This window comes from Kineococcus haloalkalitolerans (genome assembly GCF_050871905.1).
GTDB lineage: Bacteria > Actinomycetota > Actinomycetes > Actinomycetales > Kineococcaceae > Kineococcus.
In genome coordinates this window covers 115,344-210,767 of record NZ_JBJLSH010000001.1, presented here as the reverse complement: position 1 = coordinate 210,767, position 95,424 = coordinate 115,344, and the positions used below count along the sequence as shown (strand labels likewise).

The following is a 95,424-nucleotide window of genomic DNA, read 5'->3' as shown; positions in this document are numbered from 1 at the left end:
CCCCCCCCCCCCCCCCCCCCCCCCCCCCCCCCCCCCCCCCCCCCCCCCCCCCCCCCCCCCCCCCCCCCCCCCCCCCCCCCCCCCCCCCCCCCCCCCCCCCCCCCCCCCCCGCTGCCGTTCCCGGACGGCGTCAGGGCGTGTGCAGCTTGTCGACCGCGACGGTCAGCACGACCCGCCGCTGGTCCGTGCCGCCGAACCCCGGGTAGGGGCGCCCGATGTACTTGTGCGACAGCTCGTCGAGCTGCTCGCGCGCCCCGTCGGTGCTGGTCGCGACGACGCGGCCGCGCAGCGCCCACGAGCGCGAGGGGTTCGCCGGGTCGGCGATGCCGAGGGCGACGCGGCTGTCGCGGGCGACGTTGCGGGCCTTCTGGTGGGTCTCGACGGTGTTGACGAGGACGTGCTCGCCGTCGGTGCCCGCCCACGTCTGGCTGATCTGCGGGGAGCCGTCGGGCATGAGGGTGGTCACGAAGCAGATCGCCCGGTCGTTCAGGACGTCCAGGAGCGGCTGGGGCAGGGTCACGGTGGGTTTCCTCACGGGTGGTGTCGCTGGTCGGGGTGGCTGTAGAGCTGCTCGACGACGTCGCCGCCGGGCGCCGGTCCGGGCAGGTGCGCGTGCTGGAGACCGGCCAGGGCGATCGCGAGGGCGCGCCGCCACAGGTCGGGGGCGGTCGCGGCGGAGGCGTCCAGGACGCCGCCGACCATGACGTGGACCGCGACGAGGTCGGCGGGGACGACGCCGGCGGGCAGCTGCCCGGCGCGCACGGCCCGCGCGATGAGGTCGGTGACGAGGGGGGTCATCCGCTCGTGGGCGCGGTGGGCGATGGCCCGCGGGCCCCGCTGTCCGCGCAGGATCTGCCCGAGCGCCCGGTTCGCGGCCTCCCGCTCCAGCTGCCGCTCGAGGAAACCCGTCAGGCCCCGCCAGGCGTCCTCGTCGCGGGCGGCGTCCTCGGCCATCGCGCACACGGCGTCGACGTGCTCGGCGAACAGGGCGTCCACGAGGTCGTCGCGGTCGGGGAAGCGCCGGTAGACGGTGCCGGTGCCCGTGCCGGCGGCGGCGGCGATCTCCTCGTAGGAGACGTCGAGGCCGCGGCGCGCCATGAGGTCGGCGGCGGTCTCCAGCAGCAGCCGGCGGTTGCGCTCGGCGTCGCGGCGCAGGGGGCGGGCGGTGTCCGGCACGCGGTGAGCGTAACGAACTGGAGAGTTGGTTCTCAAGTTGAATCCCGTCTCCGTTTGTGGTCGGCTCCCGACACCGCCCCCACCACCCGGAGGAACGTCGTGACCCTCGCCCCCACCGCCCCCGACCTCGTCCAGCCCTTCACCGTCCACGTCCCGCAGGCCGACCTGGACGACCTCACCGACCGCCTGGCCCGCACGCGCTGGCCCGAGGCGGAGACCGCCCCCGGGCAGGGCCCGGCCCTGCACCGCCTGCGTGAACTCGTCGTGCACTGGACCGAGCGCTACGACTGGCGCCGCTGCGAGGCGGAGCTGAACTCCCTCGGCTCCTCCCGCACGGTGGTCGACGGGCTGGGGATCCACCTCCTGCACGTGCGCTCGCCCGAACCCGCCGCCCGCCCCCTGCTGCTGTGCCACGGCTGGCCCGGGTCCGTCCTGGAGTTCCGGAAGCTCATCGGCCCGCTGACCGACCCCGTCGCCCACGGCGGCCGCGCGGAGGACGCCTTCCACGTCGTCGTCCCCTCGATGCCCGGTTTCGGGTTCTCCGACAAGCCCACCGGACCCGGGTGGGGTGTCGCGCGGACCGCCGACGCGTGGATCGAACTCATGCGCCGCCTGGGCCACTCCGACTGGTTCGCCCAGGGCGGTGACTGGGGCGCCGCCGTCGTGGACGCCATCGGCCGGCGGCCGGGTTCCGGGTGCGCGGGGCTGCACGTCAACCTGCCCCTGGTGTTCCCGACGCCGGAGGAGGTGCGCGACGCCGACCCGGTGGAGCGGCGGATGGTCGAGCGCGCCCAGCGGTACGCGGCGGACCAGGACGCCTACGCCCGCGAGCAGGCCACCCGGCCGCAGACGATCGGCTACTCGCTCCTGGACTCCCCGGTCGGGCTGGCCGCGTGGATCCTCACGGTCTTCGACGACGTCGTCGACCACGACGGGGACCCGCTGGACGTCGTCGGCCGCGACGAGTTCCTGGACGACGTGATGATGCACTGGCTGCCCGGCACGGGCGCCTCCTCCGCGCGGCTGTACTGGGAGGCGCAGCGGGAACAGGCGGCCGGCGCTCAGGGGCCCGGTCCCACGCCCATCGGGTTCAGCGTCTTCCCCGGCGAGGCCGTCCAGGCGTCCCGGCGCTGGGTCGAGCGCCGCTACCGCACCGTCCTGCACCACGCGCTGCTCGAGCGCGGCGGCCACTTCGCCGCCATGGAGCAGCCCGACCTCCTCGTCGAGGAGGTCCGCACCACGTTCCGCGCGCTGCGCACCGCCTGAGGACGGACCGCGCCCCGCGGGTCGGGGCGCGGTCCGGGGCTCAGGCCCCCGGCGCGACGACCCGCACGACGCTCGCGTCGTCGGCGGCACCCATGCCGTGCGCGGCGCCCAGCCGGTACAGCTGCTCGGCGGCCGCGGCCACCGGCGTGGGCAGCCCGGCGCCCTTGGCGGCCGCCGTCACGATGCCCATGTCCTTGACGAAGATGTCCAGGCGGCTGAGCACCTCCGGGTCGCCGCCCTCCAGCGCCTCCAGCACGCGCGGGCCGCGGTTGGCGAGCATGAACGAGCCCGCCGCGCCCGTGGCCAGCGTGTCCAGCGTCGTGCGCGGGTCCAGGCCCAGCGCCCGCGCCAGGGCCAGCGCCTCCGCGGCGGCCGCGATGTGCACCCCGCACAGCAGCTGGTTCACGGTCTTGAACGCCTGCCCGTCGCCGGGCCGGTCGCCGATGACGCTCAGGGTGGAGGCCAGCTGCTCCAGGACGGGCGCCACGCGCTCGCGGGCGGCGGGCGTGCCGCCGACGACGATGAGCAGGTCGCCCTCCCCGGCGCGCACCGGGCCGCCGCTGAGGGGGGCGTCGACCAGGTCGACCCCGGTCTCGGCCAGCCGCTCGGCGACGGCGGTGACCTCCTCGATGCCGACGGTGCTCGTCATGAGGACGACCGCGCCGGGACGCAGCACCGCGGCGACGCCGTCCTCGCCGAACAGGGCCGCGCGCAGCTGCGCGCCGTCGCGCACGGCGAGCAGGACGGCGTCCACGCCCTCGGCGGCCGCCCGCGCGGAGGAGAACGGCGTGACGCCCGCGGCCTCGGCCAGGTCCAGGCGCTCGCGGGCGATGTCGAAGCCGTGGACGGGCAGGCGCTCGGCGAGGCGGCGGGCCATCGGCAGGCCCATCGCGCCCAGGCCGAGGACGGCGACGGTCGGGGAGGGGGTCTCGCTCACGGTGGTCTCCAGGGTCAGCGGGCGGTGAGGGCCGGGTCGGCGAGGGTGTCGACGACGGCGGCCAGCGAGGCGTCGTCGCCGACGTTGCCCGCGAAGACGACGTAGGGGATCCCGGCGGCGGGGCCGTCGACGGGCTCCCACAGCGAGACGATGCCCGGCAGCATCGGCCCGCGGACGACGGCGTGCCGGATCCCGAGGCCGTGGGCGGCGACGTCGCTGGAGGTGATGCCGCCCTTGGCGACGACGAAGCGCGGCGGGCGGGCGGCCAGGACGCGCTGGACGACCTCGACGACGGCGGCGGACACCCGGCGGGCGATCTCCAGGCTGGCGGCCGGGTCGTCGGTGCGCTGCAGGACCCGGCTGGTGGAGACGACGACGTCGCCCTCGGCGAGCAGGCGCACGGTCTCCTCGACGACCTCGCCCAGGTGGTCGGCGGCGCGGTCGGCGGCCAGGACCTGCGGGACGTCGACGACGACGGAGCGCGCCTGCGGGCGCTCGCCCTGCAGCCGCTCCAGCTGGCGGGTGGTGAGCGCGACGTGGGAGCCGACGACGACGAGGCCGCCGCCGGGGGCGCCGCCGCCGGGCCCGAAGACCTCCTGCGCGCTCAGCGGCGCGCGCACGTCGAGGCCGGCGCGGGCGCGCACGAACGGCGGCCCGACGCGGTGCAGCAGCTCCTTGCCGCGCGCCTCGGCCTCCAGCAGCCCCAGCGACAGGGCGCGCAGGTCGTCCTCGGTGACGGCGTCGGCGACCACGGGGGTGGCGTCGGTGACCGCGGCGAGGGCGTCGGCGACGGCGCGGGCGCCGGAGCGGATCGTCGTCAGGTCCAGGACGACGACGTCGTCGCGGCGGTGGCGGCCGCCGGACTTCTCCTGCACCCAGTCGCGCAGGTCGGAGCTGGTGAACCCGAACGTGGCGTCGCGGGCGAACTCCGTCTCGCCCACGGGCACCAGGCCGTCGGGGGTGCGGGTGAAGTGGGTGCCGCCGATCGTGACGCGGCCGGCGTCGGGGAAGGCGGGCACGAGGACGACGGCGTCGACGCGGCGGCCGGCCCGCTCGGCGAGGACGGCGGCGATGACGTCGGTCTCCAGCGGGAAGTGCCCGCGCAGGGTGGAGTCGCTGCGGCTGACGAAGTCGGCGCGCACGCCGGCGCGCTCGGCGGCGGCCAGGGCGTGGGTGACGACCTCGCGGTTGCGCTCGGCGGCCGCGGCGGGGTCGAGGCTGCGCGCGTTGGTGAGCACGTAGACCGCGGGAGCGGAGCGGGCGAAGGCCCAGTCGAAGTCGCTCTCGTCCCAGGCGGTCAGCACGGGCAGGTCGTGCACGGACTGCGTGCCGGTGGGGTCGTCGTCGAGGACGACGAGCACCGTGGGCCGCTGGGCGACGACCTCGGCGACCGCGGCGGCGGGCACGGCGACGGGGGCGGGGTGGTTCGCGAGCAGGACGGCTTCGTCCACGGGTCCCTCCTCGTGATCAGATGTCAGACATCTTACATCACGGACGCCGAGGGTCCTGGGGCTCCGGCGCCCACCCGCACCCTGCTCCTCCCGCCCTCCTTCCGCGCGGTGATCATGGACGGTTGAGCTTCTGCCCATCCATGATCACCATGATCTTGCTGGGAGTACCTGCAAGATCACGGAAGGGGGAGGGGTGAGGGGGTCGGAGAGCGGGGGGACAGGGGGTCCCGGGCGCGGTCGGGAGCGCTCGGGAGCGCTCGGGCGCGGGTGGGCGGTCCGGCGCGCGGGTCAGGCGGGGCGGCGCAGGACGAGGTCCCGCAGGTCCTCGGCGGTCTGGCGCAGGTGCTCCTCCATCGCCCGCCGGGCCGCCTCGGCGTCCCCGGCGCGCACCGCCGCCAGCACGGCCTCGTGCGCGGCGAGCGCGTTGACCTGCACCTGCGGCACCGCCGACGTCTGCTCCCGGCGCTCGCGCAGCACGCGCCCCAGCGGCTCGAACAGCACGGCGACGAACACGTTGCCGGTCGCGCGCAGCAGGACGTCGTGGAAGGCGACGTCGCTGCGCGCGAAGGCCTCCGGGTCGCCGGCTGCGTGCGCGGCGCGCATCTCCTCCAGCAGGCCCGCCAGCTCGGCCAGGTCGTCCTCGTCGCGCCGCTGCGCGGCCAGGCCGGCCGCGCCCACCTCCAGCAGGCGGCGCACCTCCAGCAGCTGGACCGCCGCGGACTCGTCGCCGGCGCCGGCCGACGTGGCGCGCAGCACCGCGTCCAGGCCCGTCCAGCGGGCCACCGGCTCCACGTAGGTGCCGACCCCCGGCGCGGCGCGGACGACGTGCTGGGCCTGCAGGGTCTTCAGGGCCTCGCGCAGCGTGACGCGGCTGACGCCGTAGCGGGCGCACAGCTCCGCCTCCGACGGCAGCAGCGAGCCGACGGGCACCGCCCCGCGCACGACCTCGTCGAGCAGGGCCTCGGCGACCTCGCTGACCAACGACCTGCGCGGCACCCGGCCCCCTCGACCCCTCGGCTCCTGCCCGTCGCGGGCGGGACCGCCGCGGCGGCTGCCGAGTCTAGGCCGACCGGGTGGGGGCGGGTCTCAGGCGGCGGCGCGGCGGGCCAGGCCCACCAGCGACCAGGAACGCTTGCGCGGCGCGGCCTCGGCGACGGCGACGGGGGCGGCGACGGGGGCGACCTCGGCGACGGGAGCGGCGGGCGCCGGCTTCGGCGCGGGCAGCGGGGTGCGGCGGTCGGCGTAGGCCTCGGCAGCCAGGACGGACATGATGCTGATACCGGAACCGTTGCGGTGCACCGGGTCTCCTCTCCACGGGCCGGGGCTCGTCCCCTGCGCTGCAGAGGGGTTCGGGCCGCGCCGGGCGTTCCTGGAGCGCCGGGCGCCAGGACCACCCGCTCGCCCGGGAACCCCCGCCCGGCCGCCACGGCGCGTCCCGGCGGTCCTCCCGCCGCCGCAGCGCGGGCGGGTGGCGCACACCCCGGACGGCGCACGCGGCACCCCCGGTGGTCGCTGGGAGTGGCGGCCCCGTCACCGGTTCGGCGCCGGCTCACACGGGCGGGCGGTTGTCGAACCGGGCCCGGGGTCCCGCGGGCGGTCCCGTCTCAGCGGCCTCTCAGCGCCCGTCGGGCAGGGTCCCCCCGGTGCCCGCCGCAGCCCGCGGCGGACGAGCCAGGGGGAGGCCCGCGTGACGGTGGAGGGTGTCCGGCCGCGGCCGGGACGGGAGAGCACGGGGAGGGCCGCCAGCACCGGCGGGCACGGGCACGAGTTCCACCCGGACGTGGAGGGCCTGCGCGCCGTCGCGCTGTTCCTCGTGTTCTTCTCCGCCGCGGGCGTGCCGCGCCTGAGCGGCGGCGTGATCGGCGTCGACGCGTTCTTCGTCATCTCCGGGTTCCTCATCACCGGGCTGCTCGTGCGCGAGGTCGAGCGCACCGGCACCGTCTCGCTGGCGCGCTTCTACGCGCGCCGGGCGCGGCGCATCATCCCCAGCGCCGCGTTCGTGCTCACCGCCACGCTGGGCGCCGTCCTCGTGCTCGCGCCGGAGCTGGCCCGCGCCCTCGCGCGCGACGTCGTCGCCGCGTGCCTGCAGGTGGCGAACTGGTGGCTCCTGGTGGGGGACCTCGACGAGCTGTCCCCGCAGGCGGCGGCCAGCCCCGTCAAGCACTACTGGACCCTCGCGGTGGAGGAGCAGTTCTACGTCCTGTGGCCGCTGCTGGTCATCGCCGTCACGGCCCTGGCCCGCCGGCGCGGGTGGCCGCTGCGCCGCAGCCTGTTCGGCGCGCTGCTCGGCCTGTCGGCGGTGTCCCTGGCGGTGTCCGCGCTCGTCACCCCGGCGGCGGAGCTGCTCGGCTACCTGGGCACCGGCTCGCGCGCCTGGCAGTTCGGCGCGGGCGGTCTGCTGGCCCTCGCCGCCCCGCGCGTCGTGGTGGCCTGCCGCGCGCCGGGGGTGCGCCGCGCCGTCGTCGCCGCCGGCTGGGCGGGGGCCCTGGCGCTGGGCACCTCGGCGCTGTGGGTGGTCTCGCTGCCGTACCCGGGCACGGTCGCGCTCGTGCCGACGCTGGGCGCCGTCGCGGTGATCGCGGCCGGCTGCGCGGGCACCGGCCGCGGCACCGTGGGCTCCGTCCTGTCGCACCCCGTCCTGCGGTTCTGCGGGCGGCTGTCCTACGTCTGGTACCTGTGGCACCTGCCGGTGGTCCACCTGGCCCACGAGGCCGGGGTGCCCGACGCCTGGCGGGTCAACCTCGTCCTCGCGGTCCTGTCCGGCCTGCCCGCCCTCGCGACCATGCTGCTCGTCGAGCGCCCGCTGCGCTTCTCCCCGCTCGTGGCCCGCTCGGACCGGCGCGGCCTGCTCACCGGCCTGGTCGCCACCGCCGTGCCGCTGACGCTGGCGGCCGCCGTCCTGGTCACCACCTGACCGCTGCACCGGGCTCGCCGCGCCCCGCCCGGCACACTGGCGAGGTGCCCGCCCGCCCCTCCCCGCGCCGCGCCTGGCGCGCCGCGGGCGTGCAGGTCCGCTCCGCCGTGGCCGCCACCGTCCTGCTCGGCCTGCTCGTGGTGGCCGGCAGCGGCCTGGGCCTGCTGGTGCTGCGCGACTCCCTGTACGAGGCCGTCGAGGCGTCCGGGTCCGTGCAGGCCCGCCTGGTGCGCCTCAGCGTCACCGGCGAGCTGCTGCGCGCCGGGCCCGAGCGCACCGACGACGACGCCCGCGAGGCCCTGGACCGCGCGGTCGGCGCCGACGACGACCGCGGCTCCCTCGTGCAGGTCGTGCGCCAGGACGACGTGGTCGTCGCCGCCAGCCGCGACGTCGCCGGCCTCGGCCCCCTCAGCGACGCGCGGCCCCGGGTGGCCGAGGTCGCCCAGGAGCGCCGCGAGGAGCCCGCGCTGGGGCCGGGCCGGTGGTTCGCCACGACGCTGGGCGCCGCCGCCGACGACGAGTACTACCGGGTCGTGGTCCTCCAGCGCGGGACCTCGGCGGAGTCGACGCTGCGCACCGCCACCGCGATCGTCGCCGTCGCCGCCCCCGCCCTGCTCGTGGCCGTCGCCGCCGCCACCTGGGTGTTCGTCGGGCGCAGCCTGCGACCCGTGGAAGCCATCCGCCGCACCGTGGAGGGCATCGGCGCCGGTCACCTCGACGGGCGCGTGCCCGTCCCGGACGGCCGCGACGCCGTCGCCCGCCTGGCCGAGACGATGAACGCCATGCTGGCGCGGCTGGAGGCCTCCCAGCGCGCGCAGCGGCGCTTCGTCGCCGACGCCAGCCACGAGCTGCGCAGCCCCGTGGCGACCCTGCGCGCCGCCGCCGAGGTGTGGGCCGACCACCCCGGCACCTCGTCCCCGGAGGAGTTCGCGGCCCTCGTGGAGGACGAGAGCGCTCGCCTGGAGCACCTCGTGGCCGACCTGCTCGTCCTGGCCCGCGCCGACGAGGGCCGGCTGGCCAGCGTCCGCGGCGACGTCGACCTCGACGAGCTCGTGGGCGCCGAGGCGGCCCGGCTGCGCGCCACCACCGCCCTCGCGGTGCGGGTCGCGGCCGCCCCCGCGCGCGTGCACGGCGACGCCGCCCAGCTGGCGCGCGTCCTGCGCAACCTCACCGACAACGCCGCCCGGCACGCGCGCGGCGCCGTCGCGCTGGGCGTGCGCGCCGAGGGGGGCCAGGGGGGCATGGCGGTGCTGGAGGTCGCCGACGACGGGCCCGGGGTGCCGGCCGCCGAGCGCGCCCGCGTCTTCGACCGGTTCGTGCGCCTGGAGGAGGCGCGCGGGCGCGGCAGCGGCGGCACCGGTCTGGGCCTGGCGATCGTCGCCGAGCTCGTGGCCGCCCACGGCGGCACCGTCGAGGTGGACGACGCCCCCGGCGGCGGCGCGCTGTTCCGCGTGCGGCTGCCCGTCCCGCCCACCGGCTCGCCCGCGGACGCGGCTCAGCCCCCGTCGGCGGCCAGCCGGTAGCCGTGCCCGCGCACGGTCTGCAGGGCCTGCCGGCCGAACGGCGCGTCGACCTTGCGGCGCAGGTAGCCGACGTAGACCTCCACGACGTTCGGGTCCGGCTGCACCAGCGGGTCCCACACGGCCTCCAGCAGCGCCTGCTTGCTGAGGACCTCGTCCGGGTGGTGCAGGAAGTGGTGCAGCAGGGCGAACTCGCGCGCCGTCAGCGGCACCTCCACGTCGCCGCGCGCCACCCGCCGCGTCGAGGGGTCCAGCGTCAGGTCGCCCGCCGACAGCACCGCCGGGCGCGCCGGGGCGCCCCGGCGCAGCAGGGCGTGCACGCGCGCCACGAGGACGCGGAACGCGAAGGGCTTGCGCAGGAAGTCGTCCGCGCCGAGGTCGAACGCGTCCGTCTCGTCGTACTCGCCGTCCTTGGCGGTCAGGACGAGCACGGGCGTCCACACCCCCGCCGAGCGCAGGTCGCGGCACACCTCGTAGCCGTTGCGGCCGGGGAGCATGAGGTCCAGGACGAGCACGTCGTAGTCCTGCTCGCGCGCGCGCCGGTACCCCTCCAGGCCGTCGTGGGCGACGTCCACGGAGAAACCCTCGGCGACCAGCCCGCGCCGCACCGTCTCGGCCAGGCGCACCTCGTCCTCGACCAGCAGGACCCTCACGACCGCCCCCCGTCCGCGGACCACCGCCCGCCCGCCGAGCCTCGCACGGCGCCGGTGCCGCGGGCGCGCCCGGGCCGCGAGGACCGCCCGCCCGCCCCGCCCCGGGCACGCGCGGTGGCCCGACCTCGACGCTCGGCGACCGTTCCCCGACCGCTGCGCGACCGTCACCGGACGGTGATCCGGATCGGCCGGTTCCGAGTGGCCGAGGTCACTCCCCACCCCTACCGTCTCGACAGGAAGCGATCACCACGAAAGGACACGACCGTGCTGGGCACCATCATCGGACTCCTCGTCATCGGCCTCGTCGCCGGGTTCCTCGCCCGTGCGATCGTCCCCGGCAAGCAGTCCATGGGCATCGGCGGGACGATCCTGCTGGGTGTCGTGGGCTCGTTCATCGGCGGTTTCCTCGGCCGGGTCCTGTTCGGCAGCGGCGACAGCTTCGTGCAGCCGTCCAGCTGGATCGGCTCGATCATCGGCGCGATCATCGCGCTGCTGATCTGGACCCGCGTCGGCGGCCGCAGCCGCACCCGCGCCTGACACCTCGCGGCGCACGACCCGTCCGCTGAGCGCGGACGGGGACCGAGCACCCGTCCGGCCGCGGCCGCCCCTCAGCGCAGCAGGTTCGCGCTCGAGACGGTGGTCGCGGCCAGGACGAGGTGCTCGAACCGCTTCTGGTCCAGGCGCTTGGCCACCCACCGGCCGGCGAACGCCCCGGCCACCACGGCGGGCAGCAGCAGCAGGTCCAGCCGCAGCGAGTCCAGCGTGATGAGCCCCAGGCCCACGCTGAACGGCAGCTTGAACACGTTGACGATGAAGAAGAACCACGCGCCCGTGCCGAGGAAGGCCATGACGCCGAAACCCATCGTCAGCAGGTAGATCGACATCGCGGCGCCGCCCGCGTTGGCGACCATCGTGGTGAAACCGGCGACGAAGCCGAAGAACACCCCGACCGCGATCCGGCGCCCCCGCGAGGCGGGCACGACGTCCCCGGCGCGCTTCTGCCGGAACACCCGCACGTAGTGGATCACCACGAGGGCCAGCAGCACCCCGCCGATCGAGCGGCGCATCACGGTGTCGCTGACGGCGTCCACGAACGCCACGCCGACGAGGACGCCGACGGCCACCGACGGGAACAGCCGCAGCAGCAGCCCCCAGTCGGCGTGCCGGCGGTACACCGCCAGCGCGAACAGGTCGCCCACGATGAGCAGCGGCAGGATCGTGCCCGTCGACTCCTTCGCCGGCAGGACCGCCGCGAACACCGCCACCGCGATCGAGGCGGCCCCGCCCAGGCAGGTCTTGGCGAACCCGACGACGAGCGCGGCCAGCAGCAGGGCGACGAACCCGGTCGTCGTCACGTCCACGCGACGACCCCCGCCCGGTCGCGGCGGCTGGGCGGGGGCGGGGGTGGGGCGTGGCGCACCCCGCGAGCGTAGGGGGCGCGAGGATGGGGACCGTGCGGCTGCCCGACCCGACGCGACCCGGCGTGCTGCACCTGGACCTGGACGCCTTCTTCGCCGCCGTGGAGCAGCGCGACAAGCCGTCCCTGCGCGGCAAGCCCGTCGTCGTCGGCGGCACCGGCGGGCGGGGGGTCGTGGCCACCGCCTCCTACGAGGCGCGCGTCCACGGCGTCGGCTCGGCGCAGCCGATGGCGCAGGCGCGGCGGCTGACCCCGCACGCGGCGTTCCTGGCGGGCCGCTTCGAGGCCTACCGCGCCGTGTCGGCGCAGGTGATGGAGATCGCGCGGGAGCTGTCACCGCTGGTGGAACCGGTCTCCCTGGACGAGGCGTACGTGGACGTCGGCGCGGTCCTGCCCGGCGTGGACGCCGCGGCCGTCGCGGAGGTGGGCGCGGCGCTGCGCGCGCGGGTGCGCGCGGCGACCGGGCTGACGGTGTCGGTGGGGGCGGGAGCCAGCAAGTTCGTCGCGAAGATCGCCTCGGACGCCCGCAAGCCCGACGGGCTGGTCGTCGTGCCCCCGGCCGAGCAGGCCGCCTGGCTGGCGCCGCTGAGCGTGCGCGTCGTGCCCGGGGTGGGGGCGGTGACCGCCGAGCGGCTGGCCCGCAGCGGTGTGCGCACCGTGGCCGACCTGGCCGCCGCCGACGAGGGCGACCTGGTCCGGCTGCTGGGCCGCGCGCACGGCACGTCGCTGCGGGCGCTGGCCCGCGGGCACGACCCGCGCCCGGTCGTCAGCGAGCGGGAGGCGAAGTCGGTGTCGGCGGAGGAGACGTTCCCCGTCGACCTCACCGACCGCCGGGAGCTGACCGAGCGGGCGCGGCGGACGGCCGCCCGGGTCGCCTCCCGGCTGCTGGCGGACGGGCTGTCCGGGCGCACCGTCACCGTCAAGGTGCGCCGCTTCGACTTCACGACCGTCAGCCGCTCGCGCACCCTCACCCACGCCACGTCCTCGGCGCGCGAGATCGGCGGGCACGCCGCGGACCTGCTGGCCGGGGTGGACGTGGCCGACGGCGTGCGGCTGCTGGGGGTGGGCGTCTCGGGGCTGACCGAGTACGCGCAGGCGGACCTGCTGGCCGACCTGCTGCCGCCGCCGGGGGAGCCGGAGGAACCGGGGGACGGCTCCGCGGGCGGGGAGGTGGACGTGCCGGGCGCGGAGCCCGGGCCGGGGGCGGGGCCGGGACCGGAACCGGTGGGCGAGCCGGTGTGGCGTCCCGGGCAGGACGTCGTGCACGACGAGCACGGGCCCGGGTGGGTGCAGGGCTCGGGGGTGGGACGGGTCACCGTGCGCTTCGAGGGCCCGCACACGCCCGTGGGGCGGGTGCGCACCTTCCGGGTCGGCGACCCGGCCCTGCGGCCCGGCCCGCCCCCCGTGTGGGACCCGGACCGTGACGCACCGGGGTGAACAGACTGCGCTCCGTGGGTGAACTCCCAGCGCGGGCACAGGTGCGGGTGGCACCCTCGGTGACCGGGCCGGACGCGGGGGGCGTCCGGCCCGTGTCCCGACCGCACCGGCCGGGACGCCGGGACGACGCGGTGGGGGAACGGGCATGGGTGCGGGCACCAGGGCCGGCAGCGGGTACGAGGTCCAGCGGATCACGGTCGACGACGTCACCGACGCGCTGCGCGCCGAGTGGTACGGCCTGGTCGGGCGCCAGGGCGCGCCCGCGAACCCGTTCTGCTCGCCGCTGTGGGTGGAGCACCACTACCGCACGGCGGTGCCCGACCGGGCGCACCAGCACCTGCTGCTCGTGCGCGACGGCGCCGGCCGCCTGGCCGGGGTGGCGCCCTTCCACGAGCAGGTCGTGGGCCCGGCCCGCCTGCCGCTGGGCCGTCGCCTCGTCCTCGTCGGCTACGGCCGCCCCGGACCGCTGGAGCTGCCGCAGGTCCTCGCGCCCACCGACCCGCGCGGCGTCCACCAGGCCGTCGTGCGCGCCACCCGCGACGTGCCCGGCGTGGACTGGGCGGAGCTGTCGATGGCCCGCGACGACGCCTGGTTCGAGCCCGCCTGGGTGGAGGAGACCACCGCCGCGGCCCCGCACTCCGCCCACCGGGCCGCGCGCGCCTGCGTCGTGCTGCCGCTGGAGGGCGGCTGGGACCAGGTGCGCGCCGGTTTCAAGCGCAACCTCAAGGAGAGCCTGCGCCGCAGCCGCAACCGCCTGACCCGCACGGGCCGCGACTGGAGCGTGCGCGTGCTGGAGGGCGCGGAGGTCGACGACGCCGCCGTGCAGCGCCTGTTCCGGCTCCACGCGGCGCGCGCCGGGTTCGGCGGCAGCACCTCCACCCACCCCGACGCCTACGCCGACCCGGCGGTGCGCGAGCCGCTGCGGGCGCTGCTGCCGCGGCTGGCCGGGGCCAAGGAGGCGAGCCTGACCGAGCTCGTCGTGGACGGCGACGTCGTCGCCTCGCAGCTGGCCCTGCACGCGCCCGGCACGGCGTACGTGCACTCCTCCGGCCTGGACCCGGCGTACTGGGAGTTCTCGGCCGTCACGCTGCTGCAGGCCGCGGTGGTCCAGGCCGCCGCCGAGCGCGGGGACGCGTTCGTGAACTTCTCGCCCGGCCCGAACGTGGCGAAGATGCGCTGGAGCGAGCGCGTGCACGTGCAGGACGACGTCGCCTACGCCACCGGTTCGCGCGCCTCCGCGGTGCGCTACGCGGCGTTCTCCCAGCTGGCGGCCCTCAAGCAGGTGCGGCACGCCGTGGCGGTGGCCCGCGCCAACAGCCCACGCCCGGCGCCCGGCACGCCGTCCTGATCCTGTCGCTGCCGGCGGCGAGCCCGCTGGCGCTCGTCCCGCTGCGCCGGTTCCTCGCCGCCCACGCCGTCCCCGGGCTGGAGCGGCACGACCCGGTCACCGGCGAGCACGTCCGGCTGGTGCCCGGGCCCGGCGGGCCGGTGGCGGTGAGCGTCCGGCTGGGCGGGGACGGGCCGGCCGGCGCCGTCGAGGTGGAGGTCGTCGACGGTCCGGACGGGGTGGACCTGACGGACCTGGCGGCGCGGGTCGCCCGCTGGCTCGACCTGGACGCCGACACCCGCGCGCCGGAGGCCGCGCTGGCCGGCGACGAGCTGCTCGCCCCGCTGGTGCGGGCCCGCCCCGGCCTGCGGGTGCCGCGCGCCGTGGACGGCGCCGAGACCGCGTTGCTGACCGTCCTGGGCCAGCAGGTGTCGCTGGCCGCCGCCCGCACGTTCGCCGGCCGCCTCGTCGCCGCCCACGGGCGGCCGGGCCCGGACGGGCTGCGCGCCTTCCCCGAGCCGGCCGTCCTGGCCGCGGCCGGGCCCGAGGCGCTGCGCGCCGTCACCGGGGTCACGGGCGCGCGCGCCCGCACCCTGCACGCCCTGGCCGCGGCCCTGGCGGACGGGCTGGTGCTGGACGCCGCCGACCGCGCCGGCACGCGCGCGGCGCTGCTCGCCCTGCCGGGCGTCGGGCCGTGGACGGCCGACTACGTCGCGCTGCGGGTGCTCGGCGACGACGACGTGTTCCTCGACGGCGACCTGGTGGCCCGCCGCGCCGTGGGGGACCTGCCCGCCGCGCAGGTGCGCCGCCGGGCCGCGGCGTGGTCGCCGTGGCGCAGCTACGCGCTGCTGCACGTGTGGACGGGCGCGGTCTTCGCCTGAACCCACCGGCGGTGGTCGCGGACGGTCGCGGCCGGTGTCGGTAGCGTGATCGCGTGGACGGGACCGTGGTCGTGACGGGTGGCAGCCGGGGCATCGGCGCGGCGGTCGTGCGGGCGCTGGCCGCCCGCGGCACCCCCGTGTGCTTCAGCTACGCCACCCACCGCGAGGCCGCCGAGGCCGTCGTCGCGCAGGCCGAGGAGCTGGGCACGACCGCCGTCGCGGTGCGCGCCGACGTCGCCGAGGAGGCCGACGTGCGCCGCCTGTTCGCCGCCGCCGACCGCCTCGGCCCGCTGGCGGGCCTGGTGAACAACGCCGGGCAGGTCGCCGCGCAGTCGCCCGTCGTGGACCTGGAGCCGGCGCGGATCCGCCGCCTGCTCGACGTCAACGTCCTCGGCGCGTTCCTGTGCGCGCAGGAGGCCGTGCGCCGCCTCGTGCCGGCCGGCGGCGGGACGGTCGTCAACGTGTCCTCGCGCGCGGCCGTGCTCGGCGGGGCGGGCGAGTACGTCGACTACGCCGCGTCCAAGGCCGCGGTCGACGCGCTGACGGTCGGGCTGGCGCGGGAGGTCGGGCCGGCCGGGGTGCGGGTGGTCGGCGTGCGCCCGGGGCTGATCCGCACCGACATCCACGCGGGCGCGGGGGAGCCGGGCCGGGTGGAGCGGCTGGCCCCCACGGTGCCGCTGGGCCGCGGCGGTGAGGCCGACGAGGTCGCCGAGGCCGTCGTGTGGCTGCTGTCGGAGGCCGCCTCCTACGTCACCGGCACGACCCTCGACGTCTCCGGCGGTCGCTGACCCCCGACGCCCCCAGGACGCCCCGGACCCCCCGCCCCTCCGAGCCCCCTCGTCCCTCCGGCCCCACCCCTCCGTGATCTTGCAGGGAGACCCAGCAAGATCACGGTGATCATGGACGGGTGAGTGGTCAACCGTCCATGATCACGGCAGGGGGTCGGGGAGGAGCGGCGGGGGGCTCGGGAGGGCGGCGAGCACCGGGCGGTCAGCCGCGGACGAGGCCCCGCACACCGCCGCCGACGAGCGTCGCGACGTTCAGCATGGAGTTCGGCAGCCCCGGACCCCCGGGGGCGGCGACGTAGCAGGTCCGCCACTCGGGCAGGAAGCCCTGCTTGAACGCGCGCAGCCCCTTGAAGTTGTAGAACTGCTCGCCGTGCGTCCACAGCAGGTGGCCGATCCGGTCCCAGAACGGGGCGGTCGCGTCGGTGCGCAGCCCCGACAGCGGGGCCATGCCGAGGTTGAACGACGTGAAGCCCCGCTCCTTCGCCCACAGCATCGACTCCACGAACAGGAACGTCATCACGGTGCCGGGGCCGTCGGGCAGCCGCCGCATCAGGTCGACCTGCACCTCGCGCCCGTCCGCGCTGGTCCACAGCGTGGCGAACGCGACGACGCGCTCCTGCTGGCGCACCACGACCAGCGGGAACCGCCGCACGTAGTCCTCGTCGAAGGCGCCGAGGGAGAACCGCTTCTCCTTGCCGTTGCGCTGCTCCAGCCAGGCGTCCGAGACCTCCCGCAGCGCGGGCAGCAGCGGCTCGACGTCCCCGGGCGCGACGAACTCCACGGACATCCCCAGCCGCGCGGACTTGTTGCGGCAGTTGCGCAGGTTCACCCGGGCCTTGCCGGTGAGGGTGAACTCCTCCAGGCCGACGACGGCCTCCTCCCCGAGCTTGGCCAGGCTCAGCCCGCACCGGCGGTACAGCTCGGCGTGCTCGGCGCGGACGTTGTAGAACACCGGCCGCCCGCCGTGGCGGTCGACCTCCTCCACGAACCCGAGGACGAGGTCGGGGACGTCGTCGGGGTCCCCGACGGGGTCGCCCATGACGACCCAGCTGCGGCCCTCCACCTGGTACATGAGGAAGGCGTCGCCGCCCGGGCTGACGTGGAACCGCTTGTCCCCGGTGAACGCGAGCTGCGCCAGGCACGGGCCCGAGCGGGCGACGATGTCGCTGACCAGGGCCATCTGGTCCTCGTCCACGGTGTGCGGGGCCAGGGCCCGGGACCGGTGGACCCACCGCACCAGGAGGACGACCCCGACCGTGCCGGCCGCCATGAGCAGCCGGTCGACGGCCGAGGCCCCGTCCGCGAACGGTGCCGCCAGCAGCGGGGCGTCCCCGGGGCCGCCGGCGCGGCTGGACTCCTGCCACCAGACCGCCGCCCCCAGCAGGGCGGTCGCGGCACCGGCCAGGACCAGGCTGCGCGGCCGCACGCAGAGGGTGCCGCGGTGGAACGCCGGGCGGGCCGGCACGAGCAGCAGCGACAGCCCGCCGGTCACGACGGCCAGCACCAGGTCGCCGTGGGCGGCGGCGACGAGGGTGACCCCGGCCAGCAGCGCGACCGCGGCCGCCCAGGCGGCCTTCAGGCGGCGGTGCAGGCCGCGGGCCGTCAGGAGGGTGGCGAGCCCGGCCAGGCTGATGGTGACGGCCGACAGGTCCAGCGACCACGGCCCGGGCAGGTCCCCGACGAGGAGCATGAACACGCCCGCTCCGGCCGCGGCCAGCGCCAGGACCGAGGGGGTCAGGACCGAGGGGGTCAGGACCGAGGGGGTCAGGACCGAGGGGGTCAGCACCGTGCGGGCGCGTCCGGCCGCACGGGCCTGCCGGGCCTCGTGGACGACGAGCAGCGCGGCGGCCAGCACCAGGGGCAGGACGAAGTAGGCCAGCCGGTAGGCGACCAGCGCCACCGCGAGGTCCGCGGGCGGGGTCGTCGGCCCGAGCAGCACCACGAGCGTCGCCTCGAAGACGCCCAGGCCGCCGGGGACGTTGCTCACCAGGCCGGCGACGGTGGCGATCGAGAACGCCACGGCGAACGGCAGGAACGCCGGCCGGTCCCCGGCGGGCAGCAGCACGTGCAGGACGGCGGCCATCGTCAGCCACTCCACCGTGGACAGCGCGACCTGCGCGAGCGCCAGCGCGGGCGCGGGCCTGTCGACGCGCCACCCGCGCACGCCGATCGGCCGGCGCCCGGCGAACGCCCACAGCAGGTACCCGGCGACCGCGGCCAGCAGCACGCCCCCGAGGGCGGCGACCGCGGGCGCGGGCAGCCGCAGGGCCGCGCCGACCCCGGCGGGGTCGTGGACCATCCCGCCGCCGGCCAGGACCGCGACGCCCAGGACCAGGGTGACGAGGTTGAAGCCGATGATCCGGGTGATGGCGAACCCGGGCACCTGCCAGCCGGAGTAGACCCGCGCGCGCAGCGCGGCCCCCACCACGGCCGAGGCGCCGAGGTTGTTGCCGAAGGCGGTGGCGATGAACGAGGCGAGGCCGTAGCGGCGGTAGGGCAGGCGGTGCTCGACGTAGCGCAGCGCCAGCGCGTCGTACCCGGTCATCGCCACGTAGGAGGCCGCGGTCGTGGCCAGCGCGGCGGCGACCACCCCCGGTCCGAGCGCCAGCAGGTCCGCGCCGAGCTGCTCCCAGGACAGGTCCCGGAACGTGCGGTGCAGCAGCACGGCGGCGGCCACCAGGAGCCCCGCCACCAGTGCCGGGGCGAGGGCTCGGCGCAGCGGGCCGGGCGACGGCCTGGACGGGGAGCTCACCCCTGAGCAGTCGGCGGATCCGCGGTCCTCCTTGACGGGGCGGCTCGCGGTGCGACGCGGTCGGGAGGCGCCGGCCGGCCGTGCCCCCTCGTCGCGTCCGCACCCCCACGGCCCGCCCACCCCCGCCGTGATCTTGCAGGGTTTCCCAGCGAGATCACGGTGATCATGGATGGGTGAACGTTCCACCGTCCATGATCACGGCGGGGGAGGGGGTCTCGGACGAGGTGCCGCGGGGCGCGGGGCGGGGGGAGGATCAGCGGGCCAGCAGGTCCGGGCTGGCCAGGACGAGGTCGCGGAAGGCGGCGGCCACCCGGGGGAGGGGCGCGTCGCGGTGCACGAGGCCCAGGGTGCGCGAGCGCGTCGGCCCGGTCAGCGGGCGCTCCACGACCCCCGCGACGTCCGCGCCGCCGGGGCCGGGCGCCGGTGGCAGCACCGCCACCCCCAGGCCCGCGGCGACCAGCCCGCGCACGGTGCCCGCGTCCTCGCCCTCGAAGGCGATCGCGGGGGCGATGCCGGCCTCGGCGAACATCGCCTCGGCCGTCTCGCGCAGCCCGTAGCCGGGTTCGAAGACGACGAACGGCTCGTCCCCGGCGTCGCGCAGCGCCACCGTCCGCGAGCGCGCCAGCCGGTGCCCGGGCGGCAGGGCGAGCACGAGCGGCTGCTCGACGAGGGCGTGCGCGCGCAGCCCGGCCCGTGCGGGCAGCGGCGAGGTCAGCACGAGGTCCAGCTCCCCGGCGGCCAGGGCGCCCAGCAGCGTCCCGGCCGCGCCCTGCACGAGGGAGAACCGGGCGCCCGGACGGGTGGCGCGGAAGGCGCGCACGAGCGCGGGCACGGCCGCCGGGCCGAGGGTGTGCAGGAACCCCAGCGCGACGCGGCCGGTGCCGGGGGCGTCCTCCTCGCGCACCCGCCGCACGCCCTCGTCCAGCTCGGCGAGCGCCCGCCGCGCCGCCGCGGCCAGCTGCCGCCCGGCGCGGGTCAGCCGGACGCCGCGGCCCTCGGCGACGACGAGCGGCACCCCGACGGCGTCCTGGACGCGGGCCAGCGCCCGGCTGGCGGTCGGCTGCCCGAGGCCGAGCTCGGCCGCGGCGCGGGTGACGTGCTCGTGGTCGGCGACGGCCACGAGGACCCGCAGGGGCCCGGCGAGCGCGCGCAGGACGTCGCCGGTCGTGTCGTCCACGGCACCACGATCGCATGAGTCCGGGCTGACGGATGCATTGGACGCATGAGAAGCCCGATGCCTACCGTCAGGCGGGTGGACACCGCAGCGCCCTGGACGGGGCACCCGCACGGCAGCCGCGGGTACCGGCGCGCCACCCTGGCCCTGTCCGCCGCGGGCGTGGCGACCTTCGCGCAGCTGTACTCGGTGCAGGCCGTCCTGCCCGCGCTCGCCGACGAGTGGGGCGGCACCGCCTCGCACGCGGCGCTGTCGGTGTCCGTGGCCACCGGGGCGCTCGCGGTGTCCGTCGTGGGCTGGAGCGCGCTGGCCGACCGGGCCGGGCGGGTCCCCGCCATGGCGCTCTCGCTGCTGGTGGCGACCGCCGTCGGCCTGGCCGTGCCGCTGGCCGGCGGCCTCGGGCAGCTGCTGGTGCTGCGGGCCCTGCAGGGCGCCGCGCTCGGCGGGCTGCCCGCCGTGGCGATGGCCTACCTCGCCGAGGAGCTGCGCGGGCGCGACGTGGCCCCCGCCGCGGCCGCCTACGTCGCCGGGACGTCGCTGGGCGGGCTCTCCGGGCGCCTGGTCTCCAGCGCCGTGGCCGACCTGGCCGGCTGGCGCTGGGGCGTGGCCGCCGTCGCCCTGCTGGCCGCCGCGGCCACCGCCGTCTTCGCCGCCCTCGTCCCGCGCGCCCGCGGGTTCGCGCGCCGCCGCCGCGCCGACGGCGGGCCGCGCCTGGCCCACCGCGTGCGCGCGGCCCTGGCCGCGCCCGGCCTGCTCGCCCTCTACGCCCAGGCGCTGCTGCTCATGGGCGGGTTCGTCACCGTCTACAACTACCTGGCCTTCCGGCTGCTGGACGCGCCGTACTCGCTGTCGCAGACGCTCGTGGGCTCCCTGTTCGTCGTCTACCTGGCGGGCACGTGGAGCTCGGCGGCCGCCGGGCGGTGGGCGGCGCGCGCGGGCCGGCTGCGGGTGCTCACCGTCGCCGTCGCGCTGTTCGCGGCCGGCACCGCGCTGACGGCCGCGGCGCCGCTGCCGCTGGTGGTGGCCGGGCTCGTCGTCCTCACCGCCGGGTTCTTCGCCGCCCACGCCGTGGCCAGCGGCTGGGTCGGCGCGCTGGCCCCGCCCGGCGTGCGGGCGCAGGCCTCGGCCCTCTACACGTTCGGCTACTACGCCGGCTCCGGTCTGCTGGGCTGGCTGGGCGGGTACGCGTTCGCCGCGGGCGGCTGGCCGGCGGTCGTCGCGGCCGTCGTCGCCTGCGCGGTGCTCGCCCTGGTCCTCGCCCTGCTCGCCCTGCGCGGTGCCGGCACCGCTCCCGGCGCCCGCGACGCGAGGCGCACCCGCCGCGCACGGGCCAGCATGGGCGCGTGAGCGCGCGCGAGCTGGACCGCCTGCAGGACCTCGTCGCCGCCGGGGGCGTGGCCGTCCTCGCCGGCGCGGGCCTGTCCACCGACTCCGGCATCCCCGACTACCGCGGCCCGAACGGCTCGCTGCAGCGGCACACCCCCATGACGTACCAGGAGTTCACCGGCTCGGCGGAGGCCCGCCGCCGGTACTGGGGTCGCAGCCACGTCGGCTGGGAGCACTTCCGCCGCGCCGAGCCCAACAGCGGGCACCGGGCCGTCGCCGCGCTCGGCGCCGCCGGGCTCGTCACCGGCACGATCACCCAGAACGTCGACGGGCTCGACCTGGCCGCCGGCTGCCGCGGCGTCGTCGAGCTGCACGGCAACCTCGACCGGGTCGTGTGCCTGTCCTGCGGGGAGGTCACCTCCCGCGCCGAGCTCGCCGGGCGCCTGGCCGCCGCGAACCCCGGGTTCGGCGCGCGCGTGCAGCAGCTGCACGCCCTCAACCCCGACGGCGACGCCGACCTGAGCGCCGAGCAGCTGGAGGGCTTCCGCACCGTCCCCTGCCGCCGTTGCGGCGCCGACGCCCTCAAGGCCGACGTCGTCTTCTTCGGCGAGACCGTCCCGAAGGACCGCGTCGAGGCGTCCTTCGCGCTCGTCGACGCCGCCGACGCCCTCCTCGTCCTCGGCTCCTCCCTGACCGTCATGTCCGGGTACCGGTTCGTCCTGCACGCCGCGAAGCGCGGCACCCCCGTCGCCGTCGTCAACGCCGGGCCCACCCGCGGCGACGCGAAGGCCGACGTGCGCGTCGACGCCCCCCTCGGCGACGTCCTGCCGCGCCTGGCCGCGGCGCTCGCCCCCACCGGCTGACCCGGGCGCCCCGGACCGGCGGTGGCAGGATGCGCCGCACGAGCAGCGAGGAGGCGCGCGTGGACCTGGTCCTGGGTGTGGACGTCGGCACAGGCAGCAGCAAGGGGGTGCTCGCCACCCTCGACGGCCGCGTCGTGCACCGCGCGTCCGTGCCCCACCGCACCGACTTCCCCCGCCCCGGCTGGGTCGAGCACGACGCCGACGGCGTCTGGTGGCACGACCTCGTCGTCCTCGCCCGCGAGCTGACCGGGCGGATCGTCGAGACGGGCGACCGCGTCGTGGCCGTGTGCGCCTCCGGCATCGGGCCCACCGTCCTGCTGGCCGACGCCGACGGCCGCCCCCTGCGCCCGGCCGTCCTGTACGGCGTCGACACCCGCGCCGTGGCCGAGGCCGCCGAGCTGGAGGAGCGCTACGGGCGCGAGGACCTGCTGGAGCGCTGCGGGTCCGTCATGTCCTCCCAGGCGGCCGGCGCCAAGATCGAGTGGCTGCGCCGGCACGAGCCGGAGGTGTTCTCCCTCGCCCGCTACTTCTTCATGGCGAACTCCTACCTGGCGTTCCGGCTGACCGGCGAGCACGTCCTGGACCACCACTCCGCCAGCCAGACCACGCCCCTGTACGACCGGCACGCGCGGACGTGGATCGAGGACCGCTGCGCCGAGGTCGCCCCCGGGCTGCCGGTGCCGCGGCTGGTGGACCCGTCCGAGCGGGTCGGCACCGTCACCCGCGAGGCCGCCCGCGAGACCGGGATCCCCGAGGGCACGCCCGTCGCCGCCGGCACCGTCGACGCCTGGGCCGAGGCCGAGAGCGTCGACGTCGGCGAACCCGGCGACCTCATGGTCATGTACGGCTCCACGACGTTCTTCGTCGCCGTCACCGACGGCCCGCGCACCCACCCCGCGCTGTGGGGCACGGCCGGCGTGCGGCCGGGGCAGTCGACGTTCGGGGCGGGCATGGCCAGTTCCGGCAGCGCCGTGGAGTGGTGGCGCACCACCGTCGGCTCGCCCGACGTCGCCGAGCTCGTCGAGCGCGCCGCGCAGGTGCCCGCCGGCTCCAACGGCCTGCTCGCCCTGCCCTACTTCGCCGGCGAGCGCACCCCCTTCGCCGACCCCGACGCCCGCGGCGCCCTCCTCGGGCTGACCCTGCGCACCACGCCCGCCGAGGTGCACCGGGCGCTGCTGGAGGCCACCGCGTACGGCGTGCGGCACAACGTGGAGGCGCTCGCGGCCGCCGGCGCGGACGTGCGCCGCGTCGTCGCCGTCGGCGGCGGGACCGGGTCGGCGCTGTGGCCGCAGATCGTCAGCGACGTCACGGGGCTGGAGCAGGAGGTGCCGGCCGTGCGGATCGGCGCCTCCTTCGGGGACGCCAAGCTCGCGGCCGTGGCGATCGGCGCGGTCGACGTCGACGCGCGGTGGAACGCCGTGGAGTCGGTGACGCGGCCGCGCCCGGACGACGCGCAGGTGTACGCGCAGCTGTACCCGGCCTACCGGGAGCTGCACGAGCGCACCGCGGACCTGCAGCACCAGCTCGCCGCGCTGGAGCGGGTGACGCGCCGGTGAGGCCCGTGCGGCTGGCGCTGGCCGGCGCCGGGTACCGCGCCGGCATGCACCTGCGGGTGGCCGCCCGGCTGCCGGAGGTGTTCGAGGTCAGCGGGGTCCTGGCCCGCGGACCGGCCGCCGCGCAGCGCGTCGCGCCGTTCGGCGTCCGCGTCCACGACGGCCTGGAGGGCCTGCTGGCCGACCGCCCCGACGTGGTGGTCACGGCGCTGCCGGCGCGCGAGAACGAGCGGCTGGTCGCCGAGGCCGTCGCGGCGGGCGCGCACGTGCTGTCCGAGACGCCGCCGGCCGCGGACCTGGACGGCCTGCGGCGGCTGTGGGCCGAGGTCGGGGCGTCCGCGCGCGTGCACGTGGCCGAGCAGTACCCCTCGGTGCCGTTCAACGCCGCCCGCCGCGCGCTCGTCGAGCGCGGCCTGCTCGGCGAGGTGACGAGCGTGCAGGTGTCCTCCACGCAGTACCACCACGCGGCGGCGCTCGTGCGCGACCTGCTGGGCCGCCCGACCGGCCCGGTCGAGGTGCGGGCCGTGGAGCTGACCGCGCCGCTGGCCGACCCGGTGGGCCGGGCCGGCTGGTCCGGCGACGCGACCCCGCGGCCCCTGGCCACGACGATCGCCGTGCTCGACCTCGGCGACGGCCGGCACGGCCTGTACGACTTCACCGAGACGCAGACCCGCAACCCGCTGCGCGCCCGGCGGACCGTCGTGCGCGGGACCCTCGGGGAGGTCGTCGACGAGCGCGTGGTGCGGCTGGTGGACCCGCTCACCGTCGTGGAGTCGGCGCTGGTGCGCCGCCAGACCGGCTGGCACCAGGACGTCGAGGGCTTCGCCCTGCAGCACGTGTCCCTCGACGGTGAGGTGCTGTGGCGCAACCGGTTCGCGCCCGCCCGGTTGAACGACGAGGAGGTCGCCGTGGCCACGGTCCTGCTGAGCGCGGGCGAGCACGCGCGCGGGGAGGGCCCCGGCCCGTACCCGCTGGCGCAGGGCGCCCAGGACCACCTGCTCGGCCTGGCCGTGCGCGAGGCCGCGGCGACCGGGCGGCCCGTGCGCACCGCCCGCGAGGCCTGGGGCTGAGCGCCGTCCGCGCCGGCCGGCCGCCGCGCCGGGGCGCAGCGGCCGGGTGACGGTGGTTCCCGCCGGGGCCCGCGTGGCGCACACTCGAGGCATGTCACCACGTGCGAGCACGCCCCGCCGTCACCTGCCGACCAGCCCGTTCCAGCCCGCACCGCCGGCCCCGCGCAGCGAGGAGTTCGCCCCCGGCGACCGCGTGACCCACGACCGCCACGGCATGGGGACCGTCGTCTCCGTCGAGGCCGACGACTGGTGCACCGTGCGCTTCTCCTCCGGGGAGCTGCGCCGGGTCGCCGGGCTCACGCTCGGGAAGCTCTGAGCCCGGCCCGCGCCGGGCGCTGTCAGCCCTGGCCGGCGACCGGGGTGCAGAGCTCCGCGCGCACGCCGGTGACGAGCTCGCGCACGCGCTCGAGGAACGCGGCCGTGGCGGGGCGGGCCTCGTGGGCGCGGTGGGCGTCGCGGTCGCGGTAGACCTCGTGGAAGACCCGCGCCAGCGGCTCGTCGTCCACGGTCATCGGGGTGTACACGAGGGTGCCCTCCTCCTCGGCGAGGATCCCGGGCACGGTGGCGGCGACGAGCTGGTCGAACTCGGCCGCGGCGGCCTCGTCGCGCAGGTCGAACCGGACGACGATGACGAAGGTGCTGTCCACGGCCCCACCGTCCCACGGTCCCGCCGCAGCCGCCCGCCCCGCTCCGGCCCGCTCCCCGCCTCTCCGCTCCCCGCCTCTTGCCCCTCGCTCCCCACCCCACCGTGATCTCGCTGGGAATCCCTGCGAGATCACGGCGGGGGAGGAGCGGAGCGGCGCTGGACGGGGTGCGGCGCTTCAGGGCAGGTGGGGGACGGGCGGGGTCGCGTCGAGGGCGTCGGGCGAGGGGGCGCGGTCGCCGGCGGAGCTGGCGCGCACGACGAGCTGCGGGGCGACGACCACGGTGCGGTGCACGTGCCCGGCCTCGTGCGCGGCCTCCTCCAGCAGCAGCCGGACGGCGGCCCGGCCGACCTCCTGGCCCGTCAGGTGCACCGACGTCAGCGGCACGGCGCCGCCCCAGCCGCGGGTGTCGTAGTCGCAGCCCATGACGGCGACGTCGCCCGGCACGTCCAGGCCCGCGGCCAGCAGCTCCTGCACGACCGTCATCGCCAACAGGTCGGTGACGGCGATGACCGCGCGGGGGCGCCGGCGCGCGGGCATCGCGGCGATCTCGCGGCCGGCGGCCCGCCCGCCGGAGGGCCGCACGTCCTCGGTGGCCACCTCCAGCAGGCTCGCGCGGCCTCCCGCCTCGGCGACGGCGCGACGCGCACCGGCGAGCCGGTCGCGCACCGGCTGCAGGTGGGTGTGGTTGGCGCCGACGAAGGCCAGGCGCCGGAACCCCAGCCCGAGCAGGTGCTGCGCGGCCAGGTGGCCGACGCGGTCGTTGTCGACGAGGACCGTGCACAGGTCGTCGCGGCCGGTGTCGTAGTTGACGAGGACGACGGGTGTGCCGTGCCGGCGGGCGCGGTCGACGGTGGTGCCGGGGTCGGCCATGGGGGAGAGCAGGACCCCGGCGACGCGGGTGCGGTCCAGGAACTCCAGGTGGGTGGCCTGCAGGTCGTCGTCGTTGTCGCTGTCGGCGGTCAGCAGGGTCGTCCCGCGCGCGTACGCCTCGCGCTGGGCGCCGCGCGCGATCTCGACGAACAGCGTGTTGCCGAGGTCGGCGACGACCAGGCCCAGCGTGCTGCTGCGGCCGGCGACGAGGGTGCGGGCGTTGGCGTTGGGGGTGAACCCCAGCTCCTCGATGACGGCCTCGACCTTCTCGCGGGTCGCCGGCCGCACCCGCTCGGGGTGGTTGAGGACGTGGGAGACGGTGCCGACGGACACGCCGGCCCGGGCGGCCACGTCGGTCACGCTGGGCGTGCGCCGCCCGTCGCTGCTCGGCACCCGGCGAGGGTACCGACGGGCGGTGCCGGGGGCGTTGACACGTCCCCGGGCCACCCCTAGCGTCGTCGTTGAAGGGTTTCAGAGCCACCGTCCGGTGGCACGCGCTCGACGAGGAGACGACCCCGTGACGACCCCCGCGCCCGCCCGCACCGACGCCCGCACCGACGTGGTCGTCACCGACCTGCGCGCCGAGCAGCTCGACCCGCCCGTGGGCCTGGGCACCGCGACGCCCCGGCTGTCGTGGGTCGCCCGCCCCGCCGGCCCGGCGCCCGCCGGCTGGCGGCAGAGCGCCCACGAGGTGCGCGTCGTGCCCGACCCGCCCTCCGGCCCCGCCGGGACCGCGTGGGAGAGCGGGCGCACCCCCTCCGGGGACGGCGTGCTCGTCGACTGGCCCGCCGCGCCGCTGACCTCGCGCGCGCGGGTCCTGGTGCAGGTGCGCCTGTGGAGCGCCGACGACGAGCGCCCCACGGCGTGGAGCCTGCCGCTGGCCGTGGAGACCGGGCTGCTGGAGCCGGACGACTGGACGGCCGTGCCCGTCGGCCCGGACACCGGGGCCGACCCCGCGCAGGACCACCGGCCCGTGCTGCTGCGGCGGGGTTTCGCCGTCGACGGGGACGTGGTCCGCGCGCGCCTGCACGTGACCGCCCACGGGTTGCTGGAGGCCGAGCTGAACGGCGTCCGCGTCGGCGACGAGGAGCTGGCCCCGGGCTGGACCAGCTACCACCACCGCCTGCGGTACCGCACCCACGACGTCACCGCCCTCGTGCGGAGGGGGGAGAACGCGCTCGGCGCGTGGCTGGCCGACGGCTGGTACCGCGGCAAGTTCGGCATCCGCGGGGCGAACCGCAACCTGTACGGCGAGCGCACCGCGCTGCTGGCGCAGCTGGAGGTCGACCTGGCCGACGGCCGCCGCCTCGTCGTGGGCACCCACCCGGGGACGGGGGAGGACGGCCGCGCGTGGCGGGCCGCGGACAGCCCGGTGCTGGCGGCGAACCTGTACGACGGCGAGACGTACGATGCGCGCGAGGAGCTCCCCGGCTGGAGCGCGCCGGGGTTCGACGACGCGGCCTGGACGGGGGTGCGCCCGTACGAGCGCGACCGGGCCACCCTGGTGGCCGCGGACGGCCCGCCGGTGCGCTGCACGCAGGAGCTGCGGCCGGTGGCGGTGCTGACCAGCCCGAGCGGGCGCACCGTCCTGGACTTCGGGCAGAACTTCGCCGGCCGGGTGCGCATCCGCGTGCGCGGGGCGGCGGGGCAGCGGGTGCGGCTGCGCCACGCGGAGGTGCTGCAGGACGGGGAGCTGTTCACCCGGGCGCTGCGCACGGCCGCCGCGACCGACGAGTACGTGCTGGCCGGGCGCGGCGAGGAGGTGTGGGAACCCCGCTTCACCGTCCACGGGTTCCGCTACGTCGAGGTCACCGGCTGGCCGGGCGCGCTCGGCGACGGCGACGTCGTGGCCCGCGTCCTGCACTCGGACATGAGGCGCACGGGGTGGTTCACGTGCTCGGACGCGCGGGTGGACCGGCTGCACGAGAACGTCGTGTGGAGCACGCGCTCGAACTTCCTGGACGTGCCGACGGACTGCCCGCAGCGCGACGAGCGGCTGGGCTGGACCGGCGACATCCAGGTGTTCGCGCCGACGGCGGCGTCCCTGCACGACGTCGGGGGTTTCCTGTCCTCGTGGCTGGCGGACGTGGCCGCGGAGCAGTTCGAGGACGGCACCGTGCCCTGGTACGTCCCGGACGTGCCGGGCGGCGACGTGTGGACGCCGGCGCGGCCGGGCGCGGTGTGGGGCGACGTCGCGGTCCTGACGCCGTGGGTCCTGTACGAGCGCTACGGCGACACCGGGGTGCTGCGCCGCCAGTACGACAGCGCGAAGCGGTGGGTGGACCTGGTGGCCCGCCTCGCCGGTCCGGGCCGGCTGTGGGACAGCGGGTTCCAGCTCGGCGACTGGCTGGACCCGGCGGCCCCGCCGCAGGACCCGGCGGACGCGCGCACCGACCGCTACCTGGTGGCGACGGCGTACTTCGCGCGCTCGGCGCAGGTCCTGTCGCAGATCGCGGGTGTCCTCGGGCACGACGACGACGCGACGTCCTACGACGCGCTGGCGCGCGAGGTGCGCAGCGCGTTCGTCAAGGCGTACGTGCTGCCCGGCGGGCGGCTGACGAGCGACGCGCAGACGGCGTACGCGCTGGCGGTCGTGTTCGACCTGCTGCCCGACGAGGCGTCGCGCCGCGCCGCGGGCGACCGGCTGGCGGAACTGGTCGCCGAGGCGGGCCACCGCATCGCCACGGGTTTCGCCGGCGTCAACCTCGTCACCGACGCGCTGTCGCTGACCGGGCACGACGACGCCGCGCTCGGGATGCTCACCGAGACCGGCTGCCCCTCCTGGCTGTACCAGGTGCTCATGGGGGCGACGACGACGTGGGAGCGCTGGGACGGCCTGCTGCCCGACGGCACGCCGAACCCGGGCGAGATGCTGTCGTTCAACCACTACGCGCTCGGGTCGGTGGCCGACTGGGTGCACCGCACCGTCGGCGGCCTGGCGCCCGCCGCGCCCGGGTACCGGGAACTGCTGGTGCGTCCCCGCCCCGGCGCCGGCATCACCTCGGCGTCGGTGCGGCACGAGACCCCGCACGGCACCGCCGCGGTGTCCTGGCGGGTGCGCGACGGCGTCCTCGCCGTGGACGTCCACGTCCCGCTCGGGGTGAGCGCGGTGCTGGACCTGCCGGGCGCCGAGCGCACCCGCGTGGGCGCCGGGTCGCACCACGTGGAGGTGCCGGCGGCGTGAGGACCGGCGGGTGGGCCCCCGCACCGGGGGCCCACCCGCTCACGCCACCGAGAACCCGCCGTCGACCTTCAGGTCCTGCCCGTTGACCATCGCGGAGGCGTCGGAGGCGAGGAACACCACGGCGTTGCTGACGTCGGCCGGTTCGGCGAAGTGCCCCAGCGGGATCCGCGCGAGCATGGGCGCGGCCTTGACCTCCTCGCCCCAGACCCGCTGCCCCATCTCCGTCATGACGACGGTCGGGCTGACGGTGTTCGCCCGCACGCCCGACGGTCCCAGTTCCAGCGCCAGGACCTTCGTCGCCATGTTCAGCGCGGCCTTGCTCGTGGAGTAGGCGTAGTGCTCGGCCAGCGCGAGCGAGCCCGCCAGCGAGGAGACGTTGACGACGCTGCCGCCCCCGGCCGCCGCCATCGCCCGCCCGATCCGCGAGCCCAGCAGCGCGGGCGCGCGCACGTTCACCGCCATCGTCAGGTCCCAGGTGTCCGCGTCGACGTCGACGGCCATCTGCGGGAAGGAGATCCCGGCGTTGCTGACGAGGACGTCCAGGCCGCCGAACGCCGCCAGGGACTCCTCCGCCAGGCGCTCCACGTCCGCGGCCCGCGCCAGGTCGGCGGTGACGACGGCGGTGCGCACGCCGTGCTCGCGGGTCACGGCCTGCGCCAGCGGTTCCAGCGCGGCCGCCGAGCGGGCGGACAGGACGAGGTCGGCGCCGGCGGCGGCCAGGGCGCGCACCACGTCGGTGCCGATGCCCTGCGAGGCGCCGGTGACGAGGGCGCGCTTGCCGGTGAGGTCGAACGGGGTGCTCACGGGGGTCCTCCGGGACGGTGCGGGGTCTGGGGCGTCGGGGGTCAGGCGCCGAGCTCGGCGGCGAGCTCGGCGGCGGTGGCGGGGTCGGTGACCAGCTGGGTGAAGTGCCGCCCGCGCGCGCCGGCGACGATGCTCGGCACCTTCACCGAGCCGTGGGCGACGGCGATGCGGACGGGCACGGCGTGCAGGACGTCGAAGGGGACGGCCATGAGGCGGTCCACGCCCTCCCAGGCGACCTCGTGCCCCTCGGCGTCGTAGAAGCGGCTGACGACGTCGCCGACGGCGCGGCGCACCCCCTCCTCCCCGACGGGCACGAACCCGGGGATCGACGCGCGCCGCGCGGGCGGTGCGCCCACGCCCATGACGGCGCAGCGCGCCCGCGCCCACAGGTCGAACACCCGCTGGATCGAGGGGTCGGCCAGCAGGCCGGCGCGCAGCTCGGCGCCCGGGACGGCGGGGGCGAACAGGAAGCGGGGGACGCCGCCGACGGCGGCCGCCACCTGCCGGGTGATCTCGTTGGTGGCGTACCAGGCCTCCGGCTCGTCCTGCCCGCCGACCATGGGCACCACGAGGACGCCGGGCATCGGGGGCAGGTCGCGCTGGGCGACCTCGTAGACGGTGCGGCCGGAGCTGACCAGGAGCACGTCGTCGCGGCCGAGGCCGACACCGGCCAGGACCTCCGCCAGCGCGGGGGAGACGGCGTCGGCGACGTGCCCGGCCGCGGCCGCGGCGGACAGGACGACCCGCTCCAGCCCCAGGGCGTCCTCCAGGCGGGCGGCCAGGCCGGTGGGGTCGTGCTCGTCGGGGGGGACGACCTCGATGCGCACGATGCCGCGCTCGCGGGCCTCGCGCAGCAGCCGGCTGACGGTGGCCCGGCTGGTGCCCAGGCGCGCGGCGATCTCCGCCTGGGTGGCGTCCTGCAGGTAGTAGAGCGTCGCCGCGGTGTGCATGAGGGCCGCCGGGAACCGGGCCCCGGTGGGTCCGGCGGGCCCGGGGCGCGCCGGGTCGCCGGTGGGGGTCGTCGCCACGTCGGCCTCCTCCTCGTGCGCGGCGGGCGCCTCGTCGCGGCGGCCGCCGTCCGTGCTCGTCCGACTCCGGTGTCCGGATCCCTGCACAGATGTGCTGGACAAGTGTGCCGCACCGGCCGTAGCGTGCGGAAGGCCGCAGCGCGGCGGACCCGACGGAGGGGCCACGCCGCACGAGGGCCGGACCACGTCCGCGGCCCGCGCCGACCCGGCCGGACCAGGACGCCCACCGCACCGGTGATCCCCGACACCCACCCCCGACGCCGACTGCGAAGGAGCAGCGCAGATGAGCGACCTGCCGGACACCATGAGGGCCGTCGTCGTCCACGGCCCGCGCGACTACCGCCTCGAGCGCCTGCCCGTGCCCACCGCCGGTCCCGGCCAGGCGCTGCTGAAGGTGGAGGCCGTGGGCATCTGCGCCTCGGACCTGAAGTGCTACCACGGCGCCGCGAAGTTCTGGGGCGACGAGAACCGTCCCGCCTGGACCGAGACCGGGGTCGTCCCCGGCCACGAGTTCACGGGCCGGATCGTCGAGATCGACGAGGAGGCCTCGCGCCGCTGGGGCGTCGCCGCCGGCGACCGCGTCGTGGCCGAGCAGATCGTGCCGTGCTGGAACTGCCGGTACTGCGGCCGCGGCGACTACCACATGTGCCAGCCGCACGACATGTTCGGCTTCAAGCGCCGCACCCCCGGCGCGATGGCCGAGTACCTCGTGCTGCCGGCCGAGGCCCTGGTCCACAAGGCACCGGGTGACCTGCCGCCCGCGCACGTCGCCTACGCCGAGCCGCTGTCGTGCGCGATGCACGCGGTGGAGCGCGCGGACATCCGCTTCGACGACACCGTCGTCGTCGCCGGCTGCGGCCCCATCGGCCTGGGCATGATCGCCGGTGCGGCCGCCAAGTTCCCCCAGCGCATCATCGCCCTCGACGCGCTGCCGCAGAAGCTGGCGCTGGCCGAGAAGTGCGGCGCCGACGTCACGCTGAACATCACCGAGGTCGACGTCGTGCAGGTGGTCAAGGACCTCACCGACGGCTACGGCGCCGACGTCTACATCGAGGGCACCGGGCACCCCTCGGCGGTGCCGCAGGGCCTGAACCTGCTGCGCAAGCTGGGCACCTTCGTCGAGTACAGCGTGTTCAAGGACCCCGTGAGCGTGGACTGGTCGATCATCAGCGACGACAAGGAGCTCAACGTCCTGGGCGCCCACCTGGGGCAGAACACCTGGCCGGCGGCGCTGAAGCTCATCGAGTCCGGGCGTCTGCCGATGGACGAGATCTGCTCGCACCAGCTGCCGCTGGAGCGGTTCCAGGAGGGCTTGGACCTGGTGGCGGACTCGGCGAACTCCGTGAAGGTCTCCCTCATCCCCTGACGCACCCGCGTCGCCCCTCCGGCGCACCGCGCCGTCCACCACCGGGGACCCGCCCGCGGGTCCCCGGTGCGACCCCTCGCGCCGTGCGGCGCCCCCTCGCGCGCTGCCGCGCCCCAGGCGCCCGCACGGCCCCCACCCACCGCGACGGAGCGAGACATGACCAGCACCCAGCGGCCCTCCCGGCGGGACCTGCTGCGCACCCTCGGTGCGGGCGGGGCAGCCCTCGCCACCGGGACGGCGCTCACCTCCTGCGGGATCGGCAGCGCCGCCCCGCCGGGCAACGGCGCCGCGGAGGTCACCGGTCCCTTCGACTGGCGCGCCGCCGAGGGCGAGACCCTCACGATCCTGCAGACCCCGCACCCCTACCAGCAGAGCTTCCAGCCGCTGCTGCGCGAGTTCTCCGAGCTGACCGGCATCGAGGTCCGGGCCGACATCGTCGCCGAGTCCGGCTACTACACGAAGCTGAACACCGAGCTGGCCGGGCAGACCGGCGCGCACGACGTGTTCATGGTGGGCGCCTACTTCCTGTGGCAGTACGGCCCGCCGGGCTGGATGGAGGACCTCGGCCCCTGGATCGAGAACGAGTCCGCCACCAACCCCGAGTACGACTTCGAGGACTTCTTCGAAGGGCTGCGCACCTCCACCCGCTGGGACTTCCAGAAGGGCTCCCCGCTGGGCACCGGTGCGCAGCTGGCGATCCCGTGGGGCTTCGAGACGAACGTCGTCTGCTACAACAAGGCGTACTTCGACCGGCGCGGCATCGCGCTGCCGGACACGTTCGACGACTTCGTCCAGCTCGCCGTCGACCTCACCGACCGCTCGGAGAACCGCTACGGCGTCGCCTTCCGCGGCTCCAAGTCGTGGGCCACCATCCACCCCGGCTTCATGAGCCAGTTCACCCGCGAGGGCGCGCGCGACTACGAGCTGCAGGGCACCGAGCTGGTCGCCACGATGGACTCCGACGTGGCCGTCGACTTCACCACCAAGTGGGTCGAGCTGGCCCGCCGGGCCGGGCCCACCTCGTGGACCACCTACGAGTACCCCGACGCCACCGGCGACCTCGGCGACGGCTACGCCATGATGTGCTACGACGCCGACTCGGCCACGTACCCGAAGAACCAGCCCGGGGCCAGCCGCGAGGCCGGCAACCTGGGCTGGTACCCGGGCCCGGCCGGCCCGGACGGCAGCTACGGCACGAACCTGTGGACGTGGGCGCTGGCCATGAACGCGGCCTCGCGCAAGAAGCAGGCCGCCTGGCTGTTCATCCAGTGGGCCACCGGCAAGGACGCCATGTCCAAGGCCGTGCAGCAGGGCTCGTTCGCCGACCCGCCGCGCCAGTCCGTCTTCGACGGAGCGTTCAAGCAGACGCTGGGCGGCTTCCCCGGGTACCTGGAGACCTTCGAGCGCGTCATCGACGAGACGAAGATCCAGTTCACCCCGCAGACGAAGTTCTTCGAGACCACCGAGAACTGGGCGGTGGCCCTGCAGGACATCTACGCCGGCGAGGACGCCCGGCAGCGCCTGTCCGACCTGGCCTCGGCCAGCACCGCGAGCGTGAACACGTGAGCCCGCAGGAGCGGGGAGGAGAGCGATGAGCACCACGAGCGCGTCCCGGGACACCTCGCGCGGCACGCCGCCGCGCCGGGACCTGCCGGTCGTCCCGGCGTCCCGGCGCCGGCTGCGGCCCTACCTGCTGTCCGTGCCGGCCGTCGCCCTGATCGTCGGCATCCTGTACCCCTTCGTCATCGGGGTCGTCTACACCGTCCTCAACTACGCGGCCACCAACCCGAACCCCTCCTTCGTCGGGTTCGACAACTTCGCCGCCGTCCTGGGCGACTCGCTGTTCTGGCGCAGCGTGCGCACCACCCTGCTGTTCGCGGTGGCGGCGACGGCCCTGGAGACCGTCCTCGGCGTGGCGATCGCGCTGCTGCTCAACCGCTCCAGCCTCGTCGGGCGGATCTTCGAGAAGGTCCTCATCCTGCCGCTGATGATCGCCCCCGTCATCGCCGGCACCATCTGGGGCGTCATGTTCAACCCCCAGTTCGGGATCCTCAACCACGTCCTGGGGCTGGGCTCCACCTTCGACTGGCTCAGCGCCGACCGCGCCCTGTGGTCGTCCGTGCTCGTGGACGCCTGGATCTTCACGCCGTTCGTGGCGATCCTCGTGCTGGCCGGCATCCGCTCGCTGCCCAAGGAGCCGTTCGAGGCCTCCGACGTCGACGGCGCGAGCTGGTGGTACATGTTCCGCCGCCTCATGCTGCCGATGATGTGGCCGTACGTCCTGGTCGCCGTCATCTTCCGCTTCATGGACTGCCTGAAGGTGTTCGACGTCATCAACGTCCTCACCGCCGGCGGTCCCGGCGTGGCGACCACGACGCTGCAGGTCGCCGCGTTCCAGAGCTCGATCACCAACCTCAACTACTCCCGCGGCAGCGTCTACATGTTCCTGCTGTGGGTCATCGTGTTCATCACCGCGCGCTACCTCGTGAGCGTGCTCGGGAAGGCGCAGCGCCGCGCTGCGGGAGCGGAGGGCTGATGGCCGCCAGGGAGCTCATGCCGGGGCAGCGGCGCTTCACCGTCGGCAGCGTCACCGCCGACCTGCTGCTGCTGCTGTGGTTCGTGTTCGCGCTGTTCCCCATCGTGTGGATGTTCCTGCTGTCGCTGAAGACGACCGCGGAGCAGACCACCACGTACTTCGCGTTCACCCCGACGCTGGAGAACTTCGCCACCGTCCTCACCCAGCGCGGGGAGGACCTGACGGGCGTCGACTTCCTCGCCGCGCTCGGGACGAGCGTGGTCAACTGCGCCGGCGCGGTGCTGGTCTCGCTCCTCATCGGCATCCCGGCCGCCTACGCGGCGGGGCGGTGGAAGTTCCGCGGGTCCGAGGACCTCATGTTCACGCTGCTGTCGTTCCGGTTCGCCCCGGAGCTCATGGTCATCGTGCCGCTGTTCGTCATCTACACCCAGGTCGGCCTGTTCGACACCAAGCTGGGCATGGTGTGGGTGCTGCAGCTGGTCACCATGCCGCTGGTGGTGTGGATCCTGCGCTCGTACTTCCAGGACCTGCCCGCCGACCTGGAGCAGGCCGCCCTCGTCGACGGCTACACCCGCGTGCGGGCCTTCCTCACCGTGGCGCTGCCGCTGGTGCGGCCCGGCATCGCGGCCGCCGCGCTGCTGTCGTTCATCTTCGCCTGGAACAACTACATCTTCCCGCTCATCCTGTCCGACGCGAACGCCACGACCATGACGGTCGCCGTCACCCGCTACCTCGGCGGCGGCGGGCAGGCCTACTACAACCTGACGGCCGCTGCCGCGCTGCTGGGCGCGCTGCCGCCGCTCGTCCTCGCCCTGACCATCCAGCGCTACCTGGTCCGGGGCCTGTCGTTCGGGGCGGTGAAGGCCTGATGGCCACGGTGGAGCTGAAGGACGTGACCACGCGGTACGGCGACGTCACCGCCCTGGACTCGGTGTCGCTGTCGGTGGGGGAGGGGGAGTTCTTCGTCGTCCTCGGCCCCTCCGGCGCCGGCAAGACGACGATGCTCAAGAGCGTCGCCGGCCTCGTCGACACCGCCGCGGGCGACGTGCTCATCGGCGGCACCCCGATGGCCGGCGTCGAGCCGTACCACCGCAACGTCGCCATGGCGTTCGAGAGCTACGCCCTCTACCCGCAGAAGACGGTGTTCGACAACCTCGCCTCCCCGCTGCGCTCGGGACGCACCGGCACCTACAGCGCCGAGGAGCAGCGGCAGCGCATCGAGGCCGTCACCACCACGCTGGGCATCGCCCACCTGCTGAAGCGCTTCCCGCGCGAGCTGTCCAACGGCCAGCGCCAGCGCGTCGCCCTGGGCCGCGTCCTCGTGCGCCCGGCCGACGTGTACCTGCTGGACGAGCCGCTGTCGCACCTGGACGCCAAGCTGCGCGCCGCGATGCGCGCGGAGCTGAAGCAGCTGGGCGAGGTGTCGAACACCACCTCCCTGTACGTCACCCACGACTACCAGGAGGCCCTGGCCCTCGGTGACCGCGTCGCGGTGCTGCGCGCCGGCCGCGTCGTGCAGGTCGGCACCCCCCAGGAGGTGTGGCACCAGCCCGTGGACACCTTCGTCGCCCGGGCGCTGGGCCAGCCGGAGGTCAACCTGCTGGACGCCGAGGTGGCCGACGGCCGGCTCGTCGCGGCCGGTGGCGCGGTCAGCCTGCCCGCCCCCGCCCACCTGGACCTGCCCGGCGGGCGGGCCCGGCTGGGTGTCCGCCCGCGCGACCTGAGGGCCGGCGCCCCGGCCGGCGCGGACGACCTCGCGGTGCGCGGGCGCGTCACGCTGGCCGAGCGGCTGGGCCGCGTCACCGAGATCGCCGTGGACGTGGCCGGCACCGAGCTCATCGCCGTCACCGACTCCGACGTGCGCGCCCGCGAGGGCGACGTCGTCGACCTCCACCTGCCGCTGGGCGACGTCCACGTGTTCGCCCCCCGCGCGCACGGCGAGCCGGCCGACGCGGACACCCCGCGCCTGGGGTCCGCCCGCCCGCGCGCCGCCGCCACCCCCGACGCCCGGACCGGAGCCTGAGATGACCGCCACCACCGAGCGGACCGGCGCCAAGAGCCTGGTCCTGGAGGACCTGCACAAGAACTACACCGCCCGCGGCCGGGAGTCCTTCCACGCCGTCAAGGGCATCGACCTCGACATCCGCCCCGGGGAGCTGGTGGCCCTGCTCGGCCCGTCCGGCTGCGGCAAGACCACCACCCTGCGGATGATCGCCGGCCTGGAGACCGTGACCTCCGGCGACATCCGCGTCGGCGACCGCTCGGTCGCCGACCTGCCGCCCGGCAAGCGGGACATCGGGGTGGGGTTCGAGAGCTACGCCCTCTACCCGCCGCTGACGGTGCGGGAGAACCTCGCCTACGGCCTGAAGGCGCGCGGCGCGAAGGACGCCGACGCCCGCGTGGAGGCCATCGCCGAGCGCCTGGAGATGACCGACCTGCTGCCGGTGCGGCCGGCGAACCTGTCCAGCGGGCAGAAGCAGCGCGTCGCCCTGGGCCGGGCACTGGTCCGCAACCCGCCCGTCCTGCTGCTGGACGAGCCCCTGTCGCACCTGGACGCCGCCCAGCGCCAGCGGGTGCGCCGCGAGCTGAAGGTGCTGCAGCGCGAAGCCGGGTGCACCACCATCGTCATCACCCACGACCAGCTGGAGGCGCTCAGCCTGGCCGACCGGCTGGCCGTGATGGACGCCGGCGTCATCCAGCAGTTCGGCACCGCCGACGAGATCTTCGACGACCCGGCGAACCTGTTCGTCGCCGACTTCGTGGGCGAGCCGAAGATCAACGTGGTGGAGGGCGTCGTGGAGTCGCCCGGCCTGGTGCGCCTCGGGCGCGAGGGGCGCCTGGCCACCGCCGCCACGTCGCCCGCGGCCGGGACCGCCGTCACCGTCGGGCTGCGGCCGCAGGACGCGCGCGAGGCCCGCGGGGACGAGCCCGCCGTGCCCGCGGAGGTCGTCGTCTTCGAGGACCTCCTGGAGTTCGGCCTGGGCACCGTGCGCGTGGAGGGCCTGGACGCCACGCTCGTCGTGCAGACCCCCGCCGGGGTGCGCTGGCGGCGCGGGGACGTCGTGCGCCTGGCCGCCGCGCCCGAGCGCGTGCACCTGTTCGACCCGGACGGCGGCGCGCGCCTGCGCTGAGCGGCCGTGCCCGGCACGTCCGGCCGCCCCGGCCGCGGCGTGCTTGGGTGGACGCGTGGATCGGGGGGTCGGCTGGTGGTCGCGCGTGCCGGCGCGTAGGTCGCGGCAGGTGGCGGCGGACGCCGCGTGGCTGGTGCTGGTGGCGCTGGCCGTCGCCTGCGGGCGCGCCGTGCACCGGGCGGTGTCGGCGCTGGCCGACCCGGCCCGCGGGTTCGCCGCCGGCGCCGACGACCTCGCCGGACGGCTGCGCGACGCGGGCGAGCGGGTGGCCGGCGCTCCTCTGGTCGGCGACGAGGTCGCCGCCCCGCTGACGGGTGCGGCGGACGCCGCCGCCTCCCTGGGCGCGGCCGGCGCCGAGCAGGCCGAGGCCGCTGCCCGGCTCGCGCTGACCCTGGGCCTGCTCACCGCTCTCGTGCCCGCGCTGGCCCTCACCGCGCTGCACCTGGGCGCCCGGCTGCGCTGGCGCCGCCGCGCCGGCCGGGCGCTGCGGCTGGCCCGGGCCCCGGGCGGCGACGAGCTGCTCGCCCTGCGCGCCCTGGCCGTCCTGCCCGCCGAGCAGCTCCTGGGCGCGCACCCCGAGCCGTCCGCGGCCTGGCGGCGCGGGGACCCGGACGCCGTGCGGGCGCTGGCCGACCTGCACCTGCGCTCGGTGGGCGTGCGCCGCTGACGGGTCCGCCAGGTCGAGGCCGCGCGGTCGCCGCCGCGCGGGAACGCCGCCCGGGGAGGAGCATCGCCCGGTGTGGAACACCGACACCTCGGCCGCTCCGGCCTGAAGATCTCCGAGATCACCTACGGCAACTGGCTGACCCACGGGTCCCAGGTGGAGAACGACGCCGCCAAGGCCTGCGTGCACGCCGCGCTGGACGCGGGCATCTCCACCTTCGACACCGCCGACGTGTACGCCAACACCGCCGCCGAGACCGTCCTGGGCGAGGCGCTGAAGGGCCAGCGGCGGGAGTCGCTGGAGATCCTCACCAAGGTCTTCGGCCCGATCGGGCCCAAGGGCCCCAACGACACCGGCCTGTCCCGCAAGCACGTGCTGGAGGCGTGCGAGGGCTCGCTGCGCCGGCTGGGCACCGACCACATCGACCTCTACCAGGCCCACCGGTACGACTACGCGACGCCGCTCGAGGAGACGATGCAGGCGTTCGCGGACCTCGTCCGCCAGGGCAAGGTGCTGTACGTCGGCGTCAGCGAGTGGACCGCCGAGCAGCTGCGCGACGGGCACGCGCTCGCCCAGCAGCTGGGTTTCCAGCTGATCTCGAACCAGCCGCAGTACTCGATGCTGTGGCGCGTCATCGAGGGCGAGGTCGTGCCGACCTCCCGCGAGCTCGGCGTCTCGCAGGTGGTGTGGTCGCCCATCGCCCAGGGCGTCCTGACCGGCAAGTACCGCCCCGGCGCCCAGGCGCCGGAGGGTTCGCGCGCCACGGACACCAAGGGCGGCGCGGACATGATCGCGCGGTGGATGCGCGACGACGTCCTGGAGCGCGTGCAGCTGCTGCAGCCCGTCGCCGGTGACCTCGGGCTGTCGATGGCCCAGCTGGCCGTGGCGTGGGTGCTGCAGAACGAGAACGTCGCGACCGCGATCATCGGTGCTTCGCGCCCGGAGCAGGTCGCCGACAACGCCGGTGCCGCCGGGGTGCGGATCCCCGCCGACGCGATGGCCCGGATCGACGAGGTCCTCGGCGACGTCGTCGAGCGCGACCCGGCCAGGACGCTGGAGAGCTCCCCGAAGCAGCGGGAGGTCTGAGCCGGTCCCCGGGCGGCGCGCACCCGCTGCGCGCCGCCCGGCGGCCCTCAGCGCCAGGTCAGCGCCAGGTCAGCGCCAGGTCAGCGCCGGGTCAGCGCCGGGTCAGCGCCAGGACGCCCCGACGCGCCGCTCGACGTCGGCGCGCTCGTCCAGCGGCCACGTCGGCACGTCCAGCAGCAGCGGCAGCAGGTCGGGGGACGTGGTGATCGCGGCGAACGCCGTGCCGACCGTCACCCCGTGCGCGGGAACGTCCCGCACCTCCACCCGCGCACCGGCGCGCACCGTCCCCGGCTCCAGCACCCGCAGGTAGGCGCCGGGCACCCGCGCGGCCGTGAAGCGCGGCACCCAGCGCTCCTCGCCCAGGTGCAGGGAGAACGTGCGGCAGGGGACGCGCGGGCAGCTGACCTCCAGCACCGGGCCGCCGTCGCCGACGTGCCAGCGCTCGCCGAGCACCGCGCCCGTCACGTCGACGCCCGCCGTCGTCAGGTTCTCCCCGAAGCAGCCGTCGGCCAGCGCGCGGCCCAGCTCGCCCTCCCAGGCGTCCAGGTCCTCGCGGGCGTACGCGTAGACGGCCTGGTCGTCGCCGCCGTGGTGGCGGCGGTCGCCGACGTGGTCGCCGACCAGGCCGCTGCCGCCGGTGCCCTTCGGGCCGGGGGCGCGCACCGGCACCGGGTGGTCCACGGGCCGCTTGGCGATGCCGGTGGTCACCGTCCCCGCCGCGCCGCCGCTCTTGGCGGGGTTGGGGCGCGACGCCCCCAGGTTCACGCTCCGGACCGTGCTCACGCCGGGCACGCTAGCCGGGCGGGCGCGGCGGCCTCCAGCGACTTCCGGGCGGGCGCTAGCCTCGCCGGGTGGCGAGCGCAGCGAGCACCGCGTACGGCGACCCCGGCAGCGGCGGTCAGGGGACGACGTACGTCCTCATCGACGGGGAGAACATCGACGCGACCCTGGGCGCGTCCATCCTCGACGGCCGTCCCGCGCCCGAGCAGCGCCCGCGCTGGGAGCGCCTGCTCGACTTCGCCCGCACCACGTTCCAGCAGCCCGCCAAGGGACTGTTCTTCCTCAACGCCACCAGCGGTCACCTGCCGATGTCGTTCGTGCAGGCCCTGCTGGCCATCGGCTACCAGCCGATCCCGCTGGCCGGCACCGGCGGGGAGAAGGTCGTCGACATCGGCATCCAGCGCACGCTGGAGGCGATCGTCCCCCGCGACGGCGACGTCCTGCTCGCCACCCACGACGCCGACTTCGTGCCGCAGGTCGACGCCCTGCTCACCGGCGACCGGCTCGTCGGCCTGTTCGCGTTCCGCGAGTTCGTCAGCTCCCAGTACACGCCGCTGGTGGAGCGGGGCCTGAAGGTCTTCGACCTCGAGGACGACGTGCGGGCCTTCAACGTCGTCCTGCCGCGCGTGCGGATCATCCCGCTCGGCGACTTCGACCCCGTCCGCTACCTCTGAGGGCCCGGCCGGCGCCGGCCCACCGCTGAGTCGCGGTCGCCGGTGGGGTCACCACCGGTGTGGGTCCCGCCTTCGAGCGCCTCGTCCTGGCCCCGGGCGGGTGCGCCGCCGCCCAGCCGCGGTGGCGCGGCTGCCTCGCGCTCGTCACCGCCGGCCGCGTCGACCTCGTGGGCGTGCTCGCCCTCGTCGCCGGCGAGGAGGGCGGCCCGGCCGGCGCGTCGGTGCGCCTGGAGCGGGGCGCGTTCGTGCCGCTGGGCGACCTCGGCCCGGTGACGTTGCGCAACCCCGGCCCGGGGGAGGCGGTGGTGGTGCTGCTGCTCCTGCCCGCCCGCTCAGCGGACGGCGACGGGCTCCTCGCGGGAGGTGCGGGCGGCGTCGAGGCGGCCGGTGCGGGTGGCCCAGCGCTCGAACCAGATGGTGAACAGGGGCGGGACGGCGGCGCCCAGGGCCAGCAGCGCCACCCACCAGCGCCAGCGCAGCACGAGGGCCGCGACGACCGCGGAGACGCAGTAGACGACGAACGCGCCGCCGTGGACCGCGCCGACCACGGGGACGCCGCCCTCGTGCGGGGCCTCGACGACGTGCTTGAGGAACATCGCGACCAGCAGGGCCGACCAGGACAGCGCCTCCACGACGGCGATGACGCGGAACCAGCGGGCTACGGCGGTGGTCACGGGACCTCCTTCGTCGGGGAGCGGTCCTCCGAGTCTGACGCCCTGTAGGAGACGCTCGCGACGCGGGGGCTGTGGGATCGCTCACCCGAGCCGCTCACCCGAGCCGCTCACCCGAGCAGCAGGTCGCCCTCCGCGGCCCGGCCCGGCGGGCAGCCCGCCCCTCCGGTGCGGCGCACCCACCCGGGCACGTCCTCGGCGGGCATCGGCGCGCCCAGGTGGTTGCCCTGCGCCAGCCGCACCCCCAGCGCCCGCAGCGGCGCCAGCTGCCCCTCGTGCTCCACGCCCTCGGCGAGCACCTGCAGGTCCAGCGCCCGGCACAGCGCGGTGATGCCCGTCAGCAGCGGCACGTCGCCGCCCGCCGACACCAGCGACGTCAGCGACCGGTCCAGCTTCACGGTGGAGACGGGGAAGCGGCGCAGGTACGACAGCGACGTGTAGCCGATGCCGAAGTCGTCCAGGTCCAGGTGGAAGCCGGCCGCGACGACCTCGCGCAGCGACTCGGCGATCCACGGGTCGTCCGGCAGCTCCTCGTGCTCGGTGATCTCCAGGTGCAGGCGGGCGGGGTCGATGCCGTGCCGGGCCGCCAGCGCCGAGACCCACCGCACGGTCCCGCGGCGCAGCAGGCTGCCCACCCCGAGGTTGACGTGCAGGTGCAGCGGCGGCAGGCCCTGCGCGTCCCAGCCGGCCAGGTGACCCAGGGCCCGCTCGGTGACGTGCTCGTCCAGGCGCGCGCCCAGCCCGGCGGCCTCGGCCTGCGGCAGGAACTCGTCCGGGCGCAGCAGGCCGGCGCGTGGGTGCCGCCAGCGCACCAGCGCTTCCGTGGCCACCACCCGCACCGGGTCCAGCACCACGACGGGCTGGTGGACGACGACCAGCTCGCCGACCTCCGCCGCGGGCGCCCCCTCCAGCAGCAGGCGGCGCAGCTCCTGCTGCAGGGCCAGCGCGCCCAGGACCTTCTCGCGCAGCTGCGGGCGGTAGGCCAGCGCGCGGCCCTTGCCGGCCTGCTTGGCCGCGTACATCGCCACGTCCGCGTCGACCAGGGCCTGCTCCAGCTCCACGCCCTCCGGCAGCGGGGCGGTGCCCACGCTCGCGGTGACCCGCCACGGCACGCCGGTGGCGTCGAACGGCGCCTCCAGCGCCTCCAGCAGCAGGTCGCCCGGCCCCTCCCCGAGGGGTCCGGTGCTCACCACGGCGATGAACTCGTCCCCGCCCGTGCGGCACACCACGCCGTGCGGGCCGACCGCCCGGCGCAGCCGGCCGGCCACGTCCAGCAGCAGCGCGTCGCCGACCGCGTGCCCGCGGGTGTCGTTGAGCTGCTTGAAGTCGTCCAGGTCCACCAGGCACACGTCCAGCGCCGCCCCGGGCAGCCGCGCGCGCAGGCCGGCCACGGCCCGCGGCAGACCGCGCCGGTTCACCAGGTCGGTCAGCGGGTCGTGGTCGGCGGCCCGCTCGGAGCGGCGCAGCGACAGCGCCGCCAGCAGCACGCCCGTGCAGGCCAGCACGTACCCGGCGGGGGCGACCACGGCCACGGCCACGTCGGGCAGCACGCCCAGCCGGCCCAGCAGCCACAGCGTCGGCACGGCGCAGAAGACCGGCACGACCGTCAGCAGGCGCTGGGCGCCGCCGCGCAGCTGCCCGCCGCCCCCGGGCGTCGCGAACCGCCGCATCGAGGGGTGCTGGGCGGCCGCCGCCAGCAGCAGCGCGGCCAGCGCGCCCGGCAGCCGCAGCAGCGGGCCGTGGTCGGCGACCACGTCGGCCAGCGCGGTCAGCAGGGTGCTCGTCACCAGCGACAGCCCCAGCGCCAGGACGACGAGGACGGTGGCCGGGGCGGTGCCGGTGCGGGTCGTCAGCAGCCGCAGCACCACGACGGCCAGCACGACGTCGGCGACCACCCCGGTGAGCACCGCCGGGTCGTCGACCCCGACGGCGCGCACCACGGCCAGCAGCTGCACCGCCAGCAGCGCGGTCCCGGCGGTGGTCAGCAGCACGTCCGGCCAGGCGGGCTGGCCGGTGCCCGGGCCGGCGCCGCGCAGGGTGCGCACGGTGAACGGCACGGCGGTCAGCGCGACGAGCTGCACGGCGGCCAGGCCCAGCCGCAGCGCCCCGGGGTCGCCGCCGGTGGCGGCCACGGCCACCTCGGCCGCGGCCGTCGTCACCAGCAGCGCCGCCGGCGCGGCCCACGCGCGCCGCACCTGCGGGCGGTGCCGGCGCACGCCGTGCAGCAGCACCAGCAGGGCGCCGGCGTGCACGACGACGGCGCCGGCCGCGGCCGTGACCGGGGTGCCCGGTGCGAGCGCCGCGACGACGGCGAGCGCGGCCAGCAGCGCCAGCGCCGCGAGCGCGCCCGCGCCCACGCCCAGGCGCGCCAGGGCGCGCGCCAGGGGGGCCGGGCCGCCGGGCGTGGTCTCGCGCATCCCGCTCCTCACGCCGGTCCGGCTCCGTCCCCCGGTGCTCCCGGTCCGCGCCCCCCGGCCCACCGGTCGGCTGTCCCCCGTACGTTCGGTCGCGGGGACGGGGGACTGGCTCGCCCGATCGGGTACCGCGACCGGCCGGGACCGTGCACGGCCCGGTGGCGGGCCCGGTGGCGCGCGCGACGGCGGTGCGTAGCGTGCCGGGCGTGAACAGCGACGACCCGGTGCCCGGCGTCCCCTCCCCGCCGCCCCGCGAGCGCGGGCCCGTGATCAGCTTGTGGGGCGGTGGGCCGTGGCAGGACCCCGCCCGGCGCGCCGAGGCCCGCGAGGCGGCCGCGGAGGTGGAGGAGCTCGGCTACGCGCGGCTGTGGCTCTCGGGCGGCTTCGACCCCGGCCTGCACCCCGTGTTCGGCGACCTGCTGGACGCCACCCGCGAGCTGGGCGTGGCCAGCGGCATCGTCAGCGTGTGGGCGGCCACGCCGCAGGAGCTCGCCGAGGCGTGGGCCGACCTGGAGCGCCGGCACCCCGGCCGCTTCCTGCTGGGCCTGGGCAACTCCCACGCCGCGGTCGTCGAGGGCAGCGGCGGGCGCTACGAGAAGCCGTACAGCAGGACGGTGGAGCACCTGGACGCCCTGGGCGACGCGGTGCCGCCGCAGCGGCTGGTGCTGGCCGCGCTGGGCCCGCGCATGCTGCGGCTGGCGCGCGACCGCACGCGCGGCGCGCACCCGTACTTCGTCCCGCCCGCGCACACCTCGCTGGCGCGCGAGGTCGTCGGCGCGTCGTCGTGGCTGGCGCCGGAGGTGGCCGTCGTCCTCGACGCGGATCCCGACCGGGCCCGCGCCGTGGCCCGCGAGCACACCCGCGGCTACCTGGCGCTGCCGAACTACGCGGACAACCTGCGGCGCCTGGGCTACGGCGACGACGACCTGCGCGACGGCGGCAGCGACCGCCTCGTCGACGAGCTGGTCTGCTGGGGCGAGCCGGCCACCGTGGCCGCGGGCGTCGCCCGGCACGTGGACGCCGGCGCCGACGAGGTCGCCGTGCAGGTGCTCACCGCCGACCCCGGGCGCTTCCCGCGCGCGGAGTGGGCGCAGCTGGCCGCAGCGCTGCTGCCCGCCTGAACGCGCGCGCGGCGGGTCCCGCCCCCGGGAGGGCGGGACCCGCCGCGCGGGCGGGGGAGCGGCGGTGCTCAGTCGGTGCCGGCCTCCATGGCGGCCCGGTCCAGCAGCTCCTCGTCGGGGGAGACGGTCCCGCGCGAGGCGATCGCCTCGGCGCCGCCCTCGTCCATCGCGCCGATGAGCCCGGTGGCGGCGGCCTGCGCCGCGCCGACCAGCACGGGCTGCTGCGCCTCGCCGACCAGGCCGATGCGCGCGTACTGCTCCAGGCGGGCGCGCGAGTCGGCGATGTCGAGGTTGCGCATCGTCAGCTGCCCGATGCGGTCCACGGGGCCGAACGCGGAGTCCTCGGTGCGCTCCATCGACAGCTTGTCGGGGTGGTAGCTGAACGAGGGGCCGGTGGTGTCGAGGATCGAGTAGTCCTCCCCGCGGCGCAGCCGCAGCGTCACCTCGCCGGTGACGGCCATGCCGACCCAGCGCTGCAGCGACTCGCGCAGCATGAGCGCCTGCGGGTCCAGCCAGCGCCCCTCGTACATGAGGCGGCCCAGGCGCCGGCCCTCGTTGTGGTAGCTGGCGACGGTGTCCTCGTTGTGGACGGCGTTGACGAGGCGCTCGTAGGCGGCGTGCAGCAGGGCCATGCCCGGCGCCTCGTAGATGCCGCGGCTCTTGGCCTCGATGATGCGGTTCTCGATCTGGTCGGACATGCCCAGCCCGTGCCGGCCGCCGATCGCGTTGGCCTCCAGCACCAGGTCCACCGCCGAGTCGAACTCCCGGCCGTTGATCGTGACGGGGCGGCCCTGCTCGAAGCCGACGGTGACGTCCTCGGGGGCGATCTCGACCTCGGGGTCCCAGAACCGCACGCCCATGATCGGCTCGACGAGCTCGATGCCGACGTCGAGGTGCTCCAGCCGCTTGGCCTCGTGGGTGGCGCCCCAGATGTTCGCGTCGGTGGAGTAGGCCTTCTCGGTGCTGGCGCGGTAGGGCAGGTCGCGCGCCTGCAGCCACTGCGACATCTCGGTGCGCCCGCCGAGCTCGGTGACGAAGTCGGCGTCCAGCCACGGCTTGTAGATGCGCAGGGACGGGTTGGCCAGCAGGCCGTAGCGGTAGAACCGCTCGATGTCGTTGCCCTTGTAGGTGGAGCCGTCGCCCCAGATCTGCACGTCGTCGGCGAGCATCGCGCGCACCAGCAGGGTGCCGGTGACGGCGCGGCCCAGCGGGGTGGTGTTGAAGTAGGCGCGCCCGCCGGAGCGGATGTGGAAGGCCCCGCACGTCAGAGCGGCCAGGCCCTCCTCGACGAGGGCGGCCCGGCCGTCGACGAGCCGCGCGACCTCGGCGCCGTAGTCCTGCGCGCGGCCGGGCACGGAGGCGATGTCGGGCTCGTCGTACTGGCCGATGTCGGCGGTGTAGGTGCACGGCACGGCGCCCTTCTCCCGCATCCAGGCGACCGCCACGGAGGTGTCCAGGCCGCCGGAGAAGGCGATCCCGACGCGCTCGCCGGTGGGCAGGGAGGTGAGGACCTTCGACATGCGGAAGATCATGCACGGAAGTGGATGAATATGCAAAGTGCTGCCGTGCCGGACCGGCGTGACAAGCGTCCTTGACGCGCGCTGGATCGTCGGACACGATCGCTCCATGACAAGCACGCTTGACACCTCCGGCCCGAGCCGCGGGGACCGCGCCCGGGCCCGCGCCTACGCGCGGGACTTCGTGCCCGCGATGGCCGCCTACGTCGTGGCGATCGCCGTCGTGACCGTCTGGGGCGGCCTGGACGGCGACAGCCCCTGGCGCTTCGCCTGGGCGCTGCTGCCCGTCCTGCCGGTCCTCGGCGTCGCGCGCGCCGTGGTCCGCGGGCTGCGCCGCTCCGACGAGCACGTCCAGCTCGTGCAGCTGCGCGGCCTGGCCGTCGGCTTCGGCGTCGCGGTGGTCGCCTGCGTCGTCCTCGGGATGCTGCAGCTGGCCGGCCTGGTGGTGCCCGTCGCGCCGTGGCTGGTCGTCGGGGCCGCGATGACCTCCTGGGCCGTGGCCGCGGCCGTCGCCTCGCGGTGAGGCGGTGCCGTGGACAACCGCATCCGCGAGCTGCGCACCGCCCGCGGCTGGACCCAGGCGGCCCTGGCCGACCTGCTCGACGTCTCGCGCCAGACCGTCAACGCCCTGGAGACCGGCCGCTACGACCCCAGCCTGCCGCTGGCCTTCCGCCTGGCGCGGGTGCTGGGCGAGCCCCTGGAGGCGATCTTCGACCCGGGCGAGGAGCGCAGCGCGGAGACGGCCGCGCCCTGACCCGGCCGGGGGCGGTGAGCGGCGTCAGTCGTGGGTGACGGGCTCGTGCCCGGCGTGCGAGGCCGGCTCGAGCTGGAACGTCGCGTGGTGCACGGCGACGGGGAAGTGCTCGGCCACGCACGCCTGCAGGTCGTCCAGGACCCGCGGGGCGTGCCCGTCGCCGAAGCAGGAGTCGTCGAGCACCACGTGGGCCGACAGCACCGGCAGCCCGGTGGTGATCTGGCTGGCGTGCAGGTCGTGGACCGCCCGCACGTGCGGCAGCTCGAGCAGGTGCCGGCGCACGTCCTCCAGGTCCAGGCCCGGCGGGACCGCCTCCAGCAGGACGCCGGTCGTCTCCCGCAGCAGGCGCAGCGTGCGCGGCAGGATGAGGCAGCCGATGAGGATCGACACCAGCGCGTCGGCGCGCGCCCAGCCGGTCAGCGCGATGACGGCGGCCGCGACGATGACCGCGACCGACCCCAGGCCGTCGTTGACGACCTCCAGCACCGCGGCGCGCACGTTGACGTTGCGCGCCGCGCCCGGCTGCCCGCGCCGGCCGCGCAGCAGGACGACGAGGCAGGCGACGTTGGCGACCAGGCCGACGACGCCGAAGACGAGCATGAGGCCGGAGGCCACCTCCGGTGGTTCCAGCAGCCGCCGCACGCCCTCGACGAGCACGAAGACGCCCACGGCCAGCAGCACCGAGGCCTGCAGGGTGGCCGCCAGCACCTCGGCGCGGCGGTAGCCCCACGTGCGCCGCGGGGAGGCCGGGCGCAGCGCGAGCGTGGCGGCGACGAGGGCGATGACCAGGCCCGCGACGTCGGTCAGCACGTGCCCGGCGTCGGCCAGCAGCGCCAGGCTGCCCGACCAGGCGGCACCCACGACCCCCACGACCAGGGCGGTCGCGGTGATGGCCACGACGACGGCCAGCCGCCGCCGGTCCTCGCGCGGGTCCCCGCCCAGCGCGTGCCCGTGGCCGTGCCCGTGGCCAGCGCTCACGAGGGCACCGCGCAGGTGGCCGGGTCGACGGCCAGGACGACGCCGAGCAGGTCGCCCAGGGCGTGGGCGATGCTCGCGTCGGCCAGCTCGTAGCGCGCCCGGCGCCCCTCGGGCACGGAGACGACCAGCCCGCACCCGCGCAGGCACGCCAGGTGGTTGGACAGGTTCTGCCGGCTCACCCCGAGCAGGTCGGCCAGCTCCGCCGGGTACCCCGGCGCCTCGCGCAGCGCCAGCAGCAGGCGCGCGCGCGTCGGGTCCGACAGGGCGTGCCCGAAGCGGGCGAGGACCTCGGCGTGGGTGGCGATCACCCGACCATCGTACAGCGAGCGCTGTATCCAGTCGAGCGTGAACCCAGCCGGGTGCCGCCGGCCGCTCCGGTCAGTCGCCCTCGGCCAGGACGAACGGGTGCACGCCGTCCGCCCCCGCCCGGCGCAGCTGGCGCGCCGCCACCGCCAGCGTCCAGCCCGAGCGCACCCGGTCGTCCACCAGCAGCACCCGCCGCCCCTCCACGGCCGCGTCCGCCGGCAACCGGAAGCGGTCGTGCACCTGCGCGAGGCGGTGGGCGGAGTTCACGTCGCTGCGGGTGGGGCCCGCGCCCGGGCGCAGCTCGAACGTCGCCAGCAGCGGCAGGTCCGCCCAGCGGGCCAGCCCGGCCGCCAGGTGCTCCACCAGCCGCGGGCGCGAGGCCGAGCACATCGCCACCACCCCGTCCAGGCCCAGGTCGCGGCCCCAGTCGCCCAGCACCTGCACCGCGGCGTGCCGCAGCGCCACCGGCACCTCGCCGTCCTCGGCGCCCGGCGCGAACAGCTCCCGCACCGCACCGCCCCAGCCCAGGTCCGTCATCCGGGCCACGACCCGGCCCTCGGCGGGCTGCTCCGCGGGCGCGATCCGGCCCCGCAGCTCCACGCCCAGCGCCGCCAGCCCGCTGGGCCACGTCCGCTTCGGCGGCAGCGGCACCCCCGGGCGGTCCAGGTCGGCGCCCGCGCGCGCCACCGCCGCCTCGTCCACCTCGGCCGTCAGCGCGAAGGCGCCGCACGTGTCGCAGCGCCCGCACGGCGCCGCCTCCTCGTCGTCCAGCGCGCGGCGCAGGAACTCCAGGCGGCAGCCCGTCGTGGCCTCGTAGTCGAGCATCGCCCGCTGCTCGACCTCGCGCGCCCGCGCCACCCGCTCGTAGCGCTCGGCGTCGTACTCCCACGGCCGGCCCGTCGCCTCCCAGCCGCCGCGCACCCGGCGCACCGCGCCGTCGACGTCCAGCACCTTCAGCATCAGCTCCAGCCGGCTGCGCCGCAGCGCCACCCGCGTCTCCAGCGCCTGCGTCGACAGCGGCTCACCGGCCGCGGTCAGCGCCTCCAGCGCCGCGCGCACGTCCGCCTCCGCCGGGAACCCCACCGAGGCGAACCAGCGCCACACGTCCTGGTCCTCCGCGCCCGGCAGCAGGACCACCGCCGCGTCGTCGATGCCGCGACCGGCGCGCCCGACCTGCTGGTAGTAGGCGATGGGGGAGGACGGCGCGCCCAGGTGCACGACGAAGCCCAGGTCGGGCTTGTCGAAGCCCATGCCCAGCGCGCTGGTGGCCACCAGCGCCTTGACCCGGTCGCCCAGCAGGTCCTCCTCGGCCTGCAGGCGCTCGGCCGGGTCGGTCTGCCCCGTGTAGGCGGCCGCCTCGATCCCGTGCGCGCGCAGGTGCGCGGCCACGTCCGCGGCCGCCGCCACCGTCAGCACGTAGACGATGCCCGAGCCCTTGAAGCGGGGCAGGTTCTCCACCAGCCACGCCAGCCGGTGCGCGTGCGAGGGCAGCCGCAGCACCCCCAGCCGCAGCGACTCGCGGTCCAGCGACCCGCGCAGCACCAGGACGTCCTCCAGGGTGCGGGTGCCCGTGACCGACAGCTGCTCGGCGACGTCGGCGGTCACGCGCGCGTTGGCCGTCGCCGTCGTCGCCAGGACCGGGATGCCGTCGGGCAGGTCCGCCAGGAGGGTGCGGATGCGCCGGTAGTCGGGGCGGAAGTCGTGCCCCCAGTCCGAGACGCAGTGCGCCTCGTCGACCACGAGCAGGCCCGTGGTGGCCGCCAGCTGCGGCAGCACCTCGTCGCGGAAGCCGGGGTTGTTCAGGCGCTCGGGGGAGACCAGCAGCACGTCCACTCGCCCGGCGCGCACGTCGTCGTACACCGCGCCCCACTCCTCGGCGTTCGTGGAGTTCACCGTCACCGCGCGCACGCCGGCGCGCTCGGCCGCGGCCACCTGGTTGCGCATGAGCGCCAGCAGCGGGGAGACGATGACCGTCGGGCCCGCGCCCCGCGCCCGCAGCAGCGCCGTCGCCACGAAGTACACCGCCGACTTGCCCCAGCCCGTGCGCTGCACCACCAGCGCGCGCCGGCGGTGCGCCACCAGCGCCTCGACCGCCGTCCACTGGTCCTCGCGCAGGGCCGCGGAGGAGTCCTGGACCAGCCGGCGCAGGACCTCCTCGGCCTCCGCGCGCAGGCCGGCGGTGGCCGCGTCGGTGCCGGGAGCGGCGTCGTCGAGGGTCGCGGTCGGGGCGGGGGTCTCCATGGCCGCGATGCTGCCACCGCGCCACGACACGGCCGCGCCGCGCGCCCGCACCGTCCACCGCCCGGCGCGACCGCCCCGCCGCTCAAGCCCTGTGGACCCCGTGACGACAACCCCCCATGGCCACCACGGTCCCCGCCGCGACCGCCCCCGCGCGCCGCGCGCAGTCCGCCGACCTGCCCGCCGACCCGCTGGCCGACCTGCCCGGCGAGGCGCTGACCGGGGCGCCCGCGACCGCCGCACCCGCGCTCACGGCCCGCGACGTCGCCGCCTCCCGCGGTGAGTGGGCCACCGCCGCCGACCTCGCCGACGAGGTCGCCCTCGCCCTGCGCCTGCTCGCCACCCGCCCCGGGCCCGCCCCCGCCGACGACCGCGCCGCCGACCAGGCCGCCCAGGAGGCCGCCCGCCTGCACCTGCTGGCGCGCGAGCCCGCCGCGGGCCTGGCCGTCCTCGACGCGCTGGCCCGCGCGCGTCCCGCCGTCCCGTCCCCCGCCGCGCCCACCGCGCCCGCCGAGGGGCCCCGCGCGGCCCTCGTGGCGGCCCTGCGCGCCGCCGCCGACCCCGGCCCCGCGGGCGAGCAGGCGTACCGCTGGCTCCTGGCCGGTCTGCGCAGCGGCGACTGGTCCGCCTCCTGGCACTCGGCCTACCTCGTCGGCGCGGCCGCCGACCAGCGCGGCGACCTGCCGACGGCCGACGAGATGTGGACCCGCGCGGCCTGCGTCCACGGCATCCGCACCCGACCCGTCGTCCAGCGCGCGGCCGTGGCCCGCCTGGCCCGCCGCGACCGCACCGACGCCGCCGACAGCGCCGCGGCCGCCGCCGAGGCCGCCGCGCTGCTGGCCGGCCTGCCCGGCGGCGCCGCCGCCGACGTGCCCGCGGTCCTGGCGACCGCCGCCGCGCTCACCGCCCGCGGCGACGGGCACGGCGCGGCCCTGCTGCTGGCCGCCCTGCACCCCGAGCTGCCGCCGGGGACCGCCGCCGGTGCGCTGCCGGCCGGGGCGCGCGCCACCCGCGCCGAGCTGACCGCCCTGGACCGCCTCGACGCGGACGCGACCGGCGCGCCCGTGCCGACCGCGGCCGCCGCCGCGGGGCTCGGCGCGCTGCTGCCGCTGGCCGCGGGCGCCGAGGGCCTGCCGGTCCTGCTGGCCGCCGCTCTCGCGGCCGCCGCCGGTGCCGCGGGGTCGCTGCGCCTGGCCCGCCACCGCCGCCGCAGCGCCCGCGCGGCCGCCCGCCGCGGCGCGCTGCGCGACCAGCGCCGCCAGCTGGACCGCTGCGTCTGCTACGAGGCGCCCGTGGTCACCGGCGCGCACGTGCGCACGGTCCTGGAGCACCACCTCCTGGCCGTCGACGTGCCCGCCGACGTCGCGGCGGACCTGCCCGCCGACCAGCCCGTGGACCCGCCCGTGGACCAGACCTCGGGCCCGTCCGCCGGGGGCGGTCGCCTGGCCTGGTGCCCGCGCACGGGGTTCCTGTGGCTGCACCGCGCGCAGGGCCCCGCCGGGCAGGCGCTGCTGCTGCGCGGGCGCCCCGTCGCGGCCCGGGACGGCGAGGGCGCCCGCACACCCTCGAGCGTCCCCACCGGCTTCTACCTCTGAGCCGCCCGCCGACCCGCTCACCCGGCCGGGTCGCCCCCGCGCGCCGGGCGCCGCGGCCGCGGTGTTGACTGCGGGCGTGCGCTACGTCGTGGTGGGGGCCGGAGCCGTCGGCGGGACGATCGGGGGCCGGCTGGCGCAGCACGGCCACGACGTCGTGCTCGTCGCCCGCGGTGCCCACGCCGAGCGGATGGCCGCCGACGGGCTGCGGGTGCTGACCCCCGACGGCCCCGTGCACGTGCGCCCGGCCGTGGCCACCGGCCCCGACGACGTCCGGCTGACCGCCGGGGACGTCCTCGTCCTCGCCGTGAAGGTGCAGGACACCGCGGCCGTGCTGCCCGCCTGGGCGGCCGCCCCCCTGGACGGCGGGCCGGCGGGGCTGACCGCCGGTTCGCGCCTGCCCGTGGTCTGCGCGCAGAACGGCCTGGAGGGCGACCGGCTGGCGCAGCGGTGGTTCCGCCACGTCGTCGGCGCCTGCGTCTACCTGCCCGCCACCCACCTGGAGCCGGGCACGGTCGTCGCCGAGGGGGCGCCCGTCTCCGGAGCCCTCCTGCTGGGCCGCACCACCGCGGGCCCGCGCGAGCACGCCGAGCGGGTCGCCGCCGACCTGTCCGGCGCGGGGTTCGTCGCCCGCGCGGTCGACGACGTCGGCCCCGCCCAGCGCGGCAAACTGCTGTCCAACACCGCCAACGCCGTCGACGCCGTCGTCCGCGACGAGGAGCTGGACGCAGGGGCCGCCGACGCCCTGCGCGAGGACGCCCGCGCCGAGGGCGCCGCCGTGTTCGCCGCCGCCGGCCTGCCCGTCGCCGACCAGCTGCAGGCCCTGCCGGAGCTGCGCGGCCTGGGCTTCGGCGCCGCCCCCGTCGCCGGCGCCGAGCGCGGCGGGTCCTCCTCCTGGCAGAGCCTGCGCCGCGGCGGCACCGTGGAGACCGACTGGCTCAACGGCGAGGTCGTGCGCCGCGGCCGCGTCCTCGGCGTGCCCACCCCCGTCAACGAGGCCCTGCAGGTCCTCGCCGACGCCGCCGCCCGCAGCGGCGCCGGCCCGCGCACCCTGGCCGTGGCCGACGTCCGCCGCCTCGTGGACGAGCTGGCCCGGGTCTCCTGAGACGATGCCGTCCATGCGCGTCGACCACGTCGGCTACGCCGCCGGCCCCGAGGGCCTGCAGGCCACGGCCCGCCGCCTGGCCGCGCAGCTGGGCGTGCGCACCGTCGACGGGGGCCCGCACCCCCGCTCCGGCACCCGCAACGTCGTGCTGCCGCTGTCCGACGGCTCCTACGTCGAGGTCGCGGAGGTGCTGGACCACCCGGTCGCCGACAAGGCCCTGTTCGGGCGCGCGGTGCGCGCCCGCTCCGAGGCCGGCGGCGGCTGGTTCGTGTGGGCGCTGACCGTCGACGACCTGGACGCCCACGCCCGCCGCCTGGGCGAGACCGCCGAACCGGGGGTGCGCCGGCGCCCCGACGGCGTGGAGCTGCGCTGGCGCCAGATCGGCGCGCCGGGGCTGCGCGAGGACCCGCAGCTGCCGCTGCTCATCGAGTGGTCCGGGCCCGCCACCCAGCACCCGTCCGCGATCGCGCTGGCCGGCGGGACCCGCCTGGCGGGGCTGACCATCGCCGGGCGCCCCGAGCGGGTGCGCAGCTGGCTGGGCCTGCCGCCCGAGTTCGCCGTCGAGCGCCTCGACTTCACCTTCGTCGACGAGGACGGGGCCGGTGACCCGGGCCTGCGCGCGGTGACGTTCCAGACCGCCCGCGGTCCCGTCACGGTCTGACCCGGGGCGACGCCGTGCTCGAGCAGCTCCCGGAGTGGTTCCCGTCGCTGACCGCGTCGGCCATCGCGCTGCTCGCGATCGACCTCGTCGTGCGCCTGACGGCGATCGCCGTGGTCCCCGTCAACCGCCGGCCCAGCTCCGCGCTGGCGTGGCTGCTGACGATCTTCTTCATCCCCTACATCGGGGTCCTCGCGTTCCTGCTCATCGGCAACCCGAAGCTGCCGCGCGCCCGGCGCCGCAAGCAGCGCGAGATCAACCAGCTGATCCTGGACTCCACCCGCGGCATGGAGCTCGTCAGCACCGAGCACCCGTGGCCGCCGTGGCTGGAGGGCGTCGTCACCCTCAACCGCACCCTGGGCTCGATGCCGCTGGTCGGCGGGAACCGGGTGGAGGTCTCCGACGACTACGACGCGACGATCCGCGCGATGGCCGACACGATCCGCGGCGCGAACCGCTACGTCCACGTCGAGTTCTACATCATGTCCCTGGACGACACGTCCCGGCCGATGTTCGACGCCATGGCCGACGCGGTGCGCCGCGGGGTGACGGTGCGGGTCCTCATCGACCACCTCGGCACCTGGCGCTACCCGTACTACCGGCGCACCACCCGGTTCTTCGAGCAGCACGGCATCGAGTGGCACCCCATGCTGCCGGTGCAGCTGCACCGCCTGAAGTACCAGCGCCCGGACCTGCGCAACCACCGCAAGCTCCTCGTCGCCGACGGCGACGTCGCGTGGATCGGCTCGCAGAACGTCCTGGACCGCAGCTACAACCGCCGCGGCAACAAGCGGCGCGGTCTGCGGTGGCAGGACCTCATGGTGCGCCTGGAGGGTCCCGTCGTCACCGGCGTCGACGCCCTGTTCGTCACCGACTGGTACTCCGAGACCGACGAGCTGCTGAAGACGGAGCGGCCCGAGGCGACCGTCCCCGACCCGCCCGGGTCGCTGGACTGCCAGGTCGTGCCCAGCGGCCCGGGGTTCGAGGGGGAGAACAACCTCAAGCTGTTCAACGCCCTGCTGTACGCGGCGCAGCGGCGCATCTCCATCACCAGCCCGTACTTCGTGCCCGACGAGTCGATGCTGGCGGCCATCACCACGGCCGCCGAGCGCGGCGTGGACGTGGAGCTGTTCACCTCCGAGGAGGGCGACCAGGCGCTGGTGTTCTACGCCGAGTGCTCCTACTACGAGAACCTCCTGCGGGCCGGGGTGCGCATCCACCGCTACCCGCCGCCGTACGTGCTGCACGCCAAGCACATGACGATCGACGAGGAGGTCAGCGTCGTCGGGTCCTCGAACATGGACATGCGCTCGTTCGAGCTGGACCTGGAGCTGACGCTCATGGTGTGCGGGCGCTCCTTCGCCGACGAGCTGCGCCGGGTCGAGGACGGCTACCGCGCGGTGTGCAAGGAGCTGACCCTGGAGGAGTGGCTGGCGCGGCCGCGCTCGCACGTGCTGAAGGAGAACGTGTCGCGGCTGACGTCCGCGCTCCAGTGAGCGTCGCGGTGAGCGCTCAGCGCGGCGAGCCCCCGCCGCGGCCGACGAGCCCGGTCTCGTAGGCCGCGATGACCGCCTGGACGCGGTCGCGCAGCCCGAGCTTGGCGAGGACGTTGCCGACGTGGGTCTTCACCGTGGTCGCGGACAGCACGAGCCGCTCGGCGATCTCGGCGTTCGACGACCCCTCCGCCACGCACCGCAGCACCTCCAGCTCGCGCGGGGTCAACGCCCGCAGCCGCGGGTCGAGCACGTCGCCGCGCCGGTCGCCGGGCTGGTCCTGGAGCCTCGTCGGGAAGTGCGGGGCGAACAGGTCGAGCATGCGCCGCACCACGCGCGGGGCCACCACCGAGCTGCCCGAGGCGACCGTCCTGATCGCGTCGGTGAGCTCGGCGGGCCGCGCGTTCTTCGCCAGGAAACCGCTGGCCCCCGCGCGCAGCGCCGCGAACGCGTGCTCGTCGAGGTCGAACGTGGTGAGGACGAGCACCCGCGAGGACGGGTGCTCCGCGACGATCCGCCGGGTGGCCTCGATGCCGTCCACGCCGGGCATCCGCACGTCCATCAGCACCACCTCCGGGGCCAGCGCGGCGACCTGCTCCAGGGCGACCGCCCCGTCGGAGGCCTCACCGACCACCCGCAGGTCGGGTTCGGACTCGATGACCAGCCGCAGACCCGTGCGCAGCAGGGGCTGGTCGTCCACGAGCAGCACGGTCGTCACGCGCGGTCCTCCCCGGACGGGCCCCCGGTGGGGTCCTCGACGGGGATGACGACGTGGACGCGCCACCCGCCCCCGTCCACGGGCCCGGCCTCGGCGCGCCCGCCCAGCAGCGCGGCGCGCTCGCGCACCCCGGCGATCCCGCGCCGCGTCCCGCTGCCCGTCCCGGGCCGGGTGCCGCCGGCGTCGACGACCTCCACCTCGACGGCCGACGCGGTGCGCCGCAGCGCGACGGCGGCGCCGGGGGTGCCGGGCGCGTGCCGCAGGACGTTGGTCAGCGCCTCGGTGACGATGCGCACGACGGCCAGGCGCACCGCCGCGTCGGGCGGCAGGGGAGTGTCGAGCCCGCTGGCCGACAGGGGCAGGCCGGTGGTGCGGAACCGCTCGACGACCGCGACGAGGTCCGTCCCCGCCGGTGCCGCCGGCCCGTCCCCGGCCTCCGCGCCCTCGTCCGGGTGCAGCGGCCCCAGCACGCTGCGCATGTCCGCCAGCGCGCCGCGGCCGGTCCGCGACAGCTCGGCCAGGGCCGAGCGCGAGGCGTCCGGGGCGCGGTCCAGGGCCGAGAGCGCCCCGTCGGACAGCGCCACCATCACCGAGACGCTGTGCGCGACGACGTCGTGCACCTCCCGCGCGATCCGGGCGCGCTCGGCCGCGCGCGCCAGGGCGGCGCTGGCGTCGCGCTCGCGGGCCATCGCCGCGTACCGCTCGGCCAGGTCGTGCGCGTGCAGGCGGCGGGCCCGCGCACCGGCGCCGGTCACGCCGCCCAGCACGAGCAGCGCGAGCAGCAGCAGCGCCGTCCAGGACCGGCGCCCGGCCGAGAACCCGGGTTCGACCAGCCGCTGGAACACCGGGCCGTCACTGGGCGGGAGCTCGTCGCTCCACAGCAGGACCTCGGCGAGGCCGACGACCTGCCACCGGAACACGGCGGTCGACACGACGAGCAGCACCGCGGTGCCGGTGAGCCACGCGGTGCGGGCGCTGCGCCGGGCGGCCACCGCGTGCAGCGCCCACGCCAGGCAGAACCCCAGCACGCCGAGGACCTGCCCCAGCGCGAGGGAGAGCACCGCGAGCACCGTCAGCACCGCGGTGACGGCCAGCGGCCACCGGTTCCGGGCGACGAGCGCGACCGCCCCCGCCGCCGTCCCGGCCAGCCACGCCGTCGTGAACCGCTCGCCCGCGGGGGAGCCCGGCGCGAACAGCCCGAGGCTCGTGGCTCCCCGCACCGTCTCCGACGCGGCGGCCGCGGTGACCGACCCGAGCAGCAGGACCAGCGCGACGAGCGCGACGTGCGCCGCCCACGGGTGGGCCAGGACGAGCCGGCCGGGGGTGCTGCGGTGGTGGACCTGCGCCGCGGTGAGGGCCGGCTGCCCGCCGGGCGCCCCGGGGTGAGCGGCGGGCGGTGTCGTCACCCCTGCACTGTGCCACCGGGCGGCGGCGGACCCCGCGGCCGCCGGCCGCTCAGGTGACGTCACGGCGCACGAGCCGGTACCCGGCGAGCAGGAGCAGCACGAGGCACCAGGCCCCCAGGACGGCCCCGCCGCCCCACGCGCCGAGGTCGGGCCCGCGGCCCGCGGCGAGGGCGGCGAGCTGGGCGTCGTCGGCGAACAGCCGCGTCCCGCTGCCCGGCAGCAGGGCGCGGACGGTGTCGGCGACGCGCCCGGGGTTCGCGGCCAGCACCCGGTCCACGAGCACGAACACGGCCACCGCGGTCGTCAGCGCCGCCAGCGGCCGGCGCAGCAGCGCCCCGAGCAGGACCCCGCACACCGCCGCCCCCGCGAGGAACAGCACGTACCCGGCGGCGGCGCGCAGGTCCTGCGGGTCGGACAGCGCCCACGGCAGTCCCGCCGTCCGCCGGGTCCCCGCGGTCGCCGCGACGGAGGCGGCGAACGCGGCCAGCCCGGTGACCGCCGCGAGGGCGCCGGTCACGACGACCTGCGCCGCGAGCACCGGCAGGCGCCGGGGCACCGCGGCGTACGTCGTCGGGGACGTGCCCGTGGCGAAGTCCGCGCTGCCGACGAGCACCCCGAGGACCAGCGCCCCGAGCTGGGCCAGCGGGTACCCGGAGGCCGCCAGGGAGGTCCCCGACACCGCGCTTCCGGGGCCGGCGAACAGGCCCAGGACGAACGCCAGCGAACCCGCGGCGCCGACCGTGCCGACGACCACCAGGGCGGTGGAGGTGAGGCCCGCGACCTTCGTCCACTCCGCGGCGAGCACGCGCGGCGCGGTCACCGCCCGGCGGTGCGACCCGCTGCGCCGCAACGCCTCAGCCGAGGTCACGACGACGCAACCGGATCGCGGCGGCGGCCAGCGGGACCGCCACCCAGCCCGCCAGGACCAGCGCCGAACCGCCCGCCCCGAGGTCGGGGGCACCGTCGAGACCGCCGCCCCCCGGGTTCGTCAGCGCCGACCCGGCGCCGACGGGGGTGAAGGTCTCCACGGTGTTCACCAGCGCCGTCGCGGCCGGCGGGTGCTCGGGGTCGTGCTCGGCCAGCGGGTCGGTGCCGACCCCGGCCGCGAACGCGAGCACCACGGGGGCGACCAGCAGCACGACGACCGCGGCGACCAGCGCGGGCACCGGGCGGCGCAGCAGCGCCCCGGCCGCCAGGCCGAGAAGCCCCGCACCGACGAGGAAACCCACCGTCCCGAGCAGGAGCTGCGGGACGCCGGCGCCGGCCAGGTCGGGGGTCGTGCCCCGCGACGCGGCCGCGGGCAGGATCCCCAGCACCGCCGCCCCGACGGTCAGCACGCCGACCACGAGGACCGCGGCGGCCGTGACGACGGCCTGCGCGAGCAGGACGGGGACCCGGCGCGGCACGGCGGCGAACGTGGAGCGGAAGGTCCCCGTGCTGAACTCCCCGGTCCCGACGAGCACCCCGAGGACGAGCGGCCCGAGGAACGCCAGGGGCAGCGCGTCCCCCAGGTTCCGCGTCGCGACGAAACCCGGGTCGCCGGAGGAGGCGCTGGCGGACAGGTGGGTGAGCAGCCCGGTCACCACGACCGTGACCGCGGCGACGACGTGCGTGGAGCGCAGGCCCAGGAGCTTCGTCCACTCGGCGCGGACGACCCGCGCGAAGGACGGGCCGGAGCGCGCCGCGGGGCGCGCGGGCAGTTCCGCGGTCGCGGTCACCGGGCACCCGCCCGGTGCTCGACGGAACCGCTGGTGAGCTCCAGGTAGGCGGCCTCCAGCGACCCCGTCTCGGCCGCGAGCTCCAGGACGGTCACCCCGACCCGGCCCGCGGCGGCGCCGACCTCCTCGGCGGACGCGCCGCGCACGTGCAGGGAACCGTCCGGCTGGGCGGCGACGTCGGCCCCCGCGCGCGTCAGGGCCTGCGCCAGGACACCGGGGTCGGTGGTGCGCACGCGCACGAGACCCGCGCCCCGCGACCTCTCCAGGAGTTCCGGCACCGTCGCGTCGGCCAGCAGCCGTCCGCGGCCGACGACCACGACGCGGTCCGCGCACAGCGCCAGTTCGTGCATCAGGTGCGAGGACAGGAACACCGTGCGGCCCTCCGCGGCCAGGTCCCGCACGAGCTGCCGCACCCACAGCACCCCGTCGGCGTCGAGGCCGTTGACGGGTTCGTCGAGCACGAGCGTCCCGGGGTCCCCCAGGAGCGCGGCGGCGATCCCGAGCCGCTGCCCCATGCCGAGGGAGAAGGTCCTGACCCGCTTCCCGGCGACCGTCTCCAGCCCCGTCAGCCCGATGACCTCGTCCACGCGCGAGCGCGGGATCCCGTGGGTGCGGGCCAGCGCCAGCAGGTGGCAGGACGCCGTGCGGCCGGGGTGGACGGAGCGCGCGTCGAGCAGCGCGCCGACCGTGCGCAGCGGTGCCGGCAGGTCGGCGTACCGCTGCCCGTCGACCGTGACGCTCCCGGACGTCGGGCGCTCCAGCCCGAGGACCATCCGCATCGTCGTCGACTTCCCCGCGCCGTTCGGGCCCAGGAAGCCCGTCACCGCCCCGGGCCGCGCGGTGAACGACAACCCGTCCACGGCCGTCGTCGTCCCGTAGCGCTTCGTCAGCGCCTCTGCCGTGATCACACGTCCTCCTCGTCCCGGGCGGCGGTGCTTCCCCCCGCCGCTCGTGGTTCCCGACGCTAGGGACGCGCCCGCGGTGCGAGCACCTGCCGCGGGAGGAGATCGGCGGGGGACCGTCCTCCTCCCGCAGGAGGAGGACGGTCCCCGGTGGGACGAGGCGCGCGGGGCGCTCAACGGTCCGCGGTGCGCCGCCCCGGCCGGCCGGCGGTGAGGGCGGCGACGTTGGCGAGGCTGACGACGGCGATGCCCACCCACTCGTGCAGCGCCAGGTCCTCACCCAGCAGGAGGAGGCCGACCACCGCCGCCAGCGCCGGCTGGCTGCTGGACAGCACGCCGAACAGGCGCGGTGGCACGGTGCGCAGCGCGGTGAGGTCGGCGGCGTACGGCAGGACGGACGACAGCAGCCCGGCGGCCAGCGCGCGGGCCAGGGTGGGCCCGTCCCAGTGCCCGCCCGCGGTGAGGATCACCAGGACCGGCAGGTAGCCGAGCGCGCACAGGCCGCTGGCGAGGGCGGGGGCCTGCAGTCCCGGCAGGCGCGCCCCGGCGGTGCGGTTGAGGACGATGTAGGCCGCCCAGCAGCCGCCGGCGACCAGGCCGATCGCGATGCCGCCCAGGTCGCTGCTGGGGCCGGGCAGCACCAGCACGTACACCCCGGCGGCGGCCACGGCCGCGGTGAGCAGGTGCGCGCGGGTGCGGGAGGCGGCCAGCGCCACGCCCAGGGGCCCCAGGAACTCCAGCGTGACGGCCAGCGCGAGCCCGACGCGCTCGACGGCGGTGTAGAGGGCCAGGTTCATGGCGGCGAACACCAGCGCCAGCAGCAGCACCGGCCACCACTGCGACCACGCCATCCGGCGCAGCGGTGGTCGCGCGACCGGCAGCAGCACGGCGGCGGCGACGAGCTGGCGGACGGCGACCACCCCGGCCGGGCCGATCGCGGGGAAGGCCTGCGCGCCGACCCCGGCGCCGACCTGGTTGCCGGTGGCCCCCGCCAGGGCGGTCGCCACACCCCGCCAGTGGCCCCGCGCCCCGGCGGGCTCACCGCGGGGCGGCGACGCGGGCGTGGGCGCGGACGACGACTGCGACGAGGACACGGCGGGAACGTCCATGTCCCGAGGCTCGCGCCGCGCTCCGCCGCCGCGAAATGCGTGCGGGGGCTGCCCCATACGCTGAGCGCATGGCGGTGGAGGTGCGTCACCTGCGGGCGCTGCTGAGCGTCCTGGAGGAGGGCACCTTCACCGACGCGGCGATCGCGCTGGGCACCACCCAGGCCTCGGTCTCGCGGCTGGTGGCCGCGCTGGAGCGCGAGCTCGGCACGCGGGTGCTGCAGCGCACCCCGCGCGGAGCGGTGGCCACGGCGGCCGGTGCGCGCGTCGCCGCCCACGCGCGCCGGGTGCTGCAGGAGGTCGAGGCGATCACCCGCCTGGCCGCGGAGGACGGTGACGTGCCCGCGGAGGTGCGGGTCGGGTACGCGTGGGCGGCGCTGGGCCGGCACACCACCGTCCTGCAGCGGCGCTGGCAGGAGCGGTACCCGGCCTCCGCGCTGGTGTTCACGCAGGCCGGCACCGGCACCGCCGGCCTGCTGGAGGGCCTCGCCGACGTCGTCGTCACCCGCCGCCCGCTCGACGGGCACCGCTTCGCCACCGCCGTGATCGGCACCGAGGCGAGGTGCGCGGCCCTGCCCCGCGACCACCCGCTGGCGCGCCGGCGCACGGTGCGCCTGCACGACTTCCACGGCGCCGTCGTCGCCAGCGACGCGCGCACCGGCACCACCACTCCGGACCTGTGGCCACCGGGCACGGCGCCGGCCGCGACCCGCGACACCCGTGGCGTGGACGAGTGGCTGACCCTCATCGCGGCCGGGCAGGCGATCGGCACCACCACCGCGGCGACGACCTGGCAGCACCGGCGCCCGGGCGTGGTCTACCGCCCCGTCGTCGACGCCGAACCGGTGCCGGTCCGGCTGGGCTGGTGGCGCGACGCCGAACCGGCGTGGGCCGCGGCGCTGGTGCGGATGGCCGCCGAGCTGTACGCCGCAGACGGGTGCCCTTCGCAGACGTGACGGCGGTTCCCCCTCGGCGGCGTCTTCACCCGGGCCATCGCGCAGGGCCCTGCACCGGCGGGGCCGTCGACCGAGCAGCACGGCGCCGGCCACCGTCGACCCGAGCGCGGCGGGAGGCCCACCGAGCCCGGGGACCGTCCCCGGGCACGTCGGTACCAGCGCCGGACCCGTCGAGGCCGATCGCAGGGCCTCGTCGGCCTCCCGCGGACGCCCAGCTGGTCACCGATCGCGGCGCACGCCGCCCGCGACGAGGTGCCGTCCTCCCCGTCCTCCCCGTGCTCCAGCACCGTGCGCAGCGCGCGGTCCCCGCCCTCGGCGGGTTCCGCTTCGCCGTGATCGCCACGCCGACCCACCAGGAAGCGGCCTCGACGCCGTGACGCTCCGGTGACAATCCACGGGGTGAGCACCAGTGAGGACGTCATCGCTGCGGTCGATGCCTTGGCGCCGCTGCAGGCCAGGCCCGATGAGGACCCGGCGTGGTCGTGCACGGCTGAGCCGACGTCGTGGACGGCGGTGCGCACGGTGGAGCACATCGCCGACGCGCTGGTGTTCTACGCCGCTCAGGTGGCACGCCGGGCAGACCGGGCGCTGCCGGTCCTGCGCGACGGCCGCAGCGGTCCGGCGAGCGTGCAGCTGGACAACGTGTCGAGCGCCGCGCACCTGCTCGCCGCCGCGTTGCGCACCCTGGGCGCCGAGCGGGCGTGGCACCCCAGCGGGTCGGCCGACGCGTCGGGGTGGGCGGGGATGGCGGTCACCGAGCTGCTCGTGCACGGCAGGGACGCCGCGGAGGCGCTGGACCTCGATCTGGACCCACCCGCCGGGCTGTGCACCCGGGTGCTGACACGGGTCTTCCCGTGGGTCGACCAGCGCCTGGGCCCGCCGTGGGACCTGCTGCTGGCCGTGACCGGGCGTGCGTGGGTCGCCGGCGTGCCCCACGACCCGCAGTGGTGGTGGCAGTCGGCTCCCCTGCAGGAGTGGGACGGCCGCCCGCGCCGGCGCGACAGCGCGCCGCGGTGGACCTGAACCGTGAGGCTGCCGGGTGCGGGCCGGTGCCTGCCCAGCGCTTCCACCGGACCGCTGTGGTGGGCAGCTCGTGCGCCCCGGTGACGATCGCGACGCGTGCGGAGCCGGGCAGCCACCGCACCCGCGCTGGGGGTCAGGGGCCGGCAGGGCCAGGACGAGGGTGTGGGCGGCTTCGGGCAGCCCGGCTCGGGGCCGGGCGGTGCTCACGCGCACGCGGGCGTCGGCGGGCAGCTCGTCGATCCAGCAGCTCGCCTCAGCAGGCAGTCGTCCTTGGAGGCTGTGTGGCGGTGGCGCCGGCTCGGTCGGGGGCTGGCGCTGCTGCTGTGGTTCGCCGGTGCCGGTCTGCTGGTGCACTGGCTGTGGCAGCGCCGAGGCCGCCGGCGTGACCGTCCACCCGGCGTACCCGGCGCGGCGGGCACGCCGGACGCTCGCCCCGGAGGCGATCGGCAGGGTGAGGTTCCACCCCGTCGAGGCGGTACCCGTACCGGACGGCGCTGTGGACGCGCTGTCGTGACCGGGGGCCGTGCGGGTTGCTGAGGCAGGCTGGTCGGCTCACCGGGACGGGCCGCCCACAGGCTCGTCCGTCACCGGTACGCCGTCCGGCGCCGCGGCATCACCACATCTGCGCCGCGACGGCGCCCGGATCGTCCTCGGGTGCAGGCCGCGCGCGGTGCCAGGCCGCGCGGACGTCGCCCATCCACTCGGTGGAGGGACGCCGCTGACCGTCCGGAGCGAGCACGACCGCGTGCTGCGGGACCTGCACCTGCACCCGCACGGCGACCTCGTCCCGCGAGCCGGTGAACCTGGCGCCGCGGTCCTCGTCGATCCACTCGGCGTGCCACCGGTCAGGAGCGTCCTGGACCAGGGTGATCGAACCGCGGCCCGGCCGAGGAGCAACCGGTCGCGGGTCGGGTCCTGCTACGGGCACGTCCACGAGCGCCGAGCCTGGCACTGCTCCGGGGCCTCCTGCCAGCCTCGGACGTCGCGGTGCTCTCACGACCTCCTGCGACGGGAGGAACCCGGCACCCGGTGCTGGCACCCTGGTCCCGTGATCCTGCCGGAGGTCCGCGACCCGCGTCTGGTGACGGTCCGCCGCGGCGGGACGCTGAGCGACGAGGACCACCGGCTCCTGGCGCTGTGGGCCGCGGACTGCGCCGAGCACGTCCTGCCCCTGTTCGAGGACGAGAACCCGTCCGACCCCCGGCCGCGCGAGGCCCTCGAGGCGGCGCGCGCTTGGGCCCGCGGCGACCTGCGGATGACGGAGGCCCGCGCCCGCGGCGGGCACGCGATGGGCGCCGCCCGCCCGCTGCGGGGGGCGGCCCGCTGGGCCGCGTACGCCGCCGGCCAGGCCGCGTGCGTCCCCCACGTTCCCGAGCACGACCTCGGCGCCGCCGCGTACGCGGTCAAGGCCGTGCGGGCGGTGGGCGTGGACGGTCCCGCTGCCGGGCGCGCCGAACGCGACTGGCAGCGCGACCGGTTGCCGGAGCGGGTCCGGGTCCTGGTGCTCGAGGACCAGGCCCGGCGCAGCGCGATCTGCTGGTCCGCCTTCGACGACTGACGGGAACCCCTGACGCGGATCCACCGCCGCCCGCTCGTGCGAGGCTGCGGCCGTGAGCGGTTTCCCGTGGACGGGCGAGGTGGTCGTCCGGGCGCTGCGCGAACGGCTCCTCGGTGAGGGGGCGGTCACCGCGGGGTTCGCCGGACTGGACGTCCGGGCCGCGCTGCCCGGAGAACCTCCGCCCCGCGCGCCCGGGCCGGACGGCGCGGACGCCGTGGACCACGTCGTCGTGCTGCTGCGCTGGCGGCAGGACCCGTGCCTGTACGGCGTCGCGTTCGCCTTGGAACCCGGGGGTGCGTCCGGGGACGAGGGGTCGCCGCCGGGGGTGAGCACCGGGCTCCCGGTCGACTCCCCGCAGGAGTGGGCGCAGGAGGTCGCGTGGTGGCTCGCGGAGGAACTGGGCACCGGGCTGGTCCGCCGGGCGGGACGCGCGCGCGTCGGCGACGTCACCTTCCTGGAGAGGTGAGGCATCCGTCACCGGCGCTGTGGACCGCCCGGCCCCACCGGAGGGGGTCCTCACCGCCACGACGGCAGGGAGTTCCGCCGACCCCAGCGTCACGAGGTCGAGCCGAAACCGCCCCCGCCGCGGTCGAAGAACTGGCTCCTCGCGTCCCGCTGGGACAGCGGGACCACTTCGCAGTCGGGCAGATCCCCCTCGTCCACGCGGCACCTCGTGCACGTGCGGAAGAGCTGACCGTCCTCCGTGCGCCCGGTGGACCACGCGTGCAGGCCCACCAGGCACCGCAGCGGTCTCACGGCCTCCTCCTCTCGGGCTCCTCGCGGACCCCCGTCACATCCCCGGGCCGAACCCGGTCGGGCCGCCCTGACCCCACCGGAACGCTTCCGCGGAACCCCTCACCGAGCTCACGTCCCACGCTCCCGGCCCGTCCCGGTGGCAGCGCGAGCACACGAGGCAGGTCTCCCCGTCCTCGGTGCGCTGCTCGGTCCACCGGTGGCGTCCCAGCCGGCACAGCAGGTTCCTCACCCCGACCACCTCCACGGTCCCCGTGCGGTCTCCTCGTCCCCGTCGTGCGACCCCGGCGGGGAGGTGTCACAGGCGCAGCCCGGGGAACGTCCCCGACAGCCGCTGGACGGCCTCCGTGTCCTCGGTGTCCCGTCCGCAGCGCACGCACACCAGGCACACGTGCCGGCCGCGCTCGTCCCACACGTCGCGCCACCGGTGCACCCCCAGCCGGCAGCGGATGTCCTTCCTCATCGGCCCCTCCTCCGGGTCCCGCCGGCCGTCCGGCGTGCCGTGCGCTCGCCGCAGTGCCGTGGGGACACAGGGTGCGCGCGGGTCCGGTGTCCTTCCATGCGTGAAATCACGTACGCGCGCGACTACCGTGCTGGGCGGGTGAGGCAGCGCAGCGGGCCCGTGCAGCGGGCCGGCCGGTCGTGCGGGGTGAGCGATGCAGCAGCGCCGGGTCCGGGCTCTCGACGACCTGCGGGCAGCCCTGCTGGAGGCCGTCGCCGCGGACGCCGCGGACCTGCCCGTGGACGCGGTCGCCGCGTGCCTCCTCGGTTCCGGGATCGCCGAGCAGGTGTCCTTCCAGGTGATGGCCCTCGACGACGCGGTCACCTGCCGGGTGCGGGTGTGGCCCGACCACGGCGCGGAGCAGCGGCTGCTGGTGCTGGAACCCGCGGAGTGGGCGGTCGCCCACCCGGTGGCCCGCTGGCAGCTGAGCGGCGGTGCGGCGGCGGTCCTGGGACCGGAGGAGCTGTCCCCGCGGTGGCGCCGCTCGCACCCGTACCGGGTGGTGCGGCAGGCGGTGGGCATCACAGAGCAGCTGTGCTTCCCCGTCCAGGTGCGCCCCGGCCGCGCCGTGACCGGGTTCGGCGTCGGACGCGACGGGCGGGCCTTCTCCGCCGGCGAGCGCGAGCACGTCGAGCGGGTGTGGCGGGCGGTGGCCGCCGCCCAGACGACCCTCGCGCGCACCAGCCGGTTGCGCCGGGAGCTCGAGCGCGCGCTGCGGACCGGCAGCGGCCGACGTCCCGGCGAGCGCCCCGGCTCCGCCCGGGAGGACGCCCCGGACGTCGCCGCGCTGACAGCCCGGGAACGCCAGGTGCTCGACGCCGTCCTGAGCGGGGCCGCGCGGCGCACCGTGGCGCGGGAGCTGGGCATCTCCGCGCGCACGATCGACAAGCACCTCGAGCACGTCAACGCCAAGCTCGGCACCACGTCCCTGCTCCAGGCGGCGCACCGCCTCGGCGTGGTGGGTGGCCGGGAGGACGGCTCCGGTCACGGTTCCCGTCGGTGAGGGGCCCGGGTCCAGGGGTCGTCCAGCTCGTCGTCGAAGGCGCCCCTGATGTCCCGCTTCCACGCGTCGGCCTGCTCGGCCGTCAGCGGGGCGTCGGCGAAGATCGCGCGCAGGACGTCGGCGCTGACGAACCGCTGAGGTCCGCCCCGCGCGGGGTCCGTCCCCCAGGTCCCGTCCACGCGACCACGGTAGGGGCGGCGCGCTGCCGCCGCTCCCTTCCGGGTCGGCCGGGGACCTCCCCGGAACCCGTCACAGCCCGCCGCCGCGTCACTACACTCCCGCGCAGGCGGGGGAACCGCTCCGAGCCGGGCCCCGCACCGCCACGGAGGGGGAGCCCCATGACGTCGGCCGCGCGCACGTTCGCCACGATCTCCTCTCCCGCCCGACCCACCGGGAACCCCGTCCGCCTGGAACGGGCCGTCGTGCTGGGCGGCAGCGTCGCGGGTCTGCTCGCCGCCCGGGTGCTGGCCGAGCACGCCGAGCGCGTGGTCGTCGTCGAGCGCGACCCGCTGGACACCGGCCCGGTCGCGCGGCGCGGCGTGCCGCAGGGCCGGCAGGTGCACGCCCTGCTGCGCGGTGGCGCGCAGCAGCTGGAGCGGTGGTTCCCCGGTTTCGCCGACCGCGCCGTCGCGGCCGGCGCCCAGCGCGTCCTGCCCGCGCAGCAGGCGCTCTACACCGACGGCGTCGGCAAGCCCGGTGTCTCGCAGGTGCTGTGCGCGACCCGGCCCTTCCTGGAGCACCAGGTGCGCGAGCTCGTGCGGGACCTGCCGAACGTGCAGTTCCGCACCGGGCGCGCCACCGGGCTGGAGGTCTCCGGCGGTGCGGTGCGCGCGGTGCGCGGGAAGTCCGGCGGCGTGGGGTTCCGCGAGGCGGGTGACCTGGTCGTCGACGCGAGCGGGCGCGCCAGCCGCGTCCCCGACCAGCTCGCCGCGGCCGGGTGGGACGCGCCGCCGCTGACGCGGCAGGCCACCGGCATCGACTACGCCACCGCGCTGTTCCGGCGTCCACCCGGCGAGCACGCGGTGGGCCTGGCGGCGGCGCTCGTGAGCCCCGGGACCGGCAGCGACGTGAGCAGCGCCGCGTTCACCCCGGTGGAGGGGGACCGGTGGATCCTGGTCCTGGCCGGCTACGGCACCCGCCCCGGCAGCACCGCCGAGGACCTCGTCCGGCTCTGCCGCCGGGAGCTCCCCGCGCCGTTCGGGCGGGTAGCGTCGAACGAGCTGCTCGGCGACGTCGTCACCCACCACCAGGGCGACAGTCGACGCCGGGACTGGACCGCGGCCGCCCGCCTGCCCGCGCGGCTGCTGGCCGTGGGCGACGCGGTGTCCTCCTTCAACCCGGTGTACGGGCAGGGGATGTCCTCGGCGGCCCTGCACGCGTCCTGCCTGTCGATGTTCCTGCGCTCCGGTGCCGACCTGGACGCCCCGGCCCGCCGCTTCTTCGAGCTGCAGCGGGTGGTGGTGGACGCGGCGTGGTCGGTGTCCACCGGCGGCGACCGCGCCCGCACCGGCGTCCGGCCGCGTGGCCCGGAACGCGTGGCCGCCGGGCTGCTCGGTCTCGTCGTGGACGCGACCGTCGTCGACCCCGTGGTGGCGCGCGTCCTCGACGACGTCACGCAGATGCTCGAGCACCCCGCCAGGCTGCTGGCGCCGGGCGTCCTGTGGCGGTCGCTGCGGGCGCGGCGCCTGCCCCGCCCCGGGCCCACCCCGCCGGTGGAACCCGGAGTTCCCGAAGGTCCCAGGAGCACCGCCGTCCCGGCCGCGGCGGGCGACGCGGAACCCTGAGGTGCGCGTCCCGCGTCCCACCGCCCCCGCGACGGGGCCCGGTTCAGGCCACGCGGAACACCGGCCACCCGATCTCGGTGCGCCAGGCGGCCGGATCGCTCGTGTCCCGCGGTCCGACGAGGTAGACCTCCCGCACCGGCCCCGCCACCGACATCGCGTTCCGCACGACCCAGGTGCCGAGCTGCCCGTAGGTGACCTCGACGCCGTCGTGCTCGCCGACGTGGACGGTCACCGCGAGCTCCGCGGCCGGCAGGGTCGCGGCGTGCACCCGTCCGGTGCGCGGCGGGTCGGCCGTCGGCAGGTGGACCAGCGCACGGCCGCGGCCCTCCTCGAACAGCGCGTCGTCGTAGGTGCCACCCAGCGGCCCGCTGGCGCGGTCACCCACGGCCGCCTCCAGCTCGGCCACCGCGCCGGCGAACCACGCCTCGACGTCGCCGTGGGCGATGACGGCCTCCACCGCCGCGACCGTGCGGGCGGGTTCGGCGCGCAGCTCGACCTCGATCGGCGCGGGGTCGGGCCGGAGCAGCCGGCGCAGCGAGGTGACCGCGGTCCGGGTGCGGTCCAGCTGCTCCTCCAGGCGCTGCAGGTGATCCGCGACCAGGGCCGAGCGGACACCGGGGTCCGGCGTCCGCAGGATGCGCTGGACGTCGCCCAGGGGGACGTCGAGCTCGCGCAGGCGGTGGATGACCTGGGCGGTCGGGATCTGCTCGACGGCGTAGTAGCGGTAACCGGTGGCCTCGTCCACCACGGCCGGCTCCAGCAGGGCGCCCTCGTGGTAGCGGCGCAGGGTCCGCACGCTCAGGTGCGTCAGCCGCGAGAACTCCCCGATGGTCAGCACCCGGTCAGTCTGACGTCTCCCCCGGGGGGAGGGTCCAGAGCTTGACCCTCCGCCCGCACGAGGCCGCACGGTTCCCCCATGACACCCACCGACACCGGGTCCGGCACCCTCCCGACCACCGTCCGCGACTTCCTCGCCGCCAGCACCGTCCACGACGCCGACGCGGCCACCGCGCTCCTCACCGACGACGTCGTGGTCGTGGACCAGGGCGAGACCTTCCGCGGCCGTGACGCGGTGCACGCCTTCGTGCGCGACGCCGGCGCCGAGTTCGAGTACACGACCGAGCCGACCGCCGTCCACCGCGTGGACGAGGATCACTGGGTGGTGACCCTGCGGCTCGAAGGCACCTTCCCGGGCGGTACCGCCGACCTCGACCACCGGTTCACCCTGCGCGGCGGCTTCGTGGCCGAGCTCGTCATCGCGAACCACGGGGCGGCGTGATGGGCACCGACGAGAAGGACCGCCTCGACGGCCGGCGCGCGCTGGTGACGGGTGGGTCGAAGGGCACCGGGCGGGCCGTCGTCGCCCGCCTGCGGGAGATGGGCGCGGACGTGTGGACCACGGCCCGCACGATGCCCGAGGGGTACGACCGCCCCGACCGGTTCATCGCGGCGGACACCTCGACCGTCGAGGGCGTGCAGCTCGTGGCGGACCGCACCACCGGAGCCGTCGGCGCGCTCGACGTCCTCGTGCACGTCGTCGGTGGCGCCTCGACGCCGGCCGGCGGGTTCGCGGTCATCACCGAGGAGCAGTGGCTGACCGAGATCAACCTGAACCTCCTGGGCGCGGTGCGCCTGGACCGGGCGCTGCTGCCGGCGATGGTGGAGGCGGGCTCGGGCGTGGTGCTGCACTTCACCTCGATCCAGCGCGAGCAGCCCCTGTACGACGCGTCCCTGGCGTACGCGGCGGCCAAGGCGGCGCTGCGCACCTACAGCAAGGGACTGGCCAACGAACTCGCTCCCCGCGGGGTGCGCGTCAACGCCGTCAGCCCCGGCGGGATCCAGACCGAGGCCTACGAGCGGTTCGTCGACCGGATCGCCGGAGGCAACGGGCTCAGCCGCGAGGCCGCCGAGCAGAGCGTCTTCGACTCCCTCGGAGGAGTTCCGCTGGGACGGTTCGCGCAGCCGGAGGAGGTCGCCGACCTCGTCGGGTTCCTCGTCTCCGACCGTGCCAGCGCGATCGTGGGCGCCGAGTACGTCATCGACGGCGGCACGGTCCCGACCGTCTGAGCCGACGACGGGGCGGCGCCGGGACCGTCGTCGCCGCCCCGGTCGAGCGAGGCAGCGGCCGCACCTCACGAGCGGTCGCAACACGCCGGGGACCGGGAGCTCGAGCTCCCACCCGCCGGGGCCGGCGGGTGTCCCCGTCAGGGACCCGGCAGCAGCACCGTCACCCCGGCCGCGGCGGCGGAACCCACCTCGGCCAGCGCGCGCGGCCCGTCGGCCAGCGGCAGTTCCCGCGTCACCAGCTCCGCCAGCGGGAACGCCCCGCCGTCGACCAGTTCCAGCAGCCGCGGGTAGTCGTGGGCGGCCATCCCGTGGCTGCCCAGCACCCGCAGCTCGAACGCGACGACGCGGTCCATCGGCACCAGCGGGCGCCCGGACGCGGCGGGCAGCAACCCCACCTGCACGTGCCGCCCGCGCCGGCGCAGCGACCGCACCGACGCCTCGCACGTGGCGGCCAGACCCACCGCGTCCAGGGAGGCGTGCGCGCCGCCGCCGGTCAGGTCGGTGACGGCCTCCACCACGTCCACGGCGGTCGGGTCCACGACGTGGGCGGCGCCGAAGCGGCGGGCCAGCTCCCGCGCCGCCGGCGAGGGGTCGCTGGCCACCACGCGCGCCCCGCACGAAGCCGCCACCGCGACGGCGGACAGGCCCACCCCGCCGCAGCCGTGCACGGCGACGGTCTCCCCGGCGCGCACCCGCGCGACGTCCACGACGGCGCGGAACGCCGTCGCCACCCGGCAGCCGAGCGCCGCGGCCGCCGCGGCGGGGCGCTCCCCGAGGGCGACGAGGTTCGTGTCGGCGTGGTCCAGCGCCACGAGCTCCGCGAACGAGCCCCACCCGGTGAACCCCGGCTGGGTCTGCTCGCGGCACACCTGCTGCTGCCCGGCCGCGCACTCCGGGCACGTCCCGCACGCGGTGACGAACGGCGTCGTCACCCGGTCCCCGGCCCGCCAGCGGCGCACGTCGCGCCCGACGGCGACGACGCGACCGGCCAGCTCGTGCCCGGGCACGTGCGGCAGGACGACGTCCTCGTCGTGGCCCTGCCAGGCGTGCCAGTCGCTGCGGCACACCCCGGTCGCCTCGACGGCGACGACCACGCCGTGCGGGGCGGGGGAGGGGTCGGGGACCTCGGTCACGCGGGCCGGCGCGCCGAAGCCCTCGACGAGGACCGCGCGCACGTCAGGCGCGGGGTGCGTCGAGGACGTCCACCAGCGCGGCCGCGTCGCCCGTGTACGCGCCGGGGGTCAGGTCCGCCAGGCGCGCGGCCTCGTCGGCGGGCAGCCCGAGGCCGGCGACGAACTCGCGCAGCTTGGCCTGGTCGACCTTGCGGCCGCGGGTGAGCTCCTTGAGCCGCTCGTACGGTTCGGGCAGCCCGTGCACGCGCATCACCGACTGCACGGCCTCGCCGAGCACCTCCCACGTGGCGTCCAGGTCGGCGGCCAGCGCCTGCGGCACCGCGTCCAGCCCGGCCAGGCCCTTGCGGGCGTTCTCCAGCGCCAGCAGCGAGTGTCCGAACGCGACACCGATGTTGCGCTGCATCGAGGAGTCCGTCAGGTCGCGCTGCAGGCGCGAGGTCGTCAGCGTCTCCTCCAGCACGCGGAACAGGCCGCCGGAGACCTCCAGGTTCGCCTCGGCGTTCTCGAACCGGATGGGGTTCACCTTGTGCGGCATCGTCGAGGACCCCACGGTGCCCTGCCCGCGCACCTGCGCGAAGTACCCGTAGGAGATGTACGTCCAGACGTCCGTGCACAGGTTGTGCAGCACGCGGCCGTAGCGGGCGACGTCGGCGTACAGCTCCGCCTGCCAGTCGTGCGACTCGATCTGCGTCGTCAGCGGGTTCCACGTCAGGCCGAGGGAGGTGACGAACTCCCGCGAGACCGCCGGCCAGTCGGTGCCGGGGACGGCGGCGCGGTGCGCGGCGTAGGTGCCGGTGGCGCCGTTGAACTTGCCCAGGTACTCCGCGCGCGCCACCCGGTCCAGCTGGCGGCGCAGGCGGTGCGCGAGGACCGCCAGCTCCTTGCCGAGCGTGGTGGGGGTGGCCGGCTGGCCGTGGGTGCGCGCCAGCATCGGCAGGTCGCGCAGCTCGTGCGCCATCCGCGCCACGTCGTCGGCCAGGGCGGTCGCCGCGGGCAGCCACACCAGGCGCACGGCGTCGCGCACCATCAGCGCGTAGGAGAGGTTGTTGACGTCCTCGCTGGTGCAGAACAGGTGCGTCAGCTCGGCGACGTCGGCCAGCGACGTGCCCTCCAGCCGCCGCTTCACCCAGTACTCCACGGCCTTGACGTCGTGCACGGTGACGCGCTCGATCTCGGCGAGCTCGGCCACGGCCGCGGCGTCGAACGCCAGCGGCAACCCGCGCAGGAACGCCACCTCGTCGCCCGTCAGGCGCCGCACGCCCGGCACGACGTCGTGGGTGCCCAGGTGCACGAGCCACTCGACCTCGACGTGCACGCGGCGGCGGTTCAGCGCCGCCTCGGACAGGTGCTCGGCCAGCGGGGCGACGGAGCGCCGGTAGCGGCCGTCGAGGGGGCCGAGGGCGGGTTCGCCGAGGTCGGCGGGCCGCGGGTCGGTCGGGACGTCGGCGGTGGTGGGCTCCGTCACGCGCGTCATGGTCCCACGCGGGCCGGGCCGCCCCCGCCGCCCGTCCGGGCCGCCCGGGCCCTGCTCAGGCCTTGTCGACCGAGGACTCCTTGTGCGCGGCCCGCTTGCCGGACTTGTCGCTCTCCACCACGACCTGCGGGTCGTCGTCGGAGGCCCGGCGCTGCTTGCCGTCCAGCTCGAAGTCGTCGGTCTCGCGGTCGACGACCTCTCCCCCGGTCTTCCCCCGGGAGGTGTTCCACTCGACGTGGTCGCCCTTCTTCACCATGGGCCCACCCTGGCGCCGCCCGCCCCGGTGCGCACCCCGGCGCGGGCGGGCCTCACGGCAGCGGCACCCGCCGCAGGACCGCCTCGCCGGCGCGCGCCGCGTCCAGCGGGACGGCCGAGCGCACCGTCGCCGCCCCGCGCGACAGGCGCCCGCTCGTCAGCGGCGTGCAGCGCAGCCCACCGCGCCCGCGCAGCGCCCGGTGCGCTCCGGGGGCGACCACCCGGTCCATCCACGCGCACGGGTTCGCGGGCCGCCCGCCGTGGAACAGCACCGACCCGGCCGCCGTCTCGAGCAGGAACTCGGTGCCCCGCAGCGGGTCCAGCTCCAGCCCGCGCACGACGAGGTTGCGCCGCGCCAGCAGCGGGTCGGGCACGGCACCCAGCCGCAGGTCGGCGGCGACCGCCTCCCACGCCTCCACCGCCAGGAACGTGACCGCGGCGTCCATGTGCGCGGCCTTGCCGAAGAACCGGTCCCCGACGATCCCCTTGCGCGCCACCACCTCCACCTCGTCGGCGTCGGTGGTCGGCACGTCGGCGGCCCCGTCGCGGGGGCGACCGAAGTAGGCGTGCTCGGGCGAGACGAGCAGGTGCAGCAGCTCCACCCGCGCCGCGTGCGGCAGCCCGGTGGCGGCGGGGGCGCCGGCCGGGTCGCTCACAGCGCCGCGCAGGCGCTCGCCGCGCGCACCGCCTGCGCCGCGTACCCGCCGCCGAACAGGACGGTGTGCACCAGCAGCGGGTGCAGCTGGTGCAGCGGCACCCGCTCGCGCCACCCGCCCGGCGTGCCGGCGGCCTCCGCGTGGGCGGCCAGGACGCGGTCCAGGTGCGGGGCGCCGAACAGCGCCAGCATCGCCAGGTCCGTCTCCGGGTGCCCGCCGTGCGCGGCCGGGTCGATGAGCACCGCGCCGTCCGCGGACCACAGCACGTTGCCGGACCAGAGGTCCCCGTGCAGCCGCGCGGGTCGCTCGCCGCCGGCGACGAGGGCCTCGTCGCCGTCCTCCAGCCGCGCGCACACCCGCTCCACGACGGCGACGTCGTCGGCGTCCAGGGTGCCCGCGTCGCGGGCGGCGCGCAGGTACGGCTGCAGGCGGTGCCGGGCGTAGAAGGCGCCCCAGGGCAGGTCCTCGCCCTCGCGGGTCATCGGCAGCCGCAGCGCGGCGATCCACGCGTCGCCCTCCACCCCGGGCGGGGGCGCGCCGAAGCGGGGGGCGCCGGCGGCGTGCGTGCGGGCCAGGTCGCGCCCGAAGCGCTCGGCGGCGGCCGGGGTGGCCCGCGTCTCGACGACCCGGTCCAGGACGAGCTCGTCCTCGTCCACCGCGTGCACCCGCACCACGGCCGCGCCGCCCGCGGCGGCCAGCCAGCGCAGCCCGGCGGCCTCGGCGGCCAGCGCGCCCGGGGTGCGGTGGGCGGCGGGCAGCCGCTTGACGTGCAGGTCGGGGCTGGCGCTCACGGCGCCCATGCTGCCCGGCGCCGCGCGGCCGCGCCGCCGGACCCACAGGCCGCCGACGGTCCCGCCCGTCCACAGCCCGCTGCCCGCGGGCCCGCCGCGGGGCCGGCCCGCTGCCTAGCGTCCCGCGGGTGTCGGGGCGAGGACGGGGTGCGGGCGGATGACGGGCGTGACGGGCGTGGACGTGGCGGCGGGTGCCGGGGCGGGGCTGCGGGTCGAGCTGGCCGAGGAGGTGCGGGCGCTGGCCGTGCGCGCCGACCACGGAGCCCACCGCGCCGACGTCGTGGCGCAGCGGCTGCGGGCGCTCGCCGCGGACGGCGGCGCCGGGTGGCAGGGGCGGGCCGCGGCCGCCTTCGCCGGGCGGGCCGCGGAGCGGGAGACCGCGGCGCGCGCTCTCGCGCGGGCGTGGCAGGACGTCGCGACGGCCGCGCGCGCCCACGCCGCCGCGGTGGGGACCGGCGCGTGAGCGCGGGCCGCGCCGGTGCGCTGCACGTCAGCACCGGCGGCCCGGCGGCCGTGGACCCCGCGCTGCTGGAGGGGACGGCGGCCGCGCTGGGCGCGGCGGCCGAGGAGCTGGTGCTGCTGGCCGCCGACGCGGTCCGCTGGGCGGCCTCGCCGCAGCTGCTCGTCAGCGCCCCCGCGGCGCCCGCCTCGGCGTGGGTCCTGGCCGCGGCGGTGCACGACCTGCTGCTCGGCCCGCGCAGCGCCCCCGCGGCCGCCGCGGAGACGCTCGCGCTGGCCGGCCGGCTGCGCCTGGCGGCGCTGCGCTACCGCGTCGGGGAGGAGGCCGCCGGGGCCGCCGTGGCGGCCGCCCGGCGCGCCACCGCCGGGCTGGTCGTCGAGGCGGCGCCGGGCCTGGCGGTCGGGGCCGCCGCCGTCGTGGCCGCCGACGCCCTGCGCCGGGTGGACGTGGTCACCGGCGCGGTCGCGGCCGAGGCCGTGCGCCAGGCGCGGGCGGGCGCCCTGGACCCGGCCGGCCTGGAGCGCCTCGCCGTGGACACCGCCCGCGAGCAGCTGGCCGACGCCGAGCACGACGCGCGCGCCCTGGCCGTCGACGTGTTCGCCGCCCACCCCGGGCTCACCCGCGAGGTGGTCGCGCTGACGCCGCACCTGGTCGCCGCCGCGGAGCAGCGCCAGCCGCTGCTGGGCGCGGCCGCGCAGGTGCTGGCGCCCGGCGCGGACGACGACGTCGCGGGGGTGGCCGGCGCCGTCGTCGCGGCCGGCGGGCTGGCCGGGGCCCTGGGCGGCGGCCGCCGCACCGACGCCGTCGCCGTCCGCCCGGTGGCCGGGCGCGCGGCACCCGTGCGGCCCGCGGCCGGGCTGGCGGAGCTGCTCGACGGGGTGGCGCAGCAGTCGACGGGCTGGCCGCCGGGCCGGGAGAGCCTGGGCGGGCGGGTGCCGGGGGCGACGACCCCGCCGCCGGGGTCCCTGCGGGTCGAGCGCGTCACCGGCGCGGGCGGGGAGGTGGCGTGGGCCGTGGCGGTGCCGGGCACCCAGGAGTGGGGCCCCGTGCCCGGGGCCAACCCGATGGACCTGACGACGAACGTGCGCGCGGTGGCCGGGCAGGACACCGCCACCGCGGGCGCCGTCGTGCAGGCCCTGCGGGCCGCCGGGGCCGCGCCGGGGGAGCCGGTGCTGCTGGCCGGGCACAGCCAGGGAGGGCTGACGGTCTCCGCCGTCGCCGCCGACCCGGCCGTGCGGCGGGAGTTCACGATCACCCACGTCGTCACCGCCGGCGCACCCACCGACACCACCGCCGTCCCGGCGGACGTGCGGGTCCTGTCGCTGGAGCACGTCGACGACGTCGTGCCCGCCCTCGACGGCGCCGACGCGCCGGCGTCGGACAGCCGCACGGTCGTGCGCCGCGACACCGGCGCGTCCGGCGGCCCGGACCCGCTGGCGGCGCACGCCTCCTCCGCCTACGTGGCCACGGCGGCGCTCGCCGACCGCAGCGACGACCCCGCGCTGGTCGCGTTCCGGGACTCCGCGGCGCTGTTCTGGGACCGCCCCGGCGCCCGCGTGCAGGTCTTCGACTACACCGCCGAGCGGCTGCCGCGAGCGGCCGCACCGTGAGCGGCCGCGGCCCGCAGCACCGGGCCCCAGCGCTCGGCGTACGCCTCCAGGGCGGGCGAGCCCGCGCCCTCCGTGTCGAGCAGGTACAGCCCCGGCGCGGGCAGCGCGGCGCCCAGCTCGGCCAGGACCGGCTTGAGCAGCAGGTCCGCGGCCAGCGCGTGCGCGGGGCCCGCGCCGAGCATCAGCGGCACCGCGGTCACGTCGCGCAGCCCCTCCCCGCCGGCGAAGCGGTCCAGGAACAGCTTCAGCAGACCCGTGTAGGTGGCCTTGTAGGTGGGGCTGGCCACCACGAGCAGGTCCAGCGCGCCGACCTGCTCGACGGCGCGCCCGACGGCCTCGTCGCCCCAGCTGAGCAGCCCCGGGCCGAGGGTGGTCACGTCCACCACGAGGTCGGGCGCGCGCCCGGACAGCAGCTCCACCGCCCGCACGGCCGCGGCCAGCGTCCGCGAGGCCGGCTTCGGGTTGCCGACCACCACACCCGTGCGCAGCGCGGGCGGTCCCTGTCCGCCGGCCGCGCTCACGCGCCCACCCGCGGCTGCAGCGCCCGGAACCCGCTGCCGTGCCACACCAGCGGCTCCAGGTCGGCGTCCGTGGCCATCTTGTGCACCTGCAGCAGGACGACGTCGTGGTCGCCGGCGGGGAACTGCGAGTGGACGCTGCACTCCAGCCACACCGGCGCCCCGTCGACGAACAGGGACCCCTCCGGGGTGGTCGTCGTCGCGATCCCCGCGAACCGGTCGCCCGCCTTGGACGCCATCTGCCGCGCGGCCGTGTCGTGGGCCTCCCCGAGCACCGAGACCCCGATGCGCGGCACCGCCGCCAGCTTCGGCCAGCTCGTCGAGGTGTGCTGCACGGCCACGAGGACCAGCGGCGGCTTGGCCGAGATGCCCACCTGGAAGGAGGAGGCGACGAGCACGACGGGAGCGCCGTCCACGACGGCCGACAGCGCCGCCACGCCCGAGGGGAAGAGCGCGAAGGTGGCGAACAGCGCCTTGGGGTCGTCGGAGTAGTCGATGAGCTCAGGCATCAGGTCCGTCCGCGTCTGGAGGGGCAGGCAGGGGCAGGGTCGGCCCGGTACCGGGGAGCGCGGCCGACGGCACGCACCACCGGCACCCGCCCCGTCGGCCCGTGCTGGGCCCATCGTGCACCCCCGCGCCGCTCCCGGCAGCAGACGGGCGGGGCGCTGGCGGGGCGCGGGTGAGCCGCCGGCCGCCGGCCGCCGCGCCCTAGCCTGGGGCCATGCCCAGCACCCCGTCCGCGCCGCGGCTGCGGCCGCACCTGGAGAAGGTCCCCGCCTACGTCGCCGGCAAGCCGGCGCTCGCGCGGGAGGGGCTGCGGGTGTGGAAGCTCTCCTCCAACGAGAACCCCTACCCGCCGCTGCCGAGCGTGGTCAGCGCCGTCGCCGAGGCCGCGGCCGACCTCAACCGCTACCCGGACCCGGCGGCCACGGCGATGCTGGAGGCCGTCGCGCGGCGCTGGGACGTGCCGGCCGAGCAGCTGGTCACCGCCACCGGCAGCGTCCGGCTGCTGGCGCAGCTGGCCGAGACGACGTGCGGCCCCGGCGACGAGGTCGTCTACGCGTGGCGCTCCTTCGAGGCGTACCCCGTCACCGCGGCCCTGGCCGAGGCGACCGCCGTGCAGGTGCCGCTGACCGCCGAGGCCCGGCACGACCTGCCCGCGATGCTCGCGGCGATCACCCCCCGCACGCGCCTGGTGGTGCTGTGCTCGCCCAACAACCCCACCGGCCCGGCGCTGCGCAGCGGTGAGCTGACGGACTTCCTGGACCGCGTGCCCGGGGACGTGCTCGTCGTCCTCGACGAGGCGTACCGCGAGTTCGTCGACGACCCCGACGTGCCGGACGGGGTCGAGCTGTCGCGCCGGTACCCGAACCTCGTCGTGCTGCGCACCTTCTCCAAGGCGTACGGGCTGGCCGGGCTGCGCGTCGGCGTCGCCCTGGCCGACCCGCGGGTGGCCTCGGTGCTGCGCCGCTCCTCCACGCCCTTCGGGGTCTCGGGCGTGGCCCAGGCCGCGGTCGTGGCCTCCCTGCGCCCGGCCGCGGAGGCCGAGCTGATGGAGCGCGTCGCGGCCCTGGCCGCCGAGCGCCGCCGCGTCCTCGGCGGGCTGCGCGCGCAGGGCTGGGACGTGCCGGACGCGCAGGGCAACTTCGTGTGGCTGCCCGTGGGGGAGCGGGCGCTGGAGCTGGCCGACGCCTTCGCGGTGGAGGGCCTCGTGGTGCGCCCCTTCGCCGGCGACGGGATCCGCGTCACCGTCGCCGAGACCGCCGCCAACGACCGGCTGCTGGAGGTCGCCGCCGGCCTGCGCTGAGGCGGGTGCCGCGGCGACGGACCCCGCCCGGCTCCCCGGCTCAGCCCGGCAGCCGCACCGCGGTCCCGGCGGTGGCGCGCCGGCGGCGCTTGTCCTCGTACATCGCCGCGTCCGCGCGGCGCACGAGGTCCTCGGGGTCGACCGGGCCGGTCGCGACCGCGGTGCCGGTGCTCGCGCCGACGCCGCAGGTCCTGCCGGACCCGTCGAGGGCCACGGGCGCGGTCAGCGAGGCTCGCAGCCGCTCCGCGAGCGCCGCGGGCGCCGCGGCCCCGGGCCCGCGCAGCACGACGACGAACTCGTCACCGCCGGTGCGTGCCAGCGCCGCGCCCGGTGGGACGGCGGCCGCCAGGCGCGCGGCGACCTCCACCAGCAGCCGGTCGCCGGCCTGGTGGCCGTGCACGTCGTTGACGAGCTTGAACCCGTCGAGGTCCAGGTAGACGAGGGCGGCCGGCTCCCGCGGGCTCGCGGCCCGGACGGCGGCGCTCAGCGCCTCGCCGGCGCCGCGGCGGTTGAGCAGCCCGGTCAGCGGGTCGTGCAGCGCCGCGTGCAGCAGCTCGTCGTGGCGCCGGCGCTGCTCGACGGCCAGCGCCGCGGCGGCGCGGCGCTCCCGCGCCGCCAGGCGCGTGACGCTCAGCAGCACCGACAGCGACAGTGTCAGGAGCACCAGCGCGGCCAGGTGCGACAGCGCCGGCGGGAGGGTGAGCCACAGCCACCCGGCGTGGACGGCGCCCTCGACGGCGAGGGTGCCGACGACCGTGGTCACCACTCCCGTCGCGGTGGTGCGCGGACCCGGTTCGCGCTGGGCGACGTGCGCGGCCAGGGACGCGGCCAGGAAGGGGTAGACGAAGGGCAGTCCGGTCGAGGCGGCCGCCACGGCCAGCGCGGCTGAGATCAGCACGAGGCGCAGCACCACGCGCCGGTGCGGCGAGCGCCCCGCGACGAGGTCCTGCACGTCGTCGGTGAACAGGACGGTGGCCACGCCCCACACGAGCAGCTGGCTGCCCAGGCTCGCCCGCGGCGCGTCGAGGACACCCGCCAGCCACCACGCGAACAGGACGCACAGCAGGTAGGAGGCGGTGAAGGCGCTCACGCGCAGCGCGCGCCAGCCCGGCGCGCGGGAGGCGCGCAGGACCCGCCGCCACGTCTGGACGCTCACACCCCTCCATCGACCGGTGTGCGCCACGGCTCGACCACTCCTCACCCGGTCGGCGCCGTCGGCGCGTCGACGTCGCACCTACTTCCACGTAGGGTACGCAGGCGTAAGGTACGCGACCGTAGGTTCGGCTCCTCCGCCCGCCGGGGCGGTCCGGGCAGGACCCGCCCAGGACCCGGACGAGGGGGAGCACGTGAGCGACGCGGTGGCCGACCCGGCCCGCACCGAGCCGATGGTCCAGCTGCTCGACCCCTCGGGGGTCCGGCGCAGCCACCCCGAGCACGACGTGGACCTCACGCCGGACGAGCTGCGCGACGTCCTGCGCGACCTGGTCCTCCTGCGCCGGCTGGACGCGGAGGCGGAGGCGCTGCAGCGCCAGGGCGAGCTGGGCCTGTGGGCCGGCAGCCGCGGCCAGGAGGGCGCCCAGGTCGGCGCCGCCCGCGCGACCCGACCGCACGACCAGGTCTTCCCCACCTACCGCGACCACGGCGCCGTCCTGGGCCGCGGCATCGACCCGCTGCACGTGCTGAGCCTCTACCGGGGCACCGACCACGGCGGCTGGGACCCGGCCGCGCACCGCGTGCACCCGTACACCCTCGTCATCGCCGCGCAGCTGCTGCCGGCCGTCGGGTACGGCATGGGCGTGCAGCGCGACGGGGCCGTCGGCACCGGCGACCCGGCCCGCGACACCGCCGTCATCGCTTACCTGGGCGACGGGGCCAGCTCGCAGGGCGAGACCGCGGAGGCGCTGAGCTGGGCGGCGGTGTTCAACGCCCCCGTCGTGTTCTTCTGCCAGAACAACCAGTGGGCCATCTCCGAGCCGGTCGAGCGCCAGACCCGCGTGCCGATCCACCGCCGCGCCGAGGGCGCCGGCATGCCGGGCGTCCTCGTCGACGGCAACGACGTGCTGGCCTGCCTGGCCGTCGTCCGCTCCGCCCTCGACCGCGCCCGCGCCGGCGGCGGGCCCACGTTCGTCGAGGCGTACACGTACCGGATGGGCGCGCACACCACCTCGGACGACCCGACCCGCTACCGCAGCGCGGCCGACGTGGACGCCTGGCGCGACAAGGACCCGATCGACCGGTTCCGCGCGTACCTGGCGTCCGAGGGCCTGCTCGACGAGGCGTTCGAGACCGCTCTGGCCGCGGAGGCCGACGCCTTCGCCGAGCGGCTGCGCGCCGGGGTGCGCGCGCTGCCCGAGCCGGACCCGGCGGCGATGTTCGACCACGCCTACGCCGAACCGCACACCCAGGTCGTCGAGGAGCGCGACGAGTTCCTCGCCGCGTGGGCGCGCCACGACGAGGAGTCCGCCGCGATCACCGGAGGAGCACGCTGATGGAGCGCATGGCGCTGGGCAAGGCGATCACGGCGGGTCTGCGCGCGGCGATGGACCGCGACCCGCGCGTCGTCCTCATGGGCGAGGACATCGGCAAGCTGGGCGGGGTCTTCCGCGTCACCGACGGCCTGCAGAAGGACTTCGGCGAGGACCGCGTCATCGACACCCCGCTGGCCGAGGCCGGCATCGTCGGCACCGCCACCGGCATGGCGCTGCGCGGGTACCGCCCGGTGTGCGAGATCCAGTTCAACGGGTTCGTGTACCCGGCGGTGAACCAGATCGTCACGCAGCTGGCGAAGCTGCGGGCCCGCTCGCGCGGTCGCCTGAGCGTGCCCGTCGTCATCCGGATGCCCGCCGGCGGCGGCATCGGCTCGGTCGAGCACCACTCCGAGAGCCCGGAGGCGCTGTTCGCGCACGTCGCCGGCCTGCGCGTGGTCACCCCCGCCTCGGCGCACGACGCGTACTGGATGGTGCAGCAGTCGATCGCCTCGGCCGACCCGGTGCTGTTCCTGGAGCCGGAGCGCCGCTACTGGGAGAAGGGCGACGTGGACGTCGACCTGGCCCCCGGGCAGGTGACGCCGCTGCACCGCGCGCGGGTCCTGCGCGCGGGCACCGACGCCACCCTGGTGGCCTACGGCCCCACCGTGCGCCTGGCGCTGGACGCCGCCGCGGCCGCCGCCGAGGACGGCACGCAGCTGGAGGTCGTGGACCTGCGCTCGATCTCCCCGCTGGACGTGGACACCGTCGCGGAGTCGGTGCAGCGCACCGGCCGGCTGGTCGTCGTGCAGGAGGCGCCGACGTTCTTCGGCACCGGCGCCGAGCTGGCCGCGCGCGTGCAGGAGCGCTGCTTCTACTCGCTGGAGGCGCCCGTGCAGCGCGTCGGCGGCTTCCACGTCCCCTACCCGGTCGCGCGCGTCGAGGAGCACTACCTGCCCGGGATCGACCGGGTGCTCGACGCCGTCGACCGCGCGCTCGCCGCCTGAGCGCGCCCCGAACTCCCCAGGAAACGTCCCGAGAGGAACCCGTGGACCAGCGCTTCGCCCTGCCCGACGTCGGTGAGGGGCTGACCGAGGCGGAGATCGTCTCCTGGAAGGTGCGCGAGGGCGACCTCGTGGCCGTCAACGACGTCCTCGTCGAGATCGAGACGGCGAAGTCGCTGGTGGAGCTGCCCAGCCCGTACGCGGGCACGGTGGCGCAGCTGCTGGCCCCCGAGGGCGCCACCGTCGAGGTCGGCGCCGACATCGTCGTGGTGCGCACCGGCAGCACCGAGGCTCCCGGGCCCGTCGGGCCGCCCGCCGCCGAACCCGCCGCCGCGGCCCAGGACGCCTCCGGCGCCACCCTGGTCGGCTACGGCACCCGCGAGGCCGCCCCGCGCCGTCGCCGCTCGGCGCAGGCGACCCCGCAGCCCGCCGCGCCGCAGCAGCCGGCCGCACCGGAGCCGACGGCCGCGCCCACCGCGCAGCGGGTCCTGGCCAAGCCGCCCGTGCGCAAGCTGGCCCGCGACCTCGGCGTCGACCTGGCCGACGCCACCCCCACCGGCCCCGGCGGCACCGTCACCCGCAGCGACGTCCTCGCGCTCGTGCCCGGCGCCCCCGAGGAACCGGCGCGCCGCGTGGAGCGGCACGAGCGCGAGCACCACGTGCCGATCCGCGGGGTGCGCAAGGCCACGGCCGCCGCGATGGTCGAGAGCGCGTTCTCCGCCCCGCACGTCACGGTGTTCACCACGGTCGACGTCACCCGCACCATGAAGCTGTACCAGCGGCTGAAGCAGGACCGGGAGTTCGAGGGCGTCCGCGTCTCCCCGCTGCTGCTGGTCGCCAAGGCCCTGCTGGTCGCGGTGCGCCGCAACCCGGACGTGAACTCCACGTGGGACGAGGCCAACCAGGTCATCGTCGTGAAGAACTACGTCAACCTCGGCATCGCCGTGGCGACCCCGCGCGGCCTGCTCGTGCCGAACGTCAAGGACGCCGACGCGATGACGCTCAAGGAGCTGGCCGTCGCGCTGGGCGAGCTGACGACGACCGCGCGCGCCGGCAAGGCGTCCCCGCGGGACCTGGCCGAGGGCACCATCACCATCACCAACGTCGGCACGTTCGGCATCGACACCGGCACCCCGATCCTCAACCCGGGGGAGGCGGCGATCCTGGCCGTCGGCACCATCGCCGAGCGCCCTTGGGTGCACCGCGGCAAGGTGAAGCCGCGCTGGACGGTCACCCTGAGCCTGTCCTTCGACCACCGGATGCTCGACGGGGAGAGCGGCTCGCGCGTGCTGGCCGACATCGCCGCCGTGCTGGAGGACCCCGCCCGCGCGCTCGTCTGGAGCTGATTCGGCGGGTTTCCCCGGACCGTCGCCCCGCCCCGGGACGGTCGCCCGTCCCCCGGACGGTCGCCCGTCCCCCGGACGGTCGCCCGCCCCCGGACGGTTGCTCGGGCTCACGAACGGGTAGGGGCTCCCCGGAGCGGTTCCGCGACGGGAGGAGGACGGCGTGCCGGGGTGGCTGGAAGCCGGGGCGTGGGGGTTGTTCGGCGGGGCGGCGCTGGTGGTGGGCGCGCTCGTGGCGTGGTTCGCGCCGGTGCCGCGCGCCGTCGTCGCGGGCGTCATGGCGTTCGGGTCGGGCGTGCTCATCTCCGCCCTGGCCTTCGACCTGGCGCAGGAGGCCGCCGAGACCGGCGGCCTGACCGTCACGGTGGTCAGCCTGCTGGCCGGGGCGCTGCTGTACGTGGCGGCGAACGCGGCGCTGGCCCGGCGCGGCGCCCGGCACCGCAAGCGCTCCGGCGGCCAGCAGCCCTCGGAGTCCGAGCAGGGCGGCAGCGGCGCGGCGATCGCGGTCGGCGCCCTGCTCGACGGGGTGCCCGAGTCGGTGGTGCTGGGCCTCGGGCTGCTCGGCGGGGGCGGGGTGAGCACCGCCGTCGTGGCCGCCGTGGCCATCTCCAACGTGCCGGAGGGGCTGTCGAGCGTGGCGGGCATGAAGCGCGCCGGGCGCAGCGCCCGGTACGTGTTCGGCGTGTGGGGCGGCATCGCGCTCGTCAGCGGGCTGGCGGCCGCCCTGGGGTACCTGGCGCTGGGCGGGGCCTCCCCGCAGGTCGTCGCGGCGATCACGGCGCTGGCCGCGGGCGCCATCCTCACCATGATCGCCGACACGATGATCCCGGAGGCGTTCGAGCGCACGGGCCTGCTCACCGGGTTCATCACCACGCTCGGCTTCGTCCTCGCCTTCGCCGTCAGCCGCCTGGGGGGCTGACCGGGGGCTGACCGGGGGCTGACCGGCACCGGGCCGCGCCGCTAGCGTCCGGGCGACGGCCGCCCGCCAGGGCGACGACGCGAGAGGCGGAGCCCCCGTGACCCACACCCCCACCGGACCGATGCCCGCGCGGCCCGGACCGCTGCCGCGCATCAGCGTGCCGGTGCCGCACCTGGCCCAGCCGCTGCGGCGGTTCCTGGCCACCGAGTCCGGCGGGGCGGTGCTGCTGCTGACGGCGACCGCCGCCGCGCTGGTGTGGGCGAACCTGCCCGGCTCCGGGTACGAGGAGTTCTGGCACGCCGAGGGCTCGGTGCGCCTGGGCGGCTGGGAACTGGCCCTGGACCTGCGGCACTGGGTCAACGACGCCGCGATGGCCGTGTTCTTCCTCGTCGTCGGCCTGGAGATCAGCCGCGAGGTGACGGTGGGGGAGCTGCGCAACCCGCGCGCCGTCGTCGTGCCCGTCCTCGGCGCGCTGGGCGGGCTGGCCCTGCCCGCCCTGCTGTACCTGGCGGTGAACCCCAGCGGGCCCGCGGCGGTCGGCTGGGGCATCCCCATGTCCACCGACACCGCGTTCCTCGTCGGGGTCCTGGCGCTGTTCGGGCCGCGCTGCCCGGACCAGCTGCGCCTGTTCCTGCTGACCCTGGCGATCGTCGACGACGTCGGCGCCGTCACCGTGATGGCCGTCTTCTACAGCGACGAGGTGTCCACGACCGCGCTGGGCGTCTCGGCGGCCCTCGTCGCGGTGCTCGCGCTCCTGCGCTGGGCGGGGGTGTGGCAGCTGACCCCGTACGTGCTCGTCGGCCTGGCGCTGTGGCTGGCCGTCTACGCCTCCGGCGTGCACCCCACCCTGGCCGGCGTCCTCGTCGGTGTCCTCGTGCCAGCCGCGCGCGTGTCCCCCGAGCAGCGCGAGCGGGTGCGCACCTACGGGCGGGCGCTGCTGGAGCGGCCCACCCCGTTCCGGGCGCGGATGGCGACGACGGCCGCGCGCGCCGCGGTGCCCGCCAACGACCGCCTGCAGGACGCGCTGCACCCCCTCAGCGCCTACGTCGTCGTCCCGCTGTTCGGGCTGGCCAACGCCGGGGTCGTCCTGGACGGCGAGGCGCTGCGCACGGCGCTGACCTCGCCGGTGACCGGCGGGATCGTGCTGGCCCTCGTCGTCGGCAACGGCGTGGGCATCTCCGTGGCGGCCGCGGTCGCCCTGCGCACCGGGCTGGGCGACCTGCCCGGCCGCGTGCGCTACGGGCACCTCGTGGGCGGGGCGCTGCTGGCCGGGATCGGGTTCACCATCTCCCTGTTCATCACCGACCTGGCCTTCGACGACGCCGCCCTGCGCGACCAGGCGAAGATCGGCGTGCTGGCCGGCTCGCTGGTCTCCGCCGTCCTGGGGTCGCTGGCGCTGCGCGTCCTGGGCGAGCGGATGCCGCTGTGCACCGTGGACGGGGACGAGCTGCCCGAGCTGCCCGCCGGGCCCTGGCTGGACCCGACCCGCGCGTGAGGTGGGCCGGCGGGTCTCAGCGGTGCAGGCCCAGGTTGGTGCGCAGCGCCACCACCTCGACCCGCCCGGTGTAGGCGCGGCCGTCGACGAACAGGGTGGGGGTGCCGCGCGCGCCGTCCGCGGCCCCGGCGCGGTAGTCGGCCTCCACGGCCGGGCGGTGCGCCTGCGCCGCCGCCCCGACCACCTCGCCGGTCACCCCCGCGCGCTGCGCGTGCGCGGCCAGGTCCGGGTCCGTCAGCCGGTCCTGGTGGGCGAACAGCAGGTCGTGCAGCGGCCAGAACGCCTCCCCGGCGGCCTCCGCGGCCAGCGCCGCCGTCAGCGCGAACGGGTGCTTGGTGAACAGCGGGAAGTGCCGGAACACCAGCCGCACCCGGCCCGCGGACCCCTCGACGACTTCGCGCAGCACGGGCGCGGCGGCCGCGCAGTAGGGGCACTCGAAGTCGCCGTACTCCACGATCGTCGTGGCCGCGCCGGGATCGCCCAGCACGTGCCGGTCCAGGTCCACCGCCACCGGGGCGCTCGCACCCGTCGCGGGCGCGTCGCCCGGTCCGCTCGCCGTCACGGCCCGGACCGTAGCGCCGGGCGGGGGCGCGGTCGACCCCCGTCGTGCCCGGCCCCGTCCGACCTGGTCCTGCGAGGGCCTCCCACCGCCGCGCCCGCGCGGCTACTGTCACCGCTGGCGAGCGCTCTCAGGGGTCCGTGCCCCCGGGGTGCCCACCACCCGGTCCGCCCGTCCCGTCCGCCGGAGGTCCCGTGACCACCACCCCCGACAGCCCGCCCGCGCCGCTCGCGGCGCCCGGCGACGGGCCCGTCGAGGAGGCCCGCCGCCCCGTCATCCTCTGCGTCGACGACGACCCCGGCGTCGTGCGCGCGGTCGCCCGCGACCTGCGCCGCCGCTACGGGCACACCCACCGCGTGGTGCGCGCCGACTCCGGCCGCGAGGGCCTGCGCGCCCTGGAGGAGCTGGTCGTGCGCAACCAGCCCGTCGCCGTCGTCATGGCCGACCACCGGATGCCGTCGATGACGGGGGTGGAGTTCCTCGAGGAGGCCATGGACGTCGTCCCGGCCGCCAAGCGGGTCCTGCTGACCGCCTACGCCGACACCGACGCCGCGATCCGCGCCATCAACGAGGTCGACCTCGACCGCTACCTGCTCAAGCCGTGGGACCCGCCGGAGGAGCGGCTGTACCCGCCGCTGGACGAGCTGCTCGCCGACTGGCGGGCCGCCACCCGCCCGGCCGCCGCGGGGCTGTCCGTCGTCGGCCACCAGTGGTCCGCGCAGACGCAGGAGCTGAAGGAGTTCCTGGCGCGCACCTCCCTGCCGTACCGGTACGTCGACGTGCGCAGCGCCGAGGCCCACCGCCTGCTGCGCATCGCCGGCCTGGACGACGGCCCGGACTTCCTGCCCGTCGTGTTCCTGCCCGACGGCGGGACCGTGCCCGCCTGCCGTCCGCGCGAGCTGGTGCAGCGCCTGGGGTTCCCCACGACGGCGGCCGCGCCCTTCTACGACGTGGTCATCGTCGGCGGCGGCCCCGCCGGGCTGGGCGCGTCGGTGTACGCGGCCAGCGAGGGGCTGCGCACCCTGCTCGTGGAGCGCTCGACGACGGGCGGGCAGGCCGGGCAGAGCAGCCGCATCGAGAACTACCTGGGCTTCCCCAAGGGCGTCTCGGGCAACGAGCTGGCCCAGCGGGCCCGCGACCAGGCGCTGCGCTTCGGCGTGGAGGTGGTCAAGACCGTCGAGTGCGTCGGCGTCGAGGCCGCCGGGGACGGGCGCCGCGTCCGCCTCGACGACGGGTCGGTCGTCGCCTGCCACGCCGTCGTCCTGGCCACCGGCGTGACGTACTCGGCGCTCGCCGCGCCCGGGCTGGCGGAGTTCACCGGCCGCGGCGTGTACCAGGGGGCCGCCGCCCACGAGGCCGTGAACTGCGCCGGGCAGGTCGTCCACGTCGTCGGGGCCGCGAACTCCGCCGGGCAGGCGGCGCTGTTCTTCGCCCAGCACGCCTCCGAGGTCGTCATGCTCGTGCGCGGGGACTCGCTGCGACGCAGCATGAGCGAGTACCTGGTGGCGCGCATCGAGGCGACGCCGAACATCCGGGTGAGGCTGCGCACCGAGATCACCGGCGCCTCCGGCGACGGGCACCTGCAGCGGCTGGCGCTGTGCGAGCGCGCCACCGGCCGCGAGGAGGTCGTCGACACCGAGTGGCTGTTCGTGTTCATCGGCGCCGCCCCCCGCACGGACTGGCTGGGGGAGGCGTTCGTCCGCGACGCCAAGGGGTTCCTCGTCACCGGACCGGACCTGCTCGACGAGCGGGGCCGCCCACCCGCGGGGTGGGACGTCCCGCGCGACCCGTACCTGCTGGAGTCCAGCGTCCCCGGCGTGTTCGTGGCCGGCGACGCGCGCGCCGCCTCGGTCAAGCGGGTCGCCTCCGCCGTCGGCGAGGGGGCGCTGGCCGTGAACCTCGTGCACCGCTACCTGGAGGGGCTGTGAGCGTCGAGGAGGCCGCCGGGCCGGCCACCGTCGGGGTTGACGAGCTGCGCACGCTGTTCCTGTTCGAGCACCTGGACGAGGAGGACGTGCGCTGGATCGCCGAGCGCGGCGACCGGCGCACCTACCCGGCCGGCGCCACCGTGTTCGCCACCGGTGAGCCCGCCGGGCACCTGTGGGTGCTGCTGGAGGGGGAGGTGCGCCAGGAGAAGCAGGTCGGCGGCCGGCCCGTCGTCCTGGGCACCACCAGCCAGCGCGGCGCCTACGCGGGGGCCGTGCGCGCCTTCGTCGACGAGGGCCAGCAGGTCTACGTCAACGACCTGAGCACCACGACGACCACGAGCCTGTTCCGGCTGCCCGCCCGGGACTTCGCCACGTTCGTGCGCACCCGGATGCCGATGGCCGTGCACCTGCTGGACGGGTTGTACGTGGGCCTGCGCAACACCGAGGCCACCGTGCGCCAGCAGGAGCACCTGGCACGCCTGGGGCACCTGTCCGCCGGGCTGGCCCACGAGCTGAACAACCCCGCCGCGGCCGCCGTGCGCGCCGCCTCGCAGTTCGGGCGCGTCCTGGGCGTCCTCGCCGACCCGCCGCCGGTGGTGGACGGGCTGGCCGGCGCGGCGTCCGAGGTGCTGGCCGCCGCCCGCGAGCGCGCCCGCGACGGCGGCGGGGTCGCGCTGGGCGCCCTGGAGCGCGCCGACGCCGAGGACGAGGTCGCCGACGTCCTGGAGGACGCCGGGGTGGCCGAGGCGCAGGAGGCCGCCGTCGTCCTCGTCGCCGCCGGGCTGGGCGCGGACGAGGTCGCCGCCGCGGTGGAGCGGCTGCGCGGGCCGGGCCTGTCCGAGCGCGTCGGCTGGCTCGCGGCCGTCCTGGAGGCCGACGCCCTCGCCCGCGAGATCGGCACCGCCACGCAGGCGATCTCCGCCCTCGTCGCCGCCGTCAAGGCGTACAGCTACCTGGACTCCGGCAGCGCGCAGGACGTCGACGTGCACGCCGGGCTGGACAGCACCCTGACGATGCTCGGGCACAAGCTGCGCGACGTGCGCGTGGTGCGCGAGTACGCCGACGGCCTGCCGCGCGTCAGCGCCCACGGCGCCGAGCTGAACCAGGTGTGGACGAACCTGCTCGACAACGCCGTGCACGCCGTCGGCGGGCGCGGCACCGTCGTGCTGCGCACCCGCGCCACCGGCGACGGGGTGCGCGTGGAGGTCGCCGACGACGGCCCCGGGGTCGACGAAGCCGTGCGCGACCGGCTGTTCGACGCGTTCGTCACCACCAAGGGCCCCGGCGGCGGCACCGGCCTGGGCCTGGACGCGTGCCGGCGCATCGTCGAGGACCGCCACCACGGCCGCATCTCGTTCACCACCGGGCCCGGCGGCACGACCTTCGCGGTCGACCTGCCGGTCGCCCGGCCCCGTTGAAGGACCCACCCACCGGAGGACGTCGTGAGTAGCACCACCTGCGGGCACCTGGACACCGTCGACGCGACCGCCGAGCCGAGCGCGCCCGGCTGCGAGGACTGCCTGGCCGCCGGGGGCCGCTGGGTGCACCTGCGCATGTGCAGCGGGTGCGGGCACGTCGGCTGCTGCGACTCCTCGCCTGGCAAGCACGCCACCGCCCACCACCGCGGTACCGGCCACCCCCTCGTGCGCTCCTACGAGCCGGGCGAGGAGTGGTTCTGGTGCTACCCCGACGAGCTGCTGTTCGAGCTGCCCGACGCCCCGCCCGCCCCCTCCCACCCCTGAGCGGGGCGGGGTTCAGCCGTCACCGCGGCCCCGGCTGCGCAGGGCCAGGACGAGCGCCACCCGCCCGTCGAAGGACGCCGGGTCGGTGCCCGTGAGGTCGCGCACGCGGGCGAGGCGGTTGCGCACCGAGTTCGGGTGGACGAACAGCGCCTGCGCCGTCGCGGTCAGCGACCCGTCCAGGTGCAGGTAGGTCTGGACCGTCGCCACGAGCTGGCTGCCGTGCCGGGCGTCGTAGCGCACCAGGGGTTCCAGGACGTGGTCGGCGAACGGAGCGAGGTCCTCGCTCGTCATGCGCTCCAGCAGCCCGGAGAACGTCGCCAGGTCCCGCGGCCCCGCCGGCGAGCCGCGCCGGGCCGCGATCGCGAACGCGGCCAGTCCCTCCCGCACCGACCGGGCGACGCGCGGCAGGGGCCCCGGCCCGCCCGTCGCGTGCGGCACGGGCGGTGAGGACGGTGACGGCGTGGCCAGGGCGGCCGCGCCGGACGCCACCGCCCCCGCGGCGGCGACGACGACCGCGACCTCGCCGATCCAGCCCTCCACGTGCGGGCCCGTGACCGGGCAGGCGCGGCCCGCCGGCAGGCACAGGACGGCCAGGTCGCCGTCGAGGACGTGCGCGGGCAGCCGGTCGCGCAGCACGCCCGCGCTGGCCAGGCCCCGGCGCACGTAGTCCAGGACCCGCCCGTCCTCCCGGCGCTCGCGCCGCGCGCGCCGCGCGGCGTCGTGGACCTCCTGCAACCTCTCCGTGAACGCCACGAACGGCAGGGTGTTCGGCACCGTGAACAGCGCCAGCCCCGCCCGGCGCGCCTCGTCGGCGAGCTCCAGCGGCGGTTCGTGCCCGCTGACCCCCACCGCCAGGCCGATGCCCGCGGCGCCGGCGCGGGCCAGCGCGTCGACGAACGCGCGGCGGTCGGCGGCGGTGCGCAGGTCCGAGCCCACCGTGAGGATCAGCTCCCCGCCGCGCAGGAACGCCGACGGGTCGACGAGCTCGGTCGGGTGCGCGAGGCGCACCGGGCGGTCCAGTCCCGTCTCGCCCGTGAGCACCCGCACGTCGAAACCCGGCCACGACACCACGTCCCGCACGGTCACCGGCGGGACGGCGCCGCCGGGGTCCGGGGCCTCCGGGTCCGCGGGGTCGGACGTCATCACCGGGAAACACTAGGGCCGCCGTGTGACGGCGGTGTTTCCGCCGGGTGTGGGCGCGCACACCCCGGCGCGGCGGCCGTTGTGGGCGCCGCCAGGAACGCCCCGCGCGGGCTCCTGGCCCGCCTACGGTGACCGCCGACCCGCCCCGCACCCCACCGGCGGCTCCGCCCGAGAGGAACCCGATGGCCACCACCGGAACCCCCGCCCCCGCCGGCGCGCCGCCCGGCGGCGACACCGACTACCCGCTGAGCCCGGTCCCCACCGCGGCCCGCAGGAGCACGACGTCCGTCGTGGTCGTCGTCCTCGGCTTCCTGTTCTTCACCCCCACCATGATCACTGGTGGGCAGGTCGCCGTGGCGTTCGACTTCCCCCGCTTCCTGCTGCTGGCCGCAGCGGCCGCCGCCGTGCTGGCCGTCTACATCGGCCTGATGGGCGCCATCAGCGCCCGCACCGGCCTGACGACGGTCCTGCTGGCGCGCAGCGTGTTCGGCCGCGCCGGCGGCAAGTGGGCCTCGATCGTCCTCGGCGGCACGCAGGTCGGCTGGTACGGCATCACCCTGGCGACGCTCACCGACCTCGTCGGCCGCGCGCTCGGCGTGCAGACCACCTGGCCCCTCGCCGTCGTCGCCGGCGTCGCCATGGCGGCCAGCGCCTACCGCGGGTTCCGCGGCATCGAGGTGCTCAGCTGGGTCTCCGTGCCGCTCATGCTGGCCCTGTGCCTGTGGGTCCTCGTCCTCGCCGTCGGCGAGACCGGCGGGCCGGGCGCGCTGCTCGGCCTGGAGGGCGCGGGCGGCACGAGCACCGGGGTCGCGCTGACCGCGATGATCGCCACGTTCATCTCCGGCGGCACCCAGATGGGCAACTGGACGCGGTTCGCCCGCTCGGGCCGCACCGCGTTCGTCAGCACCGCGGTCTGCGTCCTGCTGGCCCAGTTCGCCATGCTGGCCTTCGGCGGCGTGGGCGCCGCGGCGTTCGGGCAAGCGGACTACGCCGAGCTGCTCGTCCAGCTCGGCATCGTCGGCGCCGGTCTCCTGCTGCTGGTGCTGAACCTGTGGACCACCAACGACAACACCGCCTACGCGTTCGGCGTCGCCGGTGCCGAGCTGTTCGACCGCCCCGACAAGCGCCCGTTCGTCGTCGGCGGTGTGGTGCTCGGCATCGCCATCGCCGTCAGCGACCTCGGCGGCGCCCTCGTGCCGTTCCTCGTCCTGCTGGGCGTCGTCATCCCGCCGCTCGGCGGCGCGCTCATCGGCTGGTTCTTCCTCGTGTGGCGCGGCCACGCCCCGGCCACCGACCTGACGGCGCAGCCGCTCGTGCGCTGGAGCGCCCTGGCCGCCTACGCCGCCGGCACCGCCGCCGCCTGGGCCGGGTCGGCCTTCGACGTCGGGATCCCCGCCCTGCAGGGCGTCGTCGTGGCGGCGCTCGCGGCGCCCGTCGCGGCGGCCGCCGCCCGCCGCGCGACCCGCGCGGAGGTGGCCGCGTGAGCGCCCCCGCCCCCCGTCCCACCACGGGGTCCCCGGGCACCTTCGTCCGCGCCGCCCACGTCATCACGATGGACGGGCGCACCGGCAGCCGGCCCGTCGTCGCGAACGTCCGGTTCGCGGACGGCGTCCTCACCGGCGTCGGCCCCGACGTGCGACCCGGACCCGGCGACACGGTCCTCGACGGGACCGACCGCCTCGTCACGCCCGGGTTCGTCAACGCGCACACCCACTCCTGGGAGGCGCTGTTCAAGGGCCGGTACGACAACCTGCCGCTCGAGCTGTGGATGCTGTTCTCCTACCCGATCCTCGGCGACGCGCGCGTCTCGCCGGACCTCGTGCGCCTGCGCAGCCGGCTGTTCGCGGCCGAGTCGCTGAAGGCGGGTGTCACCACCCTCGTCGACGACGTCCTGGAGACGCCGGGGCAGGAGTTCGACCAGCTCGACGCCGTCGTCGACGCCTACGACGAGGCCGGCGTGCGCGCCAACGTCTCCGGGCACGTCATCAACCGGCCGTTCACGGACACCCTGCCGTTCCTCGACGAGCTGCTCGACCCCGCCGTCGCGGAGCAGGTGCGGCGCGCGCCCCTGCTGAGCGCGGAGGAGTACCTGGCCTTCAGCCGGGAGGCGTTCGACCGCTACCGCGGGCGGGCGGGCGGTCGGCTGCGGTACATGGTCGCGCCGTCCGGGCCGCAGCGCTGCACCGACGACCTGCTCGCCGGCGCGACGGAGCTGGCGCTGCGCGAGGGCGCCGAGTGCCACGTCCACGTCCTGGAGACCAAGACGCAGGCCGTCACCGGGCAGGAGTCCTACGGCACCACCCTCGTCGAGCACATGGCCCGGATCGGCGCCCTGTCGCCGGTGACGACCTTCGCGCACGGCATCTGGGTCACCCCCTCCGACGTCGAGCTCATGGCGGCCCACGGGGTCTCCGTCTCGCACAACCCCGTCTCCAACATGAAGCTCGGCTCGGGCATCGCGCCCTGGCGGGCGTACCACGACGCCGGCGTGCCCGTCGGGCTCG

At 76.9% G+C, this 95,424-nt stretch carries 93 protein-coding genes (1 of these 93 cut by a window edge); 51 read left to right on the top strand and 42 right to left on the bottom strand.

The annotated features are described in order from the left end of the window. Positions 1-130: 130 nt before the first annotated feature. Both ACRYMY_RS00985 and ACRYMY_RS00980 read right to left on the bottom strand, forming a co-directional pair. A complete protein-coding gene (locus ACRYMY_RS00985; RefSeq protein ID WP_432545386.1) occupies positions 131-520 on the bottom strand; it encodes a TIGR03618 family F420-dependent PPOX class oxidoreductase in 390 nt (129 codons plus the stop codon). An 11-nt stretch (positions 521-531) separates the two neighbouring features. Then, complete coding sequence (locus tag ACRYMY_RS00980; protein WP_432545385.1) at positions 532-1,176, bottom strand: TetR/AcrR family transcriptional regulator; 645 nt, start codon at positions 1,174-1,176, stop codon at positions 532-534. 99 nt (positions 1,177-1,275) lie between these two features. Between ACRYMY_RS00980 and ACRYMY_RS00975 the strand changes: the two genes are divergently transcribed. Continuing rightward, positions 1,276-2,442: an epoxide hydrolase family protein gene (locus ACRYMY_RS00975; protein WP_432545384.1), complete on the top strand. Its 1,167-nt coding sequence runs from the start codon at positions 1,276-1,278 to the stop codon at positions 2,440-2,442. A gap of 40 nt (positions 2,443-2,482) precedes the next feature. Here the strand turns inward: ACRYMY_RS00975 and ACRYMY_RS00970 are convergent, their stop codons facing one another. From ACRYMY_RS00970 to ACRYMY_RS00955, 4 genes are all read right to left on the bottom strand, one after another. Continuing rightward, positions 2,483-3,379, bottom strand: a complete 897-nt coding sequence (locus tag ACRYMY_RS00970; RefSeq protein WP_432545383.1) for an NAD(P)-dependent oxidoreductase — start codon at positions 3,377-3,379, stop codon at positions 2,483-2,485. A 14-nt stretch (positions 3,380-3,393) separates the two neighbouring features. Next, positions 3,394-4,830, bottom strand: coding sequence for a four-carbon acid sugar kinase family protein (locus ACRYMY_RS00965; protein ID WP_432545382.1), 1,437 nt, complete (start codon positions 4,828-4,830; stop codon positions 3,394-3,396). Between the two features lie 288 nt (positions 4,831-5,118). Beyond that, entirely contained in the window at positions 5,119-5,826 is a 708-nt protein-coding gene (locus tag ACRYMY_RS00960) for a FadR/GntR family transcriptional regulator (RefSeq protein WP_432545381.1), read from the bottom strand. 90 nt (positions 5,827-5,916) lie between these two features. Continuing rightward, complete coding sequence (locus ACRYMY_RS00955; protein ID WP_432545380.1) at positions 5,917-6,129, bottom strand: hypothetical protein; 213 nt, start codon at positions 6,127-6,129, stop codon at positions 5,917-5,919. 388 nt (positions 6,130-6,517) lie between these two features. Here ACRYMY_RS00955 and ACRYMY_RS00950 point away from each other — a divergent pair, with 388 nt between their 5' ends. Both ACRYMY_RS00950 and ACRYMY_RS00945 read left to right on the top strand, forming a co-directional pair. Then, positions 6,518-7,744 (top strand): acyltransferase family protein, encoded by a 1,227-nt coding sequence (locus tag ACRYMY_RS00950; protein WP_432545379.1) that lies wholly within the window; start codon positions 6,518-6,520, stop codon positions 7,742-7,744. 44 nt (positions 7,745-7,788) lie between these two features. Beyond that, positions 7,789-9,267, top strand: coding sequence for an ATP-binding protein (locus ACRYMY_RS00945; RefSeq protein ID WP_432545378.1), 1,479 nt, complete (start codon positions 7,789-7,791; stop codon positions 9,265-9,267). On the opposite strand, the gene ACRYMY_RS00940 is transcribed toward ACRYMY_RS00945, so the two are convergent. Continuing rightward, the gene (locus tag ACRYMY_RS00940) at positions 9,240-9,917 is read right to left on the bottom strand and encodes a response regulator transcription factor (protein ID WP_432545377.1); all 678 of its coding nucleotides are present in this window, start codon (positions 9,915-9,917) and stop codon (positions 9,240-9,242) included. The two genes, ACRYMY_RS00945 and ACRYMY_RS00940, sit on opposite strands and share 28 nt — an antisense overlap. A 264-nt stretch (positions 9,918-10,181) precedes the next feature. Here ACRYMY_RS00940 and ACRYMY_RS00935 point away from each other — a divergent pair, with 264 nt between their 5' ends. Continuing rightward, complete coding sequence (locus ACRYMY_RS00935; RefSeq protein ID WP_369053172.1) at positions 10,182-10,454, top strand: GlsB/YeaQ/YmgE family stress response membrane protein; 273 nt, start codon at positions 10,182-10,184, stop codon at positions 10,452-10,454. Positions 10,455-10,525: 71 nt separating this feature from the next. Here the strand turns inward: ACRYMY_RS00935 and ACRYMY_RS00930 are convergent, their stop codons facing one another. Then, positions 10,526-11,278, bottom strand: coding sequence for a sulfite exporter TauE/SafE family protein (locus tag ACRYMY_RS00930; protein WP_432545376.1), 753 nt, complete (start codon positions 11,276-11,278; stop codon positions 10,526-10,528). Positions 11,279-11,361: 83 nt separating this feature from the next. On the opposite strand from ACRYMY_RS00930, the gene ACRYMY_RS00925 reads away from it, so the two are divergent. From ACRYMY_RS00925 to ACRYMY_RS00910, 4 genes are all read left to right on the top strand, one after another. Next, a complete protein-coding gene (locus ACRYMY_RS00925; protein WP_432545375.1) occupies positions 11,362-12,771 on the top strand; it encodes a DNA polymerase IV in 1,410 nt (469 codons plus the stop codon). A gap of 145 nt (positions 12,772-12,916) precedes the next feature. Then, positions 12,917-14,119 (top strand): GNAT family N-acetyltransferase, encoded by a 1,203-nt coding sequence (locus tag ACRYMY_RS00920; RefSeq protein ID WP_432545374.1) that lies wholly within the window; start codon positions 12,917-12,919, stop codon positions 14,117-14,119. Then, entirely contained in the window at positions 14,116-14,979 is an 864-nt protein-coding gene (locus tag ACRYMY_RS00915) for a DNA-3-methyladenine glycosylase family protein (protein WP_432545400.1), read from the top strand. Before ACRYMY_RS00920 ends, ACRYMY_RS00915 begins: the two co-directional genes overlap by 4 nt. 53 nt (positions 14,980-15,032) lie before the next feature. After that, on the top strand, positions 15,033-15,767 hold the full coding sequence (locus ACRYMY_RS00910) for an SDR family oxidoreductase (RefSeq protein ID WP_432545373.1): 735 nt from the start codon (positions 15,033-15,035) through the stop codon (positions 15,765-15,767). A gap of 202 nt (positions 15,768-15,969) precedes the next feature. On the opposite strand, the gene mprF is transcribed toward ACRYMY_RS00910, so the two are convergent. Together mprF and ACRYMY_RS00900 are read right to left on the bottom strand one after the other, a co-directional pair. After that, positions 15,970-18,519, bottom strand: a complete 2,550-nt coding sequence (gene mprF / locus ACRYMY_RS00905; protein ID WP_432545372.1) for a bifunctional lysylphosphatidylglycerol flippase/synthetase MprF — start codon at positions 18,517-18,519, stop codon at positions 15,970-15,972. A gap of 253 nt (positions 18,520-18,772) precedes the next feature. Continuing rightward, positions 18,773-19,696: a LysR family transcriptional regulator gene (locus ACRYMY_RS00900; RefSeq protein WP_432545371.1), complete on the bottom strand. Its 924-nt coding sequence runs from the start codon at positions 19,694-19,696 to the stop codon at positions 18,773-18,775. Positions 19,697-19,771: 75 nt separating this feature from the next. On the opposite strand from ACRYMY_RS00900, the gene ACRYMY_RS00895 reads away from it, so the two are divergent. The 5 genes from ACRYMY_RS00895 to ACRYMY_RS00875 all read left to right on the top strand — a co-directional run bounded on the left by ACRYMY_RS00895 (position 19,772) and on the right by ACRYMY_RS00875 (position 24,821). Further along, a complete protein-coding gene (locus ACRYMY_RS00895) occupies positions 19,772-21,040 on the top strand; it encodes an MFS transporter (RefSeq protein WP_432545370.1) in 1,269 nt (422 codons plus the stop codon). Then, entirely contained in the window at positions 21,037-21,882 is an 846-nt protein-coding gene (locus ACRYMY_RS00890) for an NAD-dependent protein deacetylase (RefSeq protein WP_432545369.1), read from the top strand. Before ACRYMY_RS00895 ends, ACRYMY_RS00890 begins: the two co-directional genes overlap by 4 nt. Positions 21,883-21,941: 59 nt before the next feature. Then, positions 21,942-23,438, top strand: a complete 1,497-nt coding sequence (locus ACRYMY_RS00885; RefSeq protein ID WP_432545368.1) for an FGGY-family carbohydrate kinase — start codon at positions 21,942-21,944, stop codon at positions 23,436-23,438. Continuing rightward, on the top strand, positions 23,435-24,505 hold the full coding sequence (locus ACRYMY_RS00880) for a Gfo/Idh/MocA family protein (RefSeq protein WP_432545367.1): 1,071 nt from the start codon (positions 23,435-23,437) through the stop codon (positions 24,503-24,505). The genes ACRYMY_RS00885 and ACRYMY_RS00880 overlap by 4 nt, the downstream gene beginning before the upstream one ends. A gap of 91 nt (positions 24,506-24,596) precedes the next feature. After that, positions 24,597-24,821, top strand: a complete 225-nt coding sequence (locus tag ACRYMY_RS00875; RefSeq protein WP_432545366.1) for a hypothetical protein — start codon at positions 24,597-24,599, stop codon at positions 24,819-24,821. A gap of 22 nt (positions 24,822-24,843) precedes the next feature. Here ACRYMY_RS00875 and ACRYMY_RS00870 read toward each other — a convergent pair whose 3' ends face one another. Next, complete coding sequence (locus ACRYMY_RS00870) at positions 24,844-25,152, bottom strand: putative quinol monooxygenase (RefSeq protein ID WP_432545365.1); 309 nt, start codon at positions 25,150-25,152, stop codon at positions 24,844-24,846. A 174-nt stretch (positions 25,153-25,326) separates the two neighbouring features. Then, a complete protein-coding gene (locus tag ACRYMY_RS00865; protein WP_432545364.1) occupies positions 25,327-26,415 on the bottom strand; it encodes a LacI family DNA-binding transcriptional regulator in 1,089 nt (362 codons plus the stop codon). 124 nt (positions 26,416-26,539) lie between these two features. On the opposite strand from ACRYMY_RS00865, the gene ACRYMY_RS00860 reads away from it, so the two are divergent. Next, positions 26,540-29,206, top strand: coding sequence for a family 78 glycoside hydrolase catalytic domain (locus ACRYMY_RS00860; protein ID WP_432545363.1), 2,667 nt, complete (start codon positions 26,540-26,542; stop codon positions 29,204-29,206). A 39-nt stretch (positions 29,207-29,245) separates the two neighbouring features. Here ACRYMY_RS00860 and ACRYMY_RS00855 read toward each other — a convergent pair whose 3' ends face one another. Both ACRYMY_RS00855 and ACRYMY_RS00850 read right to left on the bottom strand, forming a co-directional pair. Further along, the gene (locus ACRYMY_RS00855) at positions 29,246-30,010 is read right to left on the bottom strand and encodes an SDR family NAD(P)-dependent oxidoreductase (RefSeq protein ID WP_432545362.1); all 765 of its coding nucleotides are present in this window, start codon (positions 30,008-30,010) and stop codon (positions 29,246-29,248) included. Positions 30,011-30,051: 41 nt separating this feature from the next. Continuing rightward, on the bottom strand, positions 30,052-30,960 hold the full coding sequence (locus tag ACRYMY_RS00850; RefSeq protein ID WP_432545399.1) for a sugar-binding transcriptional regulator: 909 nt from the start codon (positions 30,958-30,960) through the stop codon (positions 30,052-30,054). Positions 30,961-31,321: 361 nt separating this feature from the next. Between ACRYMY_RS00850 and ACRYMY_RS00845 the strand changes: the two genes are divergently transcribed. The 8 genes from ACRYMY_RS00845 (at position 31,322) to ACRYMY_RS00810 (ending at position 39,821) form a co-directional block, all read left to right on the top strand. Continuing rightward, positions 31,322-32,404, top strand: coding sequence for an alcohol dehydrogenase catalytic domain-containing protein (locus ACRYMY_RS00845; RefSeq protein WP_432545361.1), 1,083 nt, complete (start codon positions 31,322-31,324; stop codon positions 32,402-32,404). A gap of 156 nt (positions 32,405-32,560) precedes the next feature. Next, positions 32,561-33,970, top strand: a complete 1,410-nt coding sequence (locus ACRYMY_RS00840; protein WP_432545360.1) for an ABC transporter substrate-binding protein — start codon at positions 32,561-32,563, stop codon at positions 33,968-33,970. A 25-nt stretch (positions 33,971-33,995) separates the two neighbouring features. Beyond that, positions 33,996-34,940 (top strand): carbohydrate ABC transporter permease, encoded by a 945-nt coding sequence (locus ACRYMY_RS00835; protein WP_432545359.1) that lies wholly within the window; start codon positions 33,996-33,998, stop codon positions 34,938-34,940. Continuing rightward, positions 34,940-35,809, top strand: a complete 870-nt coding sequence (locus tag ACRYMY_RS00830) for a carbohydrate ABC transporter permease (RefSeq protein WP_432545358.1) — start codon at positions 34,940-34,942, stop codon at positions 35,807-35,809. The genes ACRYMY_RS00835 and ACRYMY_RS00830 overlap by 1 nt, the downstream gene beginning before the upstream one ends. Next, positions 35,809-36,963, top strand: a complete 1,155-nt coding sequence (locus tag ACRYMY_RS00825) for an ABC transporter ATP-binding protein (protein ID WP_432545357.1) — start codon at positions 35,809-35,811, stop codon at positions 36,961-36,963. The genes ACRYMY_RS00830 and ACRYMY_RS00825 overlap by 1 nt, the downstream gene beginning before the upstream one ends. A gap of 1 nt (position 36,964) precedes the next feature. Further along, positions 36,965-38,071, top strand: coding sequence for an ABC transporter ATP-binding protein (locus ACRYMY_RS00820; protein WP_432545356.1), 1,107 nt, complete (start codon positions 36,965-36,967; stop codon positions 38,069-38,071). A 109-nt stretch (positions 38,072-38,180) separates the two neighbouring features. Then, on the top strand, positions 38,181-38,738 hold the full coding sequence (locus ACRYMY_RS00815; protein WP_432545355.1) for a hypothetical protein: 558 nt from the start codon (positions 38,181-38,183) through the stop codon (positions 38,736-38,738). A gap of 72 nt (positions 38,739-38,810) precedes the next feature. Further along, positions 38,811-39,821 (top strand): aldo/keto reductase family protein, encoded by a 1,011-nt coding sequence (locus ACRYMY_RS00810; RefSeq protein WP_432545354.1) that lies wholly within the window; start codon positions 38,811-38,813, stop codon positions 39,819-39,821. Between the two features lie 102 nt (positions 39,822-39,923). Here ACRYMY_RS00810 and ACRYMY_RS00805 read toward each other — a convergent pair whose 3' ends face one another. Continuing rightward, complete coding sequence (locus ACRYMY_RS00805) at positions 39,924-40,604, bottom strand: MOSC domain-containing protein (RefSeq protein WP_432545353.1); 681 nt, start codon at positions 40,602-40,604, stop codon at positions 39,924-39,926. Positions 40,605-40,672: 68 nt separating this feature from the next. Between ACRYMY_RS00805 and ACRYMY_RS00800 the strand changes: the two genes are divergently transcribed. Continuing rightward, on the top strand, positions 40,673-41,275 hold the full coding sequence (locus ACRYMY_RS00800; RefSeq protein WP_369068280.1) for an NYN domain-containing protein: 603 nt from the start codon (positions 40,673-40,675) through the stop codon (positions 41,273-41,275). 332 nt (positions 41,276-41,607) lie between these two features. On the opposite strand, the gene ACRYMY_RS00795 is transcribed toward ACRYMY_RS00800, so the two are convergent. Together ACRYMY_RS00795 and ACRYMY_RS00790 are read right to left on the bottom strand one after the other, a co-directional pair. Further along, entirely contained in the window at positions 41,608-41,949 is a 342-nt protein-coding gene (locus tag ACRYMY_RS00795; protein ID WP_432545352.1) for a DUF3817 domain-containing protein, read from the bottom strand. Between the two features lie 107 nt (positions 41,950-42,056). After that, on the bottom strand, positions 42,057-44,363 hold the full coding sequence (locus ACRYMY_RS00790; protein ID WP_432545351.1) for a putative bifunctional diguanylate cyclase/phosphodiesterase: 2,307 nt from the start codon (positions 44,361-44,363) through the stop codon (positions 42,057-42,059). 203 nt (positions 44,364-44,566) lie between these two features. Here ACRYMY_RS00790 and ACRYMY_RS00785 point away from each other — a divergent pair, with 203 nt between their 5' ends. Then, entirely contained in the window at positions 44,567-45,481 is a 915-nt protein-coding gene (locus tag ACRYMY_RS00785; RefSeq protein WP_432545350.1) for a TIGR03620 family F420-dependent LLM class oxidoreductase, read from the top strand. Between the two features lie 68 nt (positions 45,482-45,549). Here the strand turns inward: ACRYMY_RS00785 and argG are convergent, their stop codons facing one another. Further along, positions 45,550-47,001, bottom strand: a complete 1,452-nt coding sequence (argG, locus tag ACRYMY_RS00780; RefSeq protein ID WP_432545398.1) for an argininosuccinate synthase — start codon at positions 46,999-47,001, stop codon at positions 45,550-45,552. Between the two features lie 106 nt (positions 47,002-47,107). Here argG and ACRYMY_RS00775 point away from each other — a divergent pair, with 106 nt between their 5' ends. Together ACRYMY_RS00775 and ACRYMY_RS00770 are read left to right on the top strand one after the other, a co-directional pair. Further along, positions 47,108-47,521 (top strand): hypothetical protein, encoded by a 414-nt coding sequence (locus tag ACRYMY_RS00775; protein WP_432545349.1) that lies wholly within the window; start codon positions 47,108-47,110, stop codon positions 47,519-47,521. Between the two features lie 9 nt (positions 47,522-47,530). After that, positions 47,531-47,752, top strand: coding sequence for a helix-turn-helix transcriptional regulator (locus ACRYMY_RS00770; protein ID WP_432545348.1), 222 nt, complete (start codon positions 47,531-47,533; stop codon positions 47,750-47,752). Between the two features lie 24 nt (positions 47,753-47,776). Here the strand turns inward: ACRYMY_RS00770 and ACRYMY_RS00765 are convergent, their stop codons facing one another. The 3 genes from ACRYMY_RS00765 to ACRYMY_RS00755 form a co-directional block, all read right to left on the bottom strand. After that, positions 47,777-48,730: a cation diffusion facilitator family transporter gene (locus ACRYMY_RS00765; protein WP_432545347.1), complete on the bottom strand. Its 954-nt coding sequence runs from the start codon at positions 48,728-48,730 to the stop codon at positions 47,777-47,779. Then, positions 48,727-49,038, bottom strand: a complete 312-nt coding sequence (locus ACRYMY_RS00760) for an ArsR/SmtB family transcription factor (protein ID WP_432545346.1) — start codon at positions 49,036-49,038, stop codon at positions 48,727-48,729. Before ACRYMY_RS00760 ends, ACRYMY_RS00765 begins: the two co-directional genes overlap by 4 nt. A gap of 70 nt (positions 49,039-49,108) precedes the next feature. Then, positions 49,109-51,277 (bottom strand): RecQ family ATP-dependent DNA helicase, encoded by a 2,169-nt coding sequence (locus ACRYMY_RS00755; protein ID WP_432545345.1) that lies wholly within the window; start codon positions 51,275-51,277, stop codon positions 49,109-49,111. Positions 51,278-51,393: 116 nt separating this feature from the next. Here ACRYMY_RS00755 and ACRYMY_RS00750 point away from each other — a divergent pair, with 116 nt between their 5' ends. From ACRYMY_RS00750 to cls, 4 genes are all read left to right on the top strand, one after another. Then, a complete protein-coding gene (locus ACRYMY_RS00750; protein WP_432545344.1) occupies positions 51,394-52,869 on the top strand; it encodes a hypothetical protein in 1,476 nt (491 codons plus the stop codon). A gap of 76 nt (positions 52,870-52,945) precedes the next feature. Beyond that, positions 52,946-53,971, top strand: a complete 1,026-nt coding sequence (locus ACRYMY_RS00745) for a ketopantoate reductase family protein (protein ID WP_432545343.1) — start codon at positions 52,946-52,948, stop codon at positions 53,969-53,971. A 13-nt stretch (positions 53,972-53,984) separates the two neighbouring features. Beyond that, positions 53,985-54,632, top strand: a complete 648-nt coding sequence (locus ACRYMY_RS00740) for a VOC family protein (RefSeq protein WP_432545342.1) — start codon at positions 53,985-53,987, stop codon at positions 54,630-54,632. A 14-nt stretch (positions 54,633-54,646) separates the two neighbouring features. Then, positions 54,647-56,125, top strand: a complete 1,479-nt coding sequence (gene cls / locus ACRYMY_RS00735; protein WP_432545341.1) for a cardiolipin synthase — start codon at positions 54,647-54,649, stop codon at positions 56,123-56,125. A 16-nt stretch (positions 56,126-56,141) separates the two neighbouring features. On the opposite strand, the gene ACRYMY_RS00730 is transcribed toward cls, so the two are convergent. The 6 genes from ACRYMY_RS00730 to ACRYMY_RS00705 form a co-directional block, all read right to left on the bottom strand. After that, positions 56,142-56,840 (bottom strand): response regulator, encoded by a 699-nt coding sequence (locus ACRYMY_RS00730; protein WP_432545340.1) that lies wholly within the window; start codon positions 56,838-56,840, stop codon positions 56,142-56,144. Next, positions 56,837-58,246, bottom strand: coding sequence for a sensor histidine kinase (locus ACRYMY_RS00725; RefSeq protein WP_432545339.1), 1,410 nt, complete (start codon positions 58,244-58,246; stop codon positions 56,837-56,839). The genes ACRYMY_RS00730 and ACRYMY_RS00725 overlap by 4 nt, the downstream gene beginning before the upstream one ends. 49 nt (positions 58,247-58,295) lie before the next feature. Continuing rightward, positions 58,296-59,066, bottom strand: a complete 771-nt coding sequence (locus tag ACRYMY_RS00720; RefSeq protein WP_432545338.1) for a hypothetical protein — start codon at positions 59,064-59,066, stop codon at positions 58,296-58,298. A 34-nt stretch (positions 59,067-59,100) separates the two neighbouring features. Further along, positions 59,101-59,964, bottom strand: coding sequence for an ABC transporter permease subunit (locus ACRYMY_RS00715; RefSeq protein WP_432545337.1), 864 nt, complete (start codon positions 59,962-59,964; stop codon positions 59,101-59,103). Continuing rightward, the gene (locus ACRYMY_RS00710; protein WP_432545336.1) at positions 59,961-60,872 is read right to left on the bottom strand and encodes an ATP-binding cassette domain-containing protein; all 912 of its coding nucleotides are present in this window, start codon (positions 60,870-60,872) and stop codon (positions 59,961-59,963) included. The genes ACRYMY_RS00715 and ACRYMY_RS00710 overlap by 4 nt, the downstream gene beginning before the upstream one ends. A gap of 167 nt (positions 60,873-61,039) precedes the next feature. Further along, positions 61,040-61,873, bottom strand: a complete 834-nt coding sequence (locus ACRYMY_RS00705) for an EamA family transporter (RefSeq protein ID WP_432545335.1) — start codon at positions 61,871-61,873, stop codon at positions 61,040-61,042. A gap of 170 nt (positions 61,874-62,043) precedes the next feature. Between ACRYMY_RS00705 and ACRYMY_RS00700 the strand changes: the two genes are divergently transcribed. Both ACRYMY_RS00700 and ACRYMY_RS00695 read left to right on the top strand, forming a co-directional pair. Then, a complete protein-coding gene (locus ACRYMY_RS00700) occupies positions 62,044-62,928 on the top strand; it encodes a LysR family transcriptional regulator (protein ID WP_432545334.1) in 885 nt (294 codons plus the stop codon). A gap of 399 nt (positions 62,929-63,327) precedes the next feature. Then, a complete protein-coding gene (locus ACRYMY_RS00695; protein WP_432545333.1) occupies positions 63,328-63,951 on the top strand; it encodes a hypothetical protein in 624 nt (207 codons plus the stop codon). Positions 63,952-64,564: 613 nt separating this feature from the next. Here ACRYMY_RS00695 and ACRYMY_RS00690 read toward each other — a convergent pair. Beyond that, the gene (locus ACRYMY_RS00690) at positions 64,565-64,885 is read right to left on the bottom strand and encodes a hypothetical protein (protein ID WP_432545332.1); all 321 of its coding nucleotides are present in this window, start codon (positions 64,883-64,885) and stop codon (positions 64,565-64,567) included. A 114-nt stretch (positions 64,886-64,999) separates the two neighbouring features. Here ACRYMY_RS00690 and ACRYMY_RS00685 point away from each other — a divergent pair, with 114 nt between their 5' ends. After that, positions 65,000-65,509 (top strand): putative immunity protein, encoded by a 510-nt coding sequence (locus ACRYMY_RS00685; RefSeq protein ID WP_432545331.1) that lies wholly within the window; start codon positions 65,000-65,002, stop codon positions 65,507-65,509. 52 nt (positions 65,510-65,561) lie between these two features. Then, positions 65,562-65,975 (top strand): hypothetical protein, encoded by a 414-nt coding sequence (locus ACRYMY_RS00680; RefSeq protein WP_432545330.1) that lies wholly within the window; start codon positions 65,562-65,564, stop codon positions 65,973-65,975. A gap of 89 nt (positions 65,976-66,064) precedes the next feature. Here the strand turns inward: ACRYMY_RS00680 and ACRYMY_RS00675 are convergent, their stop codons facing one another. Further along, complete coding sequence (locus ACRYMY_RS00675; RefSeq protein ID WP_432545329.1) at positions 66,065-66,265, bottom strand: hypothetical protein; 201 nt, start codon at positions 66,263-66,265, stop codon at positions 66,065-66,067. A 295-nt stretch (positions 66,266-66,560) separates the two neighbouring features. Next, positions 66,561-66,725: a hypothetical protein gene (locus tag ACRYMY_RS00670; RefSeq protein ID WP_432545328.1), complete on the bottom strand. Its 165-nt coding sequence runs from the start codon at positions 66,723-66,725 to the stop codon at positions 66,561-66,563. Between the two features lie 193 nt (positions 66,726-66,918). Between ACRYMY_RS00670 and ACRYMY_RS00665 the strand changes: the two genes are divergently transcribed. Then, positions 66,919-67,767: a LuxR C-terminal-related transcriptional regulator gene (locus ACRYMY_RS00665; protein ID WP_432545327.1), complete on the top strand. Its 849-nt coding sequence runs from the start codon at positions 66,919-66,921 to the stop codon at positions 67,765-67,767. Here the strand turns inward: ACRYMY_RS00665 and ACRYMY_RS00660 are convergent. Beyond that, a complete protein-coding gene (locus ACRYMY_RS00660) occupies positions 67,749-67,946 on the bottom strand; it encodes a hypothetical protein (RefSeq protein ID WP_432545326.1) in 198 nt (65 codons plus the stop codon). The two genes, ACRYMY_RS00665 and ACRYMY_RS00660, sit on opposite strands and share 19 nt — an antisense overlap. Before the next feature lie 159 nt (positions 67,947-68,105). Here ACRYMY_RS00660 and ACRYMY_RS00655 point away from each other — a divergent pair, with 159 nt between their 5' ends. After that, positions 68,106-69,551: an FAD-dependent oxidoreductase gene (locus ACRYMY_RS00655; protein WP_432545325.1), complete on the top strand. Its 1,446-nt coding sequence runs from the start codon at positions 68,106-68,108 to the stop codon at positions 69,549-69,551. 43 nt (positions 69,552-69,594) lie between these two features. On the opposite strand, the gene ACRYMY_RS00650 is transcribed toward ACRYMY_RS00655, so the two are convergent. Continuing rightward, positions 69,595-70,389 carry a MerR family transcriptional regulator gene (locus ACRYMY_RS00650; protein WP_432545324.1) on the bottom strand — a complete coding sequence of 265 codons (795 nt, stop codon included), beginning with the start codon at positions 70,387-70,389 and terminating at the stop codon, positions 69,595-69,597. A 78-nt stretch (positions 70,390-70,467) separates the two neighbouring features. Between ACRYMY_RS00650 and ACRYMY_RS00645 the strand changes: the two genes are divergently transcribed. After that, entirely contained in the window at positions 70,468-70,830 is a 363-nt protein-coding gene (locus ACRYMY_RS00645; protein ID WP_432545323.1) for a nuclear transport factor 2 family protein, read from the top strand. Beyond that, positions 70,830-71,618 (top strand): SDR family oxidoreductase, encoded by a 789-nt coding sequence (locus ACRYMY_RS00640; protein ID WP_432545322.1) that lies wholly within the window; start codon positions 70,830-70,832, stop codon positions 71,616-71,618. Before ACRYMY_RS00645 ends, ACRYMY_RS00640 begins: the two co-directional genes overlap by 1 nt. A 137-nt stretch (positions 71,619-71,755) precedes the next feature. Here the strand turns inward: ACRYMY_RS00640 and ACRYMY_RS00635 are convergent, their stop codons facing one another. From ACRYMY_RS00635 to ACRYMY_RS00615, 5 genes are read right to left on the bottom strand one after another with little or no spacing between them, the layout of a single operon-like run. Then, the gene (locus ACRYMY_RS00635) at positions 71,756-72,793 is read right to left on the bottom strand and encodes a zinc-binding dehydrogenase (protein WP_432545321.1); all 1,038 of its coding nucleotides are present in this window, start codon (positions 72,791-72,793) and stop codon (positions 71,756-71,758) included. A gap of 1 nt (position 72,794) precedes the next feature. Further along, a complete protein-coding gene (gene purB, locus ACRYMY_RS00630; RefSeq protein WP_432545320.1) occupies positions 72,795-74,225 on the bottom strand; it encodes an adenylosuccinate lyase in 1,431 nt (476 codons plus the stop codon). Between the two features lie 55 nt (positions 74,226-74,280). Next, positions 74,281-74,481: a hypervirulence associated TUDOR domain-containing protein gene (locus ACRYMY_RS00625; RefSeq protein WP_432545319.1), complete on the bottom strand. Its 201-nt coding sequence runs from the start codon at positions 74,479-74,481 to the stop codon at positions 74,281-74,283. A gap of 52 nt (positions 74,482-74,533) precedes the next feature. Continuing rightward, positions 74,534-75,136 carry a molybdenum cofactor biosysynthesis protein gene (locus tag ACRYMY_RS00620; RefSeq protein ID WP_432545318.1) on the bottom strand — a complete coding sequence of 201 codons (603 nt, stop codon included), beginning with the start codon at positions 75,134-75,136 and terminating at the stop codon, positions 74,534-74,536. After that, the gene (locus ACRYMY_RS00615) at positions 75,133-75,936 is read right to left on the bottom strand and encodes a fructosamine kinase family protein (protein WP_432545317.1); all 804 of its coding nucleotides are present in this window, start codon (positions 75,934-75,936) and stop codon (positions 75,133-75,135) included. The genes ACRYMY_RS00620 and ACRYMY_RS00615 overlap by 4 nt, the downstream gene beginning before the upstream one ends. Before the next feature lie 157 nt (positions 75,937-76,093). On the opposite strand from ACRYMY_RS00615, the gene ACRYMY_RS00610 reads away from it, so the two are divergent. Together ACRYMY_RS00610 and ACRYMY_RS00605 are read left to right on the top strand one after the other, a co-directional pair. Next, a complete protein-coding gene (locus ACRYMY_RS00610; RefSeq protein WP_432545316.1) occupies positions 76,094-76,390 on the top strand; it encodes a hypothetical protein in 297 nt (98 codons plus the stop codon). Next, positions 76,387-77,997, top strand: a complete 1,611-nt coding sequence (locus ACRYMY_RS00605) for a hypothetical protein (protein WP_432545315.1) — start codon at positions 76,387-76,389, stop codon at positions 77,995-77,997. The genes ACRYMY_RS00610 and ACRYMY_RS00605 overlap by 4 nt, the downstream gene beginning before the upstream one ends. Here ACRYMY_RS00605 and ACRYMY_RS00600 read toward each other — a convergent pair. Then, a complete protein-coding gene (locus ACRYMY_RS00600; protein ID WP_432545397.1) occupies positions 77,958-78,485 on the bottom strand; it encodes an NADPH-dependent FMN reductase in 528 nt (175 codons plus the stop codon). The two genes, ACRYMY_RS00605 and ACRYMY_RS00600, sit on opposite strands and share 40 nt — an antisense overlap. A 29-nt stretch (positions 78,486-78,514) precedes the next feature. Beyond that, positions 78,515-79,024, bottom strand: coding sequence for a flavin reductase family protein (locus ACRYMY_RS00595; RefSeq protein WP_432545314.1), 510 nt, complete (start codon positions 79,022-79,024; stop codon positions 78,515-78,517). 212 nt (positions 79,025-79,236) lie between these two features. Here ACRYMY_RS00595 and hisC point away from each other — a divergent pair, with 212 nt between their 5' ends. Continuing rightward, positions 79,237-80,322, top strand: a complete 1,086-nt coding sequence (gene hisC, locus ACRYMY_RS00590; RefSeq protein WP_432545313.1) for a histidinol-phosphate transaminase — start codon at positions 79,237-79,239, stop codon at positions 80,320-80,322. Positions 80,323-80,362: 40 nt separating this feature from the next. On the opposite strand, the gene ACRYMY_RS00585 is transcribed toward hisC, so the two are convergent. Continuing rightward, positions 80,363-81,478, bottom strand: coding sequence for a diguanylate cyclase domain-containing protein (locus ACRYMY_RS00585; RefSeq protein WP_432545312.1), 1,116 nt, complete (start codon positions 81,476-81,478; stop codon positions 80,363-80,365). Between the two features lie 190 nt (positions 81,479-81,668). On the opposite strand from ACRYMY_RS00585, the gene pdhA reads away from it, so the two are divergent. The 5 genes from pdhA to nhaA all read left to right on the top strand — a co-directional run bounded on the left by pdhA (position 81,669) and on the right by nhaA (position 87,548). Continuing rightward, on the top strand, positions 81,669-82,811 hold the full coding sequence (gene pdhA, locus ACRYMY_RS00580; protein WP_432545311.1) for a pyruvate dehydrogenase (acetyl-transferring) E1 component subunit alpha: 1,143 nt from the start codon (positions 81,669-81,671) through the stop codon (positions 82,809-82,811). Next, on the top strand, positions 82,811-83,794 hold the full coding sequence (locus ACRYMY_RS00575) for an alpha-ketoacid dehydrogenase subunit beta (RefSeq protein ID WP_432545310.1): 984 nt from the start codon (positions 82,811-82,813) through the stop codon (positions 83,792-83,794). Before pdhA ends, ACRYMY_RS00575 begins: the two co-directional genes overlap by 1 nt. A 41-nt stretch (positions 83,795-83,835) precedes the next feature. Further along, positions 83,836-85,137: a dihydrolipoamide acetyltransferase family protein gene (locus ACRYMY_RS00570; RefSeq protein ID WP_432545309.1), complete on the top strand. Its 1,302-nt coding sequence runs from the start codon at positions 83,836-83,838 to the stop codon at positions 85,135-85,137. 160 nt (positions 85,138-85,297) lie between these two features. Continuing rightward, on the top strand, positions 85,298-86,053 hold the full coding sequence (locus tag ACRYMY_RS00565) for a ZIP family metal transporter (protein WP_432545308.1): 756 nt from the start codon (positions 85,298-85,300) through the stop codon (positions 86,051-86,053). Between the two features lie 121 nt (positions 86,054-86,174). Continuing rightward, entirely contained in the window at positions 86,175-87,548 is a 1,374-nt protein-coding gene (gene nhaA / locus ACRYMY_RS00560; protein WP_432545396.1) for a Na+/H+ antiporter NhaA, read from the top strand. A gap of 16 nt (positions 87,549-87,564) precedes the next feature. Here the strand turns inward: nhaA and ACRYMY_RS00555 are convergent, their stop codons facing one another. Further along, positions 87,565-88,110 (bottom strand): DsbA family protein, encoded by a 546-nt coding sequence (locus ACRYMY_RS00555; RefSeq protein ID WP_432545307.1) that lies wholly within the window; start codon positions 88,108-88,110, stop codon positions 87,565-87,567. Between the two features lie 272 nt (positions 88,111-88,382). Between ACRYMY_RS00555 and ACRYMY_RS00550 the strand changes: the two genes are divergently transcribed. The 3 genes from ACRYMY_RS00550 to ACRYMY_RS00540 are packed head-to-tail and all read left to right on the top strand — an operon-like array spanning position 88,383 to position 91,777. Continuing rightward, a complete protein-coding gene (locus ACRYMY_RS00550) occupies positions 88,383-90,035 on the top strand; it encodes an NAD(P)/FAD-dependent oxidoreductase (protein WP_432545395.1) in 1,653 nt (550 codons plus the stop codon). Further along, on the top strand, positions 90,032-91,453 hold the full coding sequence (locus tag ACRYMY_RS00545) for an ATP-binding protein (RefSeq protein WP_432545306.1): 1,422 nt from the start codon (positions 90,032-90,034) through the stop codon (positions 91,451-91,453). Before ACRYMY_RS00550 ends, ACRYMY_RS00545 begins: the two co-directional genes overlap by 4 nt. Positions 91,454-91,477: 24 nt before the next feature. Continuing rightward, entirely contained in the window at positions 91,478-91,777 is a 300-nt protein-coding gene (locus ACRYMY_RS00540; protein ID WP_432545305.1) for a UBP-type zinc finger domain-containing protein, read from the top strand. Between the two features lie 12 nt (positions 91,778-91,789). On the opposite strand, the gene ACRYMY_RS00535 is transcribed toward ACRYMY_RS00540, so the two are convergent. Continuing rightward, positions 91,790-92,920: a PucR family transcriptional regulator gene (locus ACRYMY_RS00535; protein WP_432545304.1), complete on the bottom strand. Its 1,131-nt coding sequence runs from the start codon at positions 92,918-92,920 to the stop codon at positions 91,790-91,792. A gap of 182 nt (positions 92,921-93,102) precedes the next feature. Here ACRYMY_RS00535 and codB point away from each other — a divergent pair, with 182 nt between their 5' ends. Both codB and ACRYMY_RS00525 read left to right on the top strand, forming a co-directional pair. After that, positions 93,103-94,404 carry a cytosine permease gene (gene codB, locus ACRYMY_RS00530; protein ID WP_432545303.1) on the top strand — a complete coding sequence of 434 codons (1,302 nt, stop codon included), beginning with the start codon at positions 93,103-93,105 and terminating at the stop codon, positions 94,402-94,404. Next, positions 94,401-95,424 carry the 5' portion of an amidohydrolase family protein gene (locus tag ACRYMY_RS00525; RefSeq protein ID WP_432545302.1) on the top strand. The gene runs 533 nt beyond the window's last position, so only the first 1,024 of its 1,557 coding nucleotides appear in the window; its start codon is at positions 94,401-94,403; the stop codon falls past the right edge of the window. The genes codB and ACRYMY_RS00525 overlap by 4 nt, the downstream gene beginning before the upstream one ends.

What these genes read in the sequence shown, in the direction of transcription:
- ACRYMY_RS00830 (WP_432545358.1), top strand. Translation starts at nt 34,940, where the DNA reads ATGGCCGCCAGGGAGCTCATGCCGGGGCAGCGGCGCTTCACCGTCGGC.
- ACRYMY_RS00750 (WP_432545344.1), top strand. Translation starts at nt 51,394, where the DNA reads ATGGCCACCACGGTCCCCGCCGCGACCGCCCCCGCGCGCCGCGCGCAG.
- ACRYMY_RS00920 (WP_432545374.1), top strand. Translation starts at nt 12,917, where the DNA reads ATGGGTGCGGGCACCAGGGCCGGCAGCGGGTACGAGGTCCAGCGGATC.
- ACRYMY_RS00595 (WP_432545314.1), bottom strand. Translation starts at nt 79,024, where the DNA reads ATGCCTGAGCTCATCGACTACTCCGACGACCCCAAGGCGCTGTTCGCC.
- ACRYMY_RS00740 (WP_432545342.1), top strand. Translation starts at nt 53,985, where the DNA reads ATGCGCGTCGACCACGTCGGCTACGCCGCCGGCCCCGAGGGCCTGCAG.
- nhaA (WP_432545396.1), top strand. Translation starts at nt 86,175, where the DNA reads ATGCCCGCGCGGCCCGGACCGCTGCCGCGCATCAGCGTGCCGGTGCCG.
- ACRYMY_RS00925 (WP_432545375.1), top strand. Translation starts at nt 11,362, where the DNA reads ATGGGGACCGTGCGGCTGCCCGACCCGACGCGACCCGGCGTGCTGCAC.
- ACRYMY_RS00825 (WP_432545357.1), top strand. Translation starts at nt 35,809, where the DNA reads ATGGCCACGGTGGAGCTGAAGGACGTGACCACGCGGTACGGCGACGTC.
- ACRYMY_RS00655 (WP_432545325.1), top strand. Translation starts at nt 68,106, where the DNA reads ATGACGTCGGCCGCGCGCACGTTCGCCACGATCTCCTCTCCCGCCCGA.
- ACRYMY_RS00755 (WP_432545345.1), bottom strand. Translation starts at nt 51,277, where the DNA reads ATGGAGACCCCCGCCCCGACCGCGACCCTCGACGACGCCGCTCCCGGC.
- ACRYMY_RS00845 (WP_432545361.1), top strand. Translation starts at nt 31,322, where the DNA reads ATGAGCGACCTGCCGGACACCATGAGGGCCGTCGTCGTCCACGGCCCG.
- ACRYMY_RS00615 (WP_432545317.1), bottom strand. Translation starts at nt 75,936, where the DNA reads ATGGGCGCCGTGAGCGCCAGCCCCGACCTGCACGTCAAGCGGCTGCCC.
- ACRYMY_RS00775 (WP_432545349.1), top strand. Translation starts at nt 47,108, where the DNA reads ATGACAAGCACGCTTGACACCTCCGGCCCGAGCCGCGGGGACCGCGCC.
- argG (WP_432545398.1), bottom strand. Translation starts at nt 47,001, where the DNA reads ATGTCGAAGGTCCTCACCTCCCTGCCCACCGGCGAGCGCGTCGGGATC.
- hisC (WP_432545313.1), top strand. Translation starts at nt 79,237, where the DNA reads ATGCCCAGCACCCCGTCCGCGCCGCGGCTGCGGCCGCACCTGGAGAAG.
- ACRYMY_RS00575 (WP_432545310.1), top strand. Translation starts at nt 82,811, where the DNA reads ATGGAGCGCATGGCGCTGGGCAAGGCGATCACGGCGGGTCTGCGCGCG.
- purB (WP_432545320.1), bottom strand. Translation starts at nt 74,225, where the DNA reads ATGACGCGCGTGACGGAGCCCACCACCGCCGACGTCCCGACCGACCCG.
- ACRYMY_RS00625 (WP_432545319.1), bottom strand. Translation starts at nt 74,481, where the DNA reads ATGGTGAAGAAGGGCGACCACGTCGAGTGGAACACCTCCCGGGGGAAG.
- codB (WP_432545303.1), top strand. Translation starts at nt 93,103, where the DNA reads ATGGCCACCACCGGAACCCCCGCCCCCGCCGGCGCGCCGCCCGGCGGC.
- ACRYMY_RS00700 (WP_432545334.1), top strand. Translation starts at nt 62,044, where the DNA reads ATGGCGGTGGAGGTGCGTCACCTGCGGGCGCTGCTGAGCGTCCTGGAG.
- ACRYMY_RS00670 (WP_432545328.1), bottom strand. Translation starts at nt 66,725, where the DNA reads ATGAGGAAGGACATCCGCTGCCGGCTGGGGGTGCACCGGTGGCGCGAC.
- ACRYMY_RS00640 (WP_432545322.1), top strand. Translation starts at nt 70,830, where the DNA reads ATGGGCACCGACGAGAAGGACCGCCTCGACGGCCGGCGCGCGCTGGTG.
- ACRYMY_RS00835 (WP_432545359.1), top strand. Translation starts at nt 33,996, where the DNA reads ATGAGCACCACGAGCGCGTCCCGGGACACCTCGCGCGGCACGCCGCCG.
- ACRYMY_RS00850 (WP_432545399.1), bottom strand. Translation starts at nt 30,960, where the DNA reads ATGCACACCGCGGCGACGCTCTACTACCTGCAGGACGCCACCCAGGCG.
- ACRYMY_RS00665 (WP_432545327.1), top strand. Translation starts at nt 66,919, where the DNA reads ATGCAGCAGCGCCGGGTCCGGGCTCTCGACGACCTGCGGGCAGCCCTG.
- ACRYMY_RS00535 (WP_432545304.1), bottom strand. Translation starts at nt 92,920, where the DNA reads ATGACGTCCGACCCCGCGGACCCGGAGGCCCCGGACCCCGGCGGCGCC.
- ACRYMY_RS00645 (WP_432545323.1), top strand. Translation starts at nt 70,468, where the DNA reads ATGACACCCACCGACACCGGGTCCGGCACCCTCCCGACCACCGTCCGC.
- ACRYMY_RS00875 (WP_432545366.1), top strand. Translation starts at nt 24,597, where the DNA reads ATGTCACCACGTGCGAGCACGCCCCGCCGTCACCTGCCGACCAGCCCG.
- ACRYMY_RS00790 (WP_432545351.1), bottom strand. Translation starts at nt 44,363, where the DNA reads ATGCGCGAGACCACGCCCGGCGGCCCGGCCCCCCTGGCGCGCGCCCTG.
- ACRYMY_RS00840 (WP_432545360.1), top strand. Translation starts at nt 32,561, where the DNA reads ATGACCAGCACCCAGCGGCCCTCCCGGCGGGACCTGCTGCGCACCCTC.
- ACRYMY_RS00820 (WP_432545356.1), top strand. Translation starts at nt 36,965, where the DNA reads ATGACCGCCACCACCGAGCGGACCGGCGCCAAGAGCCTGGTCCTGGAG.